The organism is Actinopolyspora mortivallis DSM 44261 (genome assembly GCF_000384035.1).
GTDB classification, from domain to species: domain Bacteria; phylum Actinomycetota; class Actinomycetes; order Mycobacteriales; family Pseudonocardiaceae; genus Actinopolyspora; species Actinopolyspora mortivallis.
The window spans coordinates 3336023-3451365 of the sequence record NZ_KB913024.1 but is presented as its reverse complement, the minus strand read 5'-3'; the positions used below and the strand labels follow the sequence as shown (position 1 = coordinate 3451365).

The following is a 115343-nucleotide window of genomic DNA, read 5'->3' as shown; positions in this document are numbered from 1 at the left end:
GTACTGCAGGTCAGTTCGATCGCCGGCGCCGCACCGCTGTCCGTTATTTACGCACTCGCCATGCTCGCACTGGTACGGATGTTCCGTTACGAGATTGCGATCATGCCCCGTTACGTGCACATTCGCTCGCAAGCCACACTGTCAGCGCTTGTCTCGACCGCCCGCGAGCGGGCCGACAACGAGGAAGAGTTTCAGCATAATCTCCGCAGACTGTTGAAGTTCCGGAGCGATTGGGAGTGTTCGCGTAGTGGTGTCGAGAATACTTCAGTGGCAGTCGAAGGGCGGGAGGTGAACACAGCAGACAAATCTGTGGTGCCGACAACGAACGATACGGACACTACGGTGCTGGCAGTTCAGGACGTTCCTCATCACGCCACCAAGGTAAACACTGAAAACGGATCTATCGAATGGGACAAGGACTGCGCTTTTCAGGATCCCATCGCGGGTGAAGTGTTTGACACGTCTGAATTCACTATATCCGCTGTTGGAGCCGAGCGCGAGACCGAGAAAATTCTCAGAAAATACATATCAGATGACTGTTACTGAACTGTTCTAGAGTAGTCGTTCGCCGAGTGGGCTGGTACGCACGGCTTGTCGGGGGGCGGATTCGCATAGATGATGTGATTTCCTGGTTCGTGTGAACCGAGTAGATTCTGATTCGCCGGTCGGTCTTCCTCGAGACCGACCGGCGAACAGCCGTTGGCTGATCCGAGAGTGTGTCGTCGATGTCCTGATGATCCGTCGCGGACAACGGCGATGGTCGATCACTTCGCGTAGACCCGCGTGAAGGGGAGCGGTGATGCATGACAGGGTGATTAGATTGTGAAGTCGGTTGTGTGAGGTACTCGATAGCCGCTGTGGACGGTTAATCCTTTTCGGCGAGACGTTCAGTCTCATCGTTCTAAATCCCGCTCACGCGGCACTGAGGTGGGAAAGTTATCCACCTGTCGACGGGTTCCACGCGGACCTGCTCTGGACGGCCCGTGGTGGCGGTCGGGGACTGGGAGTGGTGACCTCCTTCGAGTTCGATCTGCACCCCCTCGGCCCCGAGGTGGCCACGGCCCAAGTCCTGTACCCCTACGGGAACGCCGAGTCGGTCATGCGGGCGTGGCGGGACGTGGCGGCGGACATGCCGGAAAGCGTCACACCCCACCTGGCGCTGTGGGGGGCTGATCCCGAGATTCCCGCTGAACTGCATGGCATGAAGATCGTCTTCGTCGACGGTGTCTCCACCAGTCCTCGAACCTCGCCTCCGTCGAGCTGGCTCCGCTGCGCGAGCTCGGTACGCCCCTGCTCGATATGAGCGGCCCCGTGTCGTACGTGGCGATGCAGAGTTCGCAGGACTCTTTCTTCCCGGCCGGAGGGCGCTTCTACTTTCGGTGACGAGGCCGATGTCTCGCGGGAGGCCGTGTTCGGTTCGAACGAGCGGCGGGTGGAAAGCATCCGCCGCGAGTACGATCCGGAGGGCTGTTCACCTCCTCGGCCCGTCCCTGACGTGTTCCTCGTCGATTCGGACGTTCTTCCGTGAAGACGGTCCGGAGACGGGTACGCTCGTGGACCGTTTCGTCGGGGGCTCCCGCCGGTGTGCCGGTCGTCGGTCTGGGGAGCGCGTCGGAGGAACGAAGCTCGCGGCTGCCGCGAACAGGGGCTTTTCTCGCCGTCCTCACGGCGTTGCTCGTGGTGGCGGGTCTGCTGGCACACGGGTTCCGGGTCGTCGAATCGTTCGAGGGGTGGAAGTACGGCCTCGATCCGTTCGAACTGCTCGGGGGCGTGAACAACGCTCCGGTCGTGGCCGTGCTGGGGTCGGGGACAGTCCTGTTGCTGCTGCGCCGTCCCCTGGGCCGGTGGATGGTGACCGCGGGCGCGCTCGGAGCGCTCGTGGTGATCGTCGTCGGGATCGTGCGCCTGCTGGTGCTGATCGTACACACCGAGGACGGGGACACCGAGGGTTTTCTGGAGATGGGACTCTTCTTCGTGTGTGTCGGCCTGCTCGGCCCGATCCTCACCCTGGTGTGTGTCCTCGCGAGGAGCACGGGCGAATGGCTCCGTCGGGACCGTCGCGGTCCTTCCGAGCGGTGACGGTCCCGGCCGCGGGGCGGTGGGAAGACCGTCACCCCGGCGAACCCGGTTCTCCCGGGGAGACTCACCCCAGCAGTCGGGAGCGCAGCTCGCTCGCCGCGGCACGCGGGTCCTCGGCCTCGGTGACGGCCCGCACCACGACGACGCGTTCGGCCCCCGCCGCGATCACCTCGTCCAGGTTCTCGGGGCCGATGCCGCCGATGGCGAACCACGGACGTCCGTGCCCCTGGTGCTCGGCGGCGTGGCGGACCAACTCCAGACCGGCGGCCTGCCTGCCGGGTTTGGTGGGTGTGCTCCAGACCGGCCCGGTGCAGAAGTAGTCCACTCCGCGTTCGGTGGCCGCCGCGTCGGCCTGGACCACGTCGTGGGTCGAACGTCCGAGGACCATCCGCTCGCCGACGATCTCGCGGGCCGTGGGCACCGGCAGGTCGTCCTGGCCCAGATGCAGCACGTCGGCGTCGACGGCCACGGCGATGTCGGCACGGTCGTTGACCGCCAGCAGCGCGTCGTGACGCACGCAGGAGTCCGCCAGCACCTCCAACGCGGCCAGCTCCTCCCTGGCCTCCAGCGGGGCCCCGGAGGAGTCCTTGTCGCGGAGCTGGATGATGTCCACTCCGCCCGCCAACGCCTCGTCCACGAACTCGGCGAGATCACCCCGTTCGCGTCGCGCGTCGGTGCACAGGTACAGCCGCGCCGCCCGCAGGCGGGAGCGGATTCCGTGGCCGTCCATTCCGGGCATGCGCCCAGGATAAGGCACCCGGACCTCGGGATGGAGTCACGGAACGGATCGGATTCCGCGGCCGGCGGCCACGTGACTGCTGACGTGACGCCGGACATCGCCTAGGCTGTGCGGTGGGTAGGCACGGGAGTCCGGCCGAACGGACTGAGAGGGGGCTGAAGCCCCGACCGTCGAACCTGATCCGGATCATGCCGGCGCAGGGAGCGAGACGTTGACGAACGAACAGCACCACGACGTCGCCGTGGTCGGCGGCGGGGTGATCGGCCTGTCCTGTGCCTGGCGGCTCGCCGCCGGCGGCGCACGGGTGTGCCTGGTCGACCCGGAACCGGCCTCGGGTGCCTCGCACATGGCCGGGGGGATGCTGGCCCCCGTGGCCGAGGCGTGGCCGGGCGAGGAGGCACTGCTGGAGCTGGGGTCGGCCTCGCTGCGCCGGTGGCCCGGTTTCGCCGCCGAACTCTCCGCGACCGCCGGGGAACCCTCCGGTCTCCACGAGCACGGGACCCTCGTGGTCGGGGTGGACAGCGCCGACCAGGAACAGCTGGGTGCGCTGGCCGAGCACCTCGCCTCGCTGGGGCGCACGGTGACCAGGAGGACCTCCCGGGAACTCCGTCGGGCCGAACCGGCGCTGGGTCCCGCCGTGCACGGCGGGCTTGAGGTGCCGGGGGATCTGTCCACGGACAACCGCACCACCCTGCGGGCCCTGCTGCGGGCCTGCACGGCCACCGGCGTGGAGTTCCGGTCCGCCGAGGCCCGCCGGGTACGCCCGGGAGAGGTCGAGGCTGGGGAGGACACCCTGCGCTGCGGGACCGTCGTGATCGCCGCCGGGACACACTCCCCCGGCCTGCACCCGGGGCTGGACGGGCTGATCCGTCCGGTCAAGGGGGAGATCCTGCGGCTGCGCGCCCGGAGCACGGCGTTGCCCCCTCCGCGCCGCACCGTCCGCGGGCCGGTGCACGGCAGGCAGGTCTATCTGGTGCCCCGTCCCGAGGGGGTGGTGGTCGGAGCCACCCAGTACGAGAGCGGGGCCGACACCACGGTGACCGTCGGCGGCGTCCGGGACCTGATCACCGACGCCGAGCGCGTGATGCCTGCCCTCGGCGAGTACGAGCTCGGCGAGACCGGAGCGGGGCTGCGCCCGGCCACTCCCGACAACCTGCCGCTCATCGGCTGGCTGGAACCGGGGGTGCTGGTCGCCACGGGACACCACCGCAACGGCTTCCTGCAGGCTCCGATCACGGCCGAGGCGGTCGAGGCGTTGCTGTCGGAGCGGCGGCCTCCCGCCGAGACCGCCCCGGCCGACCCGACGCGTTGGAAGGGACGCTGATGACCATCACGATCAACGGGCAGCGGCACGAGGTGTCCACGGACGCGAGTCTCGCCGAGGCGATGCGCGTGTTCGGGGCACCGGAACGGGGAGTGGCCGTGGCGGTGGACGGCACGGTCGTGCCCCGCGCCCGCTGGGCGGACACGGTGCTGCACGAGGAAGCCACCGTGGAGGTACTCACCGCGGTACAAGGAGGATGATCATGGACGATCCGCTCGTCATAGCGGGCCGCGAATTCGGGTCACGCCTGATCATGGGAACCGGGGGCGCCGACAACATGGCGACCCTGGAGCAGGCGCTGATCGCTTCGGGAACCGAGCTGACCACGGTGGCGATGCGCCGGGCCGACGCCGGAGGCGGCACCGGGGTGTTCGAGTTGCTGCGGCGGCTGGGGATCGACCCGCTGCCCAACACGGCCGGGTGCAGGACGGCTGCCGAGGCGGTGTTGACCGCCCAGCTCGCCCGCGAGGCGCTGGAGACGGACTGGATCAAGCTGGAGGTGGTCGTCGACGAGGAGACGCTGCTGCCGGACCCGGTGGAGCTGGTCGACGCCGCCGAACAGCTGGTGGAGCAGGGCTTCGTGGTGCTGGCCTACACCAACGACGACCCCGCCCTGGCCGCGCGGCTGGAGCAGACCGGATGCGCCGCGGTCATGCCGTTGGGCTCGCCGATCGGCACCGGTCTGGGGATCCGCAACACGCACAACATCGAGATGATCTGTTCCCGGGCGTCGGTGCCGATCGTGCTGGACGCGGGGATCGGCACGGCCTCGGACGCGGCGCTGGCCATGGAACTCGGCTGTGACGCTGTGCTGCTGGCCTCGGCGGTGACCCGGGCCCACGACCCGGAGCGGATGGCGGCGGCCATGCGTTCCGGGGTGGAGGCGGGACGGCTGGCCTGTCAGGCGGGGCGGATCCCGCGCCGTTACTGGGCCCAGGCCTCCAGCCCCGGGCGGCCGATGGGGTGACGCGGTGGGGGTTGTCCGGATGTCGGTGTGCCCGTAGCCTGGCTTTCGCTTTTTTTGTTTCTTTCGTTTGTTTCGTGTACGGTGGCTTCGTACGTGGTCGATAGGGACGGGTGACGTGATGACAGCCGCGTTGGAACAACACACCGTGCTTCCGCCGGACGAGATCGACGCGGCGGGGCTGAAGCAGCTCGCTTCCGCGCTCGCCGAGACCTCCTCTGGTAGGAGCGGAAAGGCCAGGCTGACCGGGCCGGACGGTACTCAGGTGGAACTCCCCGAGCAGGTTTATGCCGTGTTGCGGGATGTGGTCGAGGCCATGTCGCACGGTTTGGCCATCACGGTCGCACCGCACAACACCCAGTTGACCACGGGGGAAGCGGCCGAGATACTCAACATCTCACGGCCGACGTTGATCAGGTTGCTGCGCGAGGGCGAGATCGCCCATGAAGTGCGGGGCCGTCACCGCCGTGTCCGTTTGGCTGATGTTCTGGAATACCAACAGCGATCACGGCAGGAACGCCGTACGGCCTTGGCGGAGGAGTCGCGTACCACCGCTCACGACGGTACGGCGGACGAGATCGACGAGTTCGTGCGGACTCGTTGACCGTGTCGTTTCCGGCTTACTTGGATTCCTGTTGTCTGGTTCCGATCAACCTGACGGACGTGCTGCTACGTTTGGCCGAGGCACAGACCTACAGACCACTGTGGTCCGAGCGTGTGTTGGACGAGGTGGAACGCAATCTGCCGCTGGTCAGTTCGATGACCTCGGCCAAGGCACATCGCCGCGTGCGGATGATGCGCACCCAGTTTCGTGATGCGCTGGTCACTGACTACGAGTCACTCATACCGTCCATGACCAACGATCACAAGGACAGACACGTGCTCGCCGCGGCGGTCCGGGGTGGGGCCGCTGTGCTCGTCACCGCGAACACCAAGGATTTCCCGTACGAAGCCACGGAGCCCTACGACATCGGTGTCGTCACCCCTGACGAGTTTCTGCTCGACCAGCTCGACCTGTATCCCGAACAGACCCTGCGGTGTTTGAGCGAGCTCGTCGCCGATCGACGTCACCCTCCCGAAGATCTGTTCTCCTTCTTGCCGAAGCTGGCCAAGACCGTGCCCGAGTTCTGCGTTTCCGTACGGAGTCTGCTCGACGAATGATCCTTTCTCCGGGCAGGCCGGCCGGCCGCGATGCCTCGTTCGTCGCTCGGCTGTAAGGCTGGGCGGCTGGCCTGTCAGGCGGGGCGGATCCCGCGCCGTTACTGGGCCCAGGCCTCCAGACCCGGGCGGACGATGGGGTGACGCGGTGGGGCGGCGACCGGTTTTCCGCGCTCAGCTTTGTTCACGAGCCGACACGTGAGGATCTCGCCGAAGGGCGAGTCGTCCTCCCAGGAGGGATCCCACCGTCAGGCCGACAAGCGGAGTCAGCACGACGGCCGTGGCCCACAGCGGGCCCGGGACCAGGCCGCTCAGCGGCACCTCCAGCCCCAACAGTCCTTCCGACGGCCCGCGCAGCAGCAGAGCGCCGCCGAGGCCGAGCGCGCTGCCGATCACTCCGGCCAGGAGACCGGTCAGCATCGCTTCGCCGAGCGAGCCCCGACGTGGTGCGCTCACCGGGCGGTCGAGGAGACCGGAACGGGTGTGGAGCGAACCGGTGAGCACGGCGACGGCGAGGACGACGAGGACACCGATCCGGTGGCCCCGCTCGGCCGCTCCGAACACCCCGGGCAGGTCGCGCATCCGGTCGGTGGCCGGGGTGGCGGAGAAACCGAGCCGTCGCAGTTCGCGCGCCACCGTGGACACGTACCGCCGTTCGGTCACCGAGACCACCGCCGACCTCGCTCCCGTGGTGGATCGGTAGCGTTCGGGCGTCGTTCCCGCCTTGGCAGCCGCCAGCGTGGCCGCCGTCTCCGGGGCGAGGTAGGCGGTGTCCGGGCCGTCCGACTGTCGTTCGGGGTCGTAGGTGGCCACCACCTCGAAAGTGGTGTGTGCCGGGGTTCCCGAGTGCTCTCCGGTCGCCCGGGTGTAGGCGGCGGGCAGGGTTTTACCCACGTAGCGGTTGAAGTCGACACCGCCGCTGTGGGCGGGCAGTACGATCTGGCCGGGCCGGAGCGACCGGGGCAGCTCACCACGGACGACGGAGGGGCGTGTCGAGGGCCGCCAGGAGTGCGTGGTCAGATCGAAGGTGGGAGCCCCGGGATCCGAGTCTCCGGTGTAGACGGAGGAGACGTAGTCGGGAACCACCTCGGCGACATGCTCCACCTCGCGTGCTCTGTTGAGATTCTCGGTGTCGAGGCCACGAACCGACCGCCCCGTTTCGATCGAGGAGAGGTGGACCTGAGTCAACCCGCCCGAACGGAGGACGTCGCGTTCGATGGCGGAACGGGCCGCCGAGGTCACACACGTCAGCGCACTGACCAGGACCGTCAGTGTCACCAGCAGTCCCAACGCCCTGTGAACCGGGGAGTTCGGTCGCCACCGGCTCAACCAAGCCCGCCGTCGCATTCCGTGTTCCTTCCGCCCGGGGTGCTCCTCCCGTGGGTTCACGATGATCATCGGAACCGAACGGACGGTACCGTGCCTCCTCCCCGGACTCCACCGTTCTTCGGACATCGGCACCGGCACCGGCGTCCACGGAGGGCCCGGAGGGATTCGGGACGGGGGGCTCGCCGTCGCTCGGGGAGGCCTTCCGGCTTCCCTCAGCGGATGCGCAGTCGTTCGGGACGGACGAAGGAGATCGTGTAGCTCTTCCACGGTTCGTCGTGGCCGAGCGTCTCGTCGATGGCAGCCCTGGCGTGCAGGCCGTTCTCCACCAGCGAGCCCGCCAGCAGTTCGGTCGCCGGGGCCTGGTTGCCGGGGATGTCCGGCACACTGTGCCTCGCGTCGCCGCCGAGCAGTTCGTCCACCGCGCGCAGTGCCGGCAGGGCGAGCTCCTTCTCGGAGGCGGGACGGAAGGCCAGCGTGGCCAGGTCCCGGCGCAGGGCGTCCAGCGCGGTCGCCGCGGCCCTGGCTCCGTGTTCGGTCACCGGGTCGGCGGTGTCCGAGGCGTCCAGCATCGCGGGCAGCCCGGACAGGTCCTGGGTGCGGCGTAGCGCCAGCACGTGCGCGGCGCGCAGGGCCGAGCGCACGTCCGCTCCCCGGGCGGAGGCGCGGACGCTGCGCAGCAGTTCGGACAGCGACCACACCGTGGAGCGCACGGTCCCGGCCACGTCCGGGCCCAGACTGCCGGGCAGAACCAGATAGCTCACGAAGCCCACGGCCAGCGCTATCGCCGCGCCGATGGCGGTGTTGGCGGCGAAGCCGATGGTCGCGTCGACCAGCGAGTGTTGTTCCATGTCGCCCACGCGAACGAGCACCGTGATCCCGATCAGCGCGGCGAGCAGCAGGCGGTAGTCCTCGCGCAGGGCCCGCACACGCAGCAGCATGGCGGCGATCACCACCGGAACGAGCAGCACGGCGTAGGGCACCAGCACGATGACCACCGCCAGCAGCACCACTCCCAGCACCGCGCCGCCGGTGCGTTCCAGGGCTCCGCTCATGCTGTCCCGCGCGGTGGGCTGGAGCACCACGTAGAGCCCGAGCAGCAGGGTGGACACGGTGGGGGTGTGCAGCAGCAGCACGATCACCATCCCCGCGGCCACGGCCAGCGTGCACCGCAGCGCGTGGCGGAACAGGGCCGAACGCAGGGACAGGTGGGCGCGCGCCGCACCGAGGATCTGCTGTCGGCGTCCGCCGGGGGCGGGGGCCGTGGTGGGGCTGGTGTCCCGTTCGAGTACGGCCGCGCGCACCCGGTCCAGTCCCTCGTTGATCCCGCGGACGGCCTCGGGAAGGTCGCGTTCGGAGTAACCGGCCAGGACTTCCGGGCGTGCCCGGGACAGCTGGTTCAGCCCGGTGCACACCCGGGACCGCACGGCGGTGGCCAGCTCGGCAGCGATCTCGTCGGAGCGGGCGACCAGCTCACGGAACCGTCGGCTCTCCTCGCCGGAGTGCTGCTGGGCCTGGGCCAGCAGCACCTCGCGGGCGGAGCGGAACCGCGCCGCCCCGGCGAGGACCTGCCCGAGCCAGCTCACTCCGCCGTCGGTGCGCCAGGCGTCGGCGGCGTCGGCCACCACACCGGGACCCGGGGTGGTCAGGGTGTGCGCCACGGTCGCGCGGATCGCCCTGGTGGGGTCGTCGGAGCCGATGAGCATCCGCAGCAGCAACGCGAACAGGGTGCCGAGAACGGCGCAGCCGACCAGCGCGCTGGGAGGCTGGGTGGAGCCGATACCGGTGGTGGTGGCCACCAGCGTGGCGGCGGCGAAGGTCTGCCCGAAGGTGCGGTAGCGCTCACCGAGGGCGGGCAGCATCCCGGTGCCGAAGACCACCAGTGCCACCAGGGCGCCCGCGAGCACCGGCACGTTCTCCAGCAGCGGCCCCACTGCCATGACCAGTGTCACCGGCGGTGCGAACCGGGTGAACAGTCGCAGGTCGGCACGCAGCGAGTGCCCCTCGGAGACGATGAGCACGAACACCGTGGTCAGCCCCGCCAGCACCACGGAGTCCGGCACGGACAGCAGCCACCCGAGCAGGGTGGCCACCGCGACGGTGAGCAGGACGGCGGTGGTGTACTGCCGTTGTCGTGGGTCTGGTGCTCCCGCTTCGGTGGACAGCTCTGCCTGCAGTTTTCTCAACACCGGAATTCGCCCCGTGCCTCGGCCGATGAACGTACTGACGGATCGACGGCGCCGACGAGGCGGGCCGTGGTGGCCGCGACCCGCGAAACCACTCGCCCGTGGTATCCGCGCCCTCGTCGGGGATGTCGACATCGTCCACGGTCGGGGTTACTGCGTAGCGAGGAAAATCACTCGATAAGGGGGATGTTTCCGAGCTCGGAGGGTATTCGATCACTCGACGTGTTCCGCTCGGCGGCTGTCCCGGAAAAGTGATCCCGCAAGCGGGGAAAACGGTGATGCTCCTCAGATCGAGCGACTGCTGGTCCTCCAGAAGGTCGACACCGGTCCGATCCCGCTGCCCAGCGGATAGGCGTGTTCCACGGAGCGGGTGACGAACCGCTTGCCCAGCCGCACGGCCCGTTCCACCGGCGATCCCTTCGCCAGGGCCGCGGTCGTGGCGGAGGCGAAGACGTCCCCGGCGCCGTGGGTGTGCACCGTCGCGTAGCGGGGGCCGGGAAGCGGGGTGGCCTCACTGCCGTCGAACAGCAGGTCCACGCACTCCGGGTCCTCCGGCAGGTGGCCGCTCTTGATCAGCACGTACTCCGGGCCGAAGTCGTGGATCGCCTTGGCCGCCTCCCACAGCTGCTGCCGGTCGCGCACCTCCATGCCGGTGAGCAGCCGCACCTCGTCCAGGTTCGGCGTCACTAGGCTCGCCCGCGGGAACGCCTCGGTGCGCAGCGCCTCCAGCGCGTCCCGGTGTAGCAGCGGCTCCCCGTTCCGGGAGGCCGCCACCGGGTCGATCACCAGCGGGGTCCGTCCTTCTCTGCCGATCCCCTGCCGGTCGCAGGCCCGCAGCACCGCCTCGATGCAGGCCGCCGAGGGCAGCACCCCGGTCTTGACCGCGTTCACCCCGATGTCCGAGGACACCGACTCGATCTGGGCGGCCACCGTCTCGGGCGGGATCTCGACCATGTCGGTGACCCCGAGGGTGTTCTGCACGGTCACCGCCGTGACGGCGGTCATCCCGTGCACCCCGCAGGAGAAGAAGGCCCGTAGGTCGGCGTGCATCCCCGCGCTCCCACCGGAGTCGGACCCGGCGATGCTCAGCGCCGTGGGCGGTGCGGTGTCGTTGGCCGGTCTGATTCCGTGGCCGACGGGTGTGGAGTCCATCCTGCTCATACTAGACAGTTCCGGTCCGGAAACGGCATCGTCCGTGTTCACGGAGCCAAGGGGTTCGTTGGCCGTCGGGCGGGGGCGGTGCCGGTGTTTTCCGCGGGACCGCCGGGGAACACCGGCACCGCGACGTCGCCTCACTCCGTGACCGGCAGGTACACCCTGCCTCCGGAGGAGGTGAACTCCTCCGACTTCTCCCGCATTCCGGCCTCGATGGCCTCCACACTGGTCAGGCCGTGCCGGTTCGCGTAGTCCCGCACGTCCTGGGTGATCTTCATCGAGCAGAACTTGGGCCCGCACATGGAGCAGAAGTGCGCGGTCTTGGCGGGTTCGGCGGGCAGCGTCTCGTCGTGGTAGGCCCGCGCGGTGTCGGGGTCCAGCGAGAGGTTGAACTGGTCGTTCCAACGGAACTCGAAGCGTGCCTTCGACAGCGCGTCGTCACGTTCCTGCGCTCGTGGGTGCCCCTTGGCGAGGTCGGCCGAGTGCGCCGCGATCTTGTAGGCGATCACGCCCGCCTTGACGTCGTCCCGGTTCGGCAGCCCCAGGTGCTCCTTCGGAGTGACGTAGCACAGCATCGCGGTGCCCGCCCGCCCGATCTCGGCGGCCCCGATCGCGGAGGTGATGTGGTCGTAGGCCGGGGCGATGTCGGTGGCCAGCGGTCCCAGGGTGTAGAAGGGGGCCTCGCCGCAGAGTTCCTCCTCCCGGCGGACGTTCTCCGCGATCTTGTGCATGGGCACGTGACCGGGGCCCTCGATCATCACCTGCACGCCGTGCTCGCGTGCGATGTGGGTGAGTTCGCCCAGGGTCTCCAGCTCGGCGAACTGGGCGCGGTCGTTGGCGTCGGCGATCGAACCGGGTCGCAGCCCGTCACCGAGCGAGAAGGTCACGTCGTAGGAGCGCAGGATCTCGCACAGCTCGGAGAAGTGTTCGTACAGGAAGCTCTCCCTGTGGTGGGCCAGGCACCAGGCGGCCATGATCGACCCGCCGCGGGAGACGATCCCGGTCACCCGCTGGGCGGTCATCGGGACGTAGCGCAGCAGGACACCGGCGTGCACCGTCATGTAGTCCACGCCCTGCTCGCACTGCTCGATCACGGTGTCCCGGTAGATCTCCCAGGTCAGCTCGGCCGGGTCGCCGACCTTCTCCATGGCCTGGTAGATCGGCACCGTGCCGATCGGTACCGGGGAGTTGCGCAGGATGGCCTCGCGGGTCTCGTGGATGCGGCTGCCGGTGGACAGGTCCATGATCGTGTCCGCGCCCCAGCGGCTCGCCCAGACCATCTTCTCCACCTCCTCCTCGACCGAGGAGGTCACGGCGGAGTTGCCGATGTTGGCGTTGACCTTCACCAGGAAGTTCTTCCCGATGATCATCGGCTCGGTCTCCGGGTGACGGCGGTTCGCCGGGATCACCGCGCGTCCGGAGGCGACCTCCGAGCGGACGAACTCGGCGGAGACGTCCTCCCGGGTGGCGATGTACTCCATCTCGCGGGTGATGACGCCCTGCCTGGCCCATTCGAGCTGGGTGCGGTGTTCTCGGCCGTCCGTCCACCCGCGACGCAGCGGGGGGATGCCCGCGTGCACGTCGATCTCGGCGTTCTCGTCGGTGTAGGGACCGGAGGTGTCGTAGACGTCGAGGTGCTCGCCGTTGCTCAGCTCGATCCGACGGGCGGGCACGCGCAATCCCGACTCGGTGTGGTGGTGGACCTTGTGCGAACCCCGGATGGCTCCGGTGGTGACGCCCGGTTCGGCCGTTCCGTTCGAGGTGGACTCGTTCGGATTCGGATACACGTCGGCCATGGCCGTGTTCCCTCCCTACGCCGGTATTACCCGGTCAGGTTCATGCGGTCGGCGACCCCGGAGATCGACTCCAGCCGCCCTCTCAGCCCGCTTCCGGTGCGAGCTCCCGCGGTTTTCGTTGTCGGCGGCCGACACTAGCCCCCCGCCCTCCGACGCGCAATGCGTGTCGGTCCACCGATCGGGTGACCACTCCCGTCGGTCCCGTGCGAGTGGACCGAGCCGCAACGCCCTCCGGAGTTCGCCGGCCTCGTCCGGCGGTGGGGCTCGCCTCAGTCCGCGAACGGGTCCGCCTCGGTCGCGGGATTCCAGGAGTGGCCGGGTTCGTTCCACCCGTTGCGCTTGAGCATCTTCTTGGCCGCACGGGCGTGCCGCCCCGTCAGCCTGCTCAGGTAGAGGTAGCCGTCGAGGTGGTCGGTCTCGTGTTGCAGGCACCGGGCGAAGTGTCCGGTGCCCTCCACCTCCATCTCGGTGCCCTGGAGGTCGACACCGCGTACCCGGGCCCAGTCGGCCCGTCCGGTGGGAAAGGACTCTCCGGGCACCGACAGGCATCCTTCCCAGTCCTCGTCCGGGTCGGGCATGGTCAGTGGGATCTCCGAGGTCTCCAGCTCCGGGTTGACCACCACCCCTCGGTGCCGCACCCCCTCGTCGTCCGGGCAGTCGTAGACGAACAGGCGCAGGTCCACCCCGATCTGGTTGGCGGCCAGACCCACCCCGTGGGCGGCCTCCATGGTCTCGAACATGTCGTCGACGAGGGTGCGCAGCCGCTCGTCGAACGCCGTGACGGGGCGGGTCGCGGTGTGCAGCACGGGATCACCGGCGATACGGATGGGATGGATGGTCATGCGCGAAAGCCTATCCGGTGGGCCGAGCGGGCTCGGCGGGACTTTGTCCGTGGGCGGGGCCGGTCACGAGTCCCGGAAGTTGTCACTCGTGAGTGTGATGTCACCTCCCGGTGATCAAGACATGGTGTAATGCGGGGGAAGGGGGTCGCGCACTCGTGGCCTTCCGGTGCGGATAGCCGATCACGAGGCGAGGTGTGACATGGACGCCGCCCAGATGTTGACCGCACACGAGATCGCACGACAGTGCAGGCAGCGGGCGCGCACCGTCGAGCGGCACGACTCGGACGCCGCGAGCGGCGGAGTCGGTGGCCACTTACGCGTGGTGGAACCGGTGACCCAGCCGGTCGAACGCGTGCCCACCCAGGAGCGCAGGAGCACGTCCGCGCCGACCGGCAGGGGTGCTCGTGGCGGTGAGCTCACCGAGCGGGAACGGGAGATCCTCGCCTTCGAACGCCAGTGGTGGAAGCACCCCGACAGCAAGGAACGGGCCGTGCGGGAGCTGTTCGGTCTCGCGTTGGCCGAGTACCACCGTCTGCTGGAAGACCTGCTGGACGAGCCCGCCGCGATGCGCAGTGAGCCGATGCTGGTCAAACGGCTGCGCCGACAGCGCCGCACCGGTGGGCTCGACCAGGCCACCACCTATCCGTACGGGAGTACTGAATGAACTCCGGAGAACCCCCAGCGGGCCCGTCGGTGATGCGGATGAGCGGCTTCACCCTCATCGGCGTGGGCCTGCTCGCGCTCGTTTTCGGCGTGTCCTCGGTCTTCGCCGGTGAGAGCGAGACCGTGGCCGAGCAGTCCCCCGCTGTCACCACCACGGACCGGCGAACGGAGTCCGACGGCGCCCCCGCCGAGGACTCCGCGACCGACCGGACCACCGAGAGCGAGGCTTCCTCGGCTCCGGAGACCGCGACGGGCGACACCGAGCCACCCCGCAGGGTGACCTCGGAAACGCCGACCGGCAACACCTCCCCGCGCCGTGAGGTCGGTGGAGAGCACGAGAACGGCCCGGAACGGATCTCGCTGCGGGTGTACAACAACAGCAAGATCAGCGGACTCGCGCACCGGGCCGCGGATGACCTGCGTAAGGCCGGTTTCGACGTGGTCGAGGTCGGCAACTACGGGGGCGGGCGGATCCCGGTCACGACCGTGTACTACCGCCCGGGCACCGAGGAGCGCGCCCAGGCGGAGACGGTGGCGCGGAAACTGGACGCGCGGGTCGAACCCCGCTTCCGGGGTATCGCCGACGCCTCACCCGGGGTGATCGTCATCGTCACCAAGTACTACGACGGCCTGGGCTGACGGCCGGAAAGAGCCACCGACCCCGGGTGGAGTCGCGGAGGTGCCCGGTGGTTCGGGACGACCGTCGCCCTCGCGGACTCCTCGGGCGCTCGCGGTTCCCCTCGACGAATCCCGGATCACTTCGAGCGGTGCCGCAGTCCCAGTGCCCGGTAGCTGCGTCGGCTCTCCCGGTCCCGCTCGGCGCCGCGCCGCGACAGCCGTACCCGGCGGGCCGCCCCGGCCACGCGTCGGCGCAACGGCGGGCGCAGTCCGAGGCGTCGCTGACTGCGCCGGATGGCCCGACGCTCGCGGGGCGGGACCTCCCAGACCTCCGGATGCTTGGCCAGCCAGTTGTGCCGGTACACGGCGTAGGGAACGTGGACGAGGTAGGCGAGCAGCGCGACCGTCAGGGAGATGAGCGGATAGGTCACGACCCCGGCCGCGAGCAGGGCCACCAGCACCAGCAACGGGGCGATCAGTTTGGCCGGGACCTTGGCCGTCTTCAACGACAGGGTGGGTACGCGGCTGACGGCCAGTGCGGCGATCGCGACCATCCAGACCATCACCGTGGACTGGGCCGACCACCAGCCCCCCCGTTCGAGGGCGGCGGTGACCACGATCGGCAGCAGGGCGAGCAGCCCCGCCGCGGGGGCGGGAACACCGACGAAGAACTCCTTGCTGAACGGGAGCTGTTCCTCGTCGTCGAGCAGGGTGTTGAACCGGGCCAGGCGCAGGACCATGCACACCGCGAAGACCAGGGCCACCACCCATCCGAGCCGGTTCCCCCCCAGCTGCCAGGCGTAGAGGGTGAGGGCCGGGGCCACGCCGAACGACATGGCGTCGGACAGCGAGTCCAGCTCGGCTCCCATCTTGCTCGTGGCGTCCAGCAGGCGTGCGATCCGCCCGTCCAGACCGTCCAGCACGGCGGCCACCGCGATGGAGGCGATGGCACCCTTCAACTGCTGGTCGAGCGCGAACTGCACGGCGGAGAGCCCGGCGCACATCGCCAGCACGGTGACCGCGTTCGGCAGGAACCGCACACCGGGCGGGTTGGAACGTAGCTCGCTCATAGCACTGTCGCAGCGTTGTCGTCGGCCAGTTCGGCAAGGACGGTCTCGCCGCCGACCGCTCGTTGCCCCGGGGACACCCGGACGTGGCTGGTGGCGGGCACGTAGAGGTCCACGCGGGAACCGAAACGGATCAGCCCGTAGGTCTGTCCGGCGGTGAGGGCCTCACCCCGCTCGGCCGAGCACACGATCCGCCGGGCCACCAGTCCGGCGATCTGTACCACCGCGAGCTCGTGGCCGTCGGCGGTGCGCAGCAGCATCGAGTTCCGCTCGTTGTCCTCGCTGGCCTTGTCGAGGTCGGCGGAGAGGAAGGCCCCCGGGCGGTAGGCCAGTGCGGTCACCTCGCCCGAGACGGGAGCCCGTTGGACGTGGACGTCGAAGACCGTCAGGAAGGTGCTGATCCGTAGCATCCGCTCCGTGCGTGGGCCGAGTTCGGGCGGGGGTTCGGCGTGTCGGATCTCGGTGATCGTCCCGTCGGCCGGGGCCACCGCGTGCCGGGGATGCTCGGGGGTGACTCGACGGGGTTCGCGGAAGAACCAGGCGCACCAGGCCGTGGCCAGCGCCGCGAGGGTGCCCGCCGGTTTCCAGAGCCCGCGCAGCAGCACGGTCGCGAACGCCCCCGCCAGGACGAAGGGGCGTCCCGCCGGGTGCATCGGCGGGACCGTCTCGCGGGTCAGCCGTATCAGCTTGTGTAACGGGCCGTTGTTCGGCGCCGGATCCGCGTTGTTCATCGAGATGGCTCGTCCCTGCTTCGCCGGTGAGGACACGACGGCTGCGCCGTCCCGGTTACAGCATCGCTGATGTCCGGTAGCCGAATGTGAGCAGGGGGTGGGGTCGTGCGATCTCGGCCGGCAGGCGCGGGCCGCCGAACGCGGACCACCTGGTGGGGGAGCTCAGTACGGTGACACGGGGCCGGGGTGACACCGGCACCCCCGAACGTGCCGGCGCCACCCCGGAACCCCGACCGCTCGGAGTCTCCCCGTTGACTCCGAACGGCCCCCGGGGGATCCGTGTGCCCCCCGACGGCACACGCACCCTCGGTTCCGGATCCTCCCGTCAGCGTCGTGAGGCTGAACGGGATCCGACGTTCTTGGGACGGAGTGGATCGACAACTCGTGACGCCACTGTCAGTGTAATAGAACTCACAGGCGTAGATATACCCTCGATAGGAGGACTTTCGTCACATATTTAATAACTCTTCGTGCTCATCGTGCTGATTTGCTCATCCTGATGAGTGTTCCGCGGGGGTGGTGTGCAACCGCGCCCCCAGTAAGTCCCCCAGACCGGTGTACGGAGTCCCCTGTTCCAGAGCGTCCCCGACCCCGTATACCCGCAACGCCGCCAGCTCCTCCTCGGGATCCTCCGAGACGGTCTCGGTGACCCCCTCGGTCAGCTCGGAGACCGCGTACTCGTCCAGGTACAGCCGCAGGGTCAGCTCCCAGCTCCCCTGGGTCTCGTGCAGCTCGGCACCGGCGACGTCCCGCGTGTCCACCCACTGCGCCCCCGGGAACTCGCGCAGCTCGGCCACCGGCGTGGTCGCCACACGCCCGAGACGCTCGTGTTCGGAACGCCGCAGTGAGGCCAGCGCCCCCGCGAACACGCGGCGCAGAGTCCGCACGGAGGAGGGCAGCAGCAGGATCCCCCGGTCCGTGACCACCATGTCGTGCAGCCCCCCCGCGACCCGGACCGGACTGACCACCCCGGAGGTGCCGGGCTCCGGCTCGTCCTCCGCCGGTTGGGAGTGCTCCAGGGGCACCCCGAGGTGCACCAGATGCCGGTGCAGCCCCGGAACCAACCTGGGATCGGCCACGGCCGGACGCACCAGTTTGTCCGGGTCCAGCGTGCGCCCGTCGGGAAGACGCACCACGGGCGGCCCGCCCCAGTCCAACTCGTGCTGGGCCCGCCCCGCCCGAACCAGCGCGTCCACCACGGCGGCCCCCAGCAGCTCGGTCAACGTGTCCACCACGGCCTCGTCGACGAGTTCCGGGGCGAGTCCCGGATTGAGCGCGGGGTTGATCAGCTCGCGCCCCTCACCGCGGTGCAGGGCGGCCAACACCCCGGCCAGCGTGGGCTCGGTCTCCACGCCGCTCTGGGAGACCGCCGCGCTCAGTCGGGCCGTCTTCACCGCCACGTCGTGATCGGCCGCCATGCGGGCCAGCTCGGGCCAGGGAACCCGTTCTCCCAGTCCCTCCGCGAGCAATCGGTTCTCCACGGCCGGGACGTTCGTGCGCGGCTCGCGCACCAGCGCCAGTGCGGGACGCTCGTCGGGGTCCTCCGGATCTCCGGAGGCCCTGCGCAGTGCCTGGAGTCGTTGGGAGACGGTGGGACGGGCGACATCGGCGGCCTCCTCGGCGGCGATGGTCTCCTTCGCGCGCTCGGCCAGTTCCGTGCGCCGGTGCTGGTTCTCCAGGAACGAACGGAACCCCAGCAGCACGTCCGGGGTGCGTTCCACGCGGGAGGCCATGCTCAGGTACTCCCGGGTGTAGTCCTCCCACCCCAGGCGCAGTCCCACGTGCTTGCGCAGGGTGGCCGCCGTGACACGTCTTCCCGCCAACCGGACGGCCACGGCGTCGCCACGCAGCACACCGGACCGGGCCAGCGGATCGCTCAGACGGCGGCACACGGCCGCGTACCCGGCGAACAGCCATTTGGTGGGCCCCGCCGTCAGCTCCCGGCGGGTGTGGAGTACGCACTCCCGGACGCGGCTGGCGAGCACCTCGACGGGACCGCCCCCGAAACGGCTCAGCTCCTGGGCCAGCACCACCGACAGCTCGGAGACGTTGAGTCCCGCGATCAGCGGAAGTCCCACCTCCAGGCAGCGGGTTCCCCGGGTCAGCCCCAGCAGCCCGGCGCGCTCCCGCAGCCGGACGCCGGGCTCGGCGGTGATGCGCAGCTCGTCCGGATCTGTGGTCTCCGCCGCCTCGCACACCCGACGCACGGTGCGCCACAGCTGCGGCTGCCCCTGCCTGTTCACGGCGACACCGCGCGGTCTGTTGGGAACCCGCAGCAGCCCCCACAGCAACGCGCCCGTGACCGCGGCGACGAGGAGACCGGCCGCGGCGGCCCGCACGCCGTTGCCCAGGTCGTGACGAGCCGTGTAGGCGGCGATTCCGAACAGTCCGAGAACCAGCACTGCCGGTGCGGCGAGGAAACCGATGTGCAGTGCCGAGGTCGCGACGGCACGCCATGGGGCACGCACAGTGACAACTCCCGACTGACGATGATCCGTGAACGCTGCGGGCCCTGTCGGAACGGCCTGCCGGGCCGCTCACACCCGAGGCCACACGAGCCGAGTGAGCCGGACGCCGTGGCGGTCACCGGGAACCGTTCCGCAAGGACTCCTCAGGCTAGTCACCGTCCGAGCCCCGACGGCAGGGAGCCCTCGGGGCGCCGACTTCCGGGGAGGTCACTGCCGCAGGCGAACAACGACCCCCGATCCGTCCGGACACCCGGCGGTCGGGTCAGTCCAACAGCCACACCCGCACCGTCGTCCCCTCGGCGACCTCGGTGCTGTCCTCCGGCAGCTCCACCAGGCAGTCGGCCTCCGCCATCCCGGAGAGCAGGTGCGAGCCCGCTCCCCCCGGCACGGTGACGCTGTCGGAGGCGGGGTCGAACGTTCCGCGCCGGTACTGGCGTTTTCCCGGGGAGGAACGCAGCCGTCCGGTCAGCCTCGCCCAGCGGAACGGGCGGTGTGTGTGGTGGTGGCCGCCCGCCTTCCGCAACGCGGGGCGTACGAAGACCTCGAAGGAGACGATCGAGCTGACCGGATTGCCCGGCAGCGTGATCACGGGGATCCGGTGGCCGCCCACCGTGTAGTGCCCGGCGCCCTGCGGCATTCCGGGTTGGATGGCGACCCGGTGGAAACGGACCTCGCTGTGCTCCAGGGCGTCCTTGACCACCTCGTAGGCGCCGGCGCTGACCCCGCCCGAGGTCAGGATCAGGTCGGTCCGTTCCAGGTGGGGTTCCAGCGCGGCGTGGAAGGCGGCCGTGTCGTCGGGGACGAAACGCAGCAGTCGTGTCTGACCGCCGCACTGGCGCACCGCCGCCGCGAGCATGGTCCCGTTGGACTCGTGGATCTGTCCCCGTTCCAGCGGTTCGCCGGGCTCGACCAGTTCCGAGCCGGTCGACAGGACGAGCACCCGGACCGGTCGGTGCACCGGCAGCTCGGCCCACCCCACGGCCGCGGCCATGCCGAGCCGGGCGGCCCCGAGGGTGTCCCCCCGGTGCAGCACGGTGTCCCCTTCGGACACGTCCTCCCCGGCGCGTCGCACGTTGGCACCCGGCGACACCGTGGTGCGCACGGTCACCCGTTCCGTGCCGCCGTCGGTGTGCTCGACGGGGACGGTCGCGTCTGCTCCGGGAGGCAGCTGCGCGCCGGTCATGATCCGTTGGGCCGTGCCCGGTGACAGTTCCGCGACCTCCACCCTCCCGGCCGGGACGTCGTCGGTGACGGGCAGGGTCACCGGTCTCTCGCCGCTGGCTCCCTCCAGGTCCGCCGCGCGGACCGCGTAGCCGTCCATGGCCGAGTTGTCGAACGGCGGCAGCGGGATGCCGGTTGTCACCGGTTCGGCCAGCGCCAGCCCCAGGCAGTCCTCCAGCGGCAGGTTCCGCACCGGTGTCGGGGACAGCAGCTCCGAGACGTGTCGGGCGTAGTCCTCGACCGAGAGCAGTGCCGAAGTGTCGGTATCGTGCGCCACACCCCGATCATCGGACACGTCCGCCGGAGGGCTCACACCGGATCGCCGAGTGTCTTCCCGCCACCGCCTCCGCAGCGGTCGGTACCGTCCGGGCCGGCTGCCGGGCGTGGGGCGAACTCGTGTGCCGGAGACCTCGTGCAAGACTCCCGCGTGTCCGGATGATCGCCCCGTGGGGCACCGCCACCGTGTCGGGAGGGGTCCGTGCAGGTCCGCACTCGTCATTCGCCGTCGTTCGGCATCGCCCGTCTGGTGCTGGCCGGGGGAGAGGTGGCACGCACCGGGGTCGACGCGGTGGCCACCAGCAGCGGGATCTCGCGCACCACGACTGGTCGTCCGGGAAGACTGGGGGCCGTGACGCGGGCGCTCGGTGGGGACTCCGTGCCGGAGACCGGTTACGCGGCGGGCCCGCAGGGCGGGTGGCTGGATGTGGCACCGAGCTTCCCCGGGGACGTGCACACCGTCGAGATGGACGGCCGGATGGGGTGGACCCTGGCGCGGCAGTCCTGGCTCGCCGCGGCGGGTACGGTGCGTCTGGAGACGAGCTGGAGCGGATTCCGTCCCTTGTTCGGGGGGCAGCCGGGGTTTCTGGTGCACGCCTCCGGGCAGGGGCAGCTCGTGTTGGCCTGCTGTGGGGCCCTGGACGTGCACGACCTCCAGCCCGGGGAGTTCATGACCGTCGACACCGGACACGTCGTGTCCTACACGGACACCGTGCAGTGCAGGTTGCGCCAGTTCGAGCAGGGGCGTGCGCAGTCGCTGCGCACCGGGGCCGGTCTGGTGTTCGACTTCGCCGGTCCCGGAAGGGTGGTCACCCAGACCCGCAGTCCGCGTCGCCTGCTGTCCTGGTCCCAGGCCCAGCCGGGCGGGGGGTGATCCTTTCTCCGGTCGCCCGTCGGCGGCGGAGCCCGACCGTGGTGCACACATCCGCGGGGGCCGGGAAATCCGTGCGGTCGACAACGGGACGAATCGGCTCCGTTGCGGTAGCGTGGCTGGTGCTACATCGGCGCCGTGTGCGCCGCGCATCATATTTCTAGGAGGACGCCGTGGCAGTCGGCACGGTCAAATGGTTCAACCCCGAGAAGGGCTACGGATTCATCGCTACCGACAACGGTTCCGATGTCTTCGTGCACTACACGGCTATCGACATGGATGGTTTCCGGACCCTCGACGAGGGAGACAGGGTCGAGTACGAGGTCAAGCCGGGACGCGATGGCCGCAGCCAGGCTGACGGCGTCCGCAAGCTCTGAGCAGGCCGGACAGGACGGCGACGGCTCGGTCGGGTGCTCGGCCGAGCCGTTCTCGTGTGTGGGGCCCTCCGGAAGGTCGGGTTCGGAGGCGGCGGAGGAGTCCCGGGCGAGGAGCGTGAACCGGAAGACGCCGGTTTCGCCGAAACGTTAGGCTTCCGGTGTGTCGGAAGACCTCACCGGGAGCCGTCTCGGCCACTACAAGATCGAAGGAGTGCTCGGTCGCGGTGGCATGAGCGTCATGTACCGCGCCACCGACGTCCGCCTCGGACGCAAGGTCGCCCTCAAGGTGATGGGCGAGCACATCACCGGTGACAGTGAATTCCGCGAGCGTTTCGTGGACGAGGCGCGCAACACCTCGGCCATCGACCACGCCAACATCGTCCCGCTGTACGACTTCGGGGAAGTCGACGGGATGCTCTACATCGCGATGCGGCTCGTGGAGGGCTCGGATCTGGCGAGTCTCATCGCGGAGGGTCCGATGGAGCCCCGCCGTGCGGTGGACCTGCTCGGTCAGGTGGCGGAGGCGTTGGACACGCTGCACGAGAAGGGGCTCGTGCACCTGGACCTGAAACCGGCCAACGTGCTGGTGACCTCGCGGGAGGCCTCCCACGAGCACGTGTACCTGGCCGACTTCGGTCTGACCAGGCGGGGCGCCACCGGCCACCGCACCAGCACGGGGGACTTCCTGGGCTCGCCGACCTACGCCGCGCCGGAACACCTGCGCGGGGAGGCGGTGGACGGCAGGACCGATCTCTACTCGCTGGCGTGCATGCTCTACGCGTGTCTGACGGGCGGGCCGCCGTTCACCGGCGAGGTGCAGGAGGTCATCCAGGGGCATCTGCGCACGGAGGCTCCCCGGGTCACCGCGCGGGTCGCGCTGCCCCCGGCGATCGACGAGGTGCTGCACCGGGGGATGGGAAAGACCCCGGAACAGCGCTACGCCACCTGCCGGGAGCTGGTCAGCGCGGCGGGCAGGGCCCTGAGTGCCTCCGGAGATCCGCGACACACCGGCGGTGGGGTGGGCGCCGCCCCGCCGGTGGGGCCCGCCTCGGGCCCACAGCCCGTGCAGTCCGGTCCTTTCCCCGCCCAGCCGGTCGAACCGCCTTCCGGGCCGCAGCCGACCGCCGGTGGTCCGATGACGGGCCCGCCCTCCGGGGGCGTGCCCCGACCGGGAGGAGCGCCGGGGCCTGGCGTTCCCCCGCCGCCCGGGGAACCGGTTCGGGTGCGGCCTCCCATGCCCGCCCAGTCGACCTCCTTCACGCGCGGGTCGCGGAGTGCGGCCAGGTGGGTGGTTCCGGTCGTGGTGATCGCCGCGGTGACTCTGCTCGTGGTGATGTTCATCATCATGGTCGACAGGCTCAATGCGGCCTCCGCGCCGGAAGGGGCCGTCGGCACGGGCGGGGAGCCCGCGGCGGCACCGGTCGCGCTGGAGGACGGGAGGTTCTCGCCGCCCCCGTTCGGGTGAGCGTGGACGCGTTCGGGGATGTTGTTCCGCGCCCCGACTTGCACTCTCCTTCGGTGAGTGCTAAACACGGTGTTGGCACTCAGTAGGGGTGAGTGCCAGGTCGGGACGGTGAGGCCGTATCCGCCCCTCGGGGCGGTGACCGGTCGTCCGTCGCGGGCACCGAGCCTGGCCGAGCACGAGTCCTGCCGTGGGGTCGCGATTCCACGGCGTCCAAAAATCTGGAGGACCACACCGCAATGGCCAAGATGATCGCGTTCGACGAGGACGCCCGCCGCGGTCTCGAGCGGGGCATGAACTCCCTCGCCGACGCCGTCAAGGTGACGCTCGGCCCGAAGGGCCGCAACGTCGTGCTCGAGAAGAAGTGGGGCGCGCCGACCATCACCAACGACGGCGTCTCCATCGCCAAGGAGATCGAGCTCGACGACCCGTGGGAGAAGATCGGGGCGGAGCTCGTCAAGGAGGTCGCCAAGAAGACCGACGACGTCGCAGGTGACGGCACCACGACCGCCACCGTCCTGGCCCAGGCGCTGGTGCGTGAGGGCCTGCGCAACGTCGCGGCCGGCGCCAGCCCGACCGCCCTGAAGCGGGGCATCGAGAAGGCCACCGAGGCGGTCGCCGAGCAGCTGCTCAAGAACGCCACGGAAATCGAGACCAAGGAACAGATCGCCGCCACCGCCGCCATCTCCGCCGGCGACTCCCAGATCGGTGAGCTCATCGCCGAGGCGATGGACAAGGTGGGCAAGGAAGGCGTCATCACCGTCGAGGAGAGCAACACCTTCGGGCTGGAGCTGGAGCTCACCGAGGGTATGCGCTTCGACAAGGGCTACATCTCGCCGTACTTCGTGACCGACCAGGAGCGGATGGAGGCGTCGCTGGACGACCCCTACATCCTGCTGCTGAGCTCGAAGATCTCCAACGTCAAGGACCTTCTCCCGCTGCTGGAGAAGGTCATGCAGGCCAACAAGCCGCTGCTGATCATCGCCGAGGACGTCGAGGGCGAGGCCCTGGCCACCCTGGTCGTCAACAAGATGCGCGGCACCTTCAAGTCCGTCGCCGTGAAGGCCCCCGGCTTCGGTGACCGCCGCAAGGCGATGCTGCAGGACATGGCCATCCTCACCGGCGGCCAGGTCATCAGCGAGGAGGTCGGCCTCAAGCTGGACAGCGCCGACCTGAGCATGCTGGGCAGCGCCCGCAAGGTCGTCGTCACCAAGGACGAGACCACCATCGTCGAGGGCGCCGGAGACGACGAGCAGATCTCCGGCCGGGTCAACGAGATCCGCGCCGAGATCGAGCGCTCGGACTCCGACTACGACCGCGAGAAGCTGCAGGAGCGGCTGGCCAAGCTGGCCGGTGGTGTGGCCGTCATCAAGGCCGGGGCCGCCACCGAGGTCGAGCTCAAGGAGCGCAAGCACCGTATCGAGGACGCGGTGCGCAACGCCAAGGCCGCCGTCGAGGAGGGTGTCCTCGCCGGTGGTGGCGTGGCCCTGCTGCAGGCCGCCGTGTCCGCCTTCGACAACCTCAACCTGGAGGGTGACGAGGCCACAGGTGCCAACAGCGTCCGGGCCGCCGTCGAGGGACCGCTCAAGCAGATCGCGATCAACTCCGGTCTCGAGGGCGGCGTCGTGGTCGAGAAGGTCAAGAACCTGCCCGCCGGCCAGGGGCTCAACGCCGCGACCGGCGAGTACGAGGACCTGGTCAAGGCCGGTGTGATCGACCCGGCCAAGGTGACCCGGTCCGCGGTGCAGAACGCCTCCTCGATCGCCGGACTGTTCCTGACCACCGAGGCCGTGGTCGCCGACAAGCCGGAGAAGAACAGCGGCGGCGGCGAAGGCGGCGACCCGACCGGCGGCATGGGCGGAATGGGCGGCATGGGTGGCATGATGTGACGTCCCTCGGGGACGGACACGGCCGCCGCCGTCCGTGACCGGCGCGCCAGCCATGACGTGAGCACCACGTCCACGACGGGGCCGCCTCCCGAACGCGGGAGGCGGCCCCGTCCTGTGTTCCGGGGGCGTCGTCGCCCGAGGTGCCCCGTCGTCGCGAGGGACCGACTCCCGTGCCGACATCCGGGCGTTGCGCGGGCCCTTCGGGACGGGACTGTCGGAACCGCCCACCCCGACCACGCGTGGTCACCCGAACGGGTCGGGTGATTCGAGTGCGTCGTGGCGGCCATGATTCACTCAACAGGACCGCTTGCGAACGCGAACGACCGATCCGAACCGGTTGACGACCCGAGGAGGCCTCGTGGGGCGTGTCCGGCGAACCGCCCGCCGTCCGGTGGTGCTGGTCTCGTTGTTGTGCGTGCTCGCTCTGTTCGCCGGGGCCTGCACCGACGAACGAGCGAGTTCGGACGGCCAGGACAGCGCGGACACGGTTCGACGGAAGCCGGACTCCCCCCGGGGGGACGGGTTGCCCGAGGTGTTCCCGCGTCCCAGCCAGATGCGCTCCGAGGGCGAGGACGTGACGGTGGAGGGCACGGTCTCGCTGGTCGTCGACCCGATGGTCGATCCGCAGACCCGCGACCTGGCGGTGCGCGTGTTGCGCGGTGCCGGAGCCGAGCAGGTCGTGGTACGGCAACCGGGGAACCCGGTCGACGAGGCCACACTGAAGGTCCGTCTCGGCAACCGCTGGGCTCCGATGATCCGGAAGGAGTTGCAGCACTCGGGACTGGACTTTCCGGATCGGGACTCGGACGAGGGCCTGGAGGACGAGAGCTACGCGATAACCGCCCACAGCGGTCAGGATCCGGCCGTGGTGCTCGGCGGGGTGGACGCGGCCGGTGCCTACTACGCGGTACAGACCCTCCGGCAGATCACCTCCTCCGGACGCATAGCCGGAGTGAGCATCCTGGACGAACCCGAAACCCCCTTCCGGGGGGTGATCGAGGGGTTCTACGGCAGCCCCTGGACCCACGCCGAGCGTATGGACCAGTTGGAGTTCTACGGCTCCGTGAAGTTCAACTCCTACGTCTACGCCCCCAAGAGCGACCCCTACCACCGGGAGAAGTGGCGCGAGCCCTACCCGAGTGAGCGACTCGACCAACTGCGCGAACTGGTGCGTCAGGCGGCGGCCAACCACGTGCGGTTCACCTTCGCGCTCTCCCCGGGGAAGTCGATCTGCTTCAGCGATCCGGACGACTGGCGGGCGCTGGTGGACAAGTTGCAGGCCGTGTACGACGTCGGGGTGCGGCACTTCTCGATCCCGTTCGACGACATCTCCTACACCGAGTGGAACTGCGCGTCGGACCGGGAGGAGTACGGAGCCGCCTCACCGGCGGCGGCGGGCCGTGCACAGGGGGAGCTGCTCAGCAGGCTCGGACGCGAGTTCGTGGGCACGCACAACGGGGTGGGCCCGCTGTGGACGGTGCCGACCGAGTACTCCGACGCCGAGTCCGGCCCCTACAAAACGGCGTTGCGGCGGAACCTGCCCTCCACGATGGAGATCATGTGGACCGGTGACGGGGTGATTCCCGAGCGGATCACCGTCGACGACGCGGCTGCCGCCGCCCGGGTGTGGGACCGGGACCCGGTGTTGTGGGACAACTACCCCGTCAACGACTACGACGCCACCGAGGGGCTGCTGATGCTCGGCCCCTACGCCAGGAGGCAGCCCGGGCTGACCGAGCACCTCGAAGGGCTGGTGGTCAACCCGATGAACCAGGCCGCGGCGAGCAAGGTGGTGGAGTTCTCCGCCGCCGACTTCGCCTGGAACAGCTCCGACTTCGACCCGCAACGGTCCTGGCGGGCCGCCGCCGAGTACCTGGCCGGTCAACGGCTCTCGGAAGAGGGCGCGGACACCGAGTCGAGCGGGGAGACGGTCGACGCGTTGATGGTCTTCTTCGACCTGAACCACATGGCCCCGCTGCCGGACGGGACCCCCTGGCTGGCCCCCGCGCCGGGGCTGCGGAAACGGTTGGACGAGTTCCGCGGCACGTGGGAGGCCGGTGGGCAGAGCCGTCAGCGGGCGGTGGCCGAGCTGCGTGGCTACGCGCGGGCCGTGGCCGACGCCCCGGAGCACATTCGCGACGGGGCTCCCGAGGACTTCGTGGCCGACGTGCGGCCGTGGCTACGTGCCACCGACGCGTGGGGGGAGGCACTGTTGACCACCCTGGACGGATTGTCCGCCCGGGCCACCGGCGACGAGGACACCGCCAAGCAACGTTTCCGCCAGGCGGCCGAACTCGCCGACCGGGCCGAGTCGGTCCACACCGTCGCCGGTCAGACACGTCCCCAGGGGCCGGTACGCCTCGCCGAGGGGGTGCTCGACGAGTTCGTCCGGCAGGCCCCCGAGATGTAGGAGCCCGGTTCCGCGCCGGTCACTCCTCGGGAACCACGATCCAACAGACCAGGTAGAGCACGAAACCGAGTCCGAAACCGATCAGCGTCGCGGCCACCAGCGCGACCCGCACGATCGTGGGGTCGATCCCGAAGAGTTTCGCGGCCCCGCCGCACACTCCGGCGATCATGCGTTCGTCCCGGGCGCGACGGAACCGGTACCGGGGGGCTCTCGGTGCGCCCGCCCGGGCGCCGGACTCGTCTCCGACCGTGACCTCGTGGGTGTGGCTGTACTCGTGTGTCATACCTCCAGGAAACACCCGCTGCCGGGCCGCCGCCCTCCGGGAACGACCCCGAGAGAACCCCGAGTTCCGGGACGGGGGCCGGAGACGACGAACCGCGGCGCCCCTACCGGGCCGGACACCGGAGGAGCCTCAGGCCACCGACGGGCGGAAGACGTCGAGCAGGTCGGTCTCGTACTGCTCCCAGCGGTCGTAGAGCACGTCACTGCCGTAGCGCGCCACGAGCTGTGCCTCTCCCCGGGTGATCGGCAGTAGGGTGATGAGGCGCAGCACCGCCTGGCCGGACTCGTCGCGCAGCACGTCGAAGTCCTCCCCGAGGTAGGGATGGGGCGCGGCCAGCGCTCCGCTGATGTCGGTCTCCGGCAGCAGCGCGCGATCGTTCATGATCAACGCTCCCGGCCCGACCCGGCTGTTCGACTCGTCGAGCAGTTCGGCGATCACCCCGGTCAGGTGCCGCGCGTGCAGCTCCTGCTCGCGGTACAGGGTGCAGACCAGTTCGTGCGGCAGCGGAGCCCCGGCGGTGTGGGAGCGCAGCCCGTTGGTCAGCACCGAGACGTGCTCACCGTGCGGCGGGTCGCAGTAGACGAGGTGGTAGCCCCGTTCCCGGGAACCCGTTTCCTGACTGTCCGCGCCGCGGATCCTGCCGAGGTACTGCTCGACATGGGCGGGGAACTCGCTGAAGCGACTCACGATCCACCTCGGCTGTACGTGGTTTCCACCGGCGTAAGTATGACCCCCGCTCCTCCGGCGGACCGCGGTGGGAGCGGATCTCCGCCACGGGCGGTACGCCCCGGACGCGTGGGTGGGAGGTTCGGGGTTCGGCGGGCGTCGTTCGGACACGGAAGGTGATCGGTGTCCTAGGCTCGCGGCATGGTCGACGAACACGGTTCCGCCGTGCCGGGCTCGCCCGCCGACGTCGCCGTCGCGCTGCGGGAGACCGGTTATCTTCCGGACGAGGGGGTGGCCACCGCCGCGTTCCTCGCGGTGCGGATGGCCAGACCCCTGTTGTGCGAGGGAGAGCCGGGAACCGGGAAGACCGCCCTGGCCCACGCGCTGGCGGGTGCCTACGGGCTCGAACTGGTCAGGTTGCAGTGTCACGAGGGGATCGACGCCGCCCAGGCGCTGTACGAGTGGGACTTTCCGCGTCAGTTGCTGCATCTGCGTGCCCTGGAGACGGTCTCCACCGGTGGTCTCGACGTCGGTGCCGCCGAGTCCTCGCTGTACACCCGGCGTTTCCTGTTGGCGCGTCCGTTGCTGCGGGCGTTGCAGCGGGCGCCGTGCGTGCTGCTGGTCGACGAGATCGACCGGGCCGATGACGAGTTCGAGGCGTTCCTGCTGGAGATACTGTCCGAGTACACCGTGACCGTCCCCGAGTTCGGGGTGGTGGAGGCCACGGAGCCACCACTGGTGGTGCTGACCTCCAACCGCACCCGGGAGGTGCACGACGCGTTGAAGCGGCGCTGTCTCTACCACTGGCTGGAACACCCCGGTCCGGAGCGTGAGGTGAGCATTCTGCGGAGTCGGGTTCCGGAGCTGGACCGGAGGTTGGCCGACCAGGTGGCCGGTGCGGTGCGCAGGATGCGCTCGCTGGAGCTGCTCAAACCGCCCGGGGTGGCCGAGGCGATCGACTGGGCGAGTGCGTTGCTCGCCTTGGGGGCCGCGGAGCTGGACACCGAGACCGCCGCTCGCACCCTGGGCACGGTGCTGAAGTACAGCGAGGACGTGCGGCGGGTGCGGGCGGCGGGCGTGGTGGACCAGGACGGGACCTGATCTCCGTCGTCGGAACGTGCCGGGGCGGCGGGCGAACCGCGCGGGGTCGCGTCGACGCCCGCGCCGGTTCGTTTCGGTGGGTCGGCCGATCTCAGGAGTGCTTCCTCCGGCTCAGCACCACGAACACCACGGCGACCCCCGAGGCGCACAGCAGCAGCACGCTGTTGCACAGCAGGCTGAGTTGGACTCCGGACTCGTAGGAGCGCAGGATCGCTGCCCGCACGACCGGGTCCTCGCTGTGGGGGATTCCCTGCCGTGCGGCTCGGACCAGCGCCTCGGCACGCGGCGCGGCGACGTTCGCCTCGGCGAGTTCGTCGGCCAAGGCCCCCGCGAAGCGGGTTCCCAGCACCGCGCCCAGCACCGCCGTTCCCAGCACCGAACCGACCTGGCGGAAACCGGTCACCGCGTTCGAGGCGGCCGGGGCCCGCTGGGGTGGGACGACCGACAGTGCCGCCGAGGTCGAGGGCGCGATCACCAGTCCGCTTCCCGCCCCGACCAGGGCCAGGGCGAGTCCGCTGAACAGGTAGGAGGTGTCCGCGTCCTGGGTGCTCAGCAGCAGGGCGGCCACGGCGGCGGTGAACAGGCCGGTCAGCAACATGCGGGCCGGGCCGAACCGCGCGGTCCAGCGGCCGGCCAGCACGGTGACGACCATGAAGGCGACCATCTCGGCGAGCAGCCGCAGCCCGGACTCCAGGGGGGTGTGCCGCTGGACCTGTTGTAGGAACATGACCTGCACGTAGGTCACGCCCACGAACCCGAACAGCCCGACGGCGGCGAGGAACAGGGAGATCGAGTAGGGCAGCGACCGCATCATGCGCACGTCCAGCATCGGCTGTTCGGCACGGGCCTCCACCAGCACCAGCCCGATCAGGCACAGCACCCCCAGCCCCAGGCTGGCGAGCACGTGGGTGGCCGCGTAGCCGTCGCGTCCTCCCGCGATCACCCCGTAGACCAGCCCGGTGAGCCCCACGACGGCGAGGAACTGGCCGCCCGGGTCGAGACGCCGCTGTGGGTTCGCCGCCTCGCGCAGTGCGTACACGCCGAGTGGCACCGTGACCAACGCCAGCGGTGTGTTGATCACGAACACCGCCCGCCAGCTGGTCATGGAGTTCAGTGCACCGCCGAGCACCGGGCCGAGCGCCAGGGCCACTCCCGACATGGAGACCCACACCGAGATCATCCTGGCCCGTTGGTTCGCGTCGGTGAAGGTCATGACCACATAGGCCAGGGACAGGGGCAGGATCAGCGCTCCGCCGACGCCGCTGATGACGCGTCCCGCCATGACGACACCGAAGGTCGGCGCCGTGGCGACCACCAACGAGCCGGCGGCCAGGATCACCACGCCGCTGAGGTAGGAGCGTTTCCGCCCGAAACGTTCACCGATCGCGCCTCCGGAAAGCACCAGTGCCGCCAGGGCGAGGGTGTAGGCACTGGAGACCCAGCTCAGGAAGGCGGGAGGAACCGACAGCTCCACCTGCATGCTGCGCAGCGTGGAGATGGCGGCGGTGACCTCGATGAAGGCCATGAACATCCCCAGACAGCAGGTCACCATGACCGCGAGGTGCCGTGGCCGTCGTCCGGTGTCCGTTCCCGTGGGGCTCGTCGAGTCGCTGTCCTGCTGTTCGTCGGCTTTTGACATACCCGTTCGCGTCCAAATCCGTTCGTCGTGCACCGCCCCCAGTGGACGGCCGTCGGGTCGTGCGAGGGTTCGCGTTGTGCTCGTGGTGGGAAATCCGTCCTCCGTGGAACGGAGTCACGACGGAGGCTGTCGGATACTTACCGAGCCGTATGTCACCGATACGGGTGAGTCAGTTCCGCGTCGCGGGTCCCGTCAGACGATGTACTGCTTGATCTTGCGCAGGATCCGGTCCCGGGTGGGTCCGATGGAGCCTCGCGGTATCCCCAGAGTTCGACTGATCGTCTCGTAGCTCGCCGGCGGTTCCGACATGAGCATCCCCAGGAGGTTGCGCTGACGTTGGCTCAGCGCCTGCACGGCCGTGCGCAGCCGTGGGTCGAGTATCCGCTCGACGTAGACCTCGTCGACGGGCCGTTCGTGGTCGGAGGCGGTGCAGCGGTCCATGATCTGCACGCTGTCCACCGGGATCTGCCACGAGTGCTTGGACACGTGTTTCATGGCCTCCCGGCGGCTCGTGGTGACGATCCAGGCGGACACCCTGTGTGGTTGTTGCAGTTGGTGAATGTGTTCGTGCAGCCGTTGCCAGGTCAGTTGACACAGGTCCTCGCTGTCGGCGTGGTTGAGTCCGAACGAGCGTGCCACGGTCCAGACCAGCGGTTGGTATTCCGTGATCAACTTTGACCAGGCCCAGGGCTGTCCTGCTCGGCAGGCCTCGATCAACCCTGCTTTGAAGGCTGTCGATCGCCGCCGAGCATCGGATAACGGTCTTTCCGGTCCATGGGTGGTATCGGCGACCGCCGGTTCCGACATTGTGCCTCCTATGGACTTGGTGGGCTCGGTCGCAGACTAGCTACTAGCCCGAAAGTTTGAAAGAGGTTGTTCGCTTTGGTTACACAGTGATAACCAGGGCGATACCGGCATCATGACGGTTTATCGGCTGTTTGGACTAACGTGTCCCACAACAGCGAGAACGCCCCGAGTTCACCGAATGCGAGGTAGTACGTGATGGCCTCCGAAACCGCCTCGAACAGACGTTCCCCGTGGCGGGAACGTATGCGTGAACGGACGGCCAACGAGATCAGGCAGAGCGCGGCGAAACTGCTCAACGAACACGGCATCGACGCCGTGTCGATCCGTGCGGTCGCCAGGGAACTCGGCATGAGCTCACCCGCGATATACCGGTACTTCAGCAACCACGAGGACCTGGTCAACGCGGTCATCGTCGACGTCTTCGACGAGCTCAACACGCATCTGGACAACGAGGTGGCGGCCGTGTCCTCGGTGCGGGACAAGATCGTCACCGCCAGTTGGGCGTTCCGGGAGTGGGCCGCCGGCCACCCGCACGAGTTCGAGTTGATCCTGCTCCACCCGTTGCCGCCGAACGTCTCCGCGGAGGTCGTCGAAGCCCGCCGGAGATTCGGGACCACTTTCATGCGTCTGTTCTCCCGGCTCTGGAACGAGCACGGTTACGACGCCCCCGCTCCCGAGGAGATGACCGAACAGCAGCACACGATGGTCGAACGCTTCCGGTCCAACACCGACGGTGCCTTCGACCTCCCCCCGCAAGCCCTGCTGGTGTTCATCCGCAGTTGGACCAAGCTCTACGGTGTGGTCTGCATGGAGGCCATGGGGCAGAACACACTGCTCGGGGACGCCGCCGGGTTGCTTTTCGAGATGGAACTGGCGGACATGGGGGACTGTCTGGGAGTTCCCCGCCGTCCACCGCACAAGTGAGGCAACGCCGGAGTGCACGAGCACCGACCCCGGCTCGTGGGGCCCGAGCCGGAGTCTCCGGAAAGGCTGGTGGCCACGTCCCCGAGCACGGCGACGCGACCCCCACGACCGGGGTCGGGTGATCACGCGAGCAGCAGGCCGACTCCCAGTGTGACGACCCCCAGTGCCAGGACCAGCGCGCCGATCCAGACCACGGCGATCATGCTGTTGGGTCGTGTCACGTCACGCCCCGCGGAGGACAGGTAGAAGCCCAGGGGCATCAGCACCGCCGCCACCGGAACGCCCAGTCTTCCCACCCAGCCGAACACACCGCTGAGGGCGGCCGCGTCCGCCAACACCAGGCACACCAGACTCAGGGTCACGAGCACACCGGCGTGTCCGTGCATGGCACGGGAGAAAGCCTGCTGGAAATCCGTCATCGGAACGTCCCCGCGTACGATGCGGGAGACGAACCATCCGCCGAACTCGATCGTGACGATCGTCAGCAGAACGACTCCGGCGACGTACTGGGACTCGGGGCTCAACGTCAGGGTGGACAACTCTGTTGTACTCCTCATCGGTGGTGGGAAAGGCTGACTGCGAACGCGTCCTCATCGTGCCCGGACGCGCGACGTCGCGAGGAATCGGAACATCGGTACGGCGGTGTGGGGGTCCGGGGTGCCACGTTTTCGGTCATTCGTGGTTCCGGACCTGTTGGGCGGACTCCTGACGCGTTTCGTGGGGGGATTCCGGTGACGCGACGGTGGTCGCTCCGGATCCCTCCTGAACCTCGGTTTTCGTGAAACGTCCCATGCCGAACTCGGGCATGTTCCGGTAGATGATGTGCATCTCATCCGGATGAGTGACATAGGCTTCGTGGAAAACTCCGACGCTGCCGTCGACCCCCACGCGACGGTTGAACCTCCGCCAGGCGGGCACGTGCTCGTGGTCGGCGTTGCGGGCATAGGCCATCAGATGGTCCATGTCCTTCCAGTACTCGACCAACAGGGTGGTTCGTCCGAACCAGACGTGGTAGCCCAACATGCCCAGTTCGGGCTGTTTCCTCAGTTCGACCAACATCGGTGGCATCGCCAGGAAACTGGGCAACCAGCGATGAATCTTCCACCATTTGTTGATCCGCATTCCGATCAGGAAGACAACGGTACCGTCCGGGACATCAGCGGTACGTCGGCCACCGGTCGGGCGTTTACGCCCCATCGACATCACCTCCGCGTTCGACGTGCGCAATCGACTCGTGGAAACGACAGGAAGCGGTTCCCACGACAACCTCAGAATCGGAACTTCCTGCCCGGACCGGTGACGGTTCTGGTCTGCCAGGTGCTGAATGCCTCCACACCGGCGACCCCGCCGAAACTCCCACCGTTGCCCGACTGTCCGAAACCACCGAACGGCAGTTTTGGTTCACTGTTCACCGTTTGGTCACCCAGATGGATCATCCCGGCGCGTAACTCCCGCGCCACGGCGTTGCCCCGTTCCTCGGAACCGCTCCGCACGGCGGCGGACAGGCCGTGCTCGGAGGCGTTCGCCAGCCCCACCGCCTCGGCGTCGTCGTCGAAGACCGTCACGGCGGCCACGGGACCGAAGATCTCCTCGTCGAAAGCCGGAGTCCCCGGCCTCACCCCGGTCAGCACCGTCGGTGGGTGGAACGGGAATTCGGGCTCGCGCGAGGTCAGCTTCCGCGCTCCGGACTCGACCGTGGCGGCCACGATGGAGGAGATCCGTTCGTGCTGTGTGCGGTTGATGATCGGGCCGATCTGCGTCCCCCCGTGACGGGGGTCTCCCACCACGAGAGCCTCGGCCCGCTCGACCAGGGCGGCCACGTACTCCTCGGCGATCGAGCGGTGCACCAGGTGACGTCCGACGCCGATGCACAACTGCCCCGAGTGGACGAAACCACCCCAGGCCCCCGCCTCTGCGGCGGTGACCGGGTCGGCGTCGTCGAGTACCACGAAGGGGTTGTTGCCGCCCAGTTCGAGCAGACACTTCTTCAACCCGCCGCCCGCACGGCGTCCCACCTCGCGTCCCGCCGAGGTCGAGCCGGTGAAGGAGACGGCGGTCACCTCGGCGGCGTCGACGACCGAACGGGCCGTGTCCGCGTCCCCGGGCAGCACGGCGAACAGCCCGTCGGGCACTCCCGCCCGCCGCAGCACGTGCGCGAGCAGCGTCCCGCCGCTGACCGGCGTGTTCGGATCGGGTTTGAGCAGCACGGCGTTGCCCGTGGCCAACGCCGGGCCGACCGAGCGCACGGCCAGCAGCATCGGCATGTTCCAGGGGGTTATCACCCCCACGACGCCCAGGGGGACGCGCCGGGCCTCGGCCCGTCTTCCCGGCACGGGGCTGTCGGCCTCCACCGTGGTGTCGAGTGTGGCCAGTTCGGCCGCCTCGTTCAGCTCGGCGGCGCTGCCCTCCAGTTCCCACAGCGCCTTCCCCCACACGGCGCCGGACTCCGCCACGAGCCAACCGGCCAGTTCCTCCCGCCAGGTGATCAACAGCTCGGCCGCCCGCCGCAGCACCTCGGCTCGGTTCTCCGGGGGCAGCGACCACCACTGCCGGCGGGTTCGGTCGGCGAGGGCGGCGACCTCCGCGATCTGCCGCTCCTCCGGTACGCCCACGGTCGTCAACCGGTGTCCGTGCACGACGTCCGTGCTGTCCAGCACGGAGCCCCCCGGTTGCCACCCCGCTCCGAAGAAGGCGCCCTCCCACGAGCTCACCGGCAGGGTGTCCCGGGACTCCGTTCCGTCGTGCTCCATCACGTCCGCTCCCCCGGTTCGATCGAGACGTCGCCATCCCGCCCAGTACAGATACCCGCGCCCAGGGGTGCGGATACATGAGGCCGCCACACGATCCGACCGGTGGTTCCCGACGTCCCCCGGAATCGCTCTCATCCAGGTGGGTGATTCACCGAAAACGCTCCGCACGAGGAAATTTCGCCCGCAGTGTATCTGTGCGTCACGTACGGACTCTGTGTTGGCGAAGCCCCGTGACGAGGGTCCGGTTGAAAGGGGCACCGTGACACCACGTACAGCAGTGATCGGTGGTGGGATCGCAGGCTTGTCTGCGGCGTACCATCTCCGCGATGACACGCACGTAACTCTGTTCGAATCCGACGGGAGTCTGGGGGGACACGCTTACACGGTCGAAGTGGAGGACGACGGAAGAACAATCGGCCTCGACACGGCGTTCATCGTTTACAACTCACCGCACTACCCGAAGTTGTCCGCATTCTTCGGGGAACTGGGGGTTCCCACTCAGGACCACCCGGGAAAGTTCAGCTTTTTCGATCTGGACGCCGGGTCGAGCTATGTCTCGGACGACTTCGAGCTGACCGAACAACAGGTTCGACAACGCTACTCCCCCGAATTCCTGGAGCTGTGGCGCGAGGCGAAACGTTTCCACACGGAGTCGCCCAGACACTTCATGCGCAAGCAGGCGGACATGCCGCTCGGTGAGTATCTGGACCGTAACGGTTACAGCGACTCGTTCCGCTACGGGTTCGTGGTCCTGATATCCACGGCCGCGTGGTCGGTGCCCGCCGACCGGATCTGGGAGATGCCCGCCAGCACCGTCATCGCGTTCTTCTTCGCGCACGGCGCGGAGGGACTCGGCGGCAGAACCGTGCCGTGGCGGACGGTCACGGGCGGCAGCGTCAACTACGTGCGCGCGGTGCGGCGTGTCTTCGACGAGTCCGGGGTCCGGCTGCGCCTGTCCTGTCCGGTGGCCGGGGTGGAGGAACGCCCCGACGGAGTCGTCGTGCGCACCGACGACGGGGAACTGGAGACCTTCGACCACGTCGTGCTCGCCACGCACGCCGACGACGCGATGGCGTTGCTGCGAGAGCCGAATCCGCAGCAACGCAGACTCTCCGCGGTGGGTTACCACCCCACCCGGGCGACGTTGCACACCGACAGCGGCGTCATGCCCCCGGACCGGACCGCCTGGCGGAGCTGGAACTACGGCAGAACCGGAGCGGGTCGGCAGTACGACTCCTGGGTGGTGTACTACCTGAACGACCTGCAACAGATCACCAGCGCCACCGACTACTTCCTCACCCTGGACTCGGGGGTGCCGATCAGGGAGGACTCGGTGATCGAGGAAATATCCTACCGGCATCCCGTTTTCACCGTGGAAGCGCGGCGACTGCAACACGACATATACTCGATCAACGAGTCCAGTCCCCGGGTCAAGTTCGCCGGTTCCTATTTCCACTCCCGCAAGATGGGGCCGGACATCATCGGTTCGCACGAATCCGCCTTCGATTCCGGCCAAGCCGCCGCGGAATCCGTCCTGCGGGCCGTTTCCCGGCCCGTTCCGACGAACTGAAAGTCCTCATCCGGAAACCAACACGAGTACCGGTCGCCTCCCGGTCGACATCCATCGGAGGAACCCTCATGTCCGAAACCGGCCAGAATGCGCTCACCGCGGAACGAGTTCGCGAATGGCTCGTCGAGAAGGTCGCGTACCGCCTCGACGTCAGTACGGACCGGATAGACGTCAACCAGTATTTCGACGAGTTCGACCTGGACTCGACGGAGGCGCTGGTGTTGTCCGGAGAACTGGAGAACTGGCTCGGTTTCGAGCTGGAGACCACCGCGTTGTGGTACCACCCGACGATCGCCGAACTGTCCGAGTACATCGTGGAAGTGCGTGACGGAAATGCGGCGTGACCCACTGCGGACGCTGATTCGGCGGATCGACGAGCGTGACGACGCCGAGCACCCGCTCGTGCTGCTCCACCCGGGAGCGCTGGGCACCGACGTCTACCACCGCATCGGGGAACACCTCCCCGAGAGCCGAAGCCTGCGTGTGGTGGACATGGAGGCGATCGACGCCTACTACGGCGCGGCTTTCGGGGAGTGGCATGAGGACGTTTCGGTGGAGGGGCTGGCCGCGAGCGTCCTCGACGCGGTTCGCGACACCCTGGAGCTGAGGGCCGGGCAGTGGACACTGGCGGGCTGGTCCTTCGGGGGCGTGATCGCGCACTCACTGGCGCACGCCCTCGACGCCTCGGAGGTCCCCGACCGACTGGTGCTGCTGGACAGCATCGCCCCGGTGCCCGGCTACCTCCACGACCCGGAGGAGGATCTCGCCCCCGAGCTCGTGCTGGCCTGGTTCGGTTTCTACCTCGGAGCCAAACGCGGGGTGTCGGTCCCGGAAGCGGACTACTCCGACGTCGAGCTGTCCGAGGGACTGCGGAGGTTGCTCGACCTGGCCGTCGAAGCCGGGGCGCTGCCCCCCGGAACGAGTTATCCGGGACTGCGCAAGGTCTTCGACGTCTACAACGCCGGCTTGCTCCGCAACAACCGGATCACCCGGGGCCACCGGCCCACCCCCGGCAGCGTGCCACTCACCCTGGTGCGTCCCCGGGCGGGGCTGCTGGACACACCGCGACCGCTCGGCTGGGAACGGCTCTACGAGCACGTGCCCGTGGTGCGCTGTCCCGGCAACCACTACTCGATGCTGCACGAGCGGGAACCGGCGAGTCTGCTCGCCGCGGTACTCGCCGACCCCTGTGCACGGAGTTCCGAGGACTCCGCCTGACTTCCGGACCCGTCGCCCCACCCACCACCACGGGCCTTCAGACCGCCCTCTTCCGACCTCTGGGGAGCACTATGCGACAGGACGAGCACGCCAGTACACGGCTCGGTGACACGCCGATCGCGATCGTCGGGCTCGGCGCGTTGTACCCGCGCTCGGGAGACCTGCACGAGTTCTGGAGCAACGTCGTCGAGGCCGAGGACTGCATCGAGGACGTTCCCGCCAGTCACTGGCGCGTCGAGGACTACTACGACCCCGACCCGGCGGCACCGGACAAGACCTACAGCAAACGGGGCGGGTTCATTCCGACGGTGCCGTTCGACCCGATGGAGTTCGGGCTGCCCCCCAAGACGCTCGAAGTCACCGACGTGTTGCAGCTGCTGAGCCTGGTGGTCGCCAAGCAGACGCTGCACGACGCGGGGGCCGTCGAGATGCCCCGACAGCACAAGGACCGGACCGGTGTGGTCCTCGGCATCACCGGTGCCAACTCGCTGACCCAGCCGTTGGCGACGAGGTTGCAGACCCCGGTGCTCAGGGAAGTGGTGCGCAGCTGCGGTCTGGACGAGACCGCCGCCGAGGAGATCGCGAACAAGTTCACCAAGGCGTTCGCGCCGTGGGAGGAGAACTCGTTCCCGGGGATGCTCGGCAACGTGGTCGCCGGACGTATCACGAACCGCTTCGACCTGGGCGGAACCAACTGCACCATCGACGCGGCCTGCGCCAGCTCGCTGGCGGCGGTGCGGATGGCCGTGGACGAGCTGGTCTCCGGTCGCGCGGACATGATGCTCACCGGCGGCTGCGACGCCGAGAACACGATCCTCATGTACCTGTGCTTCTCCAAGACACCCGCGCTCTCCAAGACCGACCACATCCGCCCCTTCGACGAGTCCTCCGACGGGACCCTCATCGGTGAGGGCATGGGGATGCTCGCGCTGAAGCGTCTGGAGGACGCCGAGCGGGACGGGGACCGGATCTACAGCGTGCTGCGCGGCGTCGGTTCCTCCAGCGACGGGCGGTTCAAGAGCATCTACGCCCCACGCAAGGAGGGCCAGATCACCGCCCTGCGCCGCGCCTACGCGGACGCCGGTCTCGGTCCGGAGAAGGTCGGCCTGCTGGAGTGCCACGGCACCGGCACGGCGGTCGGCGACCTGACCGAGCTCACGGCGCTGGGGGAACTGTTCTCCGGCACCGGGGGACGTTCGCAGTTCGCCGCGGTCGGCAGCGTCAAGTCCCAGATCGGACACACCAAGGCCGCCGCCGGTGCGGCGGGACTGATCAAGACCTCCCTGGCCCTGCACCACAGGGTGCTTCCGCCCACCATCAACGTGGACACGCCCCGTTCGGACGCCGACTTCGAGAACTCGCCGTTCCACGTCAACAACCGCACCCGCCCGTGGGTGCTGGAGCCGGAACGCGAACGCCGCCGCGCCGGCGTCTCCTCCTTCGGGTTCGGAGGGACCAACTTCCACTGTGTGTTGGAGGAACACCGCTCCGGCGAGGAGGCTCCGGTGCTGCACCCGGCCACCCGGGTGTACTTCTGGCACGCGCCGAGCACGACAGAACTCGCCGACTCGGTCGAGGCCGAGGCGGAGCCGACCGATCCGGAGTACGCGGTCCCGGAGGGTGACGCCCGCGCGGCGATCGTGGCACGGACCGACGAGGAACTCGCCGACCTCCGGCGGAAGCTCGTCGAGAGGCTGCGCTCCGGCGGGGATCCGGGCACGTTGCCGGACGGTGTCCACTTCCGCGCCGAGGGCGGGGCGCTCGGCAGGGTGGCCGCCCTGTTCGCGGGGCAGGGAAGCCAGTACGTGGGCATGGGCGAGCGGGCCGCCGTCTGCGTTCCCCCGGTCCGTGCCGGTTTCGACGCGGCCAGCATGGCCGGCCCCGCCGACAGGCCGCTGAGCGAGGCCGTGTTCCCACCACCGGCCTTCGACAGGGCCACCGCGGAGCGGCAGCAGGAGTTCCTGCGGCGCACGGAGAACGCCCAACCCGCCATCGGCGCGCTCTCGGCGGGCCAGTACCGCTACCTGCGGCATCTGGGGTTCCGGCCAGACGGAGCCGCCGGGCACAGTTTCGGCGAGCTCACCGCCCTGTGGTGCGCGGGCGGCATCTCGGAGGAGACGCTGTACCGTCTCGCGCACCGGCGGGGCAGGGCGATGGCCGAACGCCCCGACCAGGACGCGGACCCGGGGACGCTGGCCGCCGTCCGGGTGGGACGCGAGCGGATCGAGGAACTGCTGCGTGAACACCCGGACGTGACGTTGTGCAACGACAACGGTCCCGACCAGGTCGTGGTGGGAGGGGGCACGGCCGCGGTCGAGGCCCTCGTCGAGAAGTGCCGGGCCGAGGGGATCGGGGCCCAGCAACTTCCCGTGGCGGCGGCCTTCCACACCTCCTACGTGGAGCACGCGGTGCGGAGTTTCCGCGAGGCGGTGCGGGACAGCGAGATCGCGGAACCGCGGATACCGGTCTACGCCAACACACGGGACGGCGAGTACGGCGGCGACGTCGAACGGAACCGCTCGGTGCTGGTCGATCAGCTGATCAGTCCGGTCGAGTTCCGTGACGGGATCGAACGGATGTATGAGCAGGGTTTCCGGACGTTCGTCGAGTTCGGCCCGAAGTCCGTTCTCGGAGGGCTCGTGCGCGGAATCCTCGCCGACCGCGACGACGTGGTCGTGCTCAGCGCCGACGGGGGACCGAACGCGGACTCGGACCGCTCCCTCAAACAACTCGCGGCGCGGTTGGCGGTCCTCGGGCTCCCGCTGCGGGGTTTCAACGACTTCACCGCCCGGATCGAGCCCCGTCCGCTCCCCGAGGGGATGAGCATTCCGTTGAACGGGGTGAACCACGTTTCCGAGCAACGACGCGCCGAGTACCGCGAGGCGCTGAACAACGGCTACCGGGTGCCGACCGCCACCCCCGTGACCGCCACGGCCGAGGCCGCGTCGGTGGCCGACACCGAATCCCAGCGGCTCGTTCCGTGGACCGAGCCCGACCGCTCCGACGAGGCGGGCAGCGCACCCGCCGTCCACACCGACCAGCGGGCCGAGCCCGTGTACCGGCGCACGCAAGGAGGCGATGTCGAGATGCGCGACGAGTCCGGCACGAGTAACGGGGCGATCGGCTCGATGGCCTCCGATCACCTCGCGATGCACGGCGAGTACCTGAACAGCCAGCTACGGGTCGCCGAGCGGCTCAGCGAACTGCTCCGGGAACGGAGTTCGGAGGGCGGCCCGGAACAGCACGTCGTGGACGGCATCAACGCCGTCACCAACCACAGCCTCGCCATCGGGCGCAGCCACGTGCACGCGAGCGAGGTGCTGCGCAGCTTCGCCCACCTCGCCGCGGGAACCGTGCCGCAGGCGCCGCCGGAGGAGACGGCGGGCCCGTCGGCACCCGCCGTGGGGTATCCGGATCCGACCCCGCTGCCGCCGGAACACCGGGAGTCCGAGGGCTCGCGGGCGGAACCCGCTCGGCTCGACGGGCGCGAACAACCGGTCGCGGAGCCCACGGCCCTGACGGCGCCGACTCACGGGATGACGGGCGGGGACCTCCCCACCGTCTCGGGAGGCGACAGCACCGACGTCGGGAAGCGGCACTCCACCACGGGTGTTTCCTCCGTCGTGGCCGGGGGTGCCGGGTCTTCGGGGTCCGGTGGGGCTGATGTGGGCACGGTTCGGCAGGTCCTGTTGGGGATCGTGGCCGACAAGACCGGGTATCCCAGTGACATGCTCGATCCGAGCATGCACGTCGAGGCCGATCTGGGGATCGACTCGATCAAGCGGGTGGAGATCATGGGGGCTTTGCGGGAGCGGTTCCCCGAGATGCCGGATGCCTCTCCCGAGCAGTTGGCCGAGTTGAACACTCTGGACGACATCACCACCTTCCTGACCTCCTCCGAGGGGGTGGTCTCCGCTGCCCCAAAAGCGTGACGCCCGGGATCGGGCGCACCCATCCGTACGTGGCCGCGCTGCCACCTCCCGCCGAACGGGTCGACGCCTTCGGCGGACGGCCGGTCGCGCTGCTGGCCGGTGAGGACTGTCCCCTGCGACACGAACTCGGGCAGGCCCTCCGGCAGCGTGGCTGGGAGGTGCACCACGGGCAGCGGCCTCCGGAGGAGTCGCGGCTGGACGCGGTGCTCGCGGTGCACGACGCGAACCAGTCCGACCCGGGGTACGCGTTCGACGGGCTCGTGCACGCCCTCGCACTGGCCAGGGACACCCAGCCGGCGCTGCGTGCCGACTCCGGCGGCCGAAGCGCGTTCCTCACCGTCACCCGGTTGGACGGACGACTGGGCACGACCGGCACGGCCTCCCGCACCCGGTCCGTGCTCGGTGGCCTGCCCGGGCTGGTCAAGACCCTCGGAATCGAGGCCCCGGAACTGTTCTGCCGTGCCGTGGACGTCTCACCCGGGATGGACGACGGGGACGCGGCCGCCGCGGTCCTCGCGGAGCTGTACTCCGCCGAGGAGCGGCTGCCGCAGGTCGGTGTCGACGAGTGGGGCCGTTGGACCCTCCGCCTCGGCGAGCAGCCCCCGCCTCCCACCCGGAGCGGCACACGCGAGCCGGAGCCGGACGATCTGTTCGTCGTCACCGGCGGGGGCCGGGGGGTCACCGCCACGTGCGTGACCGAGCTCGCCCGTCGGTACCGGCCGGGATTCCTGCTGTTGGGACGCACCCCGCTGGAGGAGGAACCGGAGTGGGCCCGGTCCGTGCCGGACGAGCGGCTCAAGGAGGCCGCCGCGACCGAGATCAGGAACCGCGGGGACAAGCCCACCCCCCGCGCCGTCGACAGCGCGGCCGGACGGGTGCGGGCGCAACGCGAGATCCGGGCGACGCTCGACGGGCTCCGGGAGGCCGGGAGCTCGGCGGAGTACCTCGCCGTGGACGCCACCGACGCCGAGGCGACCACCCGGGCGTTGCGGCCGTACTCCGAACGGGTCACCGGTCTCATCCACGGGGCGGGTGTGCTGACGGACCGGTTGATCGCGGACAAGGACGAGGCCGAGGCCCGTCGCGTGCTCGCCGCGAAACTGGACGGTCTGGAGGGGCCGCTCACCGCCGTCGACCGGAGCCGACTGCGGCACGTGGTGCTGTTCTCCTCGGTGGCGGGGTTCTTCGGCAACCGGGGACAGTCCGACTACGCGATGGCCAACGAGGCGCTCAACCGCATCGCCTGGTCGTTGCGCGAGGACTCACCCGAAACGGTCGTGACCTCCATCAACTGGGGAGCCTGGGCGGGCGGCATGGTCACCCCCGAGCTGGAGAGGATGTTCGCCGAACGGGGCGTGCCACTGATCCAGCCGGAGACGGGGGCCGCGTTGTTCGCCGAGCAGTTCGCCGCCGAACGCGGTGACGACACCGTGGTCGTCGTCGGCCCGAACACGCCCCTCTCCGCGCCGTCCTCCGAGCTTCCCGCCGAGGGGGTCACGGTACGGCGCGCACTCGAGGAGGCGGCCCGTTCGGAAGTGGTCGCCGACCACACCGTCGGGGGAACACCGGTGTTGCCCGCCACCGCCGCGCTCGGAGCGATGCTGCGCATCGCGGACGACCTGGGGATCGAGGACGCCGAGCCGCACGAGTTCCGGGTCCTCAAGGGAGTCTCCTTCGACGGGGCGGCCCCGGAGCACCTGGACTTCCGGATGGAACCGGAGGAGTCCACCGGTTTCGTCGTCACGGCCTCGGATCCCGCAGGCAGACCCCGGTACCGGGCCGTGCTGCGCACCGGGGTAGCCGCGCGGGCGGACACCCCGGAGCGGGAGGTCACCGGGGTCGTGTTGTCCGACGCGGCGCCCTACGCGGACGGCACGTTGTTCCACGGTCCGCTGCTGCGGGGCATTCGCCAGCTCGGGGAGGGCCCGGAGAAGCTGGTGTCGCGGTGCCGGTTGCCCGACCACGACCTCGCCCGCGGCGCCTACGGCACCGCGAACTACAGCCCCGTGCTCGCCGACCTGTTGTTGCAGGCGGCCCTGGTGCGGATCCGCGAACAGCACGGATTGGCGAGTCTGCCGAGCGGGATCGGGGCGGTGGAGCGGTTCTCCCCCCTGCCGGACGACTCGGATTTCCTCGTGACGGTCACCCCCGCCGACCAGGCAGCCGGCTGTTACCGCTGCACGGTCACCGCGGTCGATCCGACGGGGCGGGTCCTGCTGCGGTTCCGTGACGTGGAGTTGGTCGCGAACGCGGCCCTCGAAGGGAAGTTCTTCCAGTGAGGCGGAGCGAAGCAATGGCCAGGCAAGCGAACACCGGCCAGGAACTGGCCGTCATCGGAACGGCCTGCCTGCTGCCCGGTGCCAACACCCCGGAGCGGTTCTGGCAGGCGATCACCTCCGGCTCCGACCTCCGCGTCGAGGGCGGCGCCGAGACCTTCGGCACCGCCCCCGGCGTGCCCGGCGGCTGGGGCGACGACGAACACCGGATCACCACCACACGAGGCGGGTTCGTCGACGAACCGGAGATCGACCTCGGTGGGTTGAACATCCCGGAGGAACGGCTGCGCGAGCTGGACGCCGTGGTCCGCTGGCCCCTGCACACCGTGCGGGCCGCGCTCGCCGACGCGGGGCTGGCGGAGTCGGACGCGCGGATCCGCCGGACCGGCCTGGTCCTCGGCAACTACTCGTTCCCCACGAAGTCCAGTGTGGAACTGTGCGTGCCGCTGGTGCGCGCGATGGTCGACGAGGGGCTGAACCGGGCCGGTGTCCCCGTGCCGGTGGGCGAGCCGACCGAGCACGGTGTCGCCGCGGAGAACCTGCGCCCCTCCGGACTGCCCGCCACCGTGGTCGGTTCCGCCCTGGGGTTCGGCGGGCCCACCCTGGCGCTCGACGCGGCCTGCTCCTCCGCGCTCTACGGTGTCTCGCTGGCTCGGGACTACCTCAACACGGGCAAGGCCGACGTGATGGTGGCGGGAGCCGTGTGCGCCCCCGATCCGCTGCTGATCCACCTGTCGTTCTCCGACCTCGGCGCCTACCCCGAGGACGGCCACAGTGTGCCCTTCGACACCGCCTCCAACGGCATCCTCACCGGCCAGGGCGCCGGGGTGCTGGTGCTCAAGCGTCTGGCGGACGCCGAACGGGACGGGGACCGTGTTCACGCGGTCGTCTCCTCGATCGGACTGACCAACGACGGTGCGGGCAAGCACCTGTTGAGCCCCCGCGAGTCCGGCCAGATCGAGGCCTACGAGCACGCCTATCGCGACCTGCCTCCCGAGTCGGTGGACTACGTCGAGTGCCACGCCACCGGCACTCCCCTCGGGGACGCGACGGAGTTGCGTGGGATCTCGACGTTCTTCGGTGAACGCGTTCCCCTGCTCGGCTCGGTCAAGGGCAACATCGGGCATCTGCTCACGGTGGCCGGTTTCAGCAGCATGCTCAAGGCGGTGCTGATGCTGCGGGAGGGGGTGGTGCCGCCCTCCCCGGGGATCGACGAGGTCCGCACCCCCTCGGGAGGGGAGTCCGCCGCGGCCCGCGTGGTCCGGCGGGGCGGCGACAGCGCCGGGGAGGGTGCCCCGCTGCGCCGGATCGGGGTCTCCGCCTTCGGTTTCGGCGGCACCAACGCGCACCTGCTGCTGGACGCCCACGACGGGGAACAGCAGGCCCCGGTCGTACCCCGACAGTGGACTCCGGCGATGACCGTGGTCGGACTGGGGGCCCGGGTGGCGGGCGCGGAGTCCGCCGGCGAACTGCATCGCGCCGTCCGGGAGGGCGCGGACCTGCTGAGCGAACTGCCCGAGAGCCGCTGGTACGGCGCCGAGGCGGTCCCCGCCCTGGAGGGGATCGCCTCCGCGGAACAGGGCTACCTGGAGTCGTTGGAGGTGTCCGCGTCGACGTACCGGATACCGCCCGCCGAGCTGGGTCACTTCAATCCGCAGCATCTCGCGTTGTTCCACGCCGCCGAACAGGCCCTGGACGAGGCGGGGCTGCACGCTCCGGGCAGCGGAACCAAGGCCACCGATCTGCCCGCCCGGCGGATCGCGGTGGTCGTCGCCATGGAGATGGATCCGCGCACGCACAGCCACCGGGCGCGTTTCGACATCGGGGCCCACGTGCGCGCGGAGTGCGCGCGGGCGGACCTCGGGATCGGCCCGGAGGAGATGGACGCCCTCGAAGAGGCGGTGCGCGGGGGCGTGCACGACCCGATCGGTTCCAACGAGGTGCTCAGCTACATCGGCAACATCATGGCCAGCCGGATCTCGGCCTCGCGCAACCTCACCGGACCCTCCTTCACGGTCTCGCTGGACGAGACGGCGGGGGCCCGTGCTCTCGAGGTCGCCCAGCTGCTGCTGTGCGACCCCTCCGTCGAGGGGGTGCTGGTGGGCGGGGTGGATCTGTCCGCGAGTGCGGAGAACACCCTCGCCGACGTCCGGTTGGCGGAGGAGGCCGGGGTGAGTGCCCTGCCCAACGGGGACGGTGCCGCCGCCGTCCTGCTCACCCGCGAACAGCAGGCACCCGACTGGCCCCGTCGCTACGCGACCGTGGACGGGCTGTACCTGAGCACCGAGCGCGCACCGGACGCCGACTCGGTGGCCACCGGTGCGCTGTCCGCCCTGTCCGAGGCGGAGGTCGAACCGGCCGATGTGGACTACGCGGAACTGGTGGGGTCCAGCACCGAGGACCTGGCCGGTCTGGTCACCGGGCTGGTCTCCCTGAGCACGCCCGACGCGGGGGAGGGGGCCACGTGCGTGCTCGGCGAGTCGGCGAGCCTGACCGGCAACGCGCACAGCGCCGCGGTGCTGCTGTCGTTGGTGCGGGTGTGCGTGTCGCTGCATCTGGCCGAGCTTCCGGCGAGCAGCGCCCGCGCCGTCGAGGCGGTGGCCGCCGTCCCGAACGTCGAGGACTCCGCCCTGTGCGTGAACACGCACACCGAGCCGTGGCTGCGCTCCGCGGTCGATGCCGACCGCAGGGCGCTGATCAGCGCGCTCGGACGTACCGGAACGCTCGCGGGGACCGTGGCCCATCTGCTGCTGCGCGGTGGTGACGTCCGCTGTGACGAGACGGGCATCGACTGGCAGGAGCGGGAGGAGTCCCTGGTACTGCCGGTCGCCGGTGGGGACGGCGCGGAGCTCGCGCGACGGGCCGCCGCGTTGCGCGAGGAGCTCGCCACCCGACCGGCGCGGGAGGTGATCCGCTCGGCGATCGCCGGGACGGACGGGCACCGCTACCGCGCGGTGCTGGTGGCCCGTGACCGGGACGAGCTGGTCAGGGAACTGGCCGCGGCCGAACGGGACCTGCCGGAGGTGCTCGCCTCGGGAGGCGAGTGGGCCACACCGGCCGGCAGCTACTGCACGGCGGATCCCATCGGAGCCGGAAAGATCGCGTTCGTGTACCCGGGGGCCTTCACCGCCTACCCCCGTGCGGGTGACGGTCTGTTCCGGCTGTTCCCGGAACTGCTGTCCCGTTTCGAGCGGAGTTCGCACCGACCGGCGGAGCGGTACAAGCAGCGGGCGCTCTACCCCAGAGCCCCCAGGGGCGTCGACCGTGGAACGCTGATGCGGCACGAGGCCGCGCTCATCGAGGACATCCCGACGATGCTCGCGCTGGGCACCAACCTGGCGGTGCTGCACACCCAGCTGCTGCGGGACGTGCTGGGGGTGGTCCCGGACGGGGCGTACGGCTACAGCCTCGGTGAGAGCAGCATGCTCTTCGCCACCGGGGTCTGGGACGAGTCCAGCCGGGACGACAGCGCGCTGAACGCCACCCCGCTCTTCCGCGACCAGCTGCGCGGTCCCAAGCGGCTGGTGCGGCGAACCTGGGGTCTCGACGAGGACACCCCGGACAGTGCCGTGTGGGCCACCCGGGTGCTGCTCGCCGACCCGGACTCCGTGCGTGCGGCGCTGGCCGGTTTCGACCGGGTGTTCCTGACCCATGTCAACACCCCGCGCGAGGTGGTCGTGGCCGGGGCCCCGGAGCAGTGCGAGCAGCTGGTCGAACGACTCGGGTGCCAGGCGGCCAAGGCCCCCGCCAACCACGTCATGCACAACCCGCTGGTGGACCCGGTGCTGGCGGAGCTGGCCGAGCTGAACCGCTACCCGCTGGGGGAGGGACCGCCCCCGGGAACGGAACTGCTGTCCGGATACACCGGTGGTCCGGTCGAGGTCTCCGACCCGGACTCGATCGCCTGGCGCATCGCGCGGACGCTGCGGGACACGGTGGACTTCGCCGGGTTGACCGAAGCCGCCCACGACCGCGGGTACCGCTACTTCGTGGAGGTGGGCCCGTCGGCGACCTGTAGCCGGTGGATCGGCGAAACCCTGCGGGAGAGGCGCCACCTCGCTGTCGCGGTGGACAACCGGGGCAAACCCGTCGGCGGTTCCGTCGCCAGACTGCTGGCCCGGCTCGTCTCCCACGGGGTCGCGGTCGACCTGGCCAGGCTGTACCCGGAGGAACCCGCCGCGACGGAGAGCGCCGGTCTCACCGTACGAACGGGATGTGGCGGCGAGTCGGTCGTCGAGCGGGTGGCCACCGGCTGCGCGGCGGTACGCTCCGCACCGGAGTCACTCGGAACATCCGAGCCCCCGGTTTCCCCGGAGGGGGCCCGGACTCTCGCCGAGGAGGGCGAGGGCGGGGCGATCCTCGTGGAGGGCGAGCCGTTCGTGCACCTGCCCGCCGTACGGGCCGCCTCCTCGACCGCGCGGACCCGGCCGGTTCCCGAGGCGGCCGAACCGCCGTCGCGGCGCGAGTCGGCACGCCCCGCCGAGCCGGCACACCAGGGTGGCTCCGTCCCGTCGTCGTCTCCCGCGCCGGGGCGAACGCACGCTCCGGCTGGGGTGTCCGCGCAGCCGGTGGCCCTGCTGTCGCGGCAGGCCGCCGAGGCACACCGGGCGGCCCTGCGCGCGCAGGACGCGCTGCTGCGGGACACGATGCGACGGCTGGAGTCGGGGGGAGCGCTCTCCACGGACCTGGCTGCCGTCGAGGGCTCCCACCCGGGCGGGTCGGTTCCCTCCGTCGGAGCGGCCGCCCCGCCACCGGCGGAGATCACCTCGCCGGACCGCCCCACCGGGGAGCCGGTCCTGGACGAACGGGATCTGCTCACCTTCGCCCGGGGGTCCATCGGCGAGGTGTTCGGTGCCGAGTTCGCCGTGATCGACGGCTACTCCCGGCGGGTCCGGCTTCCGGAGCCGCCCTACCTGTTCGTCAGCCGCGTGACCGAGCTGGAGGGGCGGACGGGGGTTTTCGAACCCTCCACCATCACCACGGAGTACGACATTCCGCACGACGCCTGGTTCGCGGTGGACGGGCTGACGCCGTGCGCGGTGACGATCGAGGCCGGGCAGTGCGACCTGCTGCTGATCAGCTATCTGGGCATCGACTTCCACAACCGGGGCGAACGGGTGTACCGGCTGCTGGACAGCAGGTTGGTCTTCCACGGTCCGTTGCCGCGTGCGGGCCAGACGCTGCGTTACCGGATCAACATCGACCGTTTCGTCTGGAACGACGACGCGCTGCTGTTCTTCTTCAACTACCGCTGCTACGCCGACGGTGAGTTGATCCTGGAGCTGTTGGACGCCTGCGCCGGCTTTTTCACCCGAACCGAACTGGACAACTCCCTCGGGGTGGTCAGTGGTGAGTCGGACCGGCGGCGTCGTGCCGAGTTCACCCCCACCTGGTTCAAGCCGTTGGCCCGCACCGAGCGCACCGGACTGTCCGGTGCGGACCTGCGGCTGCTGGCCGAGGGCAGACGGGGCGAGGTGTTCGGTCCCGAGTGGGAGCAGCGGGCGGACGGCTGCAACCCGTCGCTGCGGCTGCCGGAGGAGATGCTGCGGATGATCGACGAGATCCCGTCGATCGACCGTCTGGGAGGCCCCCGTGCCCTGGGGGAACTGACCGCCGTCAAACACCTGGATCCCGACGGCTGGTACTTCCGCTGCCACTTCACCGACGACCCCGTGCTCGCCGGTTCCCTGGTGGCCGAAGGGGCGGTCCAGCTGTTGCAGACCTACGGCCTGTACCTGGGGATGCACCTGGTGCTGCCGGACGCCGAGTTCCAGTCGGTGCCCGGACTGGAAACCGAGGTCAAGGTGCGCGGGCAGATCACACCGCAGACCCCGCACATCCGGTACCACGCCGAGATCACCGAACTGACGCTGTTGCCGCGGCCGACCGTGATCGCCGACATCGTCGTCTACGACGGCGAGAAACCGATCATCAGTATGCGCGACTTCGGCATACGCATCCAGGAGAAGCCCGGCACGCCCTACCGCCCGGGCAGCGGCGGGATCCCCGAGTTCCTCGGCAGGCGCAACCACCGGGGCGAGGCCGCGTTCATCAACGAACTCCACCTCGCCCACGCGGCGAAGGGCGACCTGGCCACCGCGATGGGAACCGAGTTCGAGATCTACGAGAACCGGCGCGCACCACACATTCCCAACGGGGACTTCCAGTTCGTGGACAGGATCATGCGGCTGGACGGCACCCGGGGGGCGCTCGCACCGGGTTCGAGCATGGCCACCGAGTACGACAGCCCGCCCGAGGCCTGGTACTACCGGGACAACTCCCGCCCGGCCGTGCCGAACTGCGTGTTCATGGAGACCTCGTTGCAGGCGGCGATCCTGCTGGGCTACTACCTCGGCGCCACCCTGGAGACCCCGGACGAGGAACTGTCCATCCGGAACCTGGACGGCACGGCCCGGCTGGTCACCGACATGGACCTGCGGGGCAGGACCATCCGGCACGAGTCCGAACTGCTGTCGCACCAGACCGTGACGGGAGCGACGCTGCAGAACTTCGGCTACCGGCTCTACGCCGACGACGTGCTCGTCTACGAGGGGGAGTCGCTGTTCGGCTACTTCACGGCGGACGCGCTGTCGCAACAGGTGGGGCTGGACGCCGGACGGCACGTCCCCCCGTGGTTGGACGAGCAGTGTGACTCGCCGTACCGGACACTGCCGGTCCGCGAACGCGACGAGTGGTTCCGCCCGGACCCCGACACCGGGCTGCGCCTGGCGGACGGCCATCTGCGGCTGGTCGACCACGTCGACCTGGTCGACGAGGGAGGTTGGTTCGGGAAGGGCTACCTGCGCGGACGCCGGGTGATCGACCCGGACGACTGGTACTTCACCTGTCACTTCCACCGTGATCCCGTGATGCCCGGCTCGTTGGGCGTGGAAGCCGTGATCCAGGGGTTGCAGCTGTACGTCATGGACGCCGGCCTGGCCGAAGGCATCCCGCGGGCGTGCTTCGCGATCCCCACCGACGTGGCCATGAGCTGGAAGTACCGCGGTCAGATCCTGCGCGGCGACCGTGAGATGACCTTCGACCTGCACGTCAAACGAGTCCAGCGCGAGGACGAACGGCTGCTGGTGGTCGCCGACGCGAACGTGTGGAAACCCGGTCTGCGCATCTACGAACTGCACGACGTGGCCGTGGAGGTCCGTCCCGAAACCGTCACCGAGCACTCCAGGACGGAGGAGTGAGCGCCATGACCATTGCCGACCCGACAGTCAGCTCAGTACCGCGTTCCGACCCGGCGGGCATCAACGCCGTGCTCGGCGAACTCGACAAACCGTGCTACGTGGTCCGCACCGGCGAGGGGACGGCGGTGTGTAACGAGCCCGTGGTCGACGACGCCGACATCGTCGCGGCGGTCGGCCCGCTGCCGTCCGAACGCCTGGGCTCTCCGCGTTTCCGCGCCGACCACGGGGTTCGGCACGCCTACCTCGGCGGGGCGATGGCGGGCGGCATCGCCCGGGAGGAGTTCGTGATCGCCCTGGCGCGGGCGGGCTTTCTGGGGTCGTTCGGCGCGGCCGGACTGCTGCCCGACCGGATCGAACGCGCGCTGCGCCGGTTCGCCACCGAGATTCCCGGGCTGCCCTACGCGGTCAACGTGATCCACAGCCCCAGCGAGGAGGCCCTCGAACGACGGACGGTCGAGTTGCTGTTGCACTACGGCGTGCGCCGGGTGGAGGCCTCGGCGTTCATGGACCTGACCGAGCACATCGTGCGGTACCGGCTCGCCGGGCTGAGCGCGGACCGGCAGGGACGGCCGCTGGTCGGGAACCGGGTGATCGCGAAGGTCTCGCGTACCGAGGTGGCGGAGCGGTTCATGCGCCCCCCACCGGCCGAACTGGTGCGGCGGCTGCTCTCCGAAGGGCTGATCACCCGCCAGCAGGCCGACCTGGCGGCCGGTGTGCCGATGGCCGACGACATCACCGTGGAGGCCGACTCCGGGGGGCATACGGACCGGCGCCCCCTGACCGCGCTGTTCCCGGCGGTGGTGGGAACCAGGGAGCGAGTCGCGGCCGAGTTCCCCCCTGCCGCGCACCTGCGGATCGGGGCGGCGGGCGGGATCGGCACTCCGTGGGCAGCCGCGGCGGCGTTCGCGCTGGGGGCCGACTACGTGGTGACCGGCTCGGTGAACCAGTCCTGTGTGGAGGCGGGGACCTCCGAGGCGGCGAAGGAGCTGCTCGCGAAGGCCGGGGTGGCCGACTGCGAGATGGCTCCCGCCGCGGACATGTTCGAACTGGGGGTCGAACTCCAGGTGCTGCGCAAGGGAACCCTGTTCCCGATGCGGGCGAAACGCCTGTTCGAGCTGTACCGCTCGCACTCGGGCATCGAGGAGCTGTCCGCCGAGGACCGGGACAGGCTGGAGAAACAGATCCTGCGCAAACCGGTCTCCGAGGTCTGGGACGAGGTGACCGAGTACTTCGAACGCCGGGATCCCGAGCAGCTGCACCGCGCCGCGCGGGACCCCAAGCGGAGGATGGCGTTGGTCTTCCGGTGGTACCTGGGCATGGCCTCCCGGTGGGCCTCGGTGGGGGAGGACACCCGCACCCCCGACTACCAGATCTGGTGTGGCCCCGCCATGGGTGCCTTCAACGACTGGGTGGCCGGCACGTACCTGGCCGAGCCGGCCAACCGACGAGTCAGCGACGTGGCCGGACACGTGATGCGCGGGGCGGCCCTGGTCAGCCGTGCCAACCAGCTCCGCCTGGCGGGTGTGCACCTGCCCACCACCTGCTCCGACTACCGGCCGCTGCGACCCGTCAGAGAGGAGCGGGAATGAACACCGCCACCCAGGAGACCACCGTGGCCGGACGCTACGCGGAGGCGAGCGCGCTGGACCACGCCCTCGGCGATCCCGGTGACCCGGAGAACCCCTTCGGCTTCGCGGCCATGGTCGCCCGTGACCGCGAGGCCGCGTTTCCGGAGGACTTCCGCGACCGGGTGGGGTCCGAACTGCGGTTGAGCTTCGTGCCGACCGAACACGGCGGCACGATGACCGGGCTGGACGAGACGTTGTTCCGGGTGCGGCTGACGGCCCGGCGCGACCTGACCGTCATGCCCGCCACCATGTTCAGCGTCACCGCGACGTCCTGTGTGCTGATCTCGGGGTCCGAACGGCAACGGGCGGAGGCGCTCGACCTGCTCCGTCGCGGCGAGTCCATCGGTTTCGCGCTGTCCGAACCGGAGCACGGCAGCGATCTGCTCAACAACGAGTGCGCGCTGAGCCGGGTCGACGAACGGCGCTACCGCGCCGACGGCCACAAGTGGCTGGTCGGCCTGGGAGGGCGCTGCTCGGCGCTGCTGTTGGTGGCGCGCACCGGTGGACGTGGCCCGGCCGCCTTCTCGGCGGCGCTGTTGCGCGGTCCCTCGGTGCGGGCGGCGCGCCGGGCCGTGCGGGAACATCCCAGCGGGATGCGCGGGGTGGACTTCGCGGATTTCCGGTTCGAGGACACCGAGGTGGAAGGCACGGCCCTGGTCGGCGCCCCCGGTCGCGGGACGGAGACCGCGATGAAGGCGATGCAGCTGGTCCGTGCGCTGAGCACCGGGGCCAACCTCGCGGCCTCGGACACCGCCCTGCGCCTGACCCTGGACTTCGCCTCCGAACACGAGGTCGCCGGACGGGGACTGCTGGAACACCCGCATCCCAGGCGGGAGATCGCCACCGCCGCCGCCGCCGTGTTCGCCGCCGACGTCGTGGCGGTCACCTGCGCGCGCGGCATGCACACGACGCCCGGCGCGCACAGCCTCTGGTCCAGCGTGGCCAAGGCCGTGCTGACGGACCACAGTGAGGAGGTCTTCGCCAGGTGCGCCAATGTTCTCGGCAGCCGCAGTCTGCTCACCGAGGGCAGGTACGCGCCCTTCGACGTGGCGCGCCGGGACAACGCGGTCGTGCGCTTCATCGACACCAGCCCGGTGGCGAACCTGCGGCTGGTGGCGATGCAGCTGGGGCAGCTGTCGGCGACGACCATGGCCGAACTGGGCGTCGACGAGCGGTGGCTCACCGACCCGGCGCTGCGGACCACCTTCGAGCTGGGGGCCGAACTTCCGAGCCTGTCGCTCGACGGGCTGCGGCTCAGCGTGCGCGGCCGGGATCCGGTGTGGGCGGCGCTGCCCACCGTGGCCGAGGCCTGCGCGGCGGCTGTGGGGCCGGAGGCCGCCGTCACCGGCCGGTTGGAGGCCCTGCGCACCGCGCTGTCGGAGCTGCACCGGGACGTCGAGGCGCTGCGGGCCTCAGAGGGCGGTGAGTTCGGAAACGCACCGGAACTGATCGAGATGGCCGAACGTTACTGCGCGCTGCACGCCGCGGCCAGCTGTGTCCACCTCTGGTGGTTCAACCGGACCACGGCCCTGTTCGGCGCTCCGGCGGGTAGCACCGGTTGGCTCGGTGCCGTTCTCGGGTTCCTGCTCGACCGCGCCGACGGCGGCCACAACCGCGTGGACCGCGGCGACGCGCGGCAACTCGGGAACATCGTCGCCGCCCTGCACCGTTCGGGCCGACTGTTCTCCAGCGTGGCGCTGCCGCTCGCGGAATCCCGGGAGGAGTCCCCATGACCGTCGACAACATGATCGAACTCGCCGGGGAGCTGGAGGCCTACCTCGGCGATCCGCACGACGACGCGAGCAGGATCCCGTTCAGCCGCGTGCTCCGGCTGGACGAGCGGGAGCAGGTCCCGCACGAGCCGCTGCACGTGTTGCGGCGGTGGAACGTGCACCAGTACTGCCTTCCCGACTACTGGGGCGGCCGGGCCGGCGACGTCGAGGTCGGTTTCCACCTGCTCCGGCTGATCGCCCGCCGCGATCCGACCACGGCCACGGCGTTGATGGTCACGCACCTGGCGTTCATGCCCGCCTGGATCGCCGCCACCGAGGACCAGGGGCGACACTACGTGTCCGAGATCCAGCGGGGCACCCGCATGGCGTGGGCGCTGTCCGAGCGCGGGCACGGAAGCGACGTCACCGCCAACGAGACCCGCGCCGAGAAGGTGCCGGGCGGATACCTGCTGACCGGCGAGAAGAACCTCATCGGGAACGCGACGATCGCCGACGTCGTCACCGTGCAGGCCCGCACCGACGAACGCGGCGGCCCCGGTGGTTGGTCGGTCTTCGCCGTGGACAAGCGCGAGTGCCCCGCCGGTTCGGTCGCGGAGCTGCCCGGGGAACGTCTGCACGGCCTCCGGGCCATGGACATCAGCGGCGTCCGGTTCGAGGGCGTGTTCGTGCCCGAGCACCACCGGATCGGCGCCCAGGGGCAGGGCCTGGAGATTACGCTCCAGAGCGCCCAGGTGGCCCGGACCGTGATCAACGGCCTGGCGCTGGGCGCCGCCGACACGGCACTTCGCGTGACCATGGACTTCGTCACCCGGCACGAGATCTTCGGCAGCCGGGTCGTGGACATCCCCTACACCCGGCGTCAGCTCGCGGAGTGCTTCGCCGACCTGCTGCTGGCGGAGGCGGTCGGCACGGGCGCGGTGCGCGCCCTCCAGGCCAATCCCGCCCAGGCCAGCGTGTTCTCCTCGGCGGTCAAGTACTTCGTGCCGACGCTGCTGGAGCGCAGCATGGCACAGCTGTCCACCGTGCTGGGAGCCCGTCTCTACCTGCGGGAGCATCCGCGTTTCGGCATCTACCAGAAGATGCTCCGGGACGTGCTGGCCGCCACGTTCGTCGACGGCAACACGGTGGTGAACCTGAAGAACATCGCCGTGCAGCTCGGCGGGCCACCGAAGGACACGGAACCGGACTCGGAGACGCTGGAGCGCACGCGCACCGTTTTCGACGTGGACCGGCCGCTTCCCGTGTGGGAGCCGAGCAAGCAGACCCTGTTCGGCCGGGGACGCAACGACACGCTCGACACGCTGCCGGACGGCATCGCCGGTCTCCGCGCGCTCGCCGCACGGTCCGAGGGGCGCCAGCGGGAGTGGTTCGAGCGGGCCGCGCGGGCGGGACAGACCCTGTTGGAGGAGCTGCGGCGCGTCCGCCGGGAAGGTGCCGAGCTGCGGCAGAAGATGGGACGGGAGCACGCCTCCTCGGCGGAACTCTTCCGTCTGGCCGAACAGTACTGCGCGATCAACGCGGGGGCCGCGGCGATCCACCTCACGGTTCGTTCCGCCGACTCACTTCCCGGCGAACTGCCTGACGGGGCGGTGCTGCTGCTCATGGTGGAACGGTCCCTGCGGCACTTCCGGGCGTACGAGACGGTCACCGACGTGGACGTGGTCGACCGTGTGATGGACGTTGCCGGTGACATGCACCGGCGGCACAGGCTGTTCTCGCACTGGCGGTTTCCGGTGGCGGCCTCGGACGGGACCGCCGGAGACGTGTGGTGACGCCGTCCGGGATCAGCACCCGGTCGGGGGGCGGGCACGACGGCCCCGTCTTCGGCGGGAGCGGAAGACACCAGCGGAACACCAGGAAGGCGCGAGACTTTTCGGTTTACTTCCGGCCCGGGCCGATTCCGGCGAGCCGGACGACGTTCGAGGGGAACCGATGACCACCACCGAGAGAACTCCGTCGGCGACCGACGGCGAAGTACGCTGGACACACTGTCCGTCCTGCTCCGGCATGATCTACCTCCGCAGGCTGTGGCGGCACGACAAAGTGTGCCCCGACTGCTCGTACCACTTTCGCCTGGGGCTCTCCGACCGACTGACGATGCTGCTGGACCCGGACTCCCACCAGTGGTTCGACTCCGAGCTGACGGCGCGTGACGTGCTGTCGTTCAGCGACACCCGCCCGTACGGGGAACGGCTGGCGAAAGCGCGGGAAACAACCGGGGCGGGTGAGGCCGTGCGGTGGGGACTCGGCCGGATCCACGACAACCCGGTGGTCGTGGCCGGGCTCGACTTCGCCTTCCTCGGAGGCAGTATCGGCGGGGTGACGGGGGAACTGCTGGCCCGGGCCGCCCGGGCCGCGCTGCACCGTCGGATTCCGCTGCTGCTGGTCACCGCCTCCGGCGGTGCCCGGATGCAGGAGGGAGTGGTGGCCCTGGCCCAACTCGCCAAAACCAGTCAGGAGATCGGGCGTCTGCGCGAGGCGGGCGTGCTGGTGCTCAACATCAACACCGACCCCACCTACGGTGGCGCGACGGCCTCGTTCGCCACGCTCGGCGACGTGGTGCTGGCCGAGCCGGGGGCCAGGATCGGGTTCGCGGGCAAGAACGTCATCCAGCAGACGATCCGGGCCGAACTGCCCCACAACTTCCAGACGGCGGAGTTCCTGGCGCGCAACGGGATGTGCGACCTCGTCGTCCCCCGAGGGGAGCTGCGTTCGACGGTGGCTCGGCTGCTGTCGCTGCACGGACAGGACGCACCGGAGGAGGCGACTCCGGGCGGAGGCCGGATCGACGATCCGGACGGGCTGGACCGTCGCGCCGCCGCCGACGTCGTCGCCGCGGCACGGGACGTCCAACGTCCGACCACACTGGACTACTGCGGACTGGTCTTCGACGAGTTCGTCGAGCTGCACGGGGACCGGGTCGGAGCCGACGACCCCGCGATCGTCGGCGGCCTCGCCAGGTTCGCCGGGCGGGCCGTGGTCGTGCTCGGTCACCAGAAGGGACACACCACCGGGGAACTGGTCGAGCGCAACTTCGGAATGCCCCAGCCCGGCGGCTACCACAAGGCCCGGCGCATGATGGACCACGCGCAGCGGCACGGGATGCCACTGGTGACCTTCGTGGACACACCGGGCGCCTATCCGGGCGTGGAGGCCGAACGCCACGGGCAGGGCACGGCCATCGCGGAGGCCATCCTGCGGATGTCCCGCCTGACGGTTCCCACCGTCGTGGTGGTGACCGGGGAGGGCGGCAGCGGCGGGGCACTCGCGCTCGGTGTGGGCAACCGGATGCTGATGCTCGAACAGGCCTATTTCTCCGTGATCAGCCCCGAGGGATGTTCGACCATCCTGTTCGGTTCCTCCGAGCACTCGGCTGTCGCCGCGGAGTCGCTGCGCCTGACGGCGGCGGATCTGATGCGCCTGGGAGTGGTGGACGGGGCCGTGCCCGAACCCGAGGGGGGAGCGCAGTCCGACCACGCGAGCACGGCCGCCAACATCCGTGCCGCCCTGCGGGAGAGCCTGGCGGAACTGTCCGGTCTCTCGCCCGAGCAGCTGCTGGAACAACGGTGGGCTCGCGTCGCCGCGATCGGTGACCCCGGGGTCCAGGCCGCCCTGGGGGAGCCCTCCGGCCGGTGACCCCGCGCCGCCTCGCTCCGCGGCCCACCCATCCACCAGACAGGAAGGAACCGAGATGTCCATCGAGACCAACGGCGCGAAACTCACCGAGCACGGACAGGACCTGACCACGGGAACCCCGAACACCTCCGGGGCGGGGCATCACACGATCGCCGAACTCGGCGAGCACGTCGGACGACTCCTGGCGCGGGTCGACCGCCCCGTGCGCAGGATCCGGTTGCAGGCGGGGCCGGACTCCGTCGAGATCGACTGGGCCGACGAGCCCGGTCCGGCCCCCGCCGTCGACGCCGCGGGAGCCGTCGAGATCTCCGAGGCCGTAGGGGAGGAGGGGACGCGGACAGCGGTACGCGCCCCGCTGGTCGGAACGTTCTACCGTGCCCCCGCTCCGGGGGAGGACCCGTTCGTCGAGATCGGCACGATCGTCGAGCAAGGACAGCAGCTCGCCATCATCGAGGCGATGAAGCTGATGAACCCGATCAGCGCTCCCGTCTCCGGGAGGGTCGTGAGCATCACGGGCACCGAGGCCGAACTCGTCGAGTACGACCAGGTTCTTTTCGAGATCGAGCCGGAGGAGGAGTGAGGTTGTTCGTCAAGGTGCTCGTCGCCAATCGCGGCGAAATCGCCGTCAGAGTGATCCGTACCTGCCGCAGGCTGGGGATTCCCACGGTCGCGGTCTATTCGCGGGCGGACGAACACACGCTGCCGGTCCGGCTCGCGGACGAGGCCGTGTGCGTCGGTCCCGCTGACGCGCGGGAGAGCTACCTGCACATCCCGAACATCATCGGCGCGGCGTTGCGCACCGGCGCTGACGCGATCCACCCCGGATACGGCTTCCTGTCCGAGGATCCCTACTTCGCGGAGATCTGCGCCGACCACGGGATCACCTTCATCGGCCCCTCGGCCGAGGTGATGGAGGTGCTCGGTGACAAGTCGAGCGCGCGCAGGGTCATGGGGGACAACGGGCTGCCGCTGCTTCCGGGAACCGTGGAGCCGCTCGGTTCCTACGAGCAGGCCCAGCGGGTCGCCGAGGACATCGGCTACCCGGTCGTGCTCAAGGCGGTCGCCGGTGGCGGTGGTCGCGGGATCACCGTGGTGCACCGTCCCGTCGACCTTTTCGAGGCGTTCCACACCACCCGGGCCAACGCCCAGACCCTGTTCAAGGATCCTTCGCTGTACATGGAGAAGTACCTCGAACAGGCACGCCACATCGAGGTGCAGGTCCTGTGCGACAGCCACGGTCGGGGGGTGCACCTGGGAGAGCGGGACTGTTCCATTCAGCGCCGCAACCAGAAACTCCTGGAGGAGGCTCCTTCCCCCGCCGTGGACGAGAACCTGCGGCAGGAGCTCGGTGCTGCCGCCGTGCGGGGAGCCCTGGAGGCGGGCTACCAGGGTGTCGGCACGATGGAGTTCCTGCTCGACGGGCAGAACCGCTTCTGGTTCATGGAGGTCAACACGCGTATCCAGGTGGAACACCCCGTCACCGAGGCCATCACCGGTATCGACCTGGTGGCCGAGCAGATCCACAGCGCCGCGGGCGCCCCGCTGTCCCTGCGGCAGGAGGACGTCCGACCGTTCGGTCACGCCGTCGAGTGCCGGATCAACGCCGAGGACCCCGCTCGGGGGTTCGTGCCCACCCCGGGCACCCTGCACACCTACCATGCCCCGGGCGGACCGTGGGTGCGGGTGGACACGCACTGTCACACGGGGGCCACCGTCACGCCGCATTACGACTCCCTGGTGGCGAAACTGGTGTGCTGGGGCCCGGACCGCGCCAGCGCGCTGGACCGCACGAGCCAGGCCCTGCGGGAGTTCGAACTGGACGGAAACGGTATGCGCAGCACCATCGGGCTACAGCGGGCGATCGTCGAGGACGCCGTCGTCCGTGACGGCGGGGCCACGACGGGGTTCCTGCGTGCCCGTATGCCGGAGTTCGCGGGGTAGCGGTGTGATACGGGGCTGACCTGCGGTTTCGTGGGGAGGTGGCAGGGGGTGGACAGCGGTGATCGAGGTGGGGTAGAGTTTCACTCGGTCGTTGAGTTTCTGGGTTCGTGTTCGTACACGCTCGCAGGATGTCGATGCGGGCGAGCTTCTGTCTTTGGTTGTAGCTGGAGTAGTAGCCGTCTGAGATCCCCGGCCCGGGTGTCCGCGCGGTGTGGTCATCCGTCATACGTACCCCAGCTCCCGAAGGAGAAGGACATGACACAGGGAACAGTGAAGTGGTTCAACTCGGAAAAGGGCTTCGGCTTCATCGCTCCTGACGAGGGTGGCCCGGACGTGTTCGTGCACTACTCGGCCATCGACGCCCCGGGCTTCCGCAGCCTGGACGAGGACCAGCAGGTCACCTTCGAGTCCAGTCAGGGCTCCAAGGGCCCGCAGGCCGACGTCGTCCGCGCGGTCTGAGGCTTTACCCGCTTCGTCGACGGCTCCCCATCCCGTTCGGGTGGGGAGCCGTTGTCGTGTCCGGACGTCTTCCCACCTCCCGTCTCCGGGGCCTCGGCTCCCGCCTGTGCGTCCGTCGCTCGGCGCCGGGCCTCCACTGTGATCCCCCGGCGGGATGAGAGTGGCGACACGGGCCCGGATGCTCTTGGAGTCGGGGAGGGGTCTCGGGTTCGGTGTGGATCACCGTCACGGCTGGCCGGTCACCGGCGGAATCCCGGTGTGTGGCCGTGACGTTTCCGTCAGGAAGGATCAGGTGAGGTGGCAACCGACTCGGCAACCGCCCACGCGCACCCGCCGGTGCTGCCCGAGAACCACGCCTCGCTCATCGTGCAGGGCAGGGACCGCACCGGCATCGTCGCCGCCGTCAGCGCGGTCCTGAGCGGGCACGGGGCGAACATCGTCTCGCTGGACCAGTACTCCGACGACCCCCACCAGGGCGGGACGTTCTACCAGCGCACCGTGTTCAGCCTCGACGACCTCCGGGCCGCGTTGCCCGTGCTGGAACAGGACCTCGCCAGCGAGCTCTCCGCGGGGTTCGATCTCGACTTCACCCTCCGCGACATGTCGGTTCCCAAGCGGGTCGCCGTGTTCGCCTCCAAGGAGGACCACTGCCTGCTCGACCTGCTGTGGCGGCACCGCAGGGGGCAGCTTCCCGTGACCGTCACGATGGTCGTCTCCAACCACACCGACACCGCCGAGGAGGTGCGGGCCTTCGGCGTGCCCTTCGTCCACGTGCCCACGATGGAGCTGGGCAAGTCGGCGGCCGAGGCCGAGCACCTGCGACTGTTGCGCGGCAACGTCGACTTCGTCGTGCTCGCCCGGTACATGCAGATCCTGTCCGGCGACTTCATCGCCCGGCTCGGGGTGCCCATCATCAACATCCACCACTCCTTCCTGCCCGCCTTCATCGGTTCCGGCCCCTACGCCAAGGCCAAGGAGCGCGGCGTCAAACTCGTCGGCGCCACCGCCCACTACGTGACCGAGGATCTCGACGAGGGGCCGATCATCGAGCAGGACGTCGTCCGGGTGACCCATGCCGACACCCTCGCCGACATCCGACGTCGCGGTGCCGACGTCGAGCGCACCGTGCTGGCCCGGGCCGTGCGCTGGCACAGCGAGGACCGCGTCATCCGCAGCGACAACAGCACCATCGTCTTCGCCTGAGGGGGCGCGGCGCGGTCCCGCCGCGGCGCCCGGGCGGGGGACGATGTGGGCATGTGCGAGGCGGACCACACCCTGGAGGGGCTCGTCGGGTTCGCCCGGGCGCTGCGCCACTCCGGGATGCGGTGTGGCCCGGCCCGGGTGCGTTCCTTCCTGGACGCCACCGCCCACGTCGACTTCGCCGACCGGGACCAGCTCTACTGGGCGGGCAGGCTGACGTTGTGCTCCGACCCGGACGACCTGCCCCGTTTCGACGCCGCCTTCCACGCCTGGTTCGGTGGCGGGGTGGCCGGTACGGAACTCCGGCCGCGGCGGCGTGGCAGCGCGCGCTCCCGCGCCTTGCCCCTGGGCGGGGACGATCCGGAGTCGACCCGCTCGGAGGAGGCCGAACGCCTCGCGGCGGCCGGGGACGTCGAGGTGCTGCGGCACCGCGACATGGCCGAGCTCGGCGAGGCCGAGCGTGCCCAGCTGCGGCGGATGATCTCCTGGCTGGATCCGCGCCCGCCCCGTCGTGCCGCGCTGCGCAGGCGTCGGGCCCGCGCGGGCCGTCTCGATCCCGGCGGCACCATGCGCTCCATGCTCCGTACCGGCGGGGAGCCGGTGCGGCTCGTGTACCGGGCGCGTCGGGACCGGCCCCGCAGGGTGGTGCTGCTGGTCGACGTCTCGGGTTCCATGAGCCCCTACGCGGACGCGTTGCTGCGTTTCGCGCACGTCGTGGTGCGGGCCGCCCCGACCACCACCGAGGTGTTCACCCTGGGCACCAGGCTGACGCGGGTGACCAGGCAGCTGCGTCAGCGCGATCCGGAGTTCGCCCTGGCCGCCGCGGGACGGGCGGTGCCGGACTTCTCCGGCGGCACCCGGCTGGGTGGCACGGTGCGGGCGTTCCTGGACCGGTGGGGCCAGCGCGGTGCGGCGCGGCAGGCGGTGGTGGTGCTGTTCTCGGACGGATGGGAACGCGGCGGAACCGAGGAGCTCGCCGAGCAGATGCGCCGGATGCGAAGGTTGGCCCACGTCGTGCTGTGGGCCAACCCGCACGCGGGGCGGGCGGGCTACGAGCCGGTGCAGTCCGGGGTGGCGGCGGCACTGCCCCATGTGGACGCGCTGGTGGCCGGGCACAGCCTCGCGGCGCTGCGTCGGCTGTGGCGGCGGGTGCGGGAGTGCTCCGAGTCCGGCTCCGCCGGGTGAGCACGCCGCCGGAGCCCGTTTCAGACGCTGCGCAGCACCGAGACAACGGTGCCGAGGATCACGGCCCCGTCACCGTCGAGGACCTCGTGGGCGGGGTTGCGCGGTTCGAGCAGCACGTGACCGTCGCGGCGGCGGTACACCTTGACCGTGGCCTCCTCGTCGATCATCGCGGCCACGATCTGGCCGGAGTGGGCCTCGGGCTGCTGGCGCACCACCACCACGTCGCCGTGGTGGATTCCGGCCTCGGTCATCGAGTCACCGCGCACCCGCAGCGCGAACACGGTGCCGCGCCCGGCGAACTCCCGGGGCAGGGTCAACACGTCCTCGACGTGCTCCTCGGCCGTGATGGGGGCGCCGGCGGCGATGTCGCCGAGCACGGGGACGCTCACCCGGTCCTCGGACGGTTGGGTGGTCGTGGACTCCCGCAGGAACATGCGCACGTCGATCGGGCGGGAGACCGTGGTGCCGCGGCGCAGGAACCCCTTCCGCTCCAGGTCCGCCAGGTGCCGGGAGACCGAGGACGAGGAGCGCAGCCCCACGGCGTCGCCGATCTCGCGGGTGCTGGGCGAGTAGCCGTGTTCGAGCACCCGGTCCCGGATCGCGGCCAGGATGCGCCGCTGGCGCGGGGGCAGGATCGAGGTGTCCGGGTGATCGAGATCGTCGTAGGTGCTCACCCGGGGAATGGTAGAGGCGGACCTCGGGTTGTCGATCACCGGTGCGCCCGCGGGCGGCGGGGATGCCCTGTCCGCCGCTCCCCTCGTGAGAGGGAGCCCGGCGGTGGGGTCTCCTTCCGGTCCCGTGAGCGCCCGGCTCCTCCCTGCTCTCACCTGATCGTGTCGAGCGAACCGTGTGTCGCTGACCGGGGACGTTGCGTGTCGTTCGGGATCATGGAGCCCAGCCACGGACTCGTTGCCGCCGGGACGGCGACGGCCACGAGGCCGTGACATCAGCCGCTGTTGAGGGATTCCTCGGGACGGTTCGGTTCGCCGGGACGCGTTGTCGCCCCGGATCGGGCGCTGTGGTGGGTGTGCGTGGGGTGCCGCGCGGCGGAGCGGGTCCGCCGCCGCGTGCCGGGACGGTGCGACACCCGCCCACACGCCGGGCACGTCGCCGATCCGGCCCGTCGAAGGGATCCGAGACGTTGCCCCGACACATGTCCGCACCACGCGGGCAGGCTCCGTGAGGGAGGCCCGATGCCGCGCATCACCGTCGACGTCGACGGAACCACCTACACCGACGACGTGAGTCCCAGAACCCTGCTCGTGCAGTATCTGCGGGAACAACTGGGCAAGGTCGGCACCGTCGTGGGTTGCGACACCAGCAACTGCGGAGCCTGCACGGTGCATCTGGACGGACAGAGCGTGAAGTCCTGCTCGGTGCTGGCTGTCCAGGCGGACGGCCACGAGGTGACCACCGTCGAGGCCCTGGCCCGCGACGGGCGGCTGCACCCGGTGCAGCGGGCCTTCCACGACAACCACGCCTTGCAGTGTGGGTTCTGCACCCCGGGAATGATCATGCAGGCGCTGGACCTGCTCGCGGAGGATCCCGAACCGGACGACGAGCGCATCCGGGAGGGGCTGGAGGGCAACCTCTGCCGCTGCACCGGCTACCAGAACATCGTGCGCGCCGTGCGGGACGTCTCCCGCCAGATGCGTCCCGGTGCCGGGCCTGCCATGGAGCATTCCGGACGGACCCCCGCCCCGCGCACTTCCACCGAACAGGCCGACACGCGTGTGACCGGAGGGCAGTCATGACCGCCACCCCAGTGAGTCCGTCCGAACCGGAGATCGGACGCGCGCGCAGACGCAAGGAGGACGCCAGGCTCGTCACCGGCCGAACACGGTGGACGGACAACATGAGCCTGCCTGGCATGGTGCATCTGGCCGTGCTGCGCAGTCCGGTGGCCCACGCCCGGATCAGCGCCATCGACACCACCGAGGCCCGGCGGATGCCCGGGGTGCACGAGGTGGTGACCGGGGCCGACCTCGCCGAGCGGCAGGGCAGCATGCCGTGTGCCTGGCCGGTCACCCCGGACATGAAGACCCCCTACGCTCCCGCCCTGGCGGTGGAGGAGGTCCACTTCGCCGGTGAGGCGGTGGCCATGGTGGCCGCGCGCAGCGCCGCCGAGGCCCGCGACGCCCTGGACGCGATCGACGTGGACTACGAGGACCGGGAGGTGGTCCTCGACGTCGAGGCCGCCGCGCGGGACGACTCCCCCCTCGTGCACGAGGAGCTGGGCACCAACCGCAGCGCCACGTGGACCTTCGACTCGGCCGAGGCCGGCACGGGAGGGGACGTGGAGCGGGCCCTGCGGGACGCCGAGGTCCGTCTGGACCGGACCTTCCGGCAGCAGCGGCTGATCCCCGCCTTCATGGAACCGCGTTCGGTGCTGGTCGACCCGACCGGTGAGCAGTACACCGTCTGGTCGTCCACCCAGGTGCCGCACATCCTGCGCACCATGATCGCCATGACCCTCGGCGTCGGCGAGCACAAGGTCCGGGTGATCGCCCCCGACGTGGGCGGGGGTTTCGGGGGCAAGCTCCAGGTCACTCCCGAGGAGATGCTCACCTTCCTCATGGCCGAGCGGCTCGGTCGTCCGGTGAAGTGGACCGAGAGTCGTTCGGAGACCATGGTCTCGGCCCACCACGGCAGGGACCAGGTGCAGCGGCTCTCGCTGGCCGCCCGTGCCGACGGGACGGTCACCGGACTCAAGGTCGACCTGCTCGCCGACATGGGGGCCTATCTGCGGCTGGTCACCCCCGGGATCCCCATCCTCGGGGCGCTGATGTTCAACGCGATCTACAAGTTCGACTCCTACCGCTTCACCTGCACGAACGTGTTCACCACCAAGACGCCCACCGACGCCTACCGGGGCGCGGGCAGGCCGGAGGCGACCTTCGCGATCGAACGGATGATGGACGAGCTGGCCGCCGAGCTCGACATGGACCCCCTGGAGGTCCGCCGCAGGAACTGGATCAACCACGACGAGTTCCCGTTCGACACCGTGGCCGGGCTGACCTACGACTCCGGCGACTACGAGGCGGCCACCGACCGGGCGGTGGAGATGTTCGGCTACCAGCAGCTGCGGGACGAGCAGCTGCGGCGTCGACAGCGCGGCGACACCGTCCAGTTGGGCATCGGGGTCTCCACGTTCACCGAGATGTGCGGGCTGGCGCCCTCCCGGGTGCTCGGGTCGCTGTCCTACGGGGCCGGTGGCTGGGAGCACTCCCAGGTACGGGTGCTGCCGACCGGCAAGGTCGAGGTGGTCACCGGCACCTCCCCCCACGGGCAGGGCCACGTGACCGCCTGGAGCCAGCTCGTGGCCGACCGCCTGGGTGTTCCGTTCGAGGACGTCGAGGTGCTGCACGGCGACACCCAGTCCTCACCCCGGGGACTGGACACCTACGGTTCCCGGTCGTTGGCGGTCGGCGGGGTCGCGGCGGTGCGGGCCTCCGACAGGGTGATCGACAAGGCGCGGTCGATCGCCGCGCACCTGCTGGAGTGCTCGGAGCAGGACCTGGACTTCTCCGCCGGGCGTTTCTCCGTGCGCGGCACGGACCGGGGCATGGCGCTCACCGAGGTCGCGTTGGCGGCCTTCACCGCCCACGACCTGCCCGAGGGCGTGGAGCCCAACCTCGACGCCGAGGTCAGCCACGACCCGGAGAACTTCTCCTTCCCCCACGGCACGCACCTGTGCGCCGCCGAGGTCGACACCGAGACGGGGCGGGTGCGCATCCGCTCGTACGTGTGCGTGGACGACGTCGGCACCGTGGTCAACCCGCTGGTCGTGGAGGGGCAGGTGCACGGGGGACTGGCCCAGGGCATCGCCCAGGCGCTGTACGAGGAGGCCGTCCACGACGAGGACGGAACGCTGACCACGGCGACGTTGGCGGACTACCTGGTTCCCTCCGCCGTGGACCTGCCCGAGTTCCACACCGACCGCACCGAGACCGACGCGACGTCCAACCCGCTCGGGGTGAAGGGCGTCGGCGAGGCGGGAACCATCGCCTCGACCCCGGCCGTGGTGAACGCCGTGGTCGACGCCATCAGGCACTACGGCGTCACCGACGTGCGGATGCCGTGCTCGCCGCAGCGGGTGTGGCGGGCGCTGTCCGGGGCCCGGGCGAGCTCGGCCACGGCGGCCGAGTCCGGCGGCGGGCTCGGTTCCGTAGACCCCGACCAGCCGTTCCCCACCGGAGGTGACAGGTGATTCCCGCCGAGTTCGACTACGTCGCTCCGTCCACCGTGGAGGAGGCCGTGCGGGCCCTCCGGGACGCGGGGGAGGACGCCAAGGTACTGGCCGGTGGGCAGAGTCTGCTGCCGGTGCTGCGCATGAGACTGGCCGCCCCGTCGACGGTCGTGGATCTCGGGAAGGTCTCCGAGATGCGCGGGGTGCGCGAGGAGGACGGGAACCTGGTGATCGGGGCCATGACCACCCACCACGAGGTCGTGCGGGACGGGCTGGTCAACGAACACGCGTCCCTGCTGGCGCTGGCGACGCGGACGGTGGCCGATCCGCAGGTGCGCCACCGGGGGACCCTCGGCGGTTCCCTCGCGCACGCCGACCCGGCCGGTGACCTGCTGGCCCCGGTGCTGGCCTTGGAGGGGGAGATGGTGCTGGCCGGCCCGCAGGGCCGCAGGACCGTTCCCGCCGACGAGTTCTTCGTGGACCACTTCACCACGGCGGTGGGGCCGGAGGAACTGCTCGTGGAGGTACGGGTGCCCAAGCACACCGGCTGGAGCGCCCACTACGAGAAGTTCAACAGGGTGGCCCAGGCCTGGTCGGTGGTCGGGGTCGCGGCCACGGTGCTCGTGGAGGACGGCAGGATCGCCCGCGCCCGGGTGGGGCTGACCAACATGGGGTCCACCCCGGTACGCGCCCACGGGGTGGAGCGGGCGCTGCTCGGTGCGAGCCCCACGGGCGAGGCCGTGCGGCGGGCCGCCGAACGCGCCCACGAGGGAACCAGCCCCGGCAGCGACGCCAGCGCCGACGCCGACTACCGGCAGCATCTGGCCGAGGTGTTGACGGGCAGGGCGCTGGCCACGGCGGCGGGGGTGTGACGGCTTCGTGTACCCGACCGGCCCGCACGGCGCCCGCCGCCGGGTGGGCCGGGGCGGGAGCCGGACGCGTTCCCGCCGACGCGAGGAGGGAATAGAGTGCAACTGGAGCACGAGTTCACCGTGCCCGTGCCGGTCGAGACGGCCTGGCAGGCCCTGCTCGACCCGGAGAGGGTCGCGCCGTGTATGCCGGGGGCCACGCTGAAGAGCGTGGAGGACGGCGAGTTCTCCGGCTCGGTCAAGGTCAAGCTCGGCCCGGTGTCGCTGTTGTACAAGGGCAACGGCCGGTTCGCCGAGGTCGACCACGAGACCCACCGCGCCGTGCTGGAGGCCAGCGGCAAGGACTCGCGGGGGAACGGCACCGCCGCCGCCACGGTGCGGGCGACGTTGCGGTCCGAGGGCGAGAGCACCGCCGTGCACGTGGACACGGACCTGAAGATCACCGGAAAACCCGCCCAACTCGGGCGGGGACTGATCTCCGACGTGGCCCAGCGGCTGATCGACCAGTTCGCGCGGTGCCTGGCCGAACGGCTCACCGGCTCCGAGGTCGCCGAGGCCGCCGGGGACGGGCAGCAGCAGGCCGCGAGCACGGGCACCGTCGGCGGGGCCTCGGTCTCCCCCGACGGTGAGGCCGGTCAGGAGCGTTCCGCGCCCACGCGCGCCGAGTGGGACTCCGGGGCCCCGGACGAGCGCACCCCGTGGAAGGTCACCGGCGCCGAGGGGGAGCCCTCCCACGAGGGCGTCTCCTCGGAACGGCCGGAGCACGAGCGGCACGGTGCCGGGTTGTCCGGCTCCGCGCGGCGGACGGGGGACGCCGAACAGGACGTGGTGGATCTGCTCGGCACGGCCGGGGTGCCGGTGCTGAAGCGGCTGGGGCCGGTGGTGCTGGCCGCGGCGGTGCTGGTCGTGGTCCTGGTGGTGTGGCGGCGGAGGGCACGTCCTGCGTGGTGACGGACTTCGGGAGGCCGGAGCCGCCCCGTGGGGCGCTCACCGGGCGCCCCACGGGGCCGCGCCGTGGTCACCGGCCGGTGTTCTCACCGTCCAGCAGGGACCGGGCGAACTTCTCACCCTGGTCGAGGGCCTGCGCCGCCTCCTCGGCGCGGTTGTCCTGGTCGTCTGCCCGCGAGGCGGTCCGGGATGACCCGCCCCGGTCCTCCTCGAGGGTCTGGGAGGCGAACTTCGGCAGCAGCTGGGACAGCAGCAGCGTGGACAGGGCGGACTGGTCGCCACCGCCGCGGACCACGATCGGACGCGGGGCGTTCTCGGCCAGCCGCGAGCCGACCTCCAGCCTGCGGCGGGCCAGCTCGTAGTGCAGCACGGCGCGGTTGTCGCGGTAGGCCTGGCCGAGCCGCTGCCGGGACTTGGCCTCGTTCTGCGCCTCGGTGAGCGTGGCCCTGCCCCGGGCCTCGATCTCCCACTGGGCCCGCTGGGCCTCGGTCTCCTGTTCCTCCAGCCTCCGGGCCACGTCGCGGCGGGCCTGGTTGCGGGCGGCCTTCACCTCGACCAGTTTGGCGTCGCGGGTCTTCTTGGCGCGTTCGATCTCCATCAGCAGGTTGTCGATGCGCCGTTTGCGGGTCAGCTCCCACTCCCGCTCGTAGGCGCTGAGTTCCTTGGAGACCCGCTCGCGGGTGGCCAGGTGCTGCTGGTACTGGTCCGGCAGCTGCACGTCGGGGATGTTCGCCCCGAGGATCCGCACCCCGTACTTGGTGAGCTGGCGGTTCAGGGCCTGCTGCATGTCCTCGACGTCGCTGCCGCGCAGTTCGTGGGCCTGTTCGGTGTGCACGCGCCGGGCGCGCTGCCGCAGGGCGTCCTGCACCGCGCTGGACAGCACCATGTCGAAGTTGCCCGCCCCGATCGTGCGTACGAAGTCGACCGGGTTGTCGATGCGGAACTTCAGGAAGAACTCGATCGACTTCAGCGGCACGTCCTCCGCCGTGGGGCAGGCGGCGACCGGGGCGTTGTAGGGGATCTCGGTGGTGGTGTCGACGACGAACTCGACCTTGTCCCACGGCCACCACAGGTAGTGCCTGCCGGGGGCGAGGGTGCCGGTGAACGCGCCGTAGCGGCTGCGGATGCCGGTGGTGCCCTGTTCGATCTCCACGATCGATCCGCGCCACAGGGCCAGGGCGGTCAGCACCAGCATCAGCAGGCTGGCCCCCCACAGGACGGTGGACAGCGGTGCGGTGCTCAGCACCGCCGTTCCCCCCAGGTACAGGGTGAGGAACAGCAGCGCGACCCAGGCGGGGTTGCGGTTGTCCTTGGGGATCACCACGGGGACGAGCTTGCCCTCGTCCCCGCTGCGGATGAGTTGACGGATGTTGGACCACGGCGCGATCGCGTCGGTGATCGTGGAGAAACCGTTCCGTTGGGTGGTCATCACTGCTCACCTGCCTGGGAGTCCTCCTCGGACTCGGACGGCTCGTCGGGTGTGGTGTCGTGCCCGGAACGTCCGGTCGGGGCGTCGGGCTCGGCGGGTGGGATGTCCTCCTCGTCCCGCCCGGTCTCGGAGGAGACTGTCTCCATCCGGGACAGGTGGCCGCCCTCGGCCAGCAGTTGTTCGATCTCGGGTTCGCGCTGCCGGATGCGTTCCTGGATGGCCTCGGTGCGTTGTTGGATGGCGGAGACGTCCGCCTCGGACAGTCCGGCCCCGTCGTGGGAGGTGCCGAGCATCCTGCGCGCGGCGGAGAGGTAGTCGATGTTGTCGTCGTCTCCCAACGAGACGAGCACCGGAAGGTGCTCGGCCAGTCCCTCCAACCTGTCCAGCAGGTCCCGCTCGTAGTGGTACTCCAGGATCTCCGGGTTGTTCGCCGCGCTGACCGCCCGGATGTCCAGCGCCTGGGCCTCCAGCAGGGCGGAGTTGGCGTTGGCGGTGCTCTCCGCCTCCACGAAGCGCTGGCGGGCCTGGGCCTTGGCGCGGTTGGTCTCCCGTTCCAGCGCGGTGTCCATCTGCGCCTGATAGCTGGCGATCTCGGCCCTGATACCGGAGAGGCTCTCGTTCATCGAGGCCAGTTCCTTGTTCAGGTCGCCCTCGTCCTGTTCCTTGCGCAGGCTGAGCTCGTACTCGTAGGTGTAGGCCTCCTTGGCCATGCGCACCATCTCCGGGGAGGCCAGGTCGGCGCGGTACTGCTGGCTGGACGGCTCGGCGTGGGTGATGTTGGCGCTGGTCAGCCGCACCGCGGGCAGGAACTGTTCGTTCAGGTTGTCCAGCAGTTCCTGGGTGCTCTCCCCGACGAGGTCGTAGATGTCCTCGGCGCGCTGCTGGTAGATCAGGCTCCGGGTGACCTCGCTGACCGCGTTGGTCAGCTTGTCGGAGAAGCCGGACACCGCGCCGAGGGCGAACATGAACTGGGTCGGGTCCTCGATGCGGAACTGTAGGAACAGGTCGACCGAGGCCTTGATGCCGCTGCGGGTGGGTGCTTCGCTGATCGGCGCGTTGAACGGGTACTCCCGCGTGGTGTTGAGCACGTAGCTGACCTGTTTGCGCGGGTCGAGCAGCAGGGTCCGTCCCGGGCCGACCGTGCTGTCCAGTTTGCTGAACTTGGTGATCATCGCCTGGCAGCCCTCCGGCACCATGACGATGCTGCGCCGCAGCCACAGCAGCACGGCCAGCCCCGCCAGCAGCACCCAGAGGTGCGGGCCGACCCAGGCCGCGCCCTGCCCCGTCCGGTGGACCACCAGGGTTCCGAGCAGGGCCAGCGCGAGCAGCACCAGCAGCGGAAAGCCCAGGTTGGTCAGCGCGTTGCGTTTGGGGATCACCACGGGGCAGATGACGTTGACCCGCTCCCCGTCGTCCCCGCGTTCCGGGACGCTGCTGTTGACGAGCGCGCCGACCTCCTCCATCGGGGCGGTGCGCTGTTCGATCCGGGTGCCCGCCGAGCTGCCCTGCTCGCGGGCGGAGAGGAAGTCGCTGGGGTCGATCGCGAACTCGTCGGCCTCCTCCTCGGTGGGTGCGCTCCCCGAGGCCGAGGGGGGCTGTTTCTCCCGCGCCACGGACATGGCCTGGCGCCCGGCCGCTGCGATGGACATGGGTCGCTCCCTTGACGACTGCGGGATCGCCTACGTCGGACGTGCGGCGGGTGGTCCCCGGTTCCTGCCGGGGCGGCGGTTCCCGCGTGTGATCGCAGACTATCGCTCCGGCGGGCCGGTGTGGGGAGCTTCACGGGTTTCCGCCTGTCGGGCCGTGCTCAGGTGGTGCTCGCCAGTCGCACGCGGTACAGCCGTTCCAGCCAGCGGTGCTGGGTCTCCGCCACCGGGGTGGCCGCGGCCACCAGCGCGGGGGCCGGGCACGGGGGGTGTGTGGGCACGGGGAGCTGCCCGTCGACGGGAAGCAGCGGGTCGGTGACCACATCGCCGTCCAGCAGCGCCACCGTGCCCAGTCCACAGGCGAACGGCAGTTCGGGCAGCGCCCCGGCCAGGGCGAGCTGGGCGGCCAGCCCCACACTGCTCTCCACCGCTGAGGACACCACGCACGGCAGGCCGCAGGCCTCGGCCACCTCGAGGGAGCGCCGCACCCCGCCCAGCGGGGCGGCCTTGATCACGGCCACGTCGGCGGCCTCGGCCACGGCCACGCGCAGCGGGTCCTCGGCGCGCCGGATCGACTCGTCGGCGGCCACCCGCACGTCGACCCGTCGGCGGACGGAGGCCAGTTCCGCCACGCTCGGGCACGGTTGTTCCACGTACTCCAGCCCGCCGGCGGCGCGGTCGAGTTCCCGGATGCGGTGCACGGCCGTGTCCACGTCCCAGGCCGCGTTGGCGTCCACCCGGATCGCGCCCGAAGAACCCAGCGCCTGCCGTACCGCCTCCACCCGTTCGGCGTCGGCGGAGGCCGGGTCGCCGGGTTCGGCGACTTTCACCTTGGCGGTGTGGCAGCCGGAGTTCGCCACGAACTCGTGGGCGCGCCGCGGGTCCACGGCGGGTACGGTGCAGTTGACCGGCACCGTCTCCCGCACTGGGGTGGGCCAGCCGAGGAAGCAGCTCTCCAGCGCGGCGTCCAGCCAGGGCACGCAGTCGGCGTCCGAGTAGTCCTCGAAGGGGCAGAACTCCCCCCAGCCCTCGGGACCGTTGAGCAGCACCCCCTGCCGGACGGTGACGCCCCGGAACCTGGTGCGCATCGGCAGGCTGTAGACGCGTACCGCGTCGAGCTGGGTCAGGTCGAAGGTTCCGGGGTCGCTCGCCATGCCCTCGATCCTGGCACGGCCGTACCACCGTGGGCATCCGATGACGTCCGAGAACACAGCCTCCCGGCCGTTCTCGACACCGCCCGTGACGGGCTCTGGCCACGGGGTGGTGCCCGGTGGGTCAGGCGACGCTGGGGCGGCCGATGTCGAAGACGTCCACCTCGAAGCGGGCCCACTGCCTGCGCAGCGCAGGAACTCCCTGGTCGAGGGCGAAGTTCAGCTCCCCGAGGGTGACCGGCAGCAGGGTGAACACCTGGAGCTGCTCCACTCCCTGGGCGTCGGTGAACCTGGTGAACTCCGGGGGGAACAGCGGGTGTCCCCCGGCCAGCAGGGCGTGGAACTCGGTTCCGGCCAGCAGTGGCTGTTCGTTGGGCACGATCTGGTCGGGAACCAGGTGGGTCCTGTTGCGCACCAGCAGTTCCGAGGAGATGTCCACAAGGTAGCGGGCGGCCTCGGCCTGTTCCCGGTAGACGGTGCAGGCCAGTTCCTGGGCGGGCTCGGCCCCGAGGGGTTGGAACCGCAGTCCCGAGCTGATCACCGAGGTCAGGTGGTACTCCTCCAGGTGGAAGAAGACCAGGCCGTAGCCGCGGTCGGGCCCGTGCACGTTCGGCGGCTCGGCCTCCGAGGGGGTGCCCGCGTGTCTCTCCAGGTTCTCCGCGAGGCCGACGAAGCGGTGGGCGCCGCTCACGGACGGGGGTTCCTGGCTACCGGTACTCATCCTGGCCTCCAGCGAACGGTTCCGGGGCTTGTACGGAAACGGTGGCGGACACTGCCGTTGCCCCGGCGAGCGGGGTGCCGCCGTGGGGCTCTTCCGTGCTTCGGGGCGCCTGGGGCTTCGGGCCGTTCCCGGCCGGGGTGAGCCCCCGGGGTGGCCTCCAGTGTCTCAGCCGTCGACCCCGGGCACGGGGGGACCGAGCAGGTCCTCGGAGTCCACGATCCGGTAGGCGTAGCCCTGTTCGGTGAGGAACCGCTGCCGGTGGGCGGCGTAGTCGGTGTCCAGGGTGTCCCGGGCCACCACCGAGTAGAAGTGCGCCTGCCCGCCCTGGGCTTTGGGGCGCAGCAGGCGGCCCAGCCGTTGGGCCTCCTCCTGGCGGGAGCCGAAGGTCCCGGAGACCTGGATCGCCACCGAGGCCTCGGGCAGGTCGATGGAGAAGTTGGCGACCTTGGAGACCACGAGTCGGCTGATCTCGCCGCGCCGGAAGGCTTCGTAGAGCTTCTCGCGTTCCCTGTTGCGGGTGGAGCCCTCCAGCACCGGGGCGTCGAGCTCGTGGCCGAGTTCGCGCAGCTGTTCCAGGTAGGCGCCGATCACCAGGGCGGGTTCCTCCGGGTGCTGGTCGAGGATGGCCCGCACCACCGAACTCTTGCTGCGTGCCGTGGCGCAGAGCTTGTAGCGGTCCTCGGGCTCGGCGGTGGCGTAGTCGAGACGTTCCGCCTCGCTCAGCGTGACCCGCACCTCCACGCAGTCGGCGGGGGCGATCCAGCCCTGGGCCTCGATGTCCTTCCAGGGCGCGTCGAAGCGTTTGGGGCCGATCAGGGAGAACACGTCTCCCTCGCGGCCGTCCTCGCGTACCAGGGTGGCGGTGAGGCCGAGTCGTCGTCGGGACTGGAGGTCGGCGGTCATGCGGAACACCGGGGCGGGCAGCAGGTGCACCTCGTCGTAGACGATCAGTCCCCAGTCCCGGGACTCGAACAGGTCCAGGTGCTGGTACTCGCCCTTCGACTTGCGGGTGATCACCTGGTAGGTGGCGATGGTGACCGGCCGGATCTCCTTCTGCTCGCCGGAGTACTCGCCGATCTCGTCCTCGGTCAGCGAGGTCCGCTCGACGAGTTCGCGTTTCCACTGCCTGCCGGCGACGGTGTTGGTGACCAGGATCAGCGTGGTGGTGCTGGACTCGGCCATGGCGGCGGCGCCCACGAGGGTCTTGCCCGCTCCGCAGGGCAGCACCACCACGCCCGAGCCTCCGGCCCGGAAGGAGTCGGCGGCCTGGCGCTGGTAGTCGCGCAGCTGCCAGCCGCGCTGGTCGAGGGAGATCGGGTGGTGTTCGCCGTCCACGTAGCCGGCAAGGTCCTCGGCGGGCCAGCCCAGTTTGAGCAGGGCCTGTTTGAGCCTGCCGCGTTCGCTGGGGTGCACCACCACGGTGTCGGCGTCCAGCCGCTGGCCGAGCATGGGGGAGATCTTCTTGCTGCGCAGCACCTCTTCGAGCACGGAGCGGTCGCGGGCGACGAGCACCAGCCCGTGCGCGGGGTCGCTGGTCAGTTCCAGGCGGCCGTAGCGGCCCATCGTCTCCACGATGTCGACCAGCAGCGGCTGGGGGACGGGGTAGCGCGCGTGGTTGACCAGCGCGTCCACCACCTGCTCGGGGTCGTGCCCGGCGGCTCGGGCGTTCCACAGCGCCAGCGGGGTGATCCGGTAGGTGTGCACGTGCTCGGGGGCGCGTTCCAGCTCCGCGAACGGCGCGATGGCGGTGCGTGCCTGTTCGGCCTGGGCGTGGTCCACTTCGAGAAGAACCGTCTTGTCCGACTGGACGATCAGTGGTCCGTCACTCACGGGCTGGCTCCTGGCTGACCTGGGTTCGTGCTGGTGTGCGCGGCGCGGACGCCGCGACGAGCAACGGGTTCGCGGGCGCCGAGTATTCCATCCGGTGCGTAACGGCCGTTGATGGCCGTGGTCGTTCACCCGCTGGTGGGAGGAGGTGTTCGGCGGTTGTTCGCCCCGCCCGCAGGAAGCGGACTCTGGGTGAGGGACGCACCTCGGTTTCCGGGGGCTGAGCCCGCCGCCGCGTTCGCGGCGAAAGTGATTCCCACGGCGGGACAGTGCTGTTGAGATCGCAGGTCACCAAGTGCTCCCCGCACAGGAGGATGGACGTACGCTGAGAGCTACCGAATGAACACGTAGCGGGGAACGTATCCATAATCAACGCGTTTCCCTCTGTTATTCGACGTCACTACAGCAAGTCTCAGTGGGAGGTCGAACTCTGGACGGTAGTCCCTCGGTCCTGTGGAGTTCTAGTAGATCGGCTACTGCTGTCGGGAGGCTTTCGTTTGTACCCATTTCGCTTGGGGGATATAGATGACATGTCAGGCACCGGTGGTGTTGTGTGGTGGCGTCAAAGGGTATCTTCGAAGGGATGCTTCGATACTTGCGTACGGGATTTTTGGCCCCGGTGGGAAATCGATTGTGGGCAGTGGATGTGTTTCAGCCTGTAGCTGCGGTGTTCGACCCGCTCAAGGGGAAACTGCTCCGATTGGTGTCTTATAAGGAGGTGCCAGCCCCTCCGGTGACTGACGCTGGGTGGTGGGAGGGATGGCGCGTGTTGGGCTCCTCGGCTGGTCTGTGGGTGCAGCCGTCGAGGACGGGGCCGGTAGCCCTGATCGGGGAGGAGGGGGTGATACGAAGCGATGACGCCATGGGTGCTCGATTGCAGGCGGTCAGCGAGGTCGGTGCTTGGTGTCTTCCGGATTCCGATTCTCCGGGTGGGAAGACGGTGAGAACGGTGGTGTTGCTACGTCCCGATGGCAGTCGAGCAACATTGACATTTGACCGAGGAGTTAGTGCATTGCGCTCGGACCGGGAGGGAGTGTATGCACGCGTGGAGTATACTGAGGATACTTCTACACCAGATCCTTCTCCTCGGCGGCAGCACTGGATCAAGGTTCCCAATCCAAGTGCCATGCAGAATAAGAAACACTACTTGGTAGACGAGCTTTTTGTGCGAAAATATCCGAAAGTGCCAAATCGTTGGGTGAACGGGACACTGGCTGTGGGAAGTCCTTGGCATGCTCCGCCGCATCCGAGTAATCCCGGCGTCTTGTGTGCGGGTCTGCGCTGGGCTTTGGGCAGTGAACAGCGGTATCTTCCCCGACTACGTGCCCTGGTCACAGGGCATGATCCCGCTAGTAATCGCGAAATACATCATTTTGATCTTGGAGTTGGCGAAGTGCTAGCAGCCGCTCCTGTTGAGCCGTATATTTGGATAGCGTTGCGCCGTGCTCCCCGCGCTTCACAACGAAACAACCAATCTGTAGAGTTGCTCCGTTTGGACACCCGTACTGGTCATCTGGAAACTCTCGTGGCGCCGAATTCGATCGATATTACTCAACAGTGTTGGCCGGTGCAACGGCAACCGGATGAAGTCGATACTTACGTCGAATATCAACGTCAACGATTCGCCGCTCTGGATTCCTACTGGAAGGACTCGCATGACGGCCAACCGCACCCCCTAGTGCCAGGTATGTACGCGTTCCGGAGTGAACTCGTCGGAAATTGGCCCGAGACTCATTTGCGAATGAGCTTCTTCCATGAGTGTTATCCTGGTATACGTTTGGTGAAGACAGAACCTTTGTTCGACGAACTGGGGCGCCCAACACCACCAGCACACCCGGATATAGAATTGTGGGAAGGATTTAATACTGGACAGTGGCCCCCGGCTAGCGAGGCTATCCAAGCCACTCTCTACCTCTAGTGTCGTGGGGCAGTAGTTCGACGTTAGTTGGTAGGGTTGGTTGATGCCGAGCCCGAAGGTTGCGCCGGTGGTCCTGTCCGTTGACGAGCGGCAGATGCTGACTTCGTGGAGTCGACGACGGAAGACGGCGCAGGCGCTGCGGTCGGTCGCGGATTGTGTTGCGGTGTGCCGAAGGTGGCACGATTGGCGCGGTTGCGGTGGGTCTTGGGGTGTCGAGGGACATGGTGTCGAAGTGGCGTTCCCGATTTCTGGCGAGCAGGCTGGAAGGCCTGTCGGACGAGCGATGTCACGGTCGGCCTCGCACGATCACTGACGATACAGTCGACGCGGTGATTACCAAGACACTGGAGGAAACACCAGGCGAGGATAGGCACTGGTCGATCCGGTAGATGGCCGCAGCGATGGGGATGTCGCAGTCGGCGATTTCCCGGATATGGCGTGCTTTCGGGCTCAAGCCGCACGTGATCGAGACATGGAAACTGTCGAAGAATCCGCTAGTTCGTCGACAAGGTTCGTGACGTCGTTGACCTCTACATAACCCCGCCTGAGAACGCGATAGTTCTCGCAGTCGATGAGAAAAGTCAGATCCAGGCGATCGATCGCACAGCCCCGAACCTGCCGATCATACCCACCACGCCGGTACGGCAGACCCACGACTACGTTCGCCACGGCACCACCAGCCTGTTCGCTGCCTTCAACGTGGGCAGCGGCTCGGTCATCGCCCAGCACTATCGCTGGCACCGTCACCAGGAGTTCCTGCGTTTCCTCAAGCGCATCGACGATGCGGTCCCGAACGACCTTGACCTGCACTTAGTCTTGGACAATTACTCCACACACAAGACTTCCAAAGTCAAAGAATGGCTGATCCGCGATCCCCGGTTTCATCCACACTTCACCCCAATCAACAGTTCCTAGTTGAACCTGGTCGAACGCTGGTTCGTCGAACTGACCAACCGAAAACTCCGCCGCTCAGCCCACCGCAGCGTCACCGAACTCGAAGCTGACGTCCGCAAGTGGACCAACGAATGGAACGCCAATCCCAAGCCCCTCATCTGGACAAAGATCGCTGACTACATCCTCGACACACTCCCCGCATACTGCGTACGAATTAACGACTAAGGAATTAGGCGAGGTGCGTTCGGAGGAGATATGGCACATTCCTGGTGTCACCGAGCGGGACTTGGTAGACTGAAGATCAGTCGTCGAGGTAGTCTTGTTTGATCGTTCGGACGAACTGATGTGCACGTGGTATAGTCCATAGAGAGCGTGTCGCCGTGGCGGTCCTTGGTGTCCCGGATTCTCATGATCTCGAAAGCGTAGTTGGCCTCGACGAAATGTGTTCCCGCAACTGAGGCCCAAAACCGCTCCTGGGTCTGCCAGGTCTGGCAACAGCTTCCGCTCTACACCAGTGGGCAGACCATCGGACTCGTCTACGACCAGGACAGCACCGAACTCGCCGAAATCAGTGGACGGGAGGAGATCTCCGAGCGTGCTCGGCTCACCCTGCACCACTCAACGTTTCAGCATGCCGAGACCAGGTTGCCCCGTAGTGGTAGTCCATGTCGAGATGAAATACGCCCAACGGATGAAAGAACGCGGGCAGGCCTACGGAGTGATTGTGCTGAACAATACGGTTTGTGACCTCGCCAAAGGATGCGGCGCTTCTGTGCGAGCGATTCTTCCTCGCGGTTCGATCTTGGCCGTTTCGGAGCCCAGAGATCGTGAACCGATCGAACTTCGAGGAGAAGTCAGACCATGACCACCCTCGACACCGGAACCGTGGTCACCGCAGTATTCCACGATACCTTCCACTACGCCCGTACCCCTGATGAGCTCAACGAGCTCGTCCGAACTATCATGAGCGAACCACCTCGACCGGTCTGCGAAGTCTATGTCTGGGACCGTCCGTGTCGTTCGTTCCGCGAAGACGGAGGGCTGGAGTTCCACGAGGGTCGTCTTCGCGTGTCGGTGGGACCGCTCGATGGGTGGGCGGCACTGAACTACGTCGATCCCGACGCGCCGGACGGCGCCCTCGTGGATTCTTACAATCCCGATAATACTGATTGTTTGCTACCTCTCCTGCCCTTCGGACCCGAGGATATCGACTTTCCCGCTTCGGCTTCGATCCCGCTGCACCAAGCCCGCTAGGCCATCACCGAATACTGCCGCACCGGAGCCTGCCCCCCTGCATTGTATGGCAACCCGGCTACTGATACTGACCGTCTTCGTTTCCGGAACAATAGTGATTTCTACAACGGGAAGCGCTGTTGAGATCGCAGGTCACAAAGGTACTCCCCGCGCATGCGAGGACGGGCCGTGGTGGCCCGGTTTCAGGCAAAATCGGGACACGTGCTCCCCGCGCAGGCGGGGAGGGGCCCGGGACACGTGCTCCCCGCGCACGCGGGGACGGGGATTCGGGGCGAACCGCTGGTTTCGGAAAGGTTCCATTGGTACAACGCTTGGCGGGAAGCCCCGGCCGACGGGCTTCGTTCTCCGACGCCGTCCAGTAGGTTGCTCGCCCGAAAGAGTGAGTCAACGAGAGAGGACGGCGTGAGCACTCCACCCCAGACACCGGATTCGCCGGAGGACCCCTCGACCGGGGATCCGCGGTTCACCGAGGAGTCCTCGGCGGCTGAGCAGGACTTCCCGGGGCAGCAGGACTCCCCGGAACGGGAGGCGGCGGGCGAGGCCGCTTCGCACCCCGAGGCCGAGTCGCGCACGGACGAGGACGACGCCCCAGCCCCCGAGCAGAAGCGCGGGGGCGGCAAGCTGGTCCCCACGTTGGTCACGCTCGGAGTCGTGGTGCTGCTCGGTGCGGGGGCCCTGTTCGGATGGCAGGCGTGGAAGTCCGGCGCGGTGCCCGATCCGCAGGAGATCTTCGCCGACACCGGAGGCAACGGGCTCGCCACGGGCGACTGCGTGGACATCTCCCGTCAGGAGAAGGACGAGGTCGAGTTCGCCAAGGCGGAGTGCGGCTCGGCCGACTCGGACTTCCACGTGGTGCAGCGCCACGAGGGGAAACAGCAGTGCCCGCAGAACTCCTACGACATGCTGCTGGTGGGGGACAACTCCTACTGCATGGTTCCGGACGCGGTGGTCGGCGACTGCGTGGTCGACCTCGAGGGCGAGAAAACCCTGATGACCAAAGTGGACTGCTCCGCTGACCGGGCGTCCTGGCGTGTCACCGAGGTCGCCGACAAGGCCGACTCCGAGGTGTGCCCGCCGGGGGCGATGTACCTGACCTACCCCGATCCGGCGCGGACGCTGTGCTTCGCCGAGCTCACCCGGCAGTGAGCGGCGTCCTCCGCGCGATCCCGGTGCGTCACCGGACGAACCGGACCCGGCGGCGGGGTGTGTGCGCCCCGCCGGTCGGCCCCGTGCCGGAAATCCCCGGCGTCGTGTCGGGGTGATCGGTTAGGTTGGAAGCCGTGTGAACGGATCTCGGATCCGCACACCGTCACCGGGCACGTCGGTACCGACGAGAGTCCCGTGGGGAGCACGGAGGGCATCGTGCTCCCGCCCGTGTCCCAGCCACGAGCGTCGGAAGAGGAGCGCGTGACACCGCAGCCACCGGGTGGTTCCCAGCCGGAGTACCCGCCCCCGCAGAACCCCCCAGCGGGCCAGCCCCCCTACGGGGCGACACCCCCTGGCCCGATGAACGCGGGCCACTACGGCGGACCCGCCTTCCCCCAGGGAACCGCCCAGCCCGGCGGGCCCTCCGGCGGAAGGGCGTTCCCGCTGCTGCTGTTCGGGGTGCTGGTCCCGTCCGTGCTGATCACGGTGATCGCGGTCGTGCTCGCCTTCGGAGCGCGGATCGGTTCCTCCGACGCGTCCCCGTCGGAGGGTGAGAACCCGTTCGTGGCGTTGGGGACGGAGGATCCCCAGCGGCAGGAGCCGGACTGCCTGGAGATCGTCGAACCCAGTCTGGACTCCCTCGTGCAACGTTCCGCCCCGTGCGGCTCGCGCGAGTCGGACTACGAGGTGGTCCGGAGTAACCCCGTGGACTCGCTGGAGTGTCCCTCCGAGTCCTACAGCCGCATCGCCGTCGACGGCCGGGGCTACTGTCTGATGCCGGACGTGCGTGCCGACGACTGTATGCGCGAGGGCAGCCCCGACGAGCTCCGCACCAAAGTGGACTGTTCGGCCGTCGAGGCCGACCTGCGGGTGGCCGAGGTCCTGCCCACCACGGACGGACAGTGTCCCGTGGAGACGGAGTGGTACATGGACTACCCCGTGCCGGGCAGGACCCTGTGCCTGACCCCGGTCTCGGCGATATAGCGCCGGGTCCACGGCGGACCCGGCCGCCCGCTCACTCGGTCGAGCCGCGTTCGGACCCGGTCGAGTCCGAACCGGCGAGGGCCGGTTCGTCCGCGCGGTCCTCGCCGGAGGAGTCCACCTCGCCGGGCTCCTCGTCCTCCCCAGCCTCGTCGTGGTCGCCCTCGCCCCGGTTCTGCGGGGCGTTGCGCAGGGTGCGGGCGATCTCGCCGCGCAGCCGGACGAACAGCTCGGACTCACGAGTGCTGATCTGGTCGCGCTGCTGGCCCAGCTCCACCGCCACGTCGGCCAGCACCGTGGCCGGGGACTTGGACAGCACCAGCACCCGGTCTCCGAGGTAGACGCTCTCGTCGATGTCGTGGGTGACCAGCAGGATCGTGGTGTCCTGTTCGGCCCGCACCCGCAGCAGCAGGTCCTCCAGCTCGAACCGGGTCTGGGCGTCCACGGAGGCGAACGGCTCGTCCATGAGCAGCAGTGCGGGTTCGCAGGCCAGCGCCCGCGCGATGGCCACCCGCTGCTGCATCCCCCCGGAGAGCTGCCACGGGTACTTGTCCTCGGCCCCGGACAGCCCCACCCGCTCCAGGGTGCTCAGCGCCAGCTCCCGACGTCGCGCCCGGGGAACACTCCTGGAGCGCAGCGGGAACTCCACGTTGCCGCGCACGCTCATCCACGGAAACAGCGAGCGCCCGTAGTCCTGGAACACCACGGCCAGGTCCTCGGGCACCCCCCGAACCGGTTGTCCGCGCAGGCGCACCTGCCCGGCGGTGGGGGTGACCAGCGAGGCGATGCAACGCAGCAGGGTGGACTTCCCGCACCCGGAGGGGCCGACGATGCAGGTCAACTGTCCGGCCGTGACCTCGAAGGAGACCCCGCCGATGGCGGTGTGGGCCTGCTGTCCCGGATAGGTGTGCGTCAGCTCGGAGACTTCCAGCATGCTCGGCATGGTTTCGCTCCCGTCGGGGGTGGGCTCGGGTGTTGGCTGTGTTGCGGTCATCGCGGCACCGCCCGCAGCACTCCTCGTTCCACGGCGGACAGGGCCGTGTTCAGCAGGTAGCCGAGGATCCCGAGCAGCACGATCCCCGCCCACAGCCGTTCGTAGTCGAACTGGTCGCGCGCGAGCATCATGGCGTGGCCCAGGCCGTTGCTGGCTCCGACGAGTTCGGAGATCACCATCATGATCAGCGCGAGCGAGAGACTGATGCGCAGTCCCGCGAAGATCTTGGGCAGCGCCGCGGGCAGCACCACCGAGACGAACCAGTGCGCGCGGGAGATGCCGAAGGCCCGGGCCGTCTCGGCCTTCACCGGGTCCACGGAGCGGGCGCCGTCGGCGCTGTTGAGCAGTACGGGCCAGAGGCAGCCGAAGGTGATCGTGACCAGCTGGAGGGTGAAGCCGATGCTGAACAGCACCATGAACACCGGGAGCAGCGCCGGCGGCGGGATGGAACGGGCGAAGGACAGTAGCGGCCCCACGTAGGCCAGCGCGTTGCCGGAACGCCCCAGCAGCATCCCCAGCACGATTCCCACCAGGGCGGCCAGCAGCCACCCCAGCAGCAGCCTGCCGACGCTCGGCAGGACGTCCTCGAAGGCTGCCTCGGTCAGGAAGAGGGTGCCGAGGCCGCCGCTGAACCACAGCTGCCACATCTCGGTGATGATCCGCACCGGCGTGGGGAAGAAGGGGCTCTGGACGCCCACGGTGGCCAGTTGCCACAGCAGCACACACGCGGCGAGCACGCCCAGCTGGGAGGCGGAGGCGGTCAGCCCGCCGCGCCACCGTCGTGTCCTCGAAGGGGTGATGACCTCGCTCATGCCGTTCCTCCCGCCGGTGCCCAGGTGATCCACCTGCGTTGGGCTCCCGCCATGCCAGCGTTGATCAGGTATCCGAACACGCCGGCCACCAGCGTTCCGGCCAGGACCTGGTCCATGCGTCCGGCTCCGCTGCTGGCCACGTAGATGAAGCTGCCGATGCCGCCGGTGCTCGGGTTCAGCATCTCCACGCTGACGAGCACGATCAGGGCGGTGCTCGCCGCCAGCCGCAGTCCGGTGAACACGAACGGGACCACGTGGGGGATCTTGATCCGCAGCAGGCGCTGCGCGCGGGAGACGCGGAAGGCCCTGGCCGATTCGAGCAGCTGCTCGTCCACCTGCCCCACCGCGTAGATCGTGTTGAACAGCAGCGGCCACACGGCGGCGTAGCAGGCCAGGAAGATCTTGCCGGCGGGGCTGCCCGCCGAGATCACCACCACCAGGGGGATGAGTGCCACCGAGGGCACGGGACGGAGGAACTCGATGAGCGCCGTCACGGCGGTGCGCAGCAGGGGGACGCTGCCGAGCAGCAGCCCGGCCGGTATCGCGACCAGGGCGCAGATCCCCAGCGAGATCACCCAGGACAGCACGGTGGCGAGCACGTCGAGCAGGAAGTCGCCCTGGCCGAGCAGCCGGGTCAGTTCGGTCAGCACGAGCGAGGGGGGAGGCAGGTAGTACTGGGGGGCCAGTCCGGAGCGTCCCACTGCCTCGCAGAGGGCGAGGAAGGCGAGGATCCCGGTCAGGGCGCGGGCGGTGTTGCGCATCGTGTCCCGAATCGGTCGAAGGGGCGGCTCCCCGGGCGGGTTCGTCCGCGCGGGTCCGCGAAACGGGCCGGGCCGCACTGGGCGGCCCGGCCGCACGGTTTCCTGATCTCACGTCGTCCTTCCGGAGCCCGGCGGGCACGGGGCGGCCGGGCTCCGGAAGGATGCGGGGTCAGCCGTTTTCGTCGGGAGCGTGGAAGAGCATCGACTCGATGTCGAACTCCTCCTGCGGGAGCTCTCCGTTGTTCTGCATCAGGCTCACCACGCTCTTGAGCCTGCTGGACTCCAGCGTGGACGGGTAGGAGCCGATGGTGACCAGCGCGGCCGTCTTCGGGTCGATCTTGGTGTACTCGGGCAGCAGCTGTTCGATCGTGCTGCGGTCCCCGTTGGCCTCGGCCTGCGCCTTGGCCATCACGCGCTGGAACTTGGCCGCGGCCTCGGGGTGGCTGTCGACCCACTCGCTGGTGGAGGCGTACCCGGCGATCGGCATGTTGGCCGTGGGCCCGGAGGTCTGGTCCAGCAGGGTCTTGGCCCCGAGCTGGTTGGCCCGGGAGATGAAGGGTTCGATCACCGAGGCGGCGGCGACGTCGCCGTTCTCCAGGGCGGCGGGCATGTCGGGGAAGTCCATCGTCACGAACTCGACGTCCTCGGCGTTGACCCCGTGGGTCTTGAGGGTGGTCAGCGCGGTGAGTTCGTTGAGGTTGGCGCGGGTGTTGACCGCGATCCTCTTGCCCTTGAGGTCGCTGATCTCCTGCACGGGCCCGTCGGGCATGTGCATCAGCAGGAAGGTGCCCTCCTTGGCCTGGTAGGCGTCGGAGACGATCTTGAGGTCCACCGTTCCCTTGTGCTGAGCACGGATGAACGAGACCCAGTTCCCGAAGGTGATGTCCAGCTCGCCGCTGGCGATCTTGGGGATGCCGCGGGCTCCGCCGGCGATCTGGGTGAGGTTGACCTCCAGACCCTCCTGCTCGAAGTAGCCTTTCTGCATGGCCAGGTGCAGGGGGGCCACGTCCACGGCGGGCATGGTGCCGAGGTTGATCGTGGTGGTTTCCGAGTCGGAGTTCGACTCGCCCTCCGAACCGCTGAGCAGGCCGCAGCCGGAGACAAGGAGGAGACCGACGCCGGTGGCCAGGGCCAGCGTGGTCCGGAACAGCGAGCGGGCTCGTCTGCCGGCTCGTACTTCGGATCGAACCATGGTCAGCAATGCTCTTTCGGATGAGTGGAACGTGATCGGGGCAGGTCATTACTTTCACGGTTCCGGTACGAAGAGTCAACAGCGACTCCGCACTCACCCGAATGGGTGGATTTTCTTGCTGCGTTCGCTCACGTAGCGCTAATGCACGAGCGATCTCCACTGGTGTGTCCCGCTGTCCTGTGTCCATCGGACGTGAATGTGTTTCATTTCACAGTGATCTGTGGTGTTGCTCACTGTGCCTGTCTGGCCCTGCAAGTGCCCTCGAAAGGGGGAGAAATGGCAATAGTGTGAATAACGCTACGTATAGCGCCCCACTTTTCCGATCGTGGTGTCCGTCAGTAGGCTGAGGCTGCCCGCGGGAGTCGCGCGGACCCGGGTTGCGGGGTGTGGGTTCGGGATGCCGCGAGGGTGTCCCCGGTCCTGAACTGCACATCCCCGTGTTTTGGTGTCGCCGATCCGAGTGATGCGACGGCACGTGTCCGTAACTGTCGGAATGAGGAAGCCACGAGTGGCCGGAGGAAACAAAGGCCCCGATCGGTCGACCGAAAGGGGAGGCGCGGATTCGCACCCCGTGACGGGTGCCGAGACCGCCACCGCGAGCGATCAGGGTGTGCTGGGGCAGACACCCTCCGCGAGCAGCGGAGACGGTCCGGCCGACGACCACGTCGAGGACCGTCCCTCCGGGGGGCTGCGCATGCGCAACTGGCGCCTGCGCACCAAGATGCTCGTGGTGCTGCTCGTCCCCGCCCTGGCCGCGCTCATCTTCGGAGCCTTCCGCGTCGCCGCCGACTACCAGCGCGCCCAACAGCTGCTGAAGATCCGACAGCAGGTCACCCTCGACGCCAGCGCGGCCAAGGTGGTCCAGGAGCTCCAACGCGAACGTGACCTCACCGTGGCCCACATCGCGGCCGGCAGGGGCGGCGACCACAGTCAGCTCGTCGAACAGCGGCGCGCCGTCGACGAGGCGATCACCGACTTCCGCGACGCCGTCGAACAGGCCGAGCAGCGCAACCGGGAGACCGTGGTCACCCCCTACCGGGAGGCCCTGGGCAGGCTCGACCGGGTGCGGGCGCTGCGCACCGTCTCCGACGAGACGGCCTACCCGGCCACGGCCGCGCTGCGCGCCTACAGCTCCTCCATCGACAACATGCTCGACCTCGGCGAGCAGGGCGTGACCCGGCTCAACAACCCCGAGGTCGTCCAGCTGTACCTGGCCACCAACGCGGTGGCCCACGCCAAGGAGCAGGAGTCCGTCAAACGCGCCCGGCTGCTCGCCGCCCTGGAGCGCGGGAACTTCGGACTCAACGAGCAGCGCGCGCTGCTCACCGCCGAGGCGGGGCTGCGCGCTGCGATGGACGACTTCCGCAAGTGGGCCGACAACAGCCAGATCCAGACCTACGAGGACACCGTCTCCGGCCTGGCCGTGGACCGGGCGCACACGCTGGAGGAGACCGCCCTGGTCCGCGCCGCCAACGGACGGGACCTGGAGGGGATCGACCCGCAGGAGTGGATGCGCTCCTCCACCGAGCTGGTGAACCTCACCTACCAGGTGAGCACCCAGCTGCGGCAGCAGTTGCAGGACAAGGTCGACAACCTGGCCGGCGCCGCGCGCACCCAGACCTACGTCGCCGTGGTGGTCGTGCTGTCGGTGCTGATCGTGGCCTTCGCGATCGCGCTGTTCGTGGCCCGCTCCCTGCTCGCCCCGCTGCGCACGCTGCGCCGCTCCGCGCTGGAGGTGGCCGACCACCGGCTGCCCGAGGCCGTGGACTCGATCCTGGAGGAGGAGAACCCGGACCTGTCCTCCCGCAACCGCATCGACCCGATCCCGGTGCACACCACCGAGGAGATCGGTCGGGTGGCCCGTTCCTTCGACGCGGTGCACGCCCAGGCACTGCGGCTGGCCTCCGAACAGGCGTTGCTGCGCAACAACGTCAACGACCTGTTCGTCAACCTGGCCCGGCGCAGTCAGACGCTGGTGCAGCGCCAGCTGTCGCTGATCGACCGGCTGGAGCAGGACGAACAGGACCCGGACCAGCTCAGTCAGCTGTTCGAGCTGGACCACCTGGCAACCCGGATGCGCCGCAACAACGAGAACCTGCTCATCCTCGGCGGCACCGACCTCACCCGTCGGACCGTGCGCCCGGTGCCGCTCGCCGAGGTCATCGGCGCGGCGGTCTCCGAGGTGGAGCAGTACGCGCGCGTGGTGATCGGGGAGACCCCCGACCTGGCCATGCAGGGGCGCGTGGTCAACGACATCGTGCACCTGATCGCCGAGCTGCTGGAGAACGCGACCGTCTACTCCAACCCGGACACCGAGGTCACCGTGCGCAGCGCCTACCGCAGGCAGGAGCTGGTGCTGGAGATCCGGGACCGCGGCGTCGGCGTGGACGTCGAGCAGCTCGACGAGATCAACGACCGGCTGGTCCGCCCGCCGGACATCGACGTGGCCGTCTCCCGCCGTATGGGGTTGTACGTGGTCGGCCAGCTCGCCCGCAGGCACCACGTCACGGTGGAGCTGCAGAACAACGACGACCTCGAAGGCGGGGCCACCGCCACGGTACGGATCCCCGGGGAGCTGATCGTGCAGATCACCCCGAACGGGCCGATGCCGATGCCCGACGTCCCGGTCGGTGAGCAGCACCGCGACCCCGTGGGCGACACCGGAGCCCACTCCGGGCTGGCCGCCGCCTTCGGCTCCTCCGGCGGGGAACGGAACCAGCTGCCCGGCGACGCCGAGGGCTTCGGTGGTGTGCTGGAGAGCGGACCCGCCCCGGTCGCCGAGGAGCCGCACAGCGAGGCGAGAGCATCCGAGCGGGAACCCGCGGCCTCGTCCGAGCGGCCGGAGGCGCCCGGCGCACAACCCCCGAACTACTCGGTCCAGGTGTCCTCCGGACAGGCCTACGGGGCCACCGAGATACCCGGTGAGATCCCCGGCTGGGACGAGGACCCCGCCCCGGCGGCACCGGCCACGCCGAGCGCCGCCGAGCGGAGCGGACCGGACACGGGCTGGTCCACCGTGGACTGGCCCGGTCCGGAGGAGACCTCCGGGCACGAGGCCCCGGCCGGGACCGGCGAGAACCTGGGGCAGTGCGGGCCGCCGCCCGGCCTGGACGGCCCCGGCGACCTGTTCCAAAGCCCCTTCGAGGAGGACAAGACCGAGCACCTCGCGTGGCCGGCGCCGGAACCGGAGTTCCCGGAGTCCGTCCCCCGGGCACGCCCCGAGGAGCCGGTCACCGCGGCCGCCCCCACCGAGGAACGTCCCCCGCTGGGAAGCGGTCCCCCTCCGGGTGGTGGCCCGGAGGCGGACGACACGCCGACGGAGCGGCTGCCCATCTACGAGGCGGTGCTCTCGCAGTGGTTCCGGGAGGAGGATCCCCAGGATCCCCCGCCGGAGAGTTCCGCCTTCGAGGGCACCACGGACCTTCCGCCCGACTCCGAACTCGTCGACGACGCCGTCGGCTGGCCGAGCAACGACGTCTTCGCCGGACGCGGGGCAGGTGCGGACGGGTCCTCGGGTGACGACCGGGCCCGCCAGACGGGCGGGGTCGGCGCGGCCCAGCCGAACGGCCACGACCTCGTCGGCACACCGTCCGGCAACGGCTCCGCCCCGTACGGCGGTGGCGCCGAGACCGACGCCGTTTCCGACCGGGGGAGCGCCGCTCCCGCCGGGGCGACGAGTCCGGGAGCCACCGCGGCGGGGGCGCCGGGCAACGCGTTCCAGGCGTTCTCCGGTCGCAGGGCTGCCAACCGGGAGCAGCGCAACCGGGAGGCCGACGCGCGTCAGGCCGGGATCGACCCCGGTTGGGGCGCCGGGGACGAGGGCTGGCAGGCTGCCGAGGCCCTCGCACAACGAACCGAACAGGAGCAGGAGCACACCGCTGCGGGTCTGCCCAAACGCAAGCCGAAGTCCAACCTGGTTCCGGGATCGGCCAACCAGCAGCACACTCCGCTGCCGAACAGGCCGACGGTGCCCAGGTCGGCTTCCGCTGTCCGTGGCAGAATGTCCAACTTTCAGCAAGGTGTTCGGCGTGGTAGGCACGCCAAAGTCGAATCCGATTCGACAGAACAGTCCCGCTCGATTCCGAGCCGTCCCGAGGAGCAGGAGTGACCGGGTCCGTCCAGCAACCCATGAGCAGCAACAGCTTCAGTTGGCTGATTACCGACTTCGTACGTCGGGTGCCCGGCGTAGCACACTCGGTCGTGGTATCCGCGGACGGTCTGCTGCTCGCAGGCTCGCAGGGCCTGCCGCGTGATCGTGCGGAGCAGCTTTCGGCCGTCGCCTCCGGGCTGGTCAGCCTCACCCAGGGTGCCGCGCGGTGCTTCGAGGCCGGTGACGTCACCCAGACGGTCGTCGAGATGGAGCAGGGGTACCTGTTCCTGATGTCGATCAGTGACGGTTCTTGCCTTGCCGTGTTGGCGGCCCCGAACGCCGACATCGGCTTGGTCGCCTACGAGATGACCCTGCTGGTCGAGCGGGTGGGGCGCCAGCTCACCCCCGAGCTGCGGGCTCAGTTGCAGGGTATGGGTCGATGAGATCAGCCTCGGCTGACGTTGGGAGCTCACGATGAGCGAGGGGGCCAACCCGAACTGGGACGGCGACCTGTTCCGGCTGTACGGTCAACGCGCCGGAGCCGACGAGTGGCAGGACGACTTCCTCGACGGCCGCTCCGGTGAACGCGGTGTTCCCTCCGGGGACACCGCCGCCACCGAGGAGTACCAGCGCGGGCTGTTCGGCGGCCCGGGAGCCGACCTGTTCGGCTCCGAGTACGGGTCCGAACGGGACGCTTCCGGCGCGGGTGCCGAACCGGAGGGCCGCGACAGGGGGGACAACGGCCCGATGTCGATGCCCTCCATCTCGCAGCCGATGTCCTCCATCTCGCAGTCGATGCCGTCCCTGTCCTCCTCCATGCCCTCCCTGCCGGGGCAGGGCACCTCGCCCCTGGGGGGAGACGGGGAGGACGAGGGCTCGTTGATGCGCCCGTACGCCCGGACACGGGGCCGTACCCGCAGCGACTACGACCTCGCCGTCGAGACGCTGGTGTCCACCAGCGAGCGCGGACGCACGCAGAGTGCCCAGGCCACGCCCGAACACCGGTCGATCTGTGGTCTGTGCACCGAGGCGCGCTCGATCGCCGAGATCTCCGCCCATCTGCGTCTGCCGCTGGGCGTGGTGCGGGTGCTGATCGGTGACATGGCCAGTCTCGGCCTGGTCGAGATCCACGACAGCGGAATGGTCGTGGGCGACCGGCCGTCCATGGAGTTCTTGGAAAGGGTGCTCAGTGGGCTTCGCAGGCTCTGATCCCCGCGCGACGACCGGCTCCGACGGAGGAAAGACCTCGACCAAGATCGTGGTCGCCGGTGGTTTCGGGGTCGGTAAGACGACACTGGTCGGTTCGGTGTCCGAGATCCTTCCGTTGACCACCGAAGCGGTCATGACCGAGGCCAGCGTCGGGGTCGACGACCTCAGCGCCACCCCCGGCAAGGAGACCACCACGGTCGCCATGGACTTCGGCCGGGTCTCCCTGGACTCCGAGCTGATCCTCTACCTGTTCGGCACTCCCGGCCAGCACCGCTTCTGGTTCATGTGGGACGACCTGGTGCGCGGGGCCATCGGCGCGGTGGTTCTGGTGGACACCCGCAGGCTCGCGGACGCCTTCGCCTCCATCGACTTCTTCGACGACCGCGGGCTGCCCTACGTGGTGGCGGTGAACACCTTCGAGGGGGTGCTGCACCACCGGCTGGAGGACGTGCGGGAGGCACTGACCATCGACGAGTCCGTGCCGGTGCTCGGCTGCGACGCCAGGGACAAGGAGTCCACGAAGAACACGCTCATCACCCTGGTACAGCACGCCATGCGGCAACGCATGGCCACCTCCCAGGGCTGAGGCGCGAGTACCGGCCGGGCGTGTCCGTCCGTGTCCGGGAGCCGCTCAGTGCCGCACCACCGCCACGGAGGTGATGCGGTGCAGCGGAAAACTGCCCAGTTCCTCGCGTCCGGTGTCGAACCCCTGCAGCACTCCGTTGCCGACGCTCACCGGCCGCACGATCCGCTGCGTGGCCCCGCCCTGGACGTCCACGAAACCCAGCCACACGCTGTCGCCGCGTTCGGCGGCCGTGCGCAGCAGCTTCAGCGTGGCCTCCGCGCTGGGCCTGCCCCGTTCGGGGGCTATGGTGTTGCCGTCCACGGCCGCGGCCTGGTCCCCGGCGCGGAGCGTGCGCACCCGCTCGGCCAGTTGCCCCTCGTCCGGCCGGGAGGGCGCGGTCGGTTCCCCCCGCTGTCCACCGTGGCGTCCCCGTCCCCGGATCCGTTGTGGTCGGGGACGCAGGTCCAGTACCCCGCCCTCGGCGTTCTCCGCCACCGGCGCGTAGCCGCTGGAGCGCAGCTGTTCGACCAGTTCCTCCAGCGGAAGCGGACTGACCAGCACGGTGGGAGCGATCCGGCGCAGAGCCAGCCCGGACAGCTCGGACCTGCCGAGCACTTCGGTGAGCACCACGGGGTCCTCGCACCGCAGGAAGGAGGAGGCGGTGCCCGCGCGCAGCCGGCCGTGTCTGCGGGCGGTGTCGTCCACCAGATAGCTGAGAGCCTGCGGCACCGGGGTGCGGGAGCGGGTCCGGAACAGCTCGTGCAGCCGCTCGCTGTCCCGTCCGGCGTCCAGGGCCCTGCGCACGCTGGACTCGCTCACCCGGTAGACGGTCGCGCTGCCGGCGGACTCCACGTCGGCGACCAGCTCCATCTCCGCGGCCAGTTCGGGGGTGAGCCTGCCCGGGGCGACCACCGTCAGGTCGGCCTGCACGAGCACGTGGTCCACGGGCTCGGGGATCACCCCGCCCATCACCCGGGCCGCCGTGTCCTCGTCCCCGGCCAACAGGGTCCGTCCCCCCGAGGAGAGCCCTCCGGCGGCGACGACGCCGAGCGCGGTGGCCTCGGACAGGACCCAGTGCACCACCTCGTCCCGCAGCGGGCCGCCCCGGCGCGGCGCGCGCCAGGCCAGCACGGCCGCGACCTCGGAGTGGTGCCGCACACCGTGGCCGGAGGGGAGTTCGTCGAGCAGCTCCAGCACCCGGCGCCGTTCCCGGGGGGCGGTGGGGCGGCGTAGCCCCTCGGAGAGGGGACCCAGCAGGCGCCCCCGCTCGTCGCGCGAGCCGATCAGCCCGGGCAGACGGGGGGAGTCCAGCCAGGACCCGGCCAGCACGGCCCAGCGCTGTTCGGGCGCGGCGGCCAACCACGAGTCGGCCCGCACGGTGGGCACCCACTGCGGCCCCTCCTCGTCGGCGCTGGTGTCCACGAGCCCGGCCGCCACCACCAGTTCGGCCAGCAGCCCCGCCCGGTCCTCGTCGACGTCCAGGCTCTTGGCGGTGCGGCGGACCTCGCGGATCCCGATCCCACCGGAGCGCAGCACGTCCGGGGGCTCCCGCTCCCAGTCGCGCAGCAGCAGTTCCACGTGTCTGTTGAGTTCGAGCAGCTCCCCGGCGGCGGCCTCGTCGATCCTGCCCACGCCGTGTTCGACGAGCTCCGGTATCGGTTCGGCTGTCTCCACCCGGCCCATGGGTTGCTCCGGGCCCCGCACGGCCAGCCCGAACCGGCCGGGAAGTTCCACGGTGTTCTCGTCCCGGCGCAGCAGCACCCCCTTGTCCAGCAGGCGCTGGACCGGGGTGGGGTTGTCCCCCCGGGCCACGTCGCGGCGGGCCTCGCGGGTGTTGCCCACCGGCGAACTCCACGCGAGCCGCTCGACCCCCCGCCGTTCCTCGTCGTCCAGCCCGTCGAGCAACCGGCGGACGTGTGCCTCGGACAGGTCCGGTGCGAAGGTGCCCAGACCGCCCGGGTGGGCCCGCAGGACCTCCCTCGTCGTGGCGGGCACGCGCAGCTCGTCCCGCTCCCCCCACACGAGGGCGCGGGCACGCAGCACCTCCAGCCTGCCGGTGGTCTGCTCCACGGTCACCCCGGTGCCGAGGAACTCGGTGAGCCGGCGCACCGTCACCCCGTGCTCGTCGGCGCCGAGCACCACGAGGGCTTCCAGCACGGTCAGCGTGAACGAGTCGAGGTCCTCACAGGCACGGGCCACGGAGGCGCGCACCGTCGCGCGGTTGGCCAGCACCGTGGTGTCCGTCGGCGGCGGGGTGGCCAGGTCGGGGCGCAGCCGCAGTAGTTCGGTGAGGTGCTCGTCACTGGCGGCGCGCAGCCGGGCGGCCAGGGACTCGACGTCGTCCCGCGTGGTCTCCTGTTCCTGCGATGCGGGTTTCGGGGGCATCCCTTCCAACATACTCGCGGGGCACGGCGGTGCTCCGCCCTGTGTGGTCCCCCACGCGGAGACGACGCGGGGCGGGGGTACCCGGCCGGGTGATCCTCGGAGTCAGGCAAACTGGTCGACGACGGGCAGGCCCGGGGGTCCGCGTGCGGCGCCGGGCGTTCGGGCACGGCCCGGGCAGGACCGATCCGTTGAGGAGGTTGGCGTGGCCGAGGGGAACAAGGCCAAGGGCGAGCGCATCGACCCGGAATGGCCGCACGAGGGGGAGCACCCCGTGACGGAGTTCCTGTCCGACAGGCAGGGGGCCATGTCCCCCTTCGGAGAGGTGTCCTTCCCGCTGGCCGAGGGGGTGCTCCCCTACGAGCACCCGCACACCGAGATCAACAGGTGAGCCTGGCCGCCGGTCTCGGAATACCGAGTGCCGGAAATCACCTTCCACGAAGCGGTGGGGCACCGGTGTTGTCGGGGTGGTGAGTTCTAGTCTCGGACCCGCCACAGGGTTTCGCGAGAGCTCATCACTGACAGAGGTGCTACATGCCGGTTCCAGGTCCGGGATACTCGATCACCGTCCGCGTCGAGGCACCGCCCTCGGCGAGCGCGGCCGGTGATCTGACCACGGCGGTCGGGCGTACCGGTGCGGTGATCACGGCCTTCGACGTGGTCGAGTCGCACGCCGACCGCATCGTGGTCGACATCACCTGCAACTCGCTGTCGGCCGATCACGCCGACGACATCACCGAGGTACTCGAAGCGCTGCCGGGGATGCGGGTCAGGAAGGTCTCCGATCGGACCTTCCTGGTGCATCTCGGTGGCAAGATCGAGGTCAACTCCAAGGTCGCCCTGGCCAACCGGGACGACCTCTCCCGCGCCTACACTCCCGGGGTGGCCCGGGTGTGCACGGCGATCGCCAAGAACCCGGAGGACGCCCGCAGGCTGACCGTCAAACGCAGTTCGGTCGCGGTCCTCACGGACGGCTCGGCCGTGCTGGGGCTCGGCAACATCGGCCCGGAGGCCGCCCTGCCCGTGATGGAGGGCAAGGCGGCGCTGTTCAAGAAGTTCGCCGGGGTCAACGCGTGGCCGGTGTGTCTGGACACCCAGGACACCGAGGAGATCATCCGCGCCGCCGAACTCGTCGCCCCCGTCTACGGCGGGATCAACCTGGAGGACATCGCGGCCCCGCGCTGCTTCGAGATCGAGGCGCGACTGCGGGACCGGTTGAACATCCCGGTGTTCCACGACGACCAGCACGGAACCGCGATCGTGGTGCTCGGGGCGCTGCGCAACGCCCTGCGGGTGGTCGACAAGGACCTGTCCGACTGCCGGGTGGTGGTCTGCGGCGTCGGGGCCGCCGGTTCGGCGATCATCCGGCTGCTGCGGCAGAAGAGCCCCGCCGACATCATCGCCGTGGACGTGGACGGGATCGTGCACGCCGACCGGGGGGACACCGACGAACACCTGCGTTCCATCGCCGCCCGGACCAACGCCGAGGGGCGCAGGGGAACGCTGCGGGACGCGGTGCGGGAGGCCGACGTGTTCATCGGGGTCTCCGCCCCGAACCTGCTCAGCGCCGAGGACGTGGCCACGATGAACTCCGAGGCCATCGTGTTCGCGCTGGCCAATCCCGACCCCGAGGTGGATCCGCTGGAGGCCCAGAAGCACGCCACCGTGGTCGCCACCGGACGCAGCGACTACCCGAACCAGATCAACAACGTGCTCGCCTTCCCCGGCTTCTTCCGGGGCCTGCTGGACGCGCATGCCCACGAGATCACCGACGAGATGATGCTGGCCGCGGCCAACGCGATCGCCGACGTCGTGGACAGCAACGACCGGGTCAACGCCTCGTTCATCGTCCCCAGCGTGTTCGACACGACCGTGGCTCCCGCCGTGGCCGAGGCGGTTCGCCGCGTGGCCGTCGCGGGCGAGGGGTCGAGTGGCGGGGGAGCCCAGCGGGCGGCCGCCGTGAGCGGTGGGATCCCGGGTTTCGCCGACCTGGAGGAGGAGGTCGAGTTCTGATCCCCTCGCGGGGATGACCGTGCCGGTGCGGGGCGCCGTCCGATCCGTTCGGGCGGCGCCCCGTTCGTCGGTTTCCCGCCCCGTGGAAGCGGCGCGCGCACTCTCTAGGCTCGACGTATGGCTTCGGAACACGACCTCACCCACCTGGACGAGTCCGGTGCGGCGCGCATGGTGGACGTGGCAGGCAAGGAACGCGGCACCCGGCTGGCGGTGGCCACGGGAACACTGCGCACCACCGCCGAGGTGATGACGCGGCTGCGACAGCGGGACCTGCCGAAGGGCGACGCGCTGGCCACCGCGCGCGTCGCGGGGATCATGGCGGCCAAACGCACTCCGGACCTGGTTCCGCTGTGCCATCCGATCGCCCTCGCCGGGGTGGAGGTGGAGTTCGAGACCGGCGAGGCCGAGGTACGGATCACCGCGACCGTGCGCACCACCGACCGCACCGGGGTGGAGATGGAGGCGTTGACGGCGGTCAGCGGTGCGGGACTGGCGCTGCACGACATGATCAAGGCCGTGGACCCGGCGGCGGTGCTCGACGGGGTGCGGGTGGAACGCAAGGAGGGCGGCAAGACCGGGGTGTGGACCCGGGACGAGGCACGGGGATGATGTGGTGCGCAAGGACACGCCGGTCGTCGTGCGGACCGGTACGGAGGTTGCCATGACCGAACGACACGCCCGTGTGATAGCCGCTTCGAACCGCGCCGCCGAGGGGGTCTACGAGGACCGCACCGGCCCCCTCATCGTCTCCTGGCTGCGCGAACGCGGCTTCACCGTGCCCGAGCCCGAGGTGGTGCCCGACGGGGAGCCCGTGGCGGCGGCGCTGCGTTCCGCGCTGGAACACGAGGTGGAGCTGGTGCTGACCACGGGAGGAACGGGGATCTCCCCGACCGACCGCACCCCGGAGGTCACCGAGCGGCTGCTCGACTTCCCCGTCCCCGGCCTCGCCGACGCGGTGCGCACCGCCGGGTTGCCCGCCGTGCCCACCGCCGTGCTCTCGCGGGGCGTCGCCGGGGTCGCCGGCCGCACGCTGGTGGTCAACCTGCCCGGATCCCGGGGCGGGGTGCGGGACGGCCTGGACGTGTTGGACGGGGTGCTGGAGCACGCCCTCGACCAGCTCGCCGGTGCGGACCACTCCCGTGGGACGGCCGGTTCCGAGACCGTCGGTGCGGGCTCGGCCGAGGTGGTGCGGGCCGCGATGACCGACCGGGACGTCGACGTGGCGCTGCTGGAACGTGAGGTCGCGCACCGGGCGGCGGGTGCGGTGGTCGGATTCGGCGGGGCCGTGCGGGACCACGACGGCGGACGCGGGGTGCGGGAGCTGGAGTACACCGCTCACCCGTCCGCGGACGAGGTGGTCCGGGAGGTGGCCGCCGACGTGGCGTCCCGTTCGGACGGTGTGCGTGCCCTGGCGGTGCAGCACCGCACCGGGGTGCTGGGGATCGGCGACGTGGCCCTGGGCTGTGCCGTGGCGGCCGAGCACCGCAAGCAGGCCTTCGACGCCTGTGCGGAACTGGTGGACGAGGTCAAGCGCAGGCTTCCGGTCTGGAAGCGCCAGGTCTTCGACGACGGGCAGGAGGAGTGGGTCAACTGCCCCTGAGGCGCTGGGAGGGCCCGTACGGGCTATGGGAGGTCACCTTCTCGCTCGGCGGTCCCGGCGGCACGGAAAAACGGGGCCCCGCCGCTGGGGGAAGGCGGCGGGACCCCGGTCTCCGTGGGGCGCGGTCAACGCGCCCGGTCATCCGTACGGATCAGCGGATGTCGAGCTGCTGACCCGGGAAGATGAGGTTCGGGTCGTCGAGCACGTCGGTGTTGCGCTCGAAGATGTCCTGGTAGCTCACACCGAAGCGCTGGCCGATCTCGCTCAGCGTGTCCCCGGACTGGACGGTGTAGTCGGCACCGTTGCTGCGCACGCTGCTCTGCTGCGTGGCCTCGGTCGACTGTTCGGTGGAGCCGCTCTGTTGCTCGGGCTGGCTGGGCTGGCTGGGGGCCGGCTGCTCGTTCTCGTTCGAGGAGCCGCCGGAGACCTCGCCCACGTTGCCGGTGCTGCCGCTGACCCAGTTGGTCTTGGCGGTGCAGGCGGGCCAGGCGCCGGGGCCCTGTGCGGCGAGCACCTTCTTGGCCACCGCGATCTGCTCGGCACGGCTGGCCTGGTGCGCGTTGGAGGCGTACTGGTGACCGCCGAAGGCCTCCCAGGTGGAGGGGGTGAACTGCAGCCCGCCGTAGAAACCGTTGCCGGTGTTGATGTGCCAGTCGCCGCTGGACTCGCACTGGGCCAGTTCGTCCCAGTCGGCCGCGCTGGCCGGTGCGGCCACCGCGAACGGCGAGGCGACCACGGCGCCCGCGATGGCCACGCGGGCGGCGTTACGCGTGAAGCTGGAAGCCTTGCGATGTTTGCCCTTGTAACGAGCCATGTCCCTCTCTCCTGCCGCGCTTGCGGGATTCCTTCCGGAAACGCGGGTGCGTGTTCCGGTGGGTTCCTGGGAACCCGTGGTCCGCGAAAGCTTCGGGGCGCTTTCACGGTTTCCCCGTCCCTGCCCGGTTTCGTTTCGTTCGGGGGTAGGAAGTCCGCCGGGCAGGGATCGGCGCTGCGGACTTCCCGGTTTTTCTTTGGGTTGGTCGGTTCGGGGCCGACCGGTGGGAACAGTACGTAATCAAGCAAGCGAACGGAAACTTAATGGAATGTGATGCTCGTCACAGTAACGTATGGCCCGGGGGGATCGATCAGGGGTGTTTATGCAGCGCACAGCGTTGTTATCAACTTGTTTCCGAGTCGATATCGATCACTCGGGGTGAGGCGTGGGTCACTCCGTTGTTGGGTGATCACATCCGCTGACGCGGCCGTGTTACGTCAGATTCACCATTTTTCGCTTGGCACGCAAGGGAAGGACCGTTTTCGTGGAATCGTTACTCAACGGAGGTTGCCGATCGCTGAGCGCGTTCGAAAACGGTTCATCGGGTGATCCGTCACCCGTCCGGAGAATGCCCGACCTCCGGGCTGGCTCGGATCGCGAGTTGTCCCGCCCTAATCACCCAGAAGAGTGAAGCAAACACGCCGTGACATGGAATCGTGTCGCTGATCGCGAACAGTGCTCGCACTGAACGCGCCCGTGCGGCGAGTCCCACGTCGTGCGGGGAGTCGTCCCGTCGGAACGGACACGCGTTCTACCGCTTCCCGGAACCGTGGGCCGAGCCGTGTCGCCGTCCGCCGCCGCGAGCACACACGGGGGCGCGGACTCCGACGTCAGCTCGGTGGGAACACGACCGACGAACGTCCCGGAGGACCTCAGCCGGTCGGACGGAGAGCGGTTCGCGCTCGAACCACGACGATGATCATAACCGACGACACGCCCGGACGCAGTGCCGGACGCGCCCACTTCCCCCGGAAGGATGTAGCGTTCCCGACATCCGGACGGGATCAGCCACCCGCGAAGGGCGGCAGCACGTCCACCTCGGACCCGTCGCTGACGGGGGCCTTCTCGTCGCGCACCGCCACCCCGTCCACGAGGAAACCGCACGCGGCCACCACCCGGCCGAGTCGTGCGTCGTGGGCGGCCAGCACTTCTCGCAGCACGTCGGAGACCGTGACCCCGGAGTCGACCTCGGCGGGAGCCACCTCGAGGCTCTCCTCGCCGGTACCCGCGGCCGCCCGGGCACCGGCGAAGTACCGCACCAACACCCGGACACCTCCGCTCGGGGAGCGCTCCGAGGAGCCGGTGGCAGCGCCCGCCGCGTGCTCGGGGTGACTCGTGGGGACGTTCCGTTCCGGTTCCACCGTCGACTACCCGCCGATCGAACTCATCGGGCGCGCGGGCTGCACGAAGTCCTCCCGGTCCATGCCGTGCCCGGCGGCCTTGGCCCACATGGTCTCCCGCCACAGCCGGGCGAGTTCGGCGTCGCTCACGCCCTCGCGCAGGGGTTCGCGCAGGTTCGTCTCCGTCTGGGAGAACAGGCACGAGCGCAGCTGGCCGTCGGCGGTGAGCCTGGTGCGGTCGCAGGTGGCGCAGAAGGGTCGGGTGACCGAACCGATCACCCCGACCGTCTCCGGGCCGCCGTCCACCAACCACCGCTCGGCCGGGGCCGAGCCCCGTTCGGCCGTGTGCGGGGTCAGGGAGAACTCCGCGCCGAGCATCTCCAGAACCTCGTCGGCGGTGACCATCTCAGCGCGGTCCCAGGCGTGCTGGGGGTCCAGCGGCATCTGCTCGATGAAACGCAGCTGGTATCCCTGTTCGAGGCAGTAGCGCAGCAGGTCGCAGGCCTCGTGCTCGTTGATTCCGCGCAGCAGCACCGCGTTCACCTTCACCGGTTCCAGGCCGTGCTCCTTGGCCGCGCGCAGCCCCTCCAGCACGTCCTCGAAACGGTCCCGGCGGGTCAGTCGGTGGAAGGTGTCCCGGTCCAGGGTGTCCAGGGAGATGTTCACCCGGTCCAGCCCGCTCTCCGCGAGCCGTCCGGCGAACCTGCCGAGGTTGATCCCGTTGGTGGTCAGCGAGGTCCGGGGGGCCTCGGGCAGGGAGGCGGTCGCGGCGATGATGTCCACCAGGTCCTGCCGCAGTAGCGGCTCCCCACCGGTGAAGCGCACGTTCGTGACCCCCAGCTCGCGCACCGCCAGGGTGATCAGCCGGACCATCTCCTCGGTGTCCAGCATCTCGGAGCGCTTCATCCACGGCAGTCCCTCGGCGGGCATACAGTAGGTGCAGCGCAGGTTGCACTTGTCGATCAGGGATACCCGCAGGTCGGTCGCCACGCGCCCGAAACGGTCGACCAGGTATGGCGTGTCCGGGCGCGTCGACGTGTCGACCGTCCGGCGGGTCACCGGGATGCCCAGGTCCACGGAAGTCACGCCCCGAGCGTAACGGTCCGGGCGGGGGTAATTCGATCGCACACGAGGGTTTTCGTGCGTGTTCTCCCAAGTGATTCGGTCGCCCCGGCGGGGGTTCGGAGGAAGACACGAAAAGCGGATGGAACCGCTCGTGCGGCTCGGCCCCCCTGGATCCGTCGGCATTCGCGGTTTTATTCTCCCACTCGTGCCGCAGTATCGGATCTCCGAAGTCGCCGGCCTGTTGGGCGTCAGCGACGACACCGTCCGCCGCTGGGTGGAGGACGCGCGGCTGCCCGCCGAACAGGGCCCCTCCGGGCGGCTGGTCGTCGAGGGCTCGGTGCTCGCCGAGTTCGCCCGCGACAGGGCCCGGGCCGCCCACGATCCCTCCGGGGTCGAACGTTCGGCCCGCAACCGGTTCGTCGGGCTGGTCACCGAGGTCGTCTCCGACACGGTGATGTCCCAGGTCGAGTTGCAGTGCGGCCCCCACCGGGTGGTCTCGCTGCTCAGCACCGAGGCCGTCGAGGAGCTCGGGCTGCGCCCGGGAGTGCTGGCGGTCGCCGTGGTCAAGTCCACCGCGGTGGTGGTGGAGAAACCCGGGGACGGAACATGACCCGAGCACGCGCGAGGGGCTTCCCGCTGGCGGTGCTGCTGACCGCCGCCCTGGTGGCCTCCGGCTGCGGGGCCGGAACGCGTACCGAGGGCACCACGCTGACGGTGCTGGCCGCCGCCTCGCTGACCGAGTCCTTCCGCGAGATGGGCGAGCGGTTCGAGCGGGCACATCCCGACGTGGAGGTGCGGTTCAACTTCCAGGGATCGGCGCTGCTGGCCGAACGCATCCGACAGGGGGCCGGGGGAGACGTGTTCGCCTCGGCCGACCGGGCCATGATGAACAGAGTGGTGCGCGCGGGCGCCGTCGCGGAGCGACCGCGCACGTTCGCGACCAACCGACTGACCGTGGTGGTGCCGCCGAGCAACCCCGCCGGGGTGCGCGCGTTGTCCGACCTGGCCGCCGAGGACGTGTCCGTGGTCGTGTGCGCCCCGCGGGTGCCGTGCGGTGCCGCCACCGAGCGGGTGGAGACGGTGAGCGGGGTCCGGCTGAACCCCGTGAGCGAGGAGAACGACGTCAAGGACGTGCTGCACAAGGTCGAGGTCGGGGAGGCCGACGCCGGGCTGGTCTACGTCACCGACGCCGAAGCCGCCGGGGACAAGGTGCGCACAGTGGACTTTCCCGCCTCCGAGCGGGTGACCAACGAGTACCCCCTCGCCACGCTGGAGGCGGCCGAACACCCGGACACGGCCGAGGCCTTCGTCGAGTTCGTACGCGGTGACCGGGGACGTCGGATCCTGCGCGAGTACGGGTTCGGAACCCCGTGAGCGGACGGTGCCGTATGAGCAGCGTGCTGCGCCCGCGACGCCGGAAAGGCGCGGAACGACCCGTCGGAACCCCCCTGCCGCTGTGGTTGCCCGCCGGGGGCGCCCTGGCCCTGATCCTGCTTCCGGTGCTCGGGCTGTTCGCCCGCGTCGACCCGGCGCGACTGCCCGCGTTGCTGACCAGCCCGGCCGCGTTGAGCGCGCTGCGGCTGTCGCTGCGCACGGCGGTGCTGGCCACGGGGGTGTCCGTGCTCCTCGGCGGCCCGCTGGCGGTGGTGCTGGCCCGCTCCCGTATCCCGGGGAAGCGGCTGCTGCGGGGGGCGGTGCTGCTCCCGCTGGTGCTGCCACCGGTGGTGGGCGGGCTTGCGCTGCTGTACCTGCTCGGACGCACCGGACCCGTGGGGGCGGTGCTGGAGCAGTGGTTCGGTCTGACCGTGCCCTACACCACCACCGCCGTGGTGCTGGCCCAGACCTTCGTGGCCATGCCGTTCCTGGTGGTGAGTCTGGAGGGGGCCCTGCGTGCCGCCGGGACCGAGCACGAGCGCATGGCGGCCACTCTGGGCGCGGGGCCGTGGCTGACCTTCCGACGCGTCACCCTGCCGATGGTGCTGCCCGCCCTCGTGTCCGGGCTGGTGCTGACCTTCGCCCGCGCGCTCGGCGAGTTCGGCGCGACCATCACCTTCGCCGGAAGCCTGCGCGGCACCACCAGGACACTGCCGCTGGCCGTCTACACCGAGGCGCAGGCCGACGTGGACGCGGCGGTGGCGATGTCCCTGCTGCTGGTGGCGATAGCCCTGCTGGTCATCGTCGTCGCACGACCGAGGGCGGTGGGCTGAGGTGAGCGAGGTGGCCCGGATGGAAGCGGGACCCTCCACCGGCGAGGGGTTGTCCGCCGAGGTGCGGCTGCGCCGCCCCGGCTTCGAGCTGGACGTGACCTGCGCGGTGCGTCCGGGGGAGGTGCTGGCGGTGCTCGGGCCCAACGGCGCGGGCAAGTCGACGCTGCTGGGCACGCTGACCGGCTCGGTACTGCCCGAACACGGCAGGGTGGCGCTGGACGGCCGGGTGTGGCTGGACACGCGGCGCGGGGTGGACCTGCCCACCCACCGGCGCCGTGTGGGGCTGCTGGCCCAGCGGCCCACGCTGTTCCCGCACCTGTCGGTGTTGGAGAACGTCGCCTTCGGCCCCCGGGCGGGCGGTGACCGCGCCCGGCGGGCCCGTGCGATCGCGCGGGAGTGGCTCGACCGGCTCGACGTCGCCGAGCTCGCCGGGCGGGCTCCGGCCCGGCTGTCCGGGGGACAGGCCCAGCGGGTCGCGTTGGCGCGGGCACTGGCCGCCGACCCCGAGGTGCTGCTGCTGGACGAGCCGCTGTCCGCGCTGGACGTGGACACGGCACCCGCGATGCGCGGGTTGCTGCACCGCGTGCTGGGGGCCCAGCGCACCCCCTGTGTGCTGGTGACCCACGACGTGCTGGACGCGGTGGTGCTGGCCGACCGGGTGCTGGTGCTCGACGGGGGCGGTGTGGTGGAGCGGGGCGAGACCGGGCGGGTGCTGGCCCGTCCCCGCACCTCGTTCACCGCGCGCATCGCCGGGCTGAACCTGGTCCGGGGCACCGCCGTGGCCGAGGGGGTCGAGGTGGACGGCGTCACCGTCCGCGGCGGCACGGCCGAACCCGTCGAACCGGGCGAACCGGCGGCGGCCGTCTTCGCCCCCTCGGCGGTCGCGGTGCACCGCGCCGCCCCGGAGGGCAGCCCCCGCAACGTGGTGGAGGTGCGGCTGCTCGGTCTCGAACCGCGCGGGGACACCGTCCGCCTGCGTGCCGAGACCGAGGCGGGGGACGAGGCAGTCCCCCTGACGGCGGAGGTGACCCCGGCCGCCGTGGCCGAACTCGCTCTGAAGCCCGGTGACCGGGTGTTCTTCGCCGTCAAGGCCACCGAGGTGGCTGTCCATCCGCTGTCCGTTGGATGATCGAGGGCGTGACTGACGAGGTATCTCCCTGGACCTATCTGATGGACATGGACGGTGTGCTCGTGCACGAGGAGCACATGGTCCCCGGAGCGGACGCCTTCCTGAACGAGCTTCGGGAACACGGCCTGCCGTTCATGGTGTTCACGAACAACTCCGTGTACACCAGACGGGACCTGCGGGCGCGACTGATGCGCAGCGGACTGGACGTGCCGGAGTCGGCGATCTGGACCTCCGCGCTGGCCACGGCGCAGTTCCTGGACAAGCAGCGACCGGGAGGCTCCGCCTATGTGGTGGGCGAGTCCGGGCTGACCACGGCGTTGCACAACATCGGCTACGTGCTCACCGACCGCGACCCGGACTACGTGGTGCTCGGTGAGACCCGCACCTACAGCTTCGAGGCGATCACCAAGGCCATCCGGCTGGTGGAGGGCGGGGCGCGTTTCATCGCCACCAACCCGGACGAGAAGAGCCCCAGCCGGGAGGGCACGCTGCCCGCCACGGGCGCGGTCGCCGCGCTGATCGAGCGGGTCACCGGACACGATCCCTACTACGTGGGCAAGCCGAACCCGCTGATGATGCGCTCGGCCCTGCGCGAGCTGCGGGCCCACTCGGAGAACACCCTGATGATCGGTGACCGCATGGACACCGACGTGCGTTCCGGACTGGAGTCCGGTTTGCAGACGATCCTGGTGCTGTCGGGGATCTCCGGCAGGCACACGGCCGAGCTGTTCCCGTACCGGCCCACGCGCGTGATCGACTCGGTGGCGGACCTGGTCGGCCGGGTGGAACGCCCGTTCGACTGAGGTTCTCCGGCTCCGACGCTCCTCGGCTCCTTCGGCGCGGCGCGGTCCGACCCGGAGGCGGGTCGGTTCAGCGCAGCGGGATCAGGGCGTGGGCGTCGTCGGTGTCCACGATGCGTTTGCCGAGGGGGAACAGCGACACGGGAACGAGCTTGAAACTGGCGATCCCGAGCGGGATACCGATGATCGTCACGCACAGGGCGATCCCGCTGAGGATGTGGCCCAGAGCCAGCCACCAGCCGGCGAGGATCACCCACAGCACGTTGCCGATCGCCGAGAACACCCCCGCGTCGTGCTCCTCGACGAGCTGCCTGCCGAACGGCCACAGCGCGAAGTTGGCCATGCGGAACGAGGCGATGCCGAAGGGGATACCGATGATCGTCACGCACAGCAGGATCCCGGCGAAGGCGTAGCCGATCGCCATCCAGAGTCCGCTGAGCACGAGCCAGACGATGTTGAACAACAGCCGCATGGCACCACTCTGCCAGCGGCAGGGGGGACACGACTCGGGGAAGTCCCCGATTCGTCCCCGACGGGCTCAGGCGTGCAGGCTGCCGTGCAGCACCGTGACCGCGTTGCCCGCCAGCTTCACCCGCTGCCTGCGCAGGCGGAGGCGCAGGCTGCCCCCGCGCGGGGAGGCCTGTTCGGCGTACAGGTCGGTGCGGCCGAGCTGTTCGGCCCACCAGGGGGCCAGCGCGCAGTGCGCGGAGCCGGTCACCGGGTCCTCCGGAACTCCCACCGCCGGGGCGAAGAACCGGCTGACGATGTCCACACCGGGGCGGTCGCCCCGGGCGGTGACGGTGACGCCGCGTACGGGCAGGCGGGCCAGGGCGTCGGTGTCCGGACTCAGCCCACGCACCAGGGCGGCCTCGGAGAGCTGCACGACCAGGTCGGTGCCGTCGTCGGCGACGTGTTCGACGGCGTCCGGCGGGAGTTCGCCCAGCGCGGGGACCACCTCGGAGTCGTCGGTGGGGGCGAAACCTCGGGCGGGGAAGTCCAGTTCGACCAGGCCGTGCTCGTCGGACGAGCAGGTGAGTTCGCCGCTGCGGGTGGTGAACCGCTGTTCGCCTCCGAGCACGTGCGCGGCGGCCAGGGTCGCGTGCCCGCAGAGGTCGACCTCGGTGGTGGGGGTGAACCAGCGCAGCGGTTTGGGCGCCTCGCCCCCGCCGCCGGTGACGACGAAGGCGGTCTCCGAGTGTTTGAACTCCGCGGCCACCGAGCGCATCCAGCCTTCCTCGGCGGGCTCGTCCAGCAGCACCACCCCGGCGGGGTTGCCGCTGAAGGCCTCGGAGGTGAAGGAGTCGACGAGGTAGGCATCCACGGCGGCGATGTTAGTCGCCGGGTTGTGGCGCGTCACTCGGGTTTTCGTCGCGCCCCGTCGCCGTACCGGCCTCCACGGCCGGTGGAGGTCGTGCCGGCTGTACACCGTCACCCGGACACGTCTGTCCGAACAGGGCCGTTCCCGTTCCGGGGGCCACCTCGAACAGCTCCACCGGCTGGCTTTCGGGGAATGACCTCGTAGCGGGGAAACCCCGCGAACAGGGGGTTGGTGCGGTCATGCCTTGCGACGGGTTTCCTCGCGTGAGTCGCTTTTTCTCCGGGAAGCGGCAGATATTTCCCGAAGTGTGGGAAGTGAGGAATCCTTCCCGCATTCTGTTTCTCGTTCCCGTCTCGTGCGCCGCCGTTTGTCCGATTGTCGGTTCCGTGCCTCTGGCGTGGGGCTGATGTGTTTCCGGGAGGGGTGTGACCGGCGGATTCGTTCCTCGGGCGTGCGAACCGCCGTCCGGAGAAACCGGGTTCACGTGGTGGTAACCGTTTCGTTCGAATGGCTGTGTGCGTGCTCACCCGTGACGGGTGGGCTATTGCGCCGTCCGGAGGTTACTGGTGAGTTGTCACTGAGGATTCCTTCCGGGGTGGTCTGTCGGAACCACGCACTCCGTGTGGGCCGAGGTATTCCGGCGGCCGGCAGGAACCGCTCCGCGGGGATTCCCGGCCCTCCGTGGAGTCTTTCCGGAATGTCCGATTCGCAACGTTCGTTTGTTTTCGGTGCTTTCCGGTGAAGCTTCCGCGACGGTGACGCGTCCACTGAGAGGAGCTGCGGATGGTTTCCTCCACCGTCAGCACGACACCCCCGGAACACACCCCGCCGTCACGGCGCGGAAGGCGGTGGATCCTGCCGATCCTGCTGGTCCTCGGCTGGCTGGTGCTCGGCGTGGTCGGTGGTCCGTTCCTCGGCAAACTCAACGAGGTCCAGCGCAACGACGACGCCTCGTTCCTACCGGCCAACTCGGAGGCCACCCGCGTCGTCGAACTGCGGAAGCGGTTCGCCGAGCGCGACGTCCGCCCCGCCGTGGTGGTCTTCGAACGCCCTTCGGGACTCACATCCCGGGACAGGCAAGCCATCCGCCAGCGGGTCGAGGCGCTGAACGAGATGAGCGGTCTGGAGGGGTCCGTGTCGCCTCCCGTTCCGTCCGAGGACGGCCAGGCCGCCCGGGTGCTGGTTCCGGTCTCCGGGAAGGATCCCTTCGCGGCGGGCAGGATCGGTCAGGAAGTGTCCACGGTGGCCTCGCGGGAACTGCCCTCGGGGCTGGAGGCCAACGTGACGGGCCCAGCCGGTTACGGCGCGCAGATGGCCGAGGTCTTCTCCGGCATCGACGGCAGGCTGCTGGTCGTCACCGCCGTCCTCGTCGCGGTCATTCTGGTCGTGGTGTACCGCAGCCCGCTGTTGCCCCTGATCGTGCTCGTGGGCGCCGGACTTGCCCTGGCCCTGGCGTCGATGACCGTCTACCCCCTGGCCAAGAACGAGGTGGTCAACCTCAACGGCCAGACCCAGGGCATCCTGCTCATCCTCGTCTTCGGCGCCGGTACCGACTACGCCCTGCTGCTGGTCGCACGTTACCGCGAGGAGCTGACGCGTCACGGCACGGCCCGGGCGGCGATGCGGCGTGCCCTGCGCGCCTCGGTGGAACCGATCGCGGCCTCGGCGGGCACCGTGATCGCCGGGATGCTGTGCATGCTGTTCAGCGAACTCGGATCCAACCGGGGTTTGGGGCCGATCGCCGCGATCGGCATCGCCGCCGCGCTGCTGGCCTCCCTGACTTTCCTGCCCGCGACGCTGGTGTTGTTCGGACGCTCGGCGTTCTGGCCCTTCCGGCCCGAACAGCGCGTCGAGTCGGACGGCACGGACGAGCAGCCGCGACGCGTGACGCTGTGGCACAGGGTGGCGGGCGCGGTGGGTGGGCGCCCGCGCCGAACGTGGACCGTCACCGCCGCCGTCCTGCTGGTCGCCGCGGCCTTCGCCCCCCAACTGCACGCCGACGGGGTGTCCCAGCGCGAGACCTTCCTCGGCGAGGTGGAGGCCGTCGTCGGGCAGGAGGCGTTGGACGAGCACTTCCCCGACAGCGGTGGCACCGGCACACCCGCCGTCATCATCGCCGATGCCGACCACGCCCGGCAGGTCGTCGAGGTCGCCGAGGGCGTGGACGGGGTCGAGGAGGTGAGGCTGAGGCCCCTCGGCCCGGAGAGTCCGGAGCAGCCGAAGGTGGTCGAGGGGATGGTCGAGGTGAACGCCACGCTGCGGGACCCGGCCGACTCCGAGGCCGCCGTGGACACCGTGCGGCGGCTGCGTGCGGCGGTGCACGCCGTTGACGGTGCCGAGGCCAAGGTGGGCGGGCAGACGGCCAACCAGCTCGAAGTGCGTCAGACCGCCGTCCACGACCGGTCGGTGATCATCCCGTTGGTGCTGGTGGTCATCTTCGTGCTGCTGGTGCTGCTGTTGCGGGCCGTGGTCGCGCCGCTGCTGCTGATCGCCACGGTGGTGTTGTCGTTCGCGGCCACGCTGGGCGTCGGCGGGCTGGTCTTCGAGCACCTGCTGGGTTTCCCGGGAGCCGATCCCTCGGTGCCGTTGTACGCGTTCGTGTTCCTCGTGGCGTTGGGCATCGACTACAACATCTTTCTGATGACCCGCGTTCGGGAGGAAAGCCTCCACCGCGGCACCCGGGAGGGGACCCTGCACGGCCTGACGGTGACCGGCGGTGTGATCACCTCGGCCGGGGTGGTGCTCGCCGCGACCTTCGCCGCGCTGGGCGTGCTGCCGGTCCTGTTCATGGTCCAGATCGCGATCCTGGTCGCCTTCGGTGTCCTACTGGACACGCTTGTGGTGCGTTCGCTGCTGGTCCCGGCGCTCACCGTCGACATCGGCCGCCGCGTCTGGTGGCCCAGCCGACTCGGCCGTTGAGCGGATCATGGCTGCCAGCACACTCCCCACGGCCGTGACCAGCGCGGCCACCAGCAGACTGGTGTGCAGCCCTTCCAGGAAGGCCTGCCGCCCGGCGGCGGTGAGCGCGGCGGTCACGGACTCCGTGGTCGCGGGCGGCACCGGCACCGTTCCCTGCGCGATGTCACCGGTGTTGTCCAGCGTCCGCCGGACGAGATCCTCGGGTAGCGCGGCGTGTTCGAGTTCGGCGGGCAGCACCTCACCCACCCGCCACGACAGCACCGCTCCGAGGACGCCGATGCCGAGTACACCGCCGAGCTGGCTGACCGTCTGCTGCACGGCCGAGGCCAGGCCGGACAGCGCGGTGGGCGCCACACCGATGATGGCCTGCGTCCCGGCGACCAGCGCGATTCCGGCCCCGGTCCCGCCGAGCAGCGCGATCGGGGTGAACCCGGCCAGCGTGGTTTCGCCATCCACCATGGACAAACCGGCCAGTGTCACCACGACCAGGGCCATGCCGGCCAGGGCCGGACGGGGCGCACCGAACCGTGTGGTCAGCACACCACCCAGCGGGGCACTGAGCACGACCACGGCGGACAGGGGCAACAGCCAGAGGCCGGCGGCCACCGGATCCAGCCCGCGCAGGTTCTGTAGGTACAGCGTCAGCACGAACAACAGCCCGTAGATCGCGAAGTAGCTCGCGGTGACCAGTAGCACGCCGAACCCGATTCCGGGAAGCCGCAGCACGGCCCGCACGGGCGGACGTTGTGCTCCGTCCCCGCGGGACTCGGCGGCGCTCCACCGGCCCAGCAGGGCGGTGACCAGCGTGAGCGGCAGGTTGAGCAGGAACACGGCGGGCCAACCGAAATGCTCGACGATGGTGCCGGCGATGATCGGCCCTCCCGCCGCCGAGGCCGCGGTGGCGGCGGTGAGCACGCCGATGGCCGGATTCAGCCGGGGTGGAGGGAAGGTCACGCGCAGCAACGCCATCGCGGCCGGTTGCATGAGAGCTCCGGCCAGCCCCTGCGCGGCCCGCAGCGTGATCAGCATCGTGGCGCTGGTGGCCAGGGCGATGGGCAGGGACAGCAGGCCGAACAGCGCCACCCCGAGAACGAACCCCCGCCGGTGCCCGAGGCGGTCGACGAACCGTCCCGCCGGCAACAACCCCACCGCCAGGGCCACGAGGTAGGAGTTGGTGATCCACTGTAGCTGGGTCGGGCTCGCGTGCACGGTCTGCGCGATGTTCGGCGCGGCGATCACCACGGCCGTGCCGTCCAGCCCGGCCAGGACGCCGCTGATCGAGACCGCCAACAGCAGCCACCGGGACCGCTTCGCCGGGCGCGAATGTCGCATTTCGGTCATACGAATCCTTTCGCCGTATTCGCGAAAGACAATAGGGTGTCCCTACTCCTCGTCACATCATGCACGGAGCGTGGGGGTATTTCCTATGAAGTGTGTCTCACGGAACGGGTGACCAGAATATGGAATACCTTGACACGGCGGGTTTACCTTATGGCTAATTGTTTGTTTATTTTCTGAGAAGATGATCTGGTGCTCTGATTCACACGTTTTCTTGGTTGCGTCTCGATGTGGCCCTTGACTAGTCTTCGGTTATCCGGTGAAAACGAAACACAAAGGGTGACGAATCCCAAGATCACATTATTCGACCAAGATCGTTTTCTCGTTCCTCCGGAGGAGCGGTTCCGCGTTCAGGCGGTGAGTGCCGTCCGGTGAGAAAACGTTTACCGAGTCCTGTTCCATCGGGGGCGAAATGACTCTCCCAGTCATGACTCGCTCGGCGACCGAAGCCGAGTGGCGCATTATATTCGCAGTTCACGGGCGTGTGGTTGGTGTTTCGTTCCCGCGATGTCCCCGCAGGAACGAATTCAACAGCACCACGGAACTCTTTGATTCGACGCGGGAAACGAGATGAAGCTCACCGAGATATCGCAATACGACGCGCGAACCGGACGTGTTTCCGAGTGGAGACTGCACCCGTCCACACTCGCCGCGGCCGAAGAAACGGGAATCGACTCCCGTCCACCCTCCTATCTGCAGGAGGCACACGTTCGCACGGCCGCGATGAACCGTCAGCGTGGCGTCGAGGAACCGACATGGCTGGCGACCGCCTTCGACATCTCCGGCGGCGCCGACCCGGACGCCCTGGAAATGGCCTTCCGGAGCTGGATCGACCGGCACGAAACCCTTCGCAGCGGTTTTCGCGAGTCCGACGGAGAATTGCTGCGTTTCACCCTGGAAACGGAGCGGATAGCGTTCCAGCGAGTCGAGATCGGCGACTTCGTCGAGCAGGAGGAGTTGCACCGCTACCTGGAGGACCGGTTCGACGAGTCGACCGATCCGCTGGACTGGCCGTGCTACCTGTTCGTGACCGTGGACCACGAGGAGGCGACCACGGTCTACATGGCCTTCGACCACACCAACGTCGACGGCTACTCGATCAGCCTGATCGCCCACGAGATCCAGGAGCTCTACCGCGCCGCCGCCGTCGGCGACCGGGCCCAGCTGCTCGACGTCGGCAGCTACGTCGACTTCGCCGACGCCGAACGCTCCCGAGCGGCCGAGCTCGACACCGAGCACGAGGACGTCCGGCGCTGGCGGGAGTTCGTGGAGCCCGCGGACTGGCAGCTGCCCGCCTTCCCACTGGATCTGGGGCTGGCACCGCAGGACTCGGTCATCATGCCGCGGCAGAGCGGGGTGTGCGAGTGGCTGCTGGATCCCGACGAGGCCAACACCTTCGAGACGGCCTGCGAGGAAGGCGGCTCGAACTTCTTCAGCGGCGTTCTGGCCGCCACCGGGATCGCCGCCTGCGAACTCGGCGACCAGGACGTCTACCGCACGCTCGTTCCCTTCCACACGCGTTCGCAGCCGCAGTGGTGGGCCTCGCTGGGGTGGTACGTCGGGCTGGCGCCGGTGGAGCTTCCGGCGACACAGGAGGGTGATTTCCACGCCTTCGCCCGTGGGGCGCGGGAGACGGTGCGGTCGGTGAGGTCCATGGCCGAGGTGCCCTTGGCGCGGGTGTGCGAACTGTTCGAAGTCCTGCTGCGTCCGGTGTTCCTGGTGTCCTACATCGACGGCAGGCTCGTTCCCGGCGCCGACCGCTGGGACGAGTGGAACGCGCACGCCTTCGGCAAGGTCTCACGCGGCGACGGGGTGTTCGTGTGGATCAACCGCACCCAGGACGGCGTGTACGTCACGGCCCGGTACCCGGCCACCGAACTCGGGCACAAGAACGTGCTGCGTTTCCTCGCGCGCACCGGCGAGATCCTCACCACGGTCGCCCAGGACGGTGACTACGTTCCCCTGCTGGCCGGACCCCGGTGAACCACGGAGCACAACCGAACGAGGCGGTCGCGGATTCGCGGGTCAGCGCGTACGCCCGCACGTGCGGGGAGGGCACCGAGCTGTGGGTATCGAGCCCCTCCTGCGTCCACCGTTTCGGTTCTCGGTACGGCAACGGGTTCTGCGCCCGGCACCATGTCGGGCGCAGAACCCGCGTCACGGGGCGCGATGGCTTCCGCCGCCGCAGCTCACGGCGACTGGCCGGAGGGAGCACCCCGACCGCGCTGTCCCTTCTCGGGGGACTCCGGGCCGGAGAACACGACCTCCGGGTAGTGCGGGGACGGCCCCTCGAACAGTGGCGAGGATTCACCGGCCAGGTGTTCTCGCACGAAGGCCGTGACGTAGGCCCGGGTGATCAGGACCGAACGGAGCGACGGGAGCCTGTCCCGGTCGCTCTGGCCGGTATCGGTGGGTAGCTCGTCGCGGAGCCCGAGCTGGTCGATCAGAACCGGCCAGTCGGTGAAGGAGGAATGGCCGGTGCCGCGCACCAGCAGAAACCGTTTCCATCCCGCCAGCCGCGACCACGTCCGGCGCCACGAAGGGTCGAAGTCGGGCTGTTCCAGCCGCCGAGCGTTCCCCAGCAGCAGTACCGGAGCCCGTGTACCGGCCAGCGAGTCGGGGTCGTGGATCGTGCCGTCCATGTTCACCCCGGCCCGCACCCGGGGATCCTCGTACGCCGCCTGGACCGCCGCGGCACCTCCGATCGAGTGGCCGAGCACGGCGATCGCCGAACCGTCGACGACACGTGCTCCCGACCAGACCGACCCGGGGCCGACCAGCGCCTCCAGCACCAGGCGGAAGTCGGCCACCCGGCTGAGCACCACGCGTTGCAGTTCATGGTGTTCGTCGAACCCGCACGGCACCGGCTTGGCGCACTCCGTGACCCGGCCGTCGGGGAACTCCACCGGCGCCTCGTAGGTGTGATCCACCCCGGCAACGACCGTCCCCTGGCTGGCCAGTTCCTCGGCTGTCGCCGTCACCGCCGCACGTGGATTGCCGAAACCGGGGGAGAGCACCACCAACGGCCACGGCCCCGGTCGGGGCGAGGCCTCCGGTCCGGAGTTGGTGTGCACCCTGCTCAACGCCGTCGGCGGAACCGGTATCTCCGCCGTCTCCGCGACCAACTCGGAGACCGCCGGGGAGACGTACGGCGCCGAGGTGCCCTCCCACGGCAGCGCCGGATACCACACTGACACCATGACGCGACGATTCCCGGAACGAGGGCGCCACGGGTCGATACGATCCCTGTCCACCAGCGACAACACACTGCGTCCGACCGGACAGGGGCCGGTGGGGGTGGGCAGCCACGGTCGGATTCCGGACGCCGCCGAGGTGTCGGCACCGGCTCGTCCGGGAAGACCCGCCGAGGCTGCCGACGCCGCGGCGGGCGCGAACAGCATCGACGTCAGCGCGCGTCGCCGTGTGACCCCCGAGCCTGAACAGTTCCACACACGGGTCACCGTGTCACGGTGCCGTGCCACCAACAACACCACTACTCCGTCCGCGTGAGACCCGGTCCGAACAGGACCGCCTGGGACGACGACGGGAAGTGATTCGTTCCACCGTGTCGTGGACAGACGCTCCGCTGGTGGAGTTCGACTCGGAAACGAGCGCCGCCGCCACAGGTCATCGGCAACGGACCGGTTGCTCGTCCTCGCGGTGTTCTCGTTCGTGCCGGGCCGTCGCCGGATACGCGAACCTGGCTGGCCGGTCCCGGTGTGGAGATCCCCACCGATGGGGGCGGGTGAAAGGTCGTGCGGACCGTGGGAGCGGGGCGGCTGATTTTGCCTGAAATCGGTTCCCCGGTGTGTGGGGGCCAGCGTCTTTGGTTGATGGGGAGTACATGGACATGGTCGAGGGGGTGCGTCCGCGTTGTCCGCCGACGATCCGATCAACATCCAGTACACCTCCGGAACCACGGGTTTTCCCAAGGGGGCGACGTTGTCGCACCACAACATCCTGAACAACGGGTTCTTCGTCGGCGAGCTGTGCGGTTACACCGAGCGGGACCGGGTGGCGATCGCGCCGCCCTTCTACCACTGCTTCGGCATG

At 69.6% G+C, this 115343-nt stretch carries 91 protein-coding genes, 3 pseudogenes and 1 riboswitch (1 of these 95 cut by a window edge); of the genes and pseudogenes, 59 read left to right on the top strand and 35 right to left on the bottom strand.

Translation table 11 applies throughout. The features are described 5' to 3' along the window. From ACTMO_RS0116210 to ACTMO_RS22045, 3 genes are all read left to right on the top strand, one after another. Positions 1-546: the 3' portion of a BCCT family transporter gene (locus ACTMO_RS0116210; protein ID WP_084792191.1), read on the top strand. Its footprint begins 1473 nt before the window's first position; the window shows 546 of its 2019 coding nt (coding positions 1474-2019); its start codon lies beyond the left edge, outside the window; the stop codon is at positions 544-546. A gap of 463 nt (positions 547-1009) precedes the next feature. Next, positions 1010-1303, top strand: a complete 294-nt coding sequence (locus tag ACTMO_RS0116205) for a hypothetical protein (RefSeq protein ID WP_157062919.1) — start codon at positions 1010-1012, stop codon at positions 1301-1303. A 368-nt stretch (positions 1304-1671) separates the two neighbouring features. Then, on the top strand, positions 1672-2079 hold the full coding sequence (locus ACTMO_RS22045; protein ID WP_169509075.1) for a hypothetical protein: 408 nt from the start codon (positions 1672-1674) through the stop codon (positions 2077-2079). Between the two features lie 64 nt (positions 2080-2143). Here ACTMO_RS22045 and thiE read toward each other — a convergent pair whose 3' ends face one another. After that, positions 2144-2818 (bottom strand): thiamine phosphate synthase, encoded by a 675-nt coding sequence (gene thiE / locus ACTMO_RS0116195; protein WP_026449314.1) that lies wholly within the window; start codon positions 2816-2818, stop codon positions 2144-2146. A 113-nt stretch (positions 2819-2931) separates the two neighbouring features. Continuing rightward, a riboswitch (TPP riboswitch) is annotated at positions 2932-3038 on the top strand. Between thiE and thiO the strand changes: the two genes are divergently transcribed. From thiO to thiG (ACTMO_RS24140), 6 genes and pseudogenes are all read left to right on the top strand, one after another. Next, positions 3030-4142 carry a glycine oxidase ThiO gene (gene thiO / locus ACTMO_RS0116190; RefSeq protein ID WP_019855733.1) on the top strand — a complete coding sequence of 371 codons (1113 nt, stop codon included), beginning with the start codon at positions 3030-3032 and terminating at the stop codon, positions 4140-4142. It overlaps the preceding riboswitch by 9 nt. After that, positions 4142-4342: a sulfur carrier protein ThiS gene (thiS, locus tag ACTMO_RS0116185; RefSeq protein ID WP_019855732.1), complete on the top strand. Its 201-nt coding sequence runs from the start codon at positions 4142-4144 to the stop codon at positions 4340-4342. Before thiO ends, thiS begins: the two co-directional genes overlap by 1 nt. A 2-nt stretch (positions 4343-4344) precedes the next feature. Further along, positions 4345-5109: a thiazole synthase gene (thiG, locus tag ACTMO_RS0116180; protein WP_026449313.1), complete on the top strand. Its 765-nt coding sequence runs from the start codon at positions 4345-4347 to the stop codon at positions 5107-5109. 118 nt (positions 5110-5227) lie between these two features. Continuing rightward, positions 5228-5710, top strand: a complete 483-nt coding sequence (locus tag ACTMO_RS0116175) for a helix-turn-helix domain-containing protein (protein WP_019855730.1) — start codon at positions 5228-5230, stop codon at positions 5708-5710. 59 nt (positions 5711-5769) lie between these two features. Beyond that, positions 5770-6267 carry a VapC50 family PIN domain-containing toxin gene (locus tag ACTMO_RS0116170; RefSeq protein ID WP_211212980.1) on the top strand — a complete coding sequence of 166 codons (498 nt, stop codon included), beginning with the start codon at positions 5770-5772 and terminating at the stop codon, positions 6265-6267. Positions 6268-6276: 9 nt separating this feature from the next. Next, a pseudogene (gene thiG / locus ACTMO_RS24140) lies at positions 6277-6408 on the top strand (thiazole synthase); the annotation flags it as partial. 30 nt (positions 6409-6438) lie between these two features. On the opposite strand, the gene ACTMO_RS0116165 reads toward thiG (ACTMO_RS24140), so the two are convergent. The 5 genes from ACTMO_RS0116165 to ACTMO_RS0116145 form a co-directional block, all read right to left on the bottom strand. Then, positions 6439-7611 carry an ABC transporter permease gene (locus tag ACTMO_RS0116165; protein ID WP_157062918.1) on the bottom strand — a complete coding sequence of 391 codons (1173 nt, stop codon included), beginning with the start codon at positions 7609-7611 and terminating at the stop codon, positions 6439-6441. A 194-nt stretch (positions 7612-7805) separates the two neighbouring features. Beyond that, positions 7806-9779, bottom strand: coding sequence for an FUSC family protein (locus tag ACTMO_RS0116160; RefSeq protein WP_019855727.1), 1974 nt, complete (start codon positions 9777-9779; stop codon positions 7806-7808). Positions 9780-10061: 282 nt separating this feature from the next. Further along, positions 10062-10937 carry a bifunctional hydroxymethylpyrimidine kinase/phosphomethylpyrimidine kinase gene (thiD, locus tag ACTMO_RS0116155; protein ID WP_019855726.1) on the bottom strand — a complete coding sequence of 292 codons (876 nt, stop codon included), beginning with the start codon at positions 10935-10937 and terminating at the stop codon, positions 10062-10064. A gap of 131 nt (positions 10938-11068) precedes the next feature. Continuing rightward, positions 11069-12727, bottom strand: a complete 1659-nt coding sequence (gene thiC, locus ACTMO_RS0116150) for a phosphomethylpyrimidine synthase ThiC (RefSeq protein WP_019855725.1) — start codon at positions 12725-12727, stop codon at positions 11069-11071. Between the two features lie 269 nt (positions 12728-12996). Beyond that, positions 12997-13569 (bottom strand): peptide deformylase, encoded by a 573-nt coding sequence (locus ACTMO_RS0116145; protein WP_019855724.1) that lies wholly within the window; start codon positions 13567-13569, stop codon positions 12997-12999. 199 nt (positions 13570-13768) lie between these two features. On the opposite strand from ACTMO_RS0116145, the gene ACTMO_RS0116140 reads away from it, so the two are divergent. Next, positions 13769-14233 carry a DUF3263 domain-containing protein gene (locus ACTMO_RS0116140; protein ID WP_019855723.1) on the top strand — a complete coding sequence of 155 codons (465 nt, stop codon included), beginning with the start codon at positions 13769-13771 and terminating at the stop codon, positions 14231-14233. Beyond that, positions 14230-14871, top strand: a complete 642-nt coding sequence (locus ACTMO_RS0116135) for a LytR C-terminal domain-containing protein (protein ID WP_033401562.1) — start codon at positions 14230-14232, stop codon at positions 14869-14871. Before ACTMO_RS0116140 ends, ACTMO_RS0116135 begins: the two co-directional genes overlap by 4 nt. 116 nt (positions 14872-14987) lie before the next feature. On the opposite strand, the gene pssA is transcribed toward ACTMO_RS0116135, so the two are convergent. From pssA to moeA, 4 genes are all read right to left on the bottom strand, one after another. Next, positions 14988-15920 (bottom strand): CDP-diacylglycerol--serine O-phosphatidyltransferase, encoded by a 933-nt coding sequence (pssA, locus tag ACTMO_RS0116130; protein ID WP_019855721.1) that lies wholly within the window; start codon positions 15918-15920, stop codon positions 14988-14990. Next, on the bottom strand, positions 15917-16648 hold the full coding sequence (locus ACTMO_RS0116125) for a phosphatidylserine decarboxylase (RefSeq protein WP_019855720.1): 732 nt from the start codon (positions 16646-16648) through the stop codon (positions 15917-15919). The genes pssA and ACTMO_RS0116125 overlap by 4 nt, the downstream gene beginning before the upstream one ends. A 491-nt stretch (positions 16649-17139) precedes the next feature. Further along, the gene (locus ACTMO_RS0116120; RefSeq protein ID WP_019855719.1) at positions 17140-19116 is read right to left on the bottom strand and encodes a M48 family metallopeptidase; all 1977 of its coding nucleotides are present in this window, start codon (positions 19114-19116) and stop codon (positions 17140-17142) included. Positions 19117-19378: 262 nt separating this feature from the next. Then, positions 19379-20614 (bottom strand): molybdopterin molybdotransferase MoeA, encoded by a 1236-nt coding sequence (moeA, locus tag ACTMO_RS0116115; protein ID WP_033402010.1) that lies wholly within the window; start codon positions 20612-20614, stop codon positions 19379-19381. 201 nt (positions 20615-20815) lie between these two features. Here moeA and ACTMO_RS0116110 point away from each other — a divergent pair, with 201 nt between their 5' ends. From ACTMO_RS0116110 to ACTMO_RS0116090, 5 genes are all read left to right on the top strand, one after another. Further along, a complete protein-coding gene (locus tag ACTMO_RS0116110) occupies positions 20816-21487 on the top strand; it encodes a TIGR00266 family protein (protein WP_019855717.1) in 672 nt (223 codons plus the stop codon). A 170-nt stretch (positions 21488-21657) separates the two neighbouring features. Next, on the top strand, positions 21658-21861 hold the full coding sequence (locus ACTMO_RS0116105) for a cold-shock protein (protein WP_019855716.1): 204 nt from the start codon (positions 21658-21660) through the stop codon (positions 21859-21861). A gap of 160 nt (positions 21862-22021) precedes the next feature. Further along, a complete protein-coding gene (locus ACTMO_RS0116100) occupies positions 22022-23326 on the top strand; it encodes a serine/threonine-protein kinase (protein WP_019855715.1) in 1305 nt (434 codons plus the stop codon). A gap of 236 nt (positions 23327-23562) precedes the next feature. Beyond that, positions 23563-25212, top strand: coding sequence for a chaperonin GroEL (gene groL, locus ACTMO_RS0116095; RefSeq protein WP_019855714.1), 1650 nt, complete (start codon positions 23563-23565; stop codon positions 25210-25212). Positions 25213-25570: 358 nt separating this feature from the next. Next, positions 25571-27622 (top strand): glycoside hydrolase family 84 protein, encoded by a 2052-nt coding sequence (locus ACTMO_RS0116090; RefSeq protein ID WP_019855713.1) that lies wholly within the window; start codon positions 25571-25573, stop codon positions 27620-27622. A 19-nt stretch (positions 27623-27641) separates the two neighbouring features. On the opposite strand, the gene ACTMO_RS0116085 is transcribed toward ACTMO_RS0116090, so the two are convergent. Both ACTMO_RS0116085 and ACTMO_RS0116080 read right to left on the bottom strand, forming a co-directional pair. After that, the gene (locus ACTMO_RS0116085; RefSeq protein WP_019855712.1) at positions 27642-27905 is read right to left on the bottom strand and encodes a PspC domain-containing protein; all 264 of its coding nucleotides are present in this window, start codon (positions 27903-27905) and stop codon (positions 27642-27644) included. 129 nt (positions 27906-28034) lie between these two features. Beyond that, the gene (locus ACTMO_RS0116080; protein ID WP_019855711.1) at positions 28035-28592 is read right to left on the bottom strand and encodes a suppressor of fused domain protein; all 558 of its coding nucleotides are present in this window, start codon (positions 28590-28592) and stop codon (positions 28035-28037) included. A gap of 180 nt (positions 28593-28772) precedes the next feature. On the opposite strand from ACTMO_RS0116080, the gene ACTMO_RS0116075 reads away from it, so the two are divergent. After that, complete coding sequence (locus ACTMO_RS0116075) at positions 28773-29672, top strand: AAA family ATPase (protein WP_019855710.1); 900 nt, start codon at positions 28773-28775, stop codon at positions 29670-29672. Positions 29673-29763: 91 nt separating this feature from the next. Here the strand turns inward: ACTMO_RS0116075 and ACTMO_RS0116070 are convergent, their stop codons facing one another. Together ACTMO_RS0116070 and ACTMO_RS21290 are read right to left on the bottom strand one after the other, a co-directional pair. Then, positions 29764-31311 (bottom strand): MFS transporter, encoded by a 1548-nt coding sequence (locus ACTMO_RS0116070; protein ID WP_019855709.1) that lies wholly within the window; start codon positions 31309-31311, stop codon positions 29764-29766. 192 nt (positions 31312-31503) lie between these two features. After that, the gene (locus tag ACTMO_RS21290) at positions 31504-32118 is read right to left on the bottom strand and encodes an RNA polymerase sigma factor (protein ID WP_084792186.1); all 615 of its coding nucleotides are present in this window, start codon (positions 32116-32118) and stop codon (positions 31504-31506) included. Between the two features lie 195 nt (positions 32119-32313). Here ACTMO_RS21290 and ACTMO_RS0116060 point away from each other — a divergent pair, with 195 nt between their 5' ends. Beyond that, entirely contained in the window at positions 32314-33042 is a 729-nt protein-coding gene (locus ACTMO_RS0116060) for a TetR/AcrR family transcriptional regulator (protein ID WP_026449308.1), read from the top strand. A 122-nt stretch (positions 33043-33164) separates the two neighbouring features. Here the strand turns inward: ACTMO_RS0116060 and ACTMO_RS0116055 are convergent, their stop codons facing one another. The 3 genes from ACTMO_RS0116055 to ACTMO_RS21280 all read right to left on the bottom strand — a co-directional run bounded on the left by ACTMO_RS0116055 (position 33165) and on the right by ACTMO_RS21280 (position 35792). After that, positions 33165-33599 (bottom strand): hypothetical protein, encoded by a 435-nt coding sequence (locus ACTMO_RS0116055; RefSeq protein WP_033401560.1) that lies wholly within the window; start codon positions 33597-33599, stop codon positions 33165-33167. Between the two features lie 115 nt (positions 33600-33714). After that, positions 33715-34239, bottom strand: coding sequence for a DUF4188 domain-containing protein (locus tag ACTMO_RS21285; protein WP_084792384.1), 525 nt, complete (start codon positions 34237-34239; stop codon positions 33715-33717). Positions 34240-34310: 71 nt separating this feature from the next. Continuing rightward, positions 34311-35792 carry an aldehyde dehydrogenase family protein gene (locus ACTMO_RS21280; RefSeq protein ID WP_019855704.1) on the bottom strand — a complete coding sequence of 494 codons (1482 nt, stop codon included), beginning with the start codon at positions 35790-35792 and terminating at the stop codon, positions 34311-34313. A 277-nt stretch (positions 35793-36069) separates the two neighbouring features. Here ACTMO_RS21280 and ACTMO_RS0116040 point away from each other — a divergent pair, with 277 nt between their 5' ends. The 15 genes from ACTMO_RS0116040 (at position 36070) to ACTMO_RS0115970 (ending at position 63769) form a co-directional block, all read left to right on the top strand. Further along, positions 36070-37362 (top strand): NAD(P)/FAD-dependent oxidoreductase, encoded by a 1293-nt coding sequence (locus ACTMO_RS0116040; RefSeq protein WP_084792182.1) that lies wholly within the window; start codon positions 36070-36072, stop codon positions 37360-37362. 68 nt (positions 37363-37430) lie between these two features. Continuing rightward, positions 37431-37706, top strand: coding sequence for an acyl carrier protein (locus ACTMO_RS0116035; RefSeq protein WP_019855702.1), 276 nt, complete (start codon positions 37431-37433; stop codon positions 37704-37706). Next, on the top strand, positions 37696-38580 hold the full coding sequence (locus ACTMO_RS0116030) for a thioesterase domain-containing protein (RefSeq protein WP_019855701.1): 885 nt from the start codon (positions 37696-37698) through the stop codon (positions 38578-38580). The genes ACTMO_RS0116035 and ACTMO_RS0116030 overlap by 11 nt, the downstream gene beginning before the upstream one ends. A gap of 71 nt (positions 38581-38651) precedes the next feature. Next, positions 38652-42512 (top strand): type I polyketide synthase, encoded by a 3861-nt coding sequence (locus ACTMO_RS0116025; RefSeq protein ID WP_026449306.1) that lies wholly within the window; start codon positions 38652-38654, stop codon positions 42510-42512. Next, positions 42509-44791: an SDR family NAD(P)-dependent oxidoreductase gene (locus tag ACTMO_RS0116020; RefSeq protein ID WP_051099096.1), complete on the top strand. Its 2283-nt coding sequence runs from the start codon at positions 42509-42511 to the stop codon at positions 44789-44791. The genes ACTMO_RS0116025 and ACTMO_RS0116020 overlap by 4 nt, the downstream gene beginning before the upstream one ends. A gap of 14 nt (positions 44792-44805) precedes the next feature. Further along, complete coding sequence (locus tag ACTMO_RS0116015; protein WP_019855700.1) at positions 44806-51987, top strand: type I polyketide synthase; 7182 nt, start codon at positions 44806-44808, stop codon at positions 51985-51987. 5 nt (positions 51988-51992) lie between these two features. Beyond that, positions 51993-53576 carry a PfaD family polyunsaturated fatty acid/polyketide biosynthesis protein gene (locus tag ACTMO_RS0116010; RefSeq protein WP_019855699.1) on the top strand — a complete coding sequence of 528 codons (1584 nt, stop codon included), beginning with the start codon at positions 51993-51995 and terminating at the stop codon, positions 53574-53576. Further along, positions 53573-55348: an acyl-CoA dehydrogenase family protein gene (locus ACTMO_RS0116005; protein ID WP_019855698.1), complete on the top strand. Its 1776-nt coding sequence runs from the start codon at positions 53573-53575 to the stop codon at positions 55346-55348. Before ACTMO_RS0116010 ends, ACTMO_RS0116005 begins: the two co-directional genes overlap by 4 nt. Further along, positions 55345-57120 (top strand): acyl-CoA dehydrogenase family protein, encoded by a 1776-nt coding sequence (locus ACTMO_RS0116000; protein ID WP_019855697.1) that lies wholly within the window; start codon positions 55345-55347, stop codon positions 57118-57120. The genes ACTMO_RS0116005 and ACTMO_RS0116000 overlap by 4 nt, the downstream gene beginning before the upstream one ends. A gap of 160 nt (positions 57121-57280) precedes the next feature. Continuing rightward, a complete protein-coding gene (locus ACTMO_RS0115995; RefSeq protein WP_019855696.1) occupies positions 57281-58984 on the top strand; it encodes an acetyl-CoA carboxylase carboxyltransferase subunit alpha in 1704 nt (567 codons plus the stop codon). A 55-nt stretch (positions 58985-59039) separates the two neighbouring features. After that, positions 59040-59564 carry an acetyl-CoA carboxylase biotin carboxyl carrier protein gene (locus ACTMO_RS21275; RefSeq protein ID WP_019855695.1) on the top strand — a complete coding sequence of 175 codons (525 nt, stop codon included), beginning with the start codon at positions 59040-59042 and terminating at the stop codon, positions 59562-59564. Beyond that, the gene (locus ACTMO_RS0115985) at positions 59561-60925 is read left to right on the top strand and encodes an acetyl-CoA carboxylase biotin carboxylase subunit (RefSeq protein ID WP_019855694.1); all 1365 of its coding nucleotides are present in this window, start codon (positions 59561-59563) and stop codon (positions 60923-60925) included. Before ACTMO_RS21275 ends, ACTMO_RS0115985 begins: the two co-directional genes overlap by 4 nt. 255 nt (positions 60926-61180) lie before the next feature. Next, positions 61181-61384: a cold-shock protein gene (locus tag ACTMO_RS0115980; protein ID WP_019855693.1), complete on the top strand. Its 204-nt coding sequence runs from the start codon at positions 61181-61183 to the stop codon at positions 61382-61384. Positions 61385-61681: 297 nt separating this feature from the next. Continuing rightward, on the top strand, positions 61682-62587 hold the full coding sequence (gene purU / locus ACTMO_RS0115975; RefSeq protein WP_019855692.1) for a formyltetrahydrofolate deformylase: 906 nt from the start codon (positions 61682-61684) through the stop codon (positions 62585-62587). A 51-nt stretch (positions 62588-62638) separates the two neighbouring features. After that, the gene (locus ACTMO_RS0115970; RefSeq protein ID WP_019855691.1) at positions 62639-63769 is read left to right on the top strand and encodes a vWA domain-containing protein; all 1131 of its coding nucleotides are present in this window, start codon (positions 62639-62641) and stop codon (positions 63767-63769) included. 20 nt (positions 63770-63789) lie between these two features. Here the strand turns inward: ACTMO_RS0115970 and lexA are convergent, their stop codons facing one another. Then, positions 63790-64443, bottom strand: a complete 654-nt coding sequence (gene lexA / locus ACTMO_RS0115965; protein WP_019855690.1) for a transcriptional repressor LexA — start codon at positions 64441-64443, stop codon at positions 63790-63792. 519 nt (positions 64444-64962) lie between these two features. Here lexA and ACTMO_RS0115960 point away from each other — a divergent pair. The 4 genes from ACTMO_RS0115960 (at position 64963) to ACTMO_RS0115945 (ending at position 69778) form a co-directional block, all read left to right on the top strand. Beyond that, entirely contained in the window at positions 64963-65523 is a 561-nt protein-coding gene (locus ACTMO_RS0115960) for a (2Fe-2S)-binding protein (protein ID WP_019855689.1), read from the top strand. After that, the gene (locus ACTMO_RS0115955; protein ID WP_019855688.1) at positions 65520-67979 is read left to right on the top strand and encodes a xanthine dehydrogenase family protein molybdopterin-binding subunit; all 2460 of its coding nucleotides are present in this window, start codon (positions 65520-65522) and stop codon (positions 67977-67979) included. The genes ACTMO_RS0115960 and ACTMO_RS0115955 overlap by 4 nt, the downstream gene beginning before the upstream one ends. After that, complete coding sequence (locus tag ACTMO_RS0115950; protein ID WP_019855687.1) at positions 67976-68830, top strand: FAD binding domain-containing protein; 855 nt, start codon at positions 67976-67978, stop codon at positions 68828-68830. The genes ACTMO_RS0115955 and ACTMO_RS0115950 overlap by 4 nt, the downstream gene beginning before the upstream one ends. Before the next feature lie 96 nt (positions 68831-68926). After that, positions 68927-69778 carry an SRPBCC family protein gene (locus ACTMO_RS0115945; RefSeq protein ID WP_019855686.1) on the top strand — a complete coding sequence of 284 codons (852 nt, stop codon included), beginning with the start codon at positions 68927-68929 and terminating at the stop codon, positions 69776-69778. A gap of 67 nt (positions 69779-69845) precedes the next feature. Here the strand turns inward: ACTMO_RS0115945 and ACTMO_RS0115940 are convergent, their stop codons facing one another. The 5 genes from ACTMO_RS0115940 to ACTMO_RS0115920 all read right to left on the bottom strand — a co-directional run bounded on the left by ACTMO_RS0115940 (position 69846) and on the right by ACTMO_RS0115920 (position 76552). Then, positions 69846-71204, bottom strand: coding sequence for an SPFH domain-containing protein (locus ACTMO_RS0115940; RefSeq protein WP_019855685.1), 1359 nt, complete (start codon positions 71202-71204; stop codon positions 69846-69848). After that, positions 71204-72853: an SPFH domain-containing protein gene (locus ACTMO_RS21270; RefSeq protein WP_019855684.1), complete on the bottom strand. Its 1650-nt coding sequence runs from the start codon at positions 72851-72853 to the stop codon at positions 71204-71206. Before ACTMO_RS21270 ends, ACTMO_RS0115940 begins: the two co-directional genes overlap by 1 nt. A 158-nt stretch (positions 72854-73011) precedes the next feature. After that, the gene (locus ACTMO_RS0115930; protein ID WP_026449304.1) at positions 73012-74004 is read right to left on the bottom strand and encodes an o-succinylbenzoate synthase; all 993 of its coding nucleotides are present in this window, start codon (positions 74002-74004) and stop codon (positions 73012-73014) included. Positions 74005-74125: 121 nt separating this feature from the next. Continuing rightward, entirely contained in the window at positions 74126-74722 is a 597-nt protein-coding gene (locus ACTMO_RS0115925) for a suppressor of fused domain protein (RefSeq protein WP_019855682.1), read from the bottom strand. 165 nt (positions 74723-74887) lie between these two features. Further along, positions 74888-76552, bottom strand: a complete 1665-nt coding sequence (locus tag ACTMO_RS0115920; protein ID WP_019855681.1) for a DNA repair helicase XPB — start codon at positions 76550-76552, stop codon at positions 74888-74890. Positions 76553-78510: 1958 nt separating this feature from the next. On the opposite strand from ACTMO_RS0115920, the pseudogene ACTMO_RS22530 reads away from it, so the two are divergent. The 5 genes and pseudogenes from ACTMO_RS22530 to ACTMO_RS0115905 all read left to right on the top strand — a co-directional run bounded on the left by ACTMO_RS22530 (position 78511) and on the right by ACTMO_RS0115905 (position 82745). Then, positions 78511-79586, top strand: a pseudogene (locus ACTMO_RS22530) (IS630 family transposase). Positions 79587-79803: 217 nt separating this feature from the next. Then, positions 79804-80226: a DddA-like double-stranded DNA deaminase toxin gene (locus ACTMO_RS24200; protein WP_425394325.1), complete on the top strand. Its 423-nt coding sequence runs from the start codon at positions 79804-79806 to the stop codon at positions 80224-80226. Then, a complete protein-coding gene (locus tag ACTMO_RS22520; RefSeq protein WP_245556211.1) occupies positions 80223-80615 on the top strand; it encodes an Imm1 family immunity protein in 393 nt (130 codons plus the stop codon). Before ACTMO_RS24200 ends, ACTMO_RS22520 begins: the two co-directional genes overlap by 4 nt. A 402-nt stretch (positions 80616-81017) precedes the next feature. Then, on the top strand, positions 81018-81761 hold the full coding sequence (locus ACTMO_RS0115910) for an LppU/SCO3897 family protein (protein WP_019855679.1): 744 nt from the start codon (positions 81018-81020) through the stop codon (positions 81759-81761). 261 nt (positions 81762-82022) lie between these two features. Further along, positions 82023-82745: an LppU/SCO3897 family protein gene (locus tag ACTMO_RS0115905; protein WP_157062917.1), complete on the top strand. Its 723-nt coding sequence runs from the start codon at positions 82023-82025 to the stop codon at positions 82743-82745. 31 nt (positions 82746-82776) lie between these two features. On the opposite strand, the gene ACTMO_RS21265 is transcribed toward ACTMO_RS0115905, so the two are convergent. The 4 genes from ACTMO_RS21265 to ACTMO_RS0115885 all read right to left on the bottom strand — a co-directional run bounded on the left by ACTMO_RS21265 (position 82777) and on the right by ACTMO_RS0115885 (position 86501). Then, the gene (locus ACTMO_RS21265; RefSeq protein WP_019855677.1) at positions 82777-83685 is read right to left on the bottom strand and encodes an ATP-binding cassette domain-containing protein; all 909 of its coding nucleotides are present in this window, start codon (positions 83683-83685) and stop codon (positions 82777-82779) included. Between the two features lie 47 nt (positions 83686-83732). Continuing rightward, positions 83733-84548 (bottom strand): ABC transporter permease, encoded by an 816-nt coding sequence (locus tag ACTMO_RS0115895; protein ID WP_019855676.1) that lies wholly within the window; start codon positions 84546-84548, stop codon positions 83733-83735. Further along, positions 84545-85309 carry an ABC transporter permease gene (locus ACTMO_RS0115890; protein ID WP_019855675.1) on the bottom strand — a complete coding sequence of 255 codons (765 nt, stop codon included), beginning with the start codon at positions 85307-85309 and terminating at the stop codon, positions 84545-84547. The genes ACTMO_RS0115895 and ACTMO_RS0115890 overlap by 4 nt, the downstream gene beginning before the upstream one ends. Positions 85310-85478: 169 nt before the next feature. After that, on the bottom strand, positions 85479-86501 hold the full coding sequence (locus ACTMO_RS0115885; RefSeq protein ID WP_245556210.1) for an ABC transporter substrate-binding protein: 1023 nt from the start codon (positions 86499-86501) through the stop codon (positions 85479-85481). A 571-nt stretch (positions 86502-87072) separates the two neighbouring features. Between ACTMO_RS0115885 and ACTMO_RS21260 the strand changes: the two genes are divergently transcribed. Genes ACTMO_RS21260 through ACTMO_RS0115865 form a run of 4 tightly spaced genes read left to right on the top strand, consistent with a single transcriptional unit; the run spans position 87073 to position 92386 of the window. Then, a complete protein-coding gene (locus ACTMO_RS21260) occupies positions 87073-90609 on the top strand; it encodes a sensor histidine kinase (protein WP_051099094.1) in 3537 nt (1178 codons plus the stop codon). Continuing rightward, positions 90606-91034, top strand: coding sequence for a roadblock/LC7 domain-containing protein (locus ACTMO_RS0115875; RefSeq protein WP_017973097.1), 429 nt, complete (start codon positions 90606-90608; stop codon positions 91032-91034). Before ACTMO_RS21260 ends, ACTMO_RS0115875 begins: the two co-directional genes overlap by 4 nt. A gap of 31 nt (positions 91035-91065) precedes the next feature. Next, on the top strand, positions 91066-91800 hold the full coding sequence (locus ACTMO_RS23770) for a DUF742 domain-containing protein (protein ID WP_019855673.1): 735 nt from the start codon (positions 91066-91068) through the stop codon (positions 91798-91800). Beyond that, on the top strand, positions 91781-92386 hold the full coding sequence (locus ACTMO_RS0115865; protein ID WP_019855672.1) for a GTP-binding protein: 606 nt from the start codon (positions 91781-91783) through the stop codon (positions 92384-92386). Before ACTMO_RS23770 ends, ACTMO_RS0115865 begins: the two co-directional genes overlap by 20 nt. 45 nt (positions 92387-92431) lie before the next feature. Here the strand turns inward: ACTMO_RS0115865 and ACTMO_RS0115860 are convergent, their stop codons facing one another. Beyond that, entirely contained in the window at positions 92432-94750 is a 2319-nt protein-coding gene (locus ACTMO_RS0115860) for a helicase-associated domain-containing protein (protein WP_019855671.1), read from the bottom strand. A gap of 202 nt (positions 94751-94952) precedes the next feature. Here ACTMO_RS0115860 and ACTMO_RS0115855 point away from each other — a divergent pair, with 202 nt between their 5' ends. The 4 genes from ACTMO_RS0115855 (at position 94953) to ACTMO_RS0115840 (ending at position 98360) form a co-directional block, all read left to right on the top strand. Next, positions 94953-95138 (top strand): hypothetical protein, encoded by a 186-nt coding sequence (locus ACTMO_RS0115855; RefSeq protein ID WP_019855670.1) that lies wholly within the window; start codon positions 94953-94955, stop codon positions 95136-95138. Between the two features lie 143 nt (positions 95139-95281). Next, on the top strand, positions 95282-96760 hold the full coding sequence (locus ACTMO_RS0115850; protein ID WP_019855669.1) for an NAD-dependent malic enzyme: 1479 nt from the start codon (positions 95282-95284) through the stop codon (positions 96758-96760). Positions 96761-96877: 117 nt separating this feature from the next. Further along, on the top strand, positions 96878-97369 hold the full coding sequence (gene moaC / locus ACTMO_RS0115845) for a cyclic pyranopterin monophosphate synthase MoaC (RefSeq protein ID WP_019855668.1): 492 nt from the start codon (positions 96878-96880) through the stop codon (positions 97367-97369). Positions 97370-97421: 52 nt separating this feature from the next. Continuing rightward, entirely contained in the window at positions 97422-98360 is a 939-nt protein-coding gene (locus ACTMO_RS0115840) for a molybdenum cofactor biosynthesis protein MoaE (protein ID WP_026449302.1), read from the top strand. Positions 98361-98511: 151 nt separating this feature from the next. Here ACTMO_RS0115840 and ACTMO_RS23950 read toward each other — a convergent pair whose 3' ends face one another. From ACTMO_RS23950 to moaA, 3 genes are all read right to left on the bottom strand, one after another. After that, a complete protein-coding gene (locus tag ACTMO_RS23950) occupies positions 98512-99174 on the bottom strand; it encodes a LysM peptidoglycan-binding domain-containing protein (protein ID WP_019855666.1) in 663 nt (220 codons plus the stop codon). A 1004-nt stretch (positions 99175-100178) separates the two neighbouring features. Further along, entirely contained in the window at positions 100179-100535 is a 357-nt protein-coding gene (locus tag ACTMO_RS0115830) for a MoaD/ThiS family protein (protein ID WP_019855665.1), read from the bottom strand. A gap of 6 nt (positions 100536-100541) precedes the next feature. Then, positions 100542-101600, bottom strand: coding sequence for a GTP 3',8-cyclase MoaA (gene moaA, locus ACTMO_RS0115825; protein WP_019855664.1), 1059 nt, complete (start codon positions 101598-101600; stop codon positions 100542-100544). A gap of 184 nt (positions 101601-101784) precedes the next feature. On the opposite strand from moaA, the gene ACTMO_RS0115820 reads away from it, so the two are divergent. The 5 genes from ACTMO_RS0115820 to ACTMO_RS0115800 are packed head-to-tail and all read left to right on the top strand — an operon-like array spanning position 101785 to position 105718. Next, positions 101785-102189, top strand: coding sequence for a TOBE domain-containing protein (locus tag ACTMO_RS0115820; protein ID WP_026449300.1), 405 nt, complete (start codon positions 101785-101787; stop codon positions 102187-102189). Continuing rightward, the gene (gene modA / locus ACTMO_RS0115815; RefSeq protein WP_019855662.1) at positions 102186-102953 is read left to right on the top strand and encodes a molybdate ABC transporter substrate-binding protein; all 768 of its coding nucleotides are present in this window, start codon (positions 102186-102188) and stop codon (positions 102951-102953) included. The genes ACTMO_RS0115820 and modA overlap by 4 nt, the downstream gene beginning before the upstream one ends. Before the next feature lie 14 nt (positions 102954-102967). Beyond that, the gene (locus tag ACTMO_RS0115810; protein WP_019855661.1) at positions 102968-103786 is read left to right on the top strand and encodes an ABC transporter permease; all 819 of its coding nucleotides are present in this window, start codon (positions 102968-102970) and stop codon (positions 103784-103786) included. A gap of 19 nt (positions 103787-103805) precedes the next feature. Continuing rightward, positions 103806-104915 (top strand): sulfate/molybdate ABC transporter ATP-binding protein, encoded by a 1110-nt coding sequence (locus tag ACTMO_RS0115805; protein ID WP_026449299.1) that lies wholly within the window; start codon positions 103806-103808, stop codon positions 104913-104915. Between the two features lie 41 nt (positions 104916-104956). Next, a complete protein-coding gene (locus ACTMO_RS0115800; protein ID WP_026449298.1) occupies positions 104957-105718 on the top strand; it encodes an HAD-IIA family hydrolase in 762 nt (253 codons plus the stop codon). Positions 105719-105785: 67 nt separating this feature from the next. Here the strand turns inward: ACTMO_RS0115800 and ACTMO_RS0115795 are convergent, their stop codons facing one another. Continuing rightward, the gene (locus ACTMO_RS0115795; RefSeq protein ID WP_019855658.1) at positions 105786-106187 is read right to left on the bottom strand and encodes a YccF domain-containing protein; all 402 of its coding nucleotides are present in this window, start codon (positions 106185-106187) and stop codon (positions 105786-105788) included. 66 nt (positions 106188-106253) lie between these two features. Beyond that, the gene (locus tag ACTMO_RS0115790; RefSeq protein WP_019855657.1) at positions 106254-107072 is read right to left on the bottom strand and encodes a PhzF family phenazine biosynthesis protein; all 819 of its coding nucleotides are present in this window, start codon (positions 107070-107072) and stop codon (positions 106254-106256) included. Between the two features lie 744 nt (positions 107073-107816). On the opposite strand from ACTMO_RS0115790, the gene ACTMO_RS0115780 reads away from it, so the two are divergent. Beyond that, positions 107817-109952, top strand: a complete 2136-nt coding sequence (locus ACTMO_RS0115780; protein WP_019855655.1) for an MMPL family transporter — start codon at positions 107817-107819, stop codon at positions 109950-109952. On the opposite strand, the gene ACTMO_RS0115775 is transcribed toward ACTMO_RS0115780, so the two are convergent. Continuing rightward, entirely contained in the window at positions 109857-111293 is a 1437-nt protein-coding gene (locus tag ACTMO_RS0115775) for an MFS transporter (protein ID WP_026449296.1), read from the bottom strand. The genes ACTMO_RS0115780 and ACTMO_RS0115775 overlap by 96 nt on opposite strands. 567 nt (positions 111294-111860) lie before the next feature. On the opposite strand from ACTMO_RS0115775, the gene ACTMO_RS0115765 reads away from it, so the two are divergent. Then, the gene (locus ACTMO_RS0115765; protein WP_019855651.1) at positions 111861-113273 is read left to right on the top strand and encodes a condensation domain-containing protein; all 1413 of its coding nucleotides are present in this window, start codon (positions 111861-111863) and stop codon (positions 113271-113273) included. A gap of 206 nt (positions 113274-113479) precedes the next feature. Here ACTMO_RS0115765 and ACTMO_RS23315 read toward each other — a convergent pair whose 3' ends face one another. Further along, positions 113480-114490, bottom strand: a complete 1011-nt coding sequence (locus ACTMO_RS23315; protein ID WP_169509071.1) for an alpha/beta hydrolase family protein — start codon at positions 114488-114490, stop codon at positions 113480-113482. On the opposite strand from ACTMO_RS23315, the gene ACTMO_RS23310 reads away from it, so the two are divergent. Continuing rightward, positions 114489-114800: a hypothetical protein gene (locus tag ACTMO_RS23310; protein WP_169509070.1), complete on the top strand. Its 312-nt coding sequence runs from the start codon at positions 114489-114491 to the stop codon at positions 114798-114800. The genes ACTMO_RS23315 and ACTMO_RS23310 overlap by 2 nt on opposite strands. 357 nt (positions 114801-115157) lie before the next feature. Beyond that, positions 115158-115343, top strand: a pseudogene (locus ACTMO_RS0115755) (AMP-binding protein); the annotation flags it as partial.

Excerpts from the sequence above, each read along its gene's own strand:
- thiE (WP_026449314.1), bottom strand. The coding sequence starts at position 2,818 with ATGCCCGGAATGGACGGCCACGGAATCCGCTCCCGCCTGCGGGCGGCG.
- thiS (WP_019855732.1), top strand. The coding sequence starts at position 4,142 with ATGACCATCACGATCAACGGGCAGCGGCACGAGGTGTCCACGGACGCG.
- thiG (WP_026449313.1), top strand. The coding sequence starts at position 4,345 with ATGGACGATCCGCTCGTCATAGCGGGCCGCGAATTCGGGTCACGCCTG.
- ACTMO_RS0116175 (WP_019855730.1), top strand. The coding sequence starts at position 5,228 with ATGACAGCCGCGTTGGAACAACACACCGTGCTTCCGCCGGACGAGATC.
- ACTMO_RS0116165 (WP_157062918.1), bottom strand. The coding sequence starts at position 7,611 with ATGCGACGGCGGGCTTGGTTGAGCCGGTGGCGACCGAACTCCCCGGTT.
- thiD (WP_019855726.1), bottom strand. The coding sequence starts at position 10,937 with ATGAGCAGGATGGACTCCACACCCGTCGGCCACGGAATCAGACCGGCC.
- thiC (WP_019855725.1), bottom strand. The coding sequence starts at position 12,727 with ATGGCCGACGTGTATCCGAATCCGAACGAGTCCACCTCGAACGGAACG.
- ACTMO_RS0116145 (WP_019855724.1), bottom strand. The coding sequence starts at position 13,569 with ATGACCATCCATCCCATCCGTATCGCCGGTGATCCCGTGCTGCACACC.
- ACTMO_RS0116140 (WP_019855723.1), top strand. The coding sequence starts at position 13,769 with ATGGACGCCGCCCAGATGTTGACCGCACACGAGATCGCACGACAGTGC.
- ACTMO_RS0116135 (WP_033401562.1), top strand. The coding sequence starts at position 14,230 with ATGAACTCCGGAGAACCCCCAGCGGGCCCGTCGGTGATGCGGATGAGC.
- pssA (WP_019855721.1), bottom strand. The coding sequence starts at position 15,920 with ATGAGCGAGCTACGTTCCAACCCGCCCGGTGTGCGGTTCCTGCCGAAC.
- ACTMO_RS0116125 (WP_019855720.1), bottom strand. The coding sequence starts at position 16,648 with ATGAACAACGCGGATCCGGCGCCGAACAACGGCCCGTTACACAAGCTG.
- groL (WP_019855714.1), top strand. The coding sequence starts at position 23,563 with ATGGCCAAGATGATCGCGTTCGACGAGGACGCCCGCCGCGGTCTCGAG.
- ACTMO_RS0116085 (WP_019855712.1), bottom strand. The coding sequence starts at position 27,905 with ATGACACACGAGTACAGCCACACCCACGAGGTCACGGTCGGAGACGAG.
- ACTMO_RS0116075 (WP_019855710.1), top strand. The coding sequence starts at position 28,773 with ATGGTCGACGAACACGGTTCCGCCGTGCCGGGCTCGCCCGCCGACGTC.
- ACTMO_RS0116070 (WP_019855709.1), bottom strand. The coding sequence starts at position 31,311 with ATGTCAAAAGCCGACGAACAGCAGGACAGCGACTCGACGAGCCCCACG.
- ACTMO_RS21290 (WP_084792186.1), bottom strand. The coding sequence starts at position 32,118 with ATGTCGGAACCGGCGGTCGCCGATACCACCCATGGACCGGAAAGACCG.
- ACTMO_RS0116060 (WP_026449308.1), top strand. The coding sequence starts at position 32,314 with ATGGCCTCCGAAACCGCCTCGAACAGACGTTCCCCGTGGCGGGAACGT.
- ACTMO_RS0116055 (WP_033401560.1), bottom strand. The coding sequence starts at position 33,599 with ATGAGGAGTACAACAGAGTTGTCCACCCTGACGTTGAGCCCCGAGTCC.
- ACTMO_RS21285 (WP_084792384.1), bottom strand. The coding sequence starts at position 34,239 with ATGGGGCGTAAACGCCCGACCGGTGGCCGACGTACCGCTGATGTCCCG.
- ACTMO_RS21280 (WP_019855704.1), bottom strand. The coding sequence starts at position 35,792 with ATGGAGCACGACGGAACGGAGTCCCGGGACACCCTGCCGGTGAGCTCG.
- ACTMO_RS0116035 (WP_019855702.1), top strand. The coding sequence starts at position 37,431 with ATGTCCGAAACCGGCCAGAATGCGCTCACCGCGGAACGAGTTCGCGAA.
- ACTMO_RS0116030 (WP_019855701.1), top strand. The coding sequence starts at position 37,696 with ATGCGGCGTGACCCACTGCGGACGCTGATTCGGCGGATCGACGAGCGT.
- ACTMO_RS0116025 (WP_026449306.1), top strand. The coding sequence starts at position 38,652 with ATGCGACAGGACGAGCACGCCAGTACACGGCTCGGTGACACGCCGATC.
- ACTMO_RS0116015 (WP_019855700.1), top strand. The coding sequence starts at position 44,806 with ATGGCCAGGCAAGCGAACACCGGCCAGGAACTGGCCGTCATCGGAACG.
- ACTMO_RS0116010 (WP_019855699.1), top strand. The coding sequence starts at position 51,993 with ATGACCATTGCCGACCCGACAGTCAGCTCAGTACCGCGTTCCGACCCG.
- ACTMO_RS0116005 (WP_019855698.1), top strand. The coding sequence starts at position 53,573 with ATGAACACCGCCACCCAGGAGACCACCGTGGCCGGACGCTACGCGGAG.
- ACTMO_RS0116000 (WP_019855697.1), top strand. The coding sequence starts at position 55,345 with ATGACCGTCGACAACATGATCGAACTCGCCGGGGAGCTGGAGGCCTAC.
- ACTMO_RS0115995 (WP_019855696.1), top strand. The coding sequence starts at position 57,281 with ATGACCACCACCGAGAGAACTCCGTCGGCGACCGACGGCGAAGTACGC.
- ACTMO_RS21275 (WP_019855695.1), top strand. The coding sequence starts at position 59,040 with ATGTCCATCGAGACCAACGGCGCGAAACTCACCGAGCACGGACAGGAC.
- ACTMO_RS0115980 (WP_019855693.1), top strand. The coding sequence starts at position 61,181 with ATGACACAGGGAACAGTGAAGTGGTTCAACTCGGAAAAGGGCTTCGGC.
- ACTMO_RS0115970 (WP_019855691.1), top strand. The coding sequence starts at position 62,639 with ATGTGCGAGGCGGACCACACCCTGGAGGGGCTCGTCGGGTTCGCCCGG.
- ACTMO_RS0115960 (WP_019855689.1), top strand. The coding sequence starts at position 64,963 with ATGCCGCGCATCACCGTCGACGTCGACGGAACCACCTACACCGACGAC.
- ACTMO_RS0115955 (WP_019855688.1), top strand. The coding sequence starts at position 65,520 with ATGACCGCCACCCCAGTGAGTCCGTCCGAACCGGAGATCGGACGCGCG.
- ACTMO_RS0115940 (WP_019855685.1), bottom strand. The coding sequence starts at position 71,204 with ATGACCACCCAACGGAACGGTTTCTCCACGATCACCGACGCGATCGCG.
- ACTMO_RS21270 (WP_019855684.1), bottom strand. The coding sequence starts at position 72,853 with ATGTCCATCGCAGCGGCCGGGCGCCAGGCCATGTCCGTGGCGCGGGAG.
- ACTMO_RS0115930 (WP_026449304.1), bottom strand. The coding sequence starts at position 74,004 with ATGGCGAGCGACCCCGGAACCTTCGACCTGACCCAGCTCGACGCGGTA.
- ACTMO_RS0115925 (WP_019855682.1), bottom strand. The coding sequence starts at position 74,722 with ATGAGTACCGGTAGCCAGGAACCCCCGTCCGTGAGCGGCGCCCACCGC.
- ACTMO_RS22520 (WP_245556211.1), top strand. The coding sequence starts at position 80,223 with ATGACCACCCTCGACACCGGAACCGTGGTCACCGCAGTATTCCACGAT.
- ACTMO_RS21265 (WP_019855677.1), bottom strand. The coding sequence starts at position 83,685 with ATGCCGAGCATGCTGGAAGTCTCCGAGCTGACGCACACCTATCCGGGA.
- ACTMO_RS0115895 (WP_019855676.1), bottom strand. The coding sequence starts at position 84,548 with ATGAGCGAGGTCATCACCCCTTCGAGGACACGACGGTGGCGCGGCGGG.
- ACTMO_RS0115890 (WP_019855675.1), bottom strand. The coding sequence starts at position 85,309 with ATGCGCAACACCGCCCGCGCCCTGACCGGGATCCTCGCCTTCCTCGCC.
- ACTMO_RS0115885 (WP_245556210.1), bottom strand. The coding sequence starts at position 86,501 with ATGGTTCGATCCGAAGTACGAGCCGGCAGACGAGCCCGCTCGCTGTTC.
- ACTMO_RS23770 (WP_019855673.1), top strand. The coding sequence starts at position 91,066 with ATGAGCGAGGGGGCCAACCCGAACTGGGACGGCGACCTGTTCCGGCTG.
- ACTMO_RS0115860 (WP_019855671.1), bottom strand. The coding sequence starts at position 94,750 with ATGCCCCCGAAACCCGCATCGCAGGAACAGGAGACCACGCGGGACGAC.
- ACTMO_RS0115850 (WP_019855669.1), top strand. The coding sequence starts at position 95,282 with ATGCCGGTTCCAGGTCCGGGATACTCGATCACCGTCCGCGTCGAGGCA.
- moaC (WP_019855668.1), top strand. The coding sequence starts at position 96,878 with ATGGCTTCGGAACACGACCTCACCCACCTGGACGAGTCCGGTGCGGCG.
- ACTMO_RS0115840 (WP_026449302.1), top strand. The coding sequence starts at position 97,422 with ATGACCGAACGACACGCCCGTGTGATAGCCGCTTCGAACCGCGCCGCC.
- ACTMO_RS23950 (WP_019855666.1), bottom strand. The coding sequence starts at position 99,174 with ATGGCTCGTTACAAGGGCAAACATCGCAAGGCTTCCAGCTTCACGCGT.
- modA (WP_019855662.1), top strand. The coding sequence starts at position 102,186 with ATGACCCGAGCACGCGCGAGGGGCTTCCCGCTGGCGGTGCTGCTGACC.
- ACTMO_RS0115810 (WP_019855661.1), top strand. The coding sequence starts at position 102,968 with ATGAGCAGCGTGCTGCGCCCGCGACGCCGGAAAGGCGCGGAACGACCC.
- ACTMO_RS0115805 (WP_026449299.1), top strand. The coding sequence starts at position 103,806 with ATGGAAGCGGGACCCTCCACCGGCGAGGGGTTGTCCGCCGAGGTGCGG.
- ACTMO_RS0115800 (WP_026449298.1), top strand. The coding sequence starts at position 104,957 with ATGGACATGGACGGTGTGCTCGTGCACGAGGAGCACATGGTCCCCGGA.
- ACTMO_RS0115795 (WP_019855658.1), bottom strand. The coding sequence starts at position 106,187 with ATGCGGCTGTTGTTCAACATCGTCTGGCTCGTGCTCAGCGGACTCTGG.
- ACTMO_RS0115780 (WP_019855655.1), top strand. The coding sequence starts at position 107,817 with ATGGTTTCCTCCACCGTCAGCACGACACCCCCGGAACACACCCCGCCG.
- ACTMO_RS0115775 (WP_026449296.1), bottom strand. The coding sequence starts at position 111,293 with ATGACCGAAATGCGACATTCGCGCCCGGCGAAGCGGTCCCGGTGGCTG.
- ACTMO_RS0115765 (WP_019855651.1), top strand. The coding sequence starts at position 111,861 with ATGAAGCTCACCGAGATATCGCAATACGACGCGCGAACCGGACGTGTT.
- ACTMO_RS23310 (WP_169509070.1), top strand. The coding sequence starts at position 114,489 with ATGACGCGACGATTCCCGGAACGAGGGCGCCACGGGTCGATACGATCC.
- ACTMO_RS23315 (WP_169509071.1), bottom strand. The coding sequence starts at position 114,490 with ATGGTGTCAGTGTGGTATCCGGCGCTGCCGTGGGAGGGCACCTCGGCG.